The organism is Halomonas sp. I5-271120 (assembly GCF_030553075.1).
GTDB classification, from domain to species: domain Bacteria; phylum Pseudomonadota; class Gammaproteobacteria; order Pseudomonadales; family Halomonadaceae; genus Onishia; species Onishia taeanensis_A.
The window spans coordinates 57,672-173,014 of record NZ_CP130702.1; the positions used below are offsets into that span (position 1 = coordinate 57,672).

The following is a 115,343-nucleotide window of genomic DNA, read 5'->3' on the forward strand; positions in this document are numbered from 1 at the left end:
GGAAGCGCACAGGCGCAGAGCGGGGAGGGCAACGGTTCGCAGTCCGGCTTTGTGCTTGAAGGGAACAACGTCGCGAATGCTTTCCGGCATCAGGATCGCCAGCAGCCGACAAGCTCATGGGATGAGCAGCAGAATAGTATGAAGCAAGAAGGAGGCAGTGGCTGGGAGAGCAACCGTAAGGCGTTCGATGGCAAGTCGCAAAATGCAATGGAGACCCGCAAGAACGCCTTCGAAGATCGGGGGGGAAGTAGCTTTGATAACCCTAATAACTACTTCGATTAGATGCCATTTCGCCGGTATTTGGCTTTCGATTGCGGAACATAAGGTATGAGAATGATGCCAGCGTGACGGCTCCGATTGAGTAGATGGCGTACTCGTTCTCGATTCCTCCGACGTGAATGCACAGCCACAAGACGAAGGTGGTCGTCCAAAGCAGTAGTAAGAAGAGCACCATCTTCAAAAACCCATCCATATTAAGCCCCTTTCGGCGTGCAGGGGAATGCTTCCAAATGAACATGAACAGGCCGATACCGAACATCAAGCTGACGATGTGCGGCCCTGGTGTTTCCGCCTGGTACGCCATTTCCAATCCATACATGCCTACGGCAAAGACGACCCCGAGATTGAACAGCACGACGAACAGAATGACGACCCATCGAATGATGTTCTTCAAAAAGCGTAGGAGTGCATCCATTTGAAACCTCCTTGTTCTCTTCCGTTAGAGCCCGCCGTCTAGCTAAGCACAGGTTGCTCGAGGTATCGAGTGTCGCTGTTCGGCGGGCGTCCCTCTGCTTAGATTTGCTATGCCTGCGTCAGCTGGGGCCGCGGCTCATCGACATCAGCCGAGACGGTGAAGCCTGAGACGGCCTCGGTCAGTCGATCAGCCTGATCCTTCAGCTGTTCTGCGGCTGTCGTTGATTCCTCAACCAGTGCCGCATTCTGCTGGGTCATCTGATCCAGTTCTGATACCGCTATGTTCACTTGGCTGATGCCATCGCTCTGCTCTCCGGTGGCAGCGGTGATCTCACCTAGGACATCGGTGACTCGGGTCACACTCTCCACTATCTCGTTCATCGTTTCGCCTGCCGCGCGGACCTGCTCGGCGCCGTCCTCAGTGCGGCTGGTGGAGGTGTCGATCAGCCCCTTGATCTCCTTGGCCGCTTCCGAGCTACGGCTAGCCAGCTGGCGGACCTCATTGGCGACGACCGCAAAGCCGCGGCCTTGCTCGCCGGCACGCGCCGCTTCCACGGAGGCATTCAGCGCAAGCAGGTTGGTCTGGAAGGCGATGCTGTCCATCACGGTCACGATTTCACTGATCTGAGCGGAGGAGTCGCGGATACCCTGCATCGTGTCGACTACCTGACCAACTGCCTCGCCACCGCGACGGGCCACTTCCGAGGCGGACTTGGAGAGCCCATTCGCCTGGCGTGAAGACTCGGCCGTGTGCCCGACGGTGCTGGTGATTTGCTCCATCGAGGCTGAGGTTTCCTGGAGGCTGGAGGCGGCGTTTTCGGTGCGACGGGAAAGGTCCTGGCCACCGCTGGAGATCTCAGTTGCAGCCACACGAACTGACTCACTGCTCTGGCGGATCGTGATCATCACCGCTTCCATCTTGCCAACGAAGCGGTTGAAGGCAGCGCCAATCTGAGCCACCTCATCACGGCCTTCTTCAGGGAGTCGGCGCGTGAGGTCGCCTTCACCGGAAGCGATGTTCTCGAGGGCGTCACGGGCACGCTCGAGGCCGGCGAAAGAACGCTTCAACCACAGGCTCAGGAGCAGGGCAGTGACAGCGGCGATGATCAGGACAGTGATGGCGGTAGCGCTCAGGATGGCCTGGAGGCTCTCGGTGGCCTCGTCTTCATCGAGGGCAATACCTAGTTCCCAGTCGGCGCCGGGGATCTGAGTTACGGACAAACGCTTTTCGACGCCATCGACCGTGATGGACTCCCAGGAGTCATCGACGCTGGCCAGTCGGTCCATGACATCAGGCGTGATGGCTGAACTCAGGCGCTGGAGGGGTTCAAGCGTGAGGTCCGCATCCGGGTGGGCGATGACGGTCTCGCCACCTCGGCTCAGGAAGGCAAAGCTGGCGGGGGTGGGCCGGATATCATTGATGTGGTTCACCAGCTGGTCGATCTCGATGTCCCCGCCGACAACACCGATCATTTTTCCGCGACGCTCAACTGGCGTGGAGAAGGTCACCACCATGCCGCCCGTGTTGGCATCGACATAGGGCTTTGAGACAACGGTCCCGTTGGACTCGACGGCTTGCTTGTACCAGCCACGCTCACGCGGATCGTAATCGGACGGTGGCTGCCAGCTGTCGGAGAAGACCGTGCTACCGTCTGTTCTCCCCAGGTATGCTGCCAAGAACCCACCCGACTCGGCGAGTTGCACAAGCGATACCTTCATTTCCTCGCTTGCTGTTAGAGCTTGGGCAGTGGCTTCGAGCATGCTGGTGCGGGCACCAATCCACTCCTCGATCGCCAGGGCATTGCCATCCGCAACGGCATCGGCCTGGAGAGCGACTTGTGTTTCATTGTGAGGTTTGACGGTGAGGTAACTCACTGTCGCGTTTGTGAATAATGCTGTGACGATCACCGCGACTGTGGTGACCAATATGCGCATACGAAGAGAGGACAACATGGGAAATAATCTCTGCGGTTTGAGTGTGATATCGCTTGTGGGAAGCCATTGACATCATCGGCCGATCAGAGAAAAACTTGAAAGGAATTCGAAGTGATTTTGAAGAAGACTGGAGCCGTAAAAGGTCGGGACAATCAAGCCTAGTATCGGATCACACGCGACATGAGGCCTGCTTGCTCGGCGAGACGGATCATACCCTTAGTACCGCCAGAAACACCGTCCCAGAACGCGGTCAGGTGCGTGCCATACCACGCCATGAACTCATTGCGAATGGGGCCTGCAGGCCGCCCAAGTCCCGACCAATCGGCGGGCATGTAGCAGATATCGAGGTTGCGCTCGGATGCATAAGTTTCACCGAGTGCATCAGCCCCACGGCTGCGACCCGAGATGACTTCAATATGACTGTAACGCTGCAACAGGAAATCGAGCTTTTCCTGCATCAGGGCGTAGTCATCAAAATGCCGTGTGCCGGCCACGATAAGGCGCACGAGGTCGGGGTGTCGCATTGCCTCCCACACCCCGGGCAGCAGGCAGTTTGCCGGTGCATGCAGGAATGCATCACGAACCGCTCGTTCCAGGTGCTCCTGGCCTTCGCTTGAAGCCCCGATCCGGTTGATCAAGAAAAGCGTGGAAGAGTGCTCGCGGGCGTACTCTAGGAACCGGCCGATCTCGTGGAGGACGGCATCGAGTGGCATGTCCAGCGAGCTGGCGAAGCGTGTGGGGATCGCGTAGGCGTTGCCGGTTGGGCCGCGCCCTATACCGGCCTGAGCGCCGAAGTGGCGAGAAGCGTGGAGAGCCGTTCCGCTTGAGTGCTGGCCCCTGAGGTTCGAGCCGAAGGTGAAGATTACCTGCCGGCCATCGAAGTGTTGGCCATCGAATTCATGCGTCGTGCGGCTCGTCATAGCGCCTCAGATGCGTTTGTCCATAAACGCCGGGAGATCATCAAACCAGACCCGGCCACTATCGCCAATTGTTCCTACCAGCGGTATGCGTTTCATATCCTCGAGTGAGGTGGTGGAAGGCGTCACTGGAATGCAGTCGAGAGGCAAAGACAGTAGCTCAGATATTCGACAGGCAAGCCTTTCATCAATCGGATGTGTACCATGCATGATATTCAGAAAAGTGGCTTTGCTATGAACCCCTAGCTCAGAGGCAGCCTTCTCTACGCTAAGCCCCAATCTGAACCGTTCTTCTTCCCATGCCTCCCGCATAGTAGCTATGCTATCTTTTTCTAATAAGTGAATTTTTCTCTCCATAAACATCAGATAAACCCGGAAATATAGAATATCTATTATTATACGTGTGCAACGTAATTTTTCTACCCAGTTTGTGGAAACTCTGTCTAAGAAGAGACTTTTAAAGCTCGTTAACCTCTTCGGTATCCAAATTATTCGGGTTTTCGTCTAACACATCTTGCGAGTCCTGAATTTTCTACAGATTCTTCTCGAATGCGGGTCAAGAAGCGTGCATGTGGAAGGGGGAATAGGGGAGTGGGGCTGCTGCAAGGCGCTGCTCCTTGGCTTGGCGGCGTTTTCCGGCCTGGACTATGGGCAGTAGCAGGTCCAGAAACCTCAGTGCCTCCTCGGCGGCTGCATCATGCGGCATATCCGTTGCCGGGCAGCCACAGCGTCTCGGGGCATTCCCTTCGCTATATACCTTCCTGCCGATCTGGTCGTCATATACCACATCAGGTTCGTGTGCATACCACACAAAGCGTCGGTCACCACTTTCCGCGATCAGGACACCGCCATTGGCAAGCCGCTGAGTAATCACCACTTCCATTTTGACCCTACCTCACTGGGGTGTGCCGAGGTCCCGGAAGTCGTACGTCCAGGACCAGTGGCGCGGCAGACTAAAGCAAACAGACTTGAAGTAAAAGAGCCAAAACTTACCGAGTTTTGGCCTACTTACCGCCAGGTATCCCAGTAGTGTTGTCCGTAAGAGTTGAGTGATGGCGAGTGGTCGCCAGTAGGGTTCCCGACTTCCTGGCTCGGGTTAAGCTTTTCGGGAAACTCAGTTCCACTACAACACAACTCCGAGACATGACCTGGAGCGTGGGTATGCACGATCAACGCAAGGGAGGCCGGTGGGCTCGCCAGTCCGCCATCCTCTGTACCGACACCACCTTCCATCGTTACCTGGAAGCACGTTTGCGGTGGGAGAAGGGGCTTAGCCGGGATGAGCTACCTGAAGGGGTCTGCACGAAGCAAGATGCGGCTGACTTCATGCGCGAGCGCTGCGGCATCGCCAGTCGAGCTGATCTCGACCACAACCCCGAGGCGGTAGAGATCTTCATCAAGATTCGCAAGCACTGGCAGGCATGGATGGCAAAGCATGGTCTATCGCCTCAACAGGTGCCTTCCCGGCGCCGCTAACTGACAGCTTGAACAAGGGAGTATTGGGCATGACGCGAGCCGCATTCCGACTCTGTATCGCCTTGTTGGCGCTTGCACCGGGTGCCGGTGCCACGGCGGCTCAGGAAGGGTATGGGAAGCAGGCACTAGAAGCTTTCCAAGCCATCCAGCAGCGAGTCAGCGTGACCTGGAACATCCCAGCCGGTGTTCAACCGGCCGGGCCTGTGTCCCTGGAGATAGACCTTAAACCCAATGGCAGCTTTGACGCGGCCCTCATCGAACGCTCGAGCGGCGATCGTCGTTTCGATCGCTCTGCCATCAAAGCCGTCTCCCAGGCGTTGCCTCTGCCCGCCTGGCGTTCTCTCCATCGAGAAACAAGAGAGCGGCTTTCGAGCATCAACCTGAGGTTGGGGCCGGCGCCACAACCGGCTTTACATGGAGAACACCAATGACACGTTTATTGAAAACCCTAACCTTGATCGGGCTTTTAACAGGGACCGGCACGGTACAGGCAGACGACCATCTGCCGGACAAGGCGGTGATGTTCAAGACACCCAACTGTGGATGCTGCGCAGGACATGCTAAGCATCTGGAGGAGCAGGGCATCGATGTCAGAGTGATCCATGCCTCGCCCGCGCAAATGGCCAAGACCAAGGCCAAGGCCGGCGTGCCTCATGATGCTCGTTCCTGCCATACGATTGCCATGGGCGGCTATGCCATCGAGGGCCACGTCCCCACCCCCGCGATGAAGAAGCTCTTTAAGGAAAAGCCGGACATCGACGGGATTGCTCTCGCAGGCATGCCGACCGGGACGCCGGGTATGCCGGGACCCAAGGAGGGGCCGTTCAAGGTAAAGAGTTTTAACGGTGGTACATTAAGCGCATTCGGCGATTTCTAAAGCATCCTCGCCTCATGACGGCACTGCAGGAGCAACCTGTTGTGCCGTTGTGCCCCTCTCAGCCTTGGCAGGCATCCCTCTTCGCTCGTTGCAGTGCAACTGACTACTTCGCCCTAATCAGTCCCAGCATCTGGGGCAGACTTCCCGATCTTGCCTCTCCCGGTATCATTTACCTTGTGTGTACGAGAAGCCAAGAGACTTGGCATTTATCCTGCCATGGGAGAGCCCCTGCTTTCCCGAACCTCCAAAATCGGATTGAAGCATGAGTGATGAGAACCGCCGCAAGGCTCTGGATGCTGCACTTTCGCAGATCGATCGACAGTACGGAAAGGGAACAGTCATGCGGCTTGGGGACGCACCTCGCGTCGTAATGCCATCGGTTTCCACCGGCTCCATTAATATCGACGTGGCCCTTGGGATTGGCGGTCTGCCGTTGGGGCGTGTAGTGGAGATTTTCGGCCCAGAGTCGTCCGGCAAGACGACCCTGACCCTGTCCGTCATCGCTCAGGCGCAGCGTCAGGGCAAGACCTGTGCCTTTGTCGATGCCGAGCATGCGCTGGACCCCAGCTACGCCGAGAAACTCGGAGTCAACCTTGATGACCTGCTGGTCTCTCAGCCGGACAATGGCGAGCAGGCACTCGAGATTGCTGATTTGCTGGTGCGATCCGGCAGTGTCGATGTGATCGTGGTCGACTCCGTTGCGGCCCTGACGCCGCGAGCCGAGATCGAAGGCGAGATGGGGGATGCCCACGTAGGCCTTCAGGCGCGGCTGATGTCTCAGGCGCTTCGCAAGATTACCGGCAACATCAAGAATGCCGACTGCCTGGTGGTCTTCATTAACCAGATTCGTATGAAGATCGGCGTCATGTTCGGAAGCCCTGAAACCACCACTGGTGGTAATGCCCTGAAGTTCTATTCCAGCGTCCGACTCGACATTCGTCGCACGGGTGCCGTGAAGCAGGGTGAGGAAACCATTGGCAACGAGACTCGCGTCAAGGTGGTCAAGAATAAGGTCTCCCCCCCCTTCAAGCAGGCAGAGTTCCAGATCCTGTATGGCCAAGGCATCAACCGTCCAGGGGAGATTGTTGATCTTGGGGTGAAGTGCGGTCTGGTGGAGAAGGCTGGTGCTTGGTACAGCTACCAGGGCTCCAAGATCGGGCAGGGGAAGAACAACGCCTGCCAGTATCTTCTCGATAACCCTGACACCATGGCCGAGATCGAAGCAGGGATTCGGCACCAGCTCCTCGACCTTCCCAGCAAAGAAGGTGAGAGTGGCGCCACGGAGACGGCGGACACTGACCCTGTCGCGCAATCGGATCTTGTCGCAGAAATGGAATAACCCCTTCTCTGTTATTTCACAACCAAAAGCGTGATCAAAGAGCCGCCAGCTAGTGCCTGTAGTTTGGTGGCTTTTTTGGTTCTTATTTATCGATTTGCCAGCATTGGGAAAAAGTGTAGAGGGGATAATGTCTTATATCGCAAACCTAGAGCGGGGTGGGTAGTCCTCAAGGCGCTCGCTCACGAAGTAAGGCTAAATGTGTTGCTGCTTCTAAAAGAGCGTGGAGAAATGAAGGTGATGAATCTTAACAAGGAGATTCCCGAAATGAGTCAGTCCTCCTTGTCACAGCATCTAACACGGCTTCGTAGTAATTCTGGTTTGGTCACAATTCACAGAAGAAGTACCGAGATATTCTATAGCGCCATTTATTTTGATCTAAGAGGAATACTGGCGCAGATTCCTTACATTCGATAAGCCTTTCTCACGACTCTGTTATAGCAAAACGACAAGGCCCTGCCGGCTGCCCGGTAGGGCCTTTGTGCGTTGTGGGGAGGGGAGGCCACAAAGACGGTCATAAGAGGGCGGCCAGGGAGGGGGCTAAAGGCAGATTCCCGTCGTGGGCTCACGGACAATAGCGGTAGGAGCCCGTCTGCCACGGGGAAATTGCCAATCATGACCGGGAGTTCGTATGAGGAGCCGTGATGCACGACATCGATCTGGCCCAGCCTCTGGCCTGATAAAAGCAGTGGGGGGCCTGCTACTAGCGGTATCAGCAACTGCGGAAGCCGACCTGCTGCAATACAGCTACACGTCTCCGGATGGGGAACGAAAAGACGCGGAGCCCTCGACAGAGATCATCAATGCCCACGGCGAGATGGAGTTTCTCTTGAATGCTGGTGTGGACCGCCGGGTGGGCATCGAGATCGTGGATGGCCAGGACCAGGTCGTGACAGGGACCACCAGCAGCCTGATCGGCTCGGAAGACCGGGTCACGTTTGAGGATGGCACCTTCTACGCCAAGCGCTTGTACCTGACGGCCCCCAGGGATGGTGACTATCGCTTCCGCGCCAAGATCATCGCCTCGGATGACGAGGTGCTGAAGGAGGAGGACTACCCCTTTCGAGTTGATACCCAGGCCCCGAGTGTCGGTAGCATCAGCTATAACGAGGGCGGCTATGGCATGAGGCGTAGCGGCTCGGTGTGGAAACTTGGTCGTGGTGGGTCTTTCGATGGCGGCTTTGTCATCGATGGGATCGGCGACAACTCGGACATCGAGAAGGTCGAAGTCAAACTCTACCGGGAAGACGGCTCGCTACACCGTAGAGATGAAGTTGCCTATGACAAGCAGAATGGCGAGGCAACGCGCCGGGGCGATAACGGCTTCTTTCCGACCAGCAACCTCGATGAGAATTTCGGTGTTCAGTTTGTGGCCACTGATGTCGCGGGCAACTCAACGGCTTCAGCTATTCAGACCGTCAGGTTCGATAGTGAAGTAGGCACGCCCAGCGAGCCATATGCGGTCTACGATCCTAGCTATTCAGGGTCTGTGATTCCGGGCCATCGAGGCTATCGGGCCTATACGCCAGGGATGGACGTAAAGACCAACCCGGTGCGCTTGGTCTGGCAGGTCAAGAAGGAGCATTGGCATGAGTATCATGAAGGCGGTGTGACCATCGTCAACACGGTAGGCGATGAGAAGATCATCCATCGCGATGCCGATCACATCTACATGATGACCACCTCGCCCTATGGCTTCAGCAACAACAACTCGTTCCGTTGGTCGAACTTCGGCCAATGGGGCGGGGGTAGTTTTTCTTATGATCTGAACCTACACCCCTCAGCGCCCAAGACGCCTAAGCTCGTGGATGTCGAGTACAACTACAGCGATGTCGGTTGGAGCACCTTTGAGCCTTTCGAGATCGACAACAGTCGACTCCCGGTGACAATCCGCGGCATCCGCGTGATCCTCGAGCCCCGGTCATATACCCAGTACGCCACTCACCGTGGCAGCTGCACCGTGCCGGCCGGGCATACCACCTGCTACATCGGTGAGAACTACACCATGCGGCGCGGCACCCGGGGCTACATCCACAACATAGCCTATGCCTACAACTCGAATCGGACGCTTCGCGCTGACCAGAACTACGCCGAGGTGCACTGGAACGATGCCGAGTACCCGGACATTCGTAGCCACGAATTCAACGAGCAGACCGGCAAGCTGAAGGTCTTCATCTATCAGGGAGCGCGTGGCTCTTACTTCGATCGCCTGCGGCTGCGTGATGCCTGGCTGACCAACGCTGACGGCGAAGAGCTGCCGGTCAATGGCGGCAAGATCGAGGAGAACTACAACTACTACACCTATGAGTGGGACCTGAATTCCCTTCCTGAGGGCGAGCATGATCTCAAGGTGAAGGCCCAGGAGCGCCACGGCCCGCTCTCGACATATGATCTGTTCTCCTACTATGCCGACCACACCTCGCCTGACCTGGAGATCAAGATCGATGGCAATAGCGTCGAATCGCTAGACGACATCCTGATCACGGTTGGCGATTCTCATGACGAGACGCCCAAGATCGTGTCCTCCACGATCACGGAGGGGCCGGCAGACGAATCGATCAGCCTGGACACGCGGCCGATTGATGATGAGGGCAACTTCCTTCTCGAATACCCGATCATGTTCCCCTCGATGGAGGAGGGTGAGACCTACAAGTTGACGGTCGCAGCCGAGGATGATGTCGGTAACAGGACGACCAAGTCTGTGACCTTCCTCTACGAGCCGCCCCAGGTAGAGCTCTCTTACGGTGATGGCCACGATGCCTACCTACCGGCTATCTCCAAGCCATTTTACCGGCCCAACGGGAATCGCATCATCGAATCCAAGCAGCTTTCGCTTGGGGACGGTGCGAACGTCGTGGGCAGCTACGAGCTGATCGCCACCCTGCGCAGTGACGCCGAGGTGCCGCTGATCATCGACGGCAAGCGCCTCGAGCCAGGCCAGAGTATGGTGGTGAACCCCAGCTATGATTTCGCGGCCAATGACTCCCGGATTTCGGTGAACGCCTACCCCGCCGAGGATGATGTGCTGGGCAAGTCCTCCCTCTTGCTGTCCACTACCGCGCCGAATGCGCCGATGCTGCTGGCGAACATCATCACATGGACCCCGGATGTGTCGCTGACTACCGATAGCTGGAAGGTCAAGCAGCTGGTCGACGTGGTGGATATCAAAGCCACCCCGAATACCTCGACCACCTGTCGCGTCACGATGGAGGAGGAAGAAGCGCGGGTTGCCGACCCCATCGCCGATCCCGTGTGCTTGATGTCTTGGACGGAAACGCCGATCGAGACCGAAGTGGTCAGCTCGGGTGAGGGGGAGACCCACGTCAGCTCCCTTTACGGCCATGCCATCACCCTTGGCGAGCAGGAAATCGGCTATGAGCTCTACCTGTTCTCTGCCACTGGCGAGAAGATGCTGGTCGGGCAGGGTGCCCGCATTCTCGATGTCGTGGATGCCTCCGACAGCGTGCATGCCATGGTGGTCCCTGACATTCAGCAGACCTACCGCAAGATCCGGCCGGTGAATGGGGTGCTGCGCGACGACAGCGATAGCAACTGCACCTTCTTCACCCAGGAGGCGTCAGCCAAGGATTACGCGGAGAGCATCCCGTATGGGGAGCCCCACCTGGCATGCCTGCTGGAGATCACCGAGCTTCCTGAAGGCTTCGAGCCGCGTCCCGGGTCCCGGCCTGGCTTTGAAGGCGTGGCAACGGAGCTGGGCGAGCAAGCGATTGGGTGGGACATCACGGCTCTCTCCCGTACCGGTGTGCGAGTGCTGGTGGGACGCGATGTGCATACGTTCGATGTGCTGGAGCCACCCACTCCTGTGCTGGACTACCTGACCGCCAATTCCGAGCGTCGGGCCTTCGAGCTTGAAAGCGGGGAAGAGGGTATTCCGGAAGACCCGCTCTTCGAGATCCCCTACGGTCACTACTCACTTGGCAAGGCCTTCTTCTATGCCGGCCCCGGCGCCCTGTCCGTTACCGTGTCCACGGATGGTGAGACGTTGGTGGAAGATGGCTACGGCAGCCCGATGTCGAATCGCATGCAGATGCGGATGTCGCGCGTGCCGGCCGGCGATGAGGCCATTCCGCTGTGGTCCAAGCTGCAGCTGGATACCAGTGCGGCCTATACCGACTATCCGGCCGTCAGTGCCGAGCGATCATTCGATGCGCTCATTGTGCCGGGCGAGCATGTCCAGCCTTTCATCTTCGTGGAAGATGACGATCGCAAGGTCCTGAATACCGAGACCACCACCATTCGTGTCGAGATCGCTGACCCCCGTTTCGACGGTGGCTACAGCGCGGATCGCATGGGTAAATGGGAAGTGCGTATCGTCAACGAGATTGGCAGGGACGATTATGTGGCCCTCAGTGACTTCAAGAAGGCGGCTGACGGCTCGGCCGTGTTCGAGGTCAAGTTGGATCCTGAAGATCGGCGCAACATGCGTCTCGCGGCTGAGGCCCGGTTGCTGTCGCCCGTGGCAGAGTACCAGCGGACAGAGTTCACCTCATCGCCCCTCTACGTGACAGTGCTCGAGGGCAACCCCCTGGACGCGGAGATCGAGACGCGAACCTTGAGTGGCCCGGCGCCGTACCGAGGCATCTTTCAGATCGACTTCACCTCGAGTGATGATTTACGTGCGTCAGGCGATATCGAATGGCGTGTCCGTAAAGAAGGCGGGGAGTGGGAAGTGGATCTCCGTGATGTCGAAGCGCGGAAGCGGCTTCGCAAGGTCGTGCATTTTGAGAAGCCCGGCACCTACTACGTCGAGGCCCGTGTCACGAACCGCTACTCGGGAGCGAAATCTCTGACCCAGAAGGCCAAGGTGATCGTCTACGACGTGCCGAACCTGGACCTGGAAGGGCCGCGCACGGCTTTCATCGGCGATACGGCAAACTTCAGTGCGACCGTGACCAGCGATGAAGGTGATGTGATGGCTGCGGAAGACCTGACGGTTGAGTGGTCGACTGACCTGGGGCGGAGCTGGAGCCCGGGCCCGATGGACTATGAGCTGACGCGTAACGAGAAAGACGCCATCAACCTCTGGGTTCGCGTCAAGCCGGTCGATGCACCTGCCGGCGACCGGTATGCATGGGAGCAGGATAACGCGGGTGTTTCTTTCCGTGAGGTCAAGGAAGCCAGGGCTTATGTCCGTGGCCCACGTCAGGTTGAGGCCGGCAAGGAATATACCTTCTCAGTCGAAACCTTTGCGCCTTATATCGGGTTCAACCGCGACCTTGAAGGATATTTCACCTTGCCAGATGGCACGGAGATTTCAGATAAGGAGGAGTTCAACTACACGCCGACAGAGCGTGATCTCGAGAATGGACTGCTTTCCATAAGCTACACTGGATGGGTAGAGGGATACCGAGATAGCACGTCTTCTGTTGACGTTTTCGAGACAAGGGTCTGGGATTATATGTGGCCGGTTTGGGGTATGTACGTAAACGATAATGCGAACGTTGCCCCGGCAGAGGTGCTCCTTCGTATACGTAAAATAAGTAGCTCGAACCGACTTGAGGATTTGAAGTTTGATTGGGAGCTAGATCCGCAATTAAAAGTAGAATCTGCCTACTCTGACCTAATGCGTAAGGTCATTGTGGAAGAGCCGGGCACGTATAGTTACAAGGCCACGATCACGGATGGTCGAGGTCACAAGACTGTCCTTGAGGATAAGCTGACATACGGCGAACCCGAGCCCTTTACTATTGAACAGCGTCGGTACTTCTCCAATCGATATATGCGAAACCCGCTTGATGTGAGCGTGTCGCCTCGGGTAGAGGGCGGGCATCCGCGTGATTATGTCCGTCGCTTCGAGTTCGAGGTTGATGGAGAGCGGGTCGAAGATGCCTCACGTTACCTGCGGACGACCCTCGGTGAGGGGGAGCACGATATCCTGGTGCGCATGGTCTCCGATCATGGGAAGGTCGTGGAGAGCGTCGAGTCCGTCACCGTGGTTGAGAACCAGCCGCCCACCTGTGATCTCCGCTACAGCGAAAGCTCCACAAGCTGGCGCTATCGTGCCAACTGCCGAGACGAAGACGGGCGTGTCCATGACTATGAGTGGTCGATCAATGGCAAGGTCAGCAAACTGACAAGCTATGGGCTGTCCATCTCGAAAGGACAGTTCGATTCCAAACCGCATGTGGTGCTAAGGGGGCTCGATGATTCAGGTGACTACTCGGCCCCAGTGACTAAATAATCCTTCTGAAGAGAGCGAGAGCCCCGCCAGGATGAACCTGGCGGGGTTTTTTCGTTTTACCTGCTTTGATCTAAGAGACTTCTGGACTGAATGGAATAGGGCAGAATGGTGTGTGTAGAAATGGCACTACAGAGATACTGTGATCAGTTACAGGAAAGGAGCTTTTGATGAAAAGGAAGATGAGTCATGCTGCCATTGCTACGGCGATGGTGCTGTCCAGCCAGTCTGCGTTCGCGTTCATAGCTGGTTCGTGGAACGTCAAGCAACTTGGCTGGGGGGATCACAAGGAGTACGAGCAGGTGGCGCACATCGCCCAGAGCATGGACCTGATCGCCTTGCAGGAAGTCATGAGCCCCGAAGCCTTGGAAACGCTGGTTGAGGTCATGGAACAGTCCAGCGGCGAAGAATGGGGGGTGATGGCAAGTCGGGCGATCGGCCGGGGCAGCTACGAAGAGCACTACGCCTACGTCTGGCGTGAGAGCGCCGTCGACTATTCAGGGCAGGCGGTGATCTTTCTCGACAGCCGTGACATCTTCTCTCGGGAGCCCTTCCTGGCGAAGTTTCGTTCCGAGAAGACCGGCCAGGAGGTGGCCTTCGCGAACATCCACGTCCTCTACGGCGACTCGGTGGGTGATCGGCTGCCCGAGATTCAGGCACTGGATGACATCTGGGACTTCATGTCGGAAACCTACCCGGGTATCCCGCGGGTGATCGCCGGGGACTTCAACCTCGATCCGGGTCACCCTGGTTGGTCCGAGCTGACAGAACAGGGCGTTCGTCCGATGTTCCGTGAGGGTGCCACCACCCTCAGTTCCCATGATGGGCGGTATGCCAACCTCTACGACAATCTTTGGCTCAAACCGGGAGAGCTGGATATCACGGATGCGGGGATGATCCGATTCCCGGAGGTGCTGGGCATCAGTCACGAAGTGGCGAGGAAAAAGGTGTCAGACCATGCACCGATCTATATGGCGCTGGAAGGGGCGGAGCTTCAACTTCAAGCCTACGATGCTGGCGCTGGCGTTACCCTCTCAGACAGCGCCTACGGCGCTCCTGAGTGCATCAACCTCAATACGGCGAGCCAGGCCGAGCTGGAAGAGCTGCCGCACATTGGCCCGAGCCGTGCAGAGTTGATCCTTCAGGACGGGCCCTGGAGCGGTGCGAAGTCACTGCAGCGCATCAGGGGGCTTGGTGATTCTCGCACTCAGGACATAGAAGACAGCGGCATGCTGTGTGCGGGATAGTGTAACAACTTGATCCATGCCACGACCTCCTCCTGATGGAGGTCGTGGCCTTTTGCCATTTACCAGGAGGGACTGCTGAACATGGATAGGGCCCTTACAAGCAGCTGTTGAAGCAATCAGAACAGACTAGCGGTTTCACCCTCCAGCACATCGCCCCATTCAGGGGTCGAGGTGGGCTCAGACTCTGGCGCCAAGCTCTTTACCCGCTGGTCAGCACGCTCCTCAGTGAGCGATTGAAACTCTCGTCGTGCTGCAACACCCGTTGCGACCAGATCGCCTCGCATCGTCAGTCGTTCACCGCCTACGCGGCCACAACGGCTGCAGGAGATGAACGAAAGAGTGGCGCCAAGGGAGGCATTCTTTGCGCTTCCTGGTGAATTCTCACCACTTCCACACTTACAATCCACAGTATCGCGCCTTGTTAGTCGTCATTGGCAGTAGGCCGGCTCGTGTCAAGTCCGGCACTATATTTTTCGACTATATCTCTATCTGGTGTCGTGTCGGAATTCACTTTCACATAATCATCCAAAGGGTAAGTAGTAGTGCAAACAAAGCGCCGCTAATTACCGGGTTAAGCTCAACTGTTAACAGAGCCCAAAGTAGCCCAAAGAAAATGCAGCTGATGATTATGCTCAATACCGTCATGATGTGGGACTCAGGTTGTGTGTATAACGACGGGGTGGAATTGCAACATAGATCGTTGTGCTTTGTTGGTTGTAGGACAGCCAAAAATGACCGTTTTAGCTAACGCTCAATTCCGTAGCTACACAGCCCGACACATTCAGGGACGAGAACGGCAAGTCATCGGTATCAACCCGTAGCGAAGCCTCAAAGGGCCGGTGAATCAGGCGATCTAGGCAGAGGTATACCGGCGTACCGTCCGCGTCACGTTTAATGTCCAGTGCTTGGGCAATCACGAGCTGGCTGGCGCCCTTGAAGCGCATCGTAATGGTCCCGTCGTCCCCGATCAGGAGTTTCTTGATGGTCCTGCTGGGCGGTTGGTTCGTCATGGCAATGTCCTCGCGCGGTCTCCAGACGGGAGGCCGTGGCGCTGGATGGGTTAGAGTGCGTAATGCGTGATGTAGTCCTGCAGGCTCGCACCAAGCGGTTCGGTGCAGCCCCGCATGTCGGCACATACCAAGCCTTCAGCCTCATCGTGGAAGACCTCAAAGGTTGAGCCCTCTATTTCGTCCATGTCCAACAAGTGTTCCCGAGCCACCGTCTCAAGCATCGTCTTTTCGTCATCGAAGTGACGGCATTCAGGGAAGGGGGCGTTCTCCATCGTGACTGCATCAGCAACATGGAAGTAGTGGCCATGGGGGTTGATGATGTAGCGCATGGGTGTGTGCTCCTGAGTGAGGAAATGTAGCTCTAACATAGCAATAGCGGCATGATCGGGAAGGCACGCCGACCCACGCCGGCTATGCCATGGATTTTCTCGGTTGCAGCACCACTGAAGATACCGATCAGTCCCGCTGGCTCGGAATCAGGCCACTTGCTGCCCCCGCATGGCTTCAATCTGCGCTTTCAAGTCTGGCAGCGTTTCAATGAAGCCACGGAAGAATGCATCGAAATGCACGAACTCACTTTCGTCGCTGATGGCTTCCCCATAATCAAGACCTGCCTCGCTGGCCAGCATTTTCCACTCGATCAACTGGCCTTGGTACTCATCGATCGACCCGGCCATGTGGAGAAAGTAGCCATACACGTCCTTATCCTGCGTTGGTCGGATAAGCCTATAGATGGCCTGAAATTCTTGTCGTGATTTGAAAGAGCGGTTGTAGAAAATGAAGGTGTTCAGTTGCGGGAGATTGAGGCCGTCCTGGGTGACACCAAGGCTCGCCAGCATGACTTGGGCGTCGCCCTCGCGGATATTGGCGTTGAGCTTGGCCATGCGTCTCTTGATGGTCTCCTTCCCAGTGAACACCAGATTGGATACCCCGCGCTTGCCCAGCTCCTTGCTCAGTCGAGACAGCACAGATGGACTGCGTGCAAACACGATCGGGCGCCGGCCTTTTGCCACCTCCTTTTCGACCATTTCGATACAAGCACGCTGCTTGCTGGTCAGCGGGTGGTAAGGGCGAGAGAAGCCTGAGACGGTATGAGGCGCGTTTGCGGCTTTGAAACAGGCCTCAAGCCGGGCCAGTATCACGGTCAGGTTGAGGGCTTTGCCATTCTCGTCTTGCTCGCGGGCATACTCGCGGTACCAGTTCGCGAAGTCTTCTACGGCTTCGACATACAGCATCAAGTGATCGAGATCCCAATCAATGGAGATCGGCTCGTGTAGCGTTGGCACCGGAAAAGCAACATGCTTTGCGACCGCGGGCTCTTGCTGAACACGACGTTTGATCTGCGGCCCGATCCACTGACGAAAACGAGGTACGTTGCCGCTGCGAATCTTCGGGATCTCGCGCTTCGCTCCTACGCCCGAGTCCAGGAACTCGTTTGTAGCCCATTCGAACGTAACGAAATGGTCGAGGAATGCCTGGCGGCCGGTCTGCTGGAACTCGGCGCTGCGGAAGTGCGCGGCATCCAGATGCCCCCCTGAAACAGAGTAGGGCTGGTAGCTGCGCTCTTCGCCCACTGCCCACGACGCCAGCGGCAACATCTCGCGTGGATAATTGGCCATAGGCGTGCCATCGAAGGCATAGCGGCGCCGTCCGCCCAGCTGCCAGAGTGCCCGGGTCTGCTGCGAATGAAGATTCGAGAGTACACCGCCCTCGTCGCAAATGACGTTAGAGATCCGCCCCTTGAGCCGCTTTGCCAGTGTAAGCTTGGGCAACCGGGGATCGAGCGGGCGTTTGAGCCGGTCGTAGGAGATGATGTTTACCTTGCGCAACTCGTGCGTGTCTCCCGCCCCCTCGATAGCTTGATAGCTCGACTCGGGCACGCCGAGGGTTTCCAGCTCGCGGTAGAGCTCATCCACCAAGCGCGACTTGACCACGATCAGGGACGGTCCCTCGAGCAGGATGGCCAGCGCCAGCGCAAGCCTTGTCTTCCCTAGCGCCATTTGCCAACCACAGATGCCACCGCGAGGCCGGAAGGCAAGTTCGCACAAGTCCTCAAGCTGGAAATCCCAAGTCAGCCACTGATCCAGGCCGCGGGCCTTGGCGCGACGCTCGAGCTGGGCGATCTGCTGAGGGAATCGAGCCTTGATGGGTGGGTGAACCTCCTCCCAATAGTCCGCCCCGGCCGCATCCTCTTCGATCTCGAACAGCGCGAGAAATGCGTCATGCTCGCACTGGAAAACTCCTCGAGGTGTAGTGACATTGAAGCCCTGCTCTGTTCGCTGGGCCTGTACCTCCTCCCCGGGGGCAACCGCTGCACCGCGCTGCTGGCGATTGATCATGCCCATCTTCCGAGCCGTGGCGCGGAAGTCTGGGGCGCCCTTGCGATAGACGACGCGGCCGTAGGGAACGGACATCTTGCGGTGTTCGTGGACCACTGAGGCCAGTCCATTGCGCAGCTGCGCCGTAACTTCCGGTTGACCACCGGCACTCTCGATCATATCAGCCAGCTCATCCAGAGCAGCGCCCGGATCCTCTTGCATGGCGATGACATCGAGGCTCAGACGCAGTTGGCCGGCATAGTGGGTCTTGGCCGGGTAGCGGTGATGATGAGTGGAGATAAGCTGTTTCATCATCAGGGCGTTCAGCACCCGGGCTTCGGTTGCGCCATCACGAAAAACCAGCTTCACCGCACGACCGGCCCGGGTCATGGTCACGCGTGGATCGCCGGTCACCGGGGTGGTGATCGCCGGGCCAGTATCATCGATGTCGACAAGACGGATGCGAGCCGCACCAAGTTGCGCTTCGGTTCGGCAGCTCAGGCCGCCAAGTCCTGCGGGCTGGCTGTCCTGGTCGATACGCTCGCGAACGATGGCTTGGCTGGCGCTCCTCCGGTGACTGCCGAAAACGAGCAGATCGGTGGTGACCGCCTCCACCTGCTCGGCCGAGAAGGTGTCGCTCGGCAGGGAGTACACCGCGCGGAGTCGGCCATAGGCTTTCTCGCCGAATTCCCCGGACAGGAGACGGTTGGTCGTGGTGCGGGGTAGGAGGGCACCGACGATGTCGGCATGCGCCAGGGCTTGTGCCAGCGCGTACTCATGAGACAGGGCCGAGGTGTTAGGCCCGTGGCGCCCGTAGTGCGTCACCCCCTCGTATGGCGTCAGGTTCGGACTGGCCAGCGGGATCGAGAACGGCGGATTGATCAGTGCCGCGCTGTAGCGTCCCAAGACCACGTCCTGCATGCCGGCATGCTGGATGTCGATGCGATAGCCGGCGTCGTCCAAGGTGCCGGCGACCTGGGTGACCAGCTCGGCGTCGATATCGATGCCGTGCAGAGTGTGTTGCTCGGGGTCGGCATAGCGGAACATGCTGGCTGCCCCGATGCTGTTGTCCAGTAGGCGATAGCACGAGGCCTCCTGAAACGCTCCAGTGATGGTGTCCCAGAGATACCGAACGGCCCATGCCGGGGTGAAGAATTGGCTCAGGGTTTCGCCACGCTTGGCGTGGAGCTCGCCAAGGCTTGTCGCCTTGGCGGCCTTGCTACCTCGAGAACTCAGCGCGTCCAGATCCAGCCAGCTCGTCATGATGTCCCCCTTACGCCGCCTTGGGCTGGCTAAGTTCGGCAGTCGCCATGACGGCATCGATCGCCTGGTCATCGCCGTACATGTTCACGAAGGCTTGAATGGCTTCAAATGCTGCGTCGTTAAACTGAAACTCATACTTGTTCTTAAAGCAGACAATTCCGAAGCATTTCCCCTTGTTGAATGACGTGCGAGAAGGGATAAATTCATTGTTTGGTGTCAGCTCATGAATCGCATGCCACAAGGCGTTAATGGCATCCCCGAAGTTAAAGCCAGATTTCTCCGTCACGATGTCCAATGCATTGTTAATTTTCATCAAGTTATCTTGAAAGCGATAACCTTCTGACCAGTTGACGCTGCAGGTGGTGAAAATAAAGCGTCCGCTTTTGTGCTTGGGGGCATACCACCTGCTGTTCATGTTCAGGTGTCGCACCAGATCACTCGCCACCTGGCGATACCCCTCTGTCGCCAAGCTGGCCACCTGAGATTTCAGGTCGTCCTCGATCCCATCCCAGTTAAGGTACTCCAGCGCGTCGCACAGCACCGAGACTTGCCGTGAGGCATCACCTGAATCCTCGGCTTCCTTGATGTGTTGCCGTACCTTCTGGCTCAGCCCTTCGGTATCTTCCTCGTCAACGACGTAATCGCGATACAGGAAGGTAGGGCGTGAAGCGAAGGTGTAGTAGTCGTCGCTCAGCTCAACGCTCGCGGGGGTGCCGTCGGCATGCTCTCCGGTGAGGTCTCGGCATTTGCCATCGAAGAAGGAGCGGAGTAACTTTTCAAAGTGGGTATCAAGACCCGACATGTAAGTAGAGCCTTCTTTTATGCCATTTCGTTCAAATGAAGATACGGCGTCTTTGAACTGGTGGCGTGCCTCTACGACATCGCGAATAGCAATGAATAGCTCGCACTTCATTTCAAAGGAATCAATATTGCTCATCTCTTATCTCCGCCATGTGTTCGATGGGGATAAGCGTAAAGGAGATGAGTTTTTCGGGAAGGTTAATTCTATTATCAAACTGAGTGTTAGTGAAACAACAGCCCATAGGCGTGACGCTGGCGCGAGATGCCAGCACAACATGCTATGGGCTGTCCCGAGAGAGAAGGTGCAACCGTACTAGGCAGCCGAGACATCCTCGAGGCCGGCAGTCGCCACCCCGAGTTTGGCCATGACGCGCTCCCGGGGGATGGAATACCCCTGGCTGGTGCGATGAGTCATCACGTCGAGGAAGAGGCCGCGATGCGGTGCTCGTGACAGGGCGGTACCAATCTCGTCCTTGTCGAGGCCTCGGATCTTGGCGTAGTGGGCGATCGCCTTGGCATAGGCGAGGCCAAGCGGCTGCTGTTGGTTGATGCGAAACTGGCGGTGCGAGCCGCCCAGTACCCGGTCGACAAAGAGAACCGGGTAACAGTAGGTCTTGAGCTGGCCTGACCGGTGCTTCCGCTCGAATAGGAGATCCGCTCGCAGTCCATCGAGGATGTGGCCGACGCAGCCTCGCCGGCCTTGTCGAGCCTCCCCGGGGACCAGGCGGTGGGGTGACTCCAGCGAGGCGGTCAGTGGGGACGACCATGCAGCCGCGACCTGAAGGGCAAGTGTCTCCACGTCGAGCCCCGGCCAATCTCTGTATCGAAGGTCGAGTTCTCGGCCCCGTGCCGGCTGTATCGCATGCTGCTGGATCCTGACTCCCTCGGGGGAGTGCTGCAGCACCGGCGCTGGGGTCATGTTGTCGGCTTCAGTCAGTTGGATCATGCAGCCCCCACCTTCTCGGCTACCTGAGAGACCGAATGATTAGCTCGGACGATGGCAGCCATTGGCAGTGGGGACACGCTGTTGCCCACCATTCGTGTCTGCGCTGTTTTCGTCAGCTTCCGGCCGTCGTGCCCGCGGTCGATGACGTAGCTGTCAGGGAAGCCCTGGGCGCGATACAGCTCTCGCGGTTCCAGCATGCGCAGACCGATATCAACGAGCAGGAAGGTGTCTTCCTGGTGATAGATGGTGACCAGCTTCAGCTTGTCCTCGATCGAGGCACAGGGACTGGCGTCGGCCCCGCCGTTGCGGATCAGGAAGTCGGCAGTCTGCAGGGCCATGGCCTGGATGGTTGGCTGCAGGGGGCCGTCAATGCGCTGCCGGTGCGCCGGCTGCCCCGAGGTGTGTGGCAGGGCAGAGCAGGGTGCCACGCGAGCCATTTGGGCAGTGACCAACTGCTGCTGGGTGCCCCGTCCACAAATCGTGCTCATTGGTTTCTTAAGGTGGTGGCCCGGTGTTTCGTTGTACCCGCCGTTCATCTGCGCCATGAAGCCCATGCACAGCGCATGCTTCACCCCACCAGCTACTACAGTCCCGAGGGGCTTGTGCAGATCCAGGCAGCGCGGAGACTGGCCTTTGCGCTCGCCATAGCCCACCTGGATCATCGTCGGCGCGACCACCGAGAAACTACCCCCTCGAGGCCATGCCGTGATGGTCCTGAGTGGTTCTTGGATGGAGTGAACGACCTCTCCGGCACTCCAGTTGGCGATCGGCAGGATGAAGGGCTCACCACAGTTCAAGACAAACCGGGACAATCCTCGCGCGATCCGGCGCTGAGTCGCTGCCGCCAGCGGGCGCTTTCGAGTAAACACGCTTCGGACGGGGATCGACCAGTCCATACAGTCCGCCGCAGAGCGGTGATGGAGCAGCTGCTGGCCCTTGGCAGGAAGCTTCCGTCCATGACGGGCCTCTGGCAGTGCGTGCGTCGGCTCAGGCCAGGTGATCGGCTGACCATCGCAGCGGGCAATCAGGAACAGGCGCTCGCGGCGGGTAGGGGCACCGTAGTCCTTTGCTCGCAGCGTCCGCCATTGCACCTCGTAGCCCATATCTCGCAGGCCCTGCACGAAGTGCTGCCAGTTGTGTCCCTTACGGCGCTTGTCCGGTACCAGAAACTGCTCCTGCAGCGGCACACGTTCCCCGGGGCGGGCGACCATGCCGTCCACCTTCACCACGCGCCCGGAGGTCTTGCAGCGTTTAGCCTGGAGAGGGGACCAGTCCAGCATCGCTTCGACGTTTTCCAGTGTGATTACGCGAGGGCGTACCTTGCCCGCCCACTTATGCACGACCCAGCTGAGCGACCGGATGGCCTTCTTCCGGGGCTGCCCACCCCGAGCCTGAGAATGGTGGGTACAGTCGGGCGAGGCATGAAAGTGGCCGACCGGCTGCCCCTTGGTGGCCAATAGGGGATCGACCTCGAAAACATCCGATTGGTAATGGGTCGCACCGGGGTGGTTGATCTCATGCATGCTGATGGCGTCGGGGTCATGGTTGATAGCGATGTCGACTGGCCGATTCAGGCCCATTTCCAATCCAGTCGAAGCGCCACCGCCACCGGCAAATAGATCGACAACCAGCTCGCCGGCGAAGTCGAGAGAAAACTGGGTCTTCCATGCCCGTGAGGCCTGCAGGGATGCTGTCTTGGCGTTCATGTTGTGACCGTTCATGTTTGAAGTGAAGATGCCAAGGCATAGCCCCCAATGGGACAAGACGATGTCGCGAGAGGCGTGGATTGCCTATTGGGATGCCTGCTGGCGATGCATCAGCCGAAGAGGGCCAGCTGACTTTCGTCATTGGCCGCGGGCGGGTGTGGCTTGCTTGAGGCCTCGCGGATGTCGGCCAGCGGCTCGAGCGGGAAGCTGCTGGCAAGGTGCATGTCGTGCATTGCATTGCCATCGGGCGACCAGATCAAGCACTGGTGCGGGGCGATGTCCGGTCCCTCGTATCGCACGACCGGGTGCCCGGCCAGGGAATGCCACGTCACAACACCCCCGGCGTGCCGGGCACGCCAGCCAGTCCCACGGCGCTGCTTTTCCGAGACCTTCGCCAGGCTGATATCCACGACAGGCGTGCCGGGCAGCCCCTGAAGGATGTTGACTGGCGTCGCACAGACCATCGTGGTGCCAGCTGCCTTCACCAGGAGGCCGGTGTGGTCGCCTCGCGCTCGACGGCCATCGACAATGGCTTGCTCGTCGTGATACTCCCGTCTCATCTCCCCATCGAACTGAGAAGGCAATGCCAGGCGGTACGCATTGATCACGGGGTTGGTTCTTCCGCCATAGGGGCCGTACATGATTCCGATCGCGGTATAGCGATGGCCACGGAACACCTGAGACTTGACGCTGGCAGGGCCTTTCTCGGGCTTGCTCCCCACTAGCTGCGGCGCGGAGTACATTTCCGTCAATTCTGCCCACTGCTCCATGGGGGCCGTCACATCAATCATGGTTTGCTCCTGCGGTGAGGTTGGTCGCCACGTCTCCATAGGCCTCTTCTGAGAGGAGAGGAGAAAGATCTCGAGCGCACTGGTCGAGCGGATGGATCAAGTACAAGCCACTGCTGATGAATGGCAGGAACAGGTCCAGAATCTTCCCGCTATCAGGGCTAATCGAAGCTGCGATCACAGGATCAACAAGCCCTTCATGCTCCATGCGCTTGAGCAGGTATCGAAACGATGAGATCAACCGATGCTTGGATCCGCGGACTCCAATGCCGAGGATGAGGTCTTCATCGCCTCGGCCATGATTCTGTGCGTGTACAGCCGGTTCGTTCTCGTAGGCGAGCGTCAGTTGATATGCAGTAGTCTCGTGAGAATCTTCAGGAAAATGCGCGCGTCGCATGACATGCCAACCTCCAAGTTCCACCGGAAAGCCGAGAGGAACGGCATGGATAGCCTGGAACCTCTGAAGTAGAGAATGGGCATCACAGGCGTATCGGGAAATCGCACCATTGCAGATATAGGCAAGCCGCAAGCGCGGTGACGTTTTTTCGACCAGTATTCGCTGAGAGCGGCCAATAATGTCGCCTGAAGGCAGCTTTGCTGGGCCGTCATGTGCAACGGTGATGACATCTAACGGATGTAGCTTCATGGGTGATACCCCTCGACAAGTGATGCCAATACGTTAGCAAGGGGAATCCGATCGGGAAGGTAACTTCGCGAGGTGAGTGGAGAGGTATTTCCGTTTTATTGGAACACAAAAGGCACCATATTGGTGCCTGAAGGAAATCAATGAAGTTGTAAATCTTGATGCTAACGAGTTACTTCTCCCACTCAATGTGAGCACTTATTCCTTCCGTGGCTTCATACTCCTGTTTGCTCAAGGCGAGCGTGACGGCATGTTCAGGTTCTCTATTCTCTGAGAAGGCAAGATACTCGTTGTGCAACATGCATAGTCTTCTCGCTTCATCCACATTGCCCACGACTTCTGTATCTGGCTTTACTTCACACTGATCATATTTCGTCGCGAACCAGAATGGCGCGCGGTACACCTCGCTTTCATCACCGGAGCTGTTGTTGATGGTTACCACAAGGTAACCGCTCCACTCTGCTAGCGTGTTCGCATAAAAGGCGCTGTCGGGGGATTTTGCATTATTGGATCGAGCCCGCTCGAGGTTGACCACGTATCCTGTAGAATTCTTGATCCGGAACTCATTTTTTTCGAGTCGGAGGTGATCAGTCACCCAGTCCCGTAAGGTGTCCAGAGGCAGTTCCCAGTCCAAGTAGAAGGAAAGGGCTACTTGTTCGCCCTCTTTACGCACCGATGAGGGCGTGATGGACACACCTTTCTCCGTCACGCGGGGAATGAGCTGCTTTTCCAGAAAATACTGAAACTCTGAATCGGATACTGATGTGGTAAAGGATTCGAGTGAAATTGATTCCTTGCCAACTTCGTTGTTTTCGAATTGCTCATCGCTGTATGAACTCAACTCGTCATACACGGTCACAGGGTCACCGGTAGACGATTGGGTGGGTGGCGAATACGAAGGCATAAGAGGACTGCCACTACTCTGCCGAGCTGATGTTTCTACCTGGGACTCTCGCTCAATGAGAGCATCAATTCGCCGATCAAGCAGGCGATCATCCAGGGTGGCATCGGCACTGAGTTTGAGTACCTGTTGGCCAGAGGAAGTGAGACCGAAAGTCTCCTCGATGTTATCCAGAAGGACCATCGTCGCCGAGACGATCTGCTCTCTCTCCTTGAGTTCTCCAGACTCATAGGTCAGCGTTGAGTGTACATAGGACTCTGACTCAGCCGCAGCTTGAAGCTTGATGTCTTCAATGGCGGCATGTCGTGCATCGAGTCTGCTATCAGAATCACCGAGTCGAAAATCGACCGTATAGCGCTTTGTCCAGGATGGAGAGGCGCTCGCAATAACTGGGAACAACATGAACAGAGCCACGAAGAGGCGAAACATGACGTACTCCAATGTGTGTGAGGTAAGAAATGATCCGAGCAATCACCATGGGCCTGACTGCGTCAGCGGCCCTGATCCTGGGAGGCCAGGCACTGGCTGACTCCTCCGCAGCTGATTTCAACAACGGTGCCTGGCACGGCACTGCGTGCGTGGCATCTAGCGCTGAACGCGCAGACCGCATTGCGGTGATCAAGGCCCGCGCGGCGATCGTTCGCGAGCGCGAGGCAGATCGTATCTATGGCCATGAGAGGCTCGATAACGAAGGAAATCGCCATTCCCTTCGTGTCAGTTCCTACAGTGGCGGGAAGATGCGCCCCGTTCGCGTGGCTGAGACCTGGGTAGAACATGAAGCGGAGGCGGGTCATGAGACCACCTGTGTCCGCGTCACAGAACAGCCGTCATACGGGTGAGTCAGGCTCAGAGGGACTGAGCATCGCTGGTAGTGGCCGCGGCACTGACTTGAGCGCCACTTGCTTGCTCTTCCTCGAGGCGCTGGGCACGGCGGTGCTCCAGGCGCTTCTGCAGTTCGTCATAGGCCGCTTGAGCAGAGTCCTGCACTTGCTGGCCCTCAGCCTCGGCCGCCGCTGCGATCAGGGCGTCCATCGGCATCCGGACCAGGGTGAAGGCGTGGAAGCGCCCATCGATCGGCACCACTTCCTGGTGCACGACTTCTTGGCCTTGCAGGTTCACGCGTTCAACGAACCGGTCGATCACCAGGGTGTACTGTGACTGCGCGGTACCCGTATTGGTCTCGCTGGCATACTGCTTCTCCATGCCGGACAGTTCCTGCTTAATCTCCTGGGCGAGGTTGAAGTCGCCAACCAGCTTCGCCTGACGAAGCGCCAGCGCCATCTTGCCGGAGTCAGCCATGCCCACGGCATAGATGAAGTTCGGATCCTGCGTCGGGGGCTCGAGTGCCCAGTTGGGCACGGCGCCGAGATACTCCTCATTGACTTCTTGCTGGCGATCACGACGTTCTTCGGCTGCATCTGCCGCTACGGCATCGGCTTCGGCGCGGTCTTCAGCGAGGTCTTTCATGGAGGGGCCGGCGCAGCCGGACAGGATCAGAGCGACAGCGCCGGCAGTGATCGGCAAGGCGAGCTTATGGTTAAGCATTAGAGTGTCCTTACATGGGGGATTTCAGGGGCACCCTATCTCATCTCGAAGAATCGAGAACCCTGTTTACAGGCTAAAAAAGGCGGTTTTATTGCAACACAGAATGCAACGGCGAGTATCAGTTGAACAAAGCCAACTGGACTTCCGCAGTACCAATGCGGGGAGGCAGGCTAACGGGAGGCCGTGGATCCGCCACGTCCCCATAGTCCCCAGAGGCATCATCCATGCCCCGTAGCCATTCGATGTCGTCTGGGCTCCAGGCAGGGAAGGGTGAGACCTGGAAGCGCCCGATTTCTTTGCGTAGCTCGAAGGCCGTCAGGTAGACCGTCGATGTACTGTCTTGCTGATTCCTATCGTTCATGATGCACCTGACGGGAGGCAATTTGATGGGCGGGCCTCCTTGGCAGGGAGGACTGGGCCCGGTTAGCGGGCAGCGAGCTCCCTGAGCCGTTCTTTCGAGACGGATGCGACACGAGCCACTTCGTTCCAATGCTTCGGCTCGACGTTGAAGGTCACCACTTCATGGGTCGTGATGTTGTTGGCATTGTTATAGGCCTGTAGCGCCTCTGCCGCCATGCGTTCAATGTTGCGAGAGCCTACACCAACCAGGCCAATAGCGTCACCGGACTTCCAGAGGATCCCGTTCGGCATCAGCATGCCGACCAACAATGAAGCGACCATGACGACGGCCACCAACCCCAGAACCACTGCTGCAAGGGACATGGCAGGACTGGTGGCATAAAGGCTCTGTGCAACATGGAGAAAGGGGAGCATCCCCAGCGCATGGATGGCTGATTTGGCCATTTTGTGCCGGGAGTCCATTTTGCGCAGAGTCGTAACGCGCTCACCATTCGTGGGATCTTCCAGCACTTTGAAACGTTCGATGCGCATGATTGCTTGCGTTCTCCTCGGTCAGCGCCCTGATAGTAATGTGATAACATCCTGTAAAAGTAACAGGCACACTCTGCGATTACATGACTGTATGTTAAGTTCCGAAAGGAACGAGAAAATTCCAGTTAAACTGGTACTTTTGATCTCCATGGGGGAGAATGATGATTCAGGCAGATCGTGGTGACAAGGGGCTGCAGAAAGAACGAAGAAAGCTCCATGACTTCAATGCACTCGAGCGCCAGCTTGCTGAAGAGCTACGCAAGCTTGATAAGGGGCAAAGCGAATCAGCGGGGGTCAAAACGGCTCTCGTAGAGTCTGAACGACGTGATAACCAGTTTCATGAACAGCTCACCCAGTTGATGGGCGAGTTCAATATTGATGATCAGTTATTGAGAGAGATCATTCGTGTCCTACAACAATCGGATTTCTCGGTTAATGCGAAAGAACACTAAAGCCTTACTGTCGGCCGTACTGACAGCGGGGTTGATCTCGGTAGGAAGCGTGCAAGCCAGCCAGGCGCCCACCTTGGATCTCACCAGCGCTTCGGCATTCCAGGAGTCCATTGAGGACATGAAGTCGTCTGTGCCGGCAGGCACACTCGAAGAAGAGGCTTTCCAACAGGCTCTGGTCTTCGCAATCTATGACTACAAGCTCGCCGACGCTGGCAAGGCCCTGCAGAACGGGCGGCGCCTGAAGGCCATCAGCCGCGAGGCTCACGGAATGAGCGTCAAGGATCTGTATGCCAATGCGGCCCATTACTGGCAGCAAGAGCTCGATGTGCTTCAGCAGGCCGTCATGATGGGTGAGCTGAAGCAGGGCGTCACGGTGGCAGAAGCCCAAGCCTACATCGCAAAGCTTCAGGCCATGATGTCGCTGGGCCGCCGATCCCGCTAAGTATCAGCTCGCCTGCCACCAAACGGATACCGCGCCAGCCCCAGAGCACAGGCTGACAGCAGCGGTGTGGCAAGCGCCCCCAGCATGAACAGGCTCACTCCTTGAAAGCTCATCAGGTCGGCGAGAGACGCGAACCGGCCTGGCAATTTGCTGGCCAGCCAGTCAGCCACAAACCCTGCGTAGAGGGTGCCGGACATAATCCAGCTGCCAGCGCGGGAGAAATCGTACAGGCGTGTTTGTAGCGGGGACATCTGTCTCCGATGGTAGTGGATCGCTATCAGCTGCAACGGCGCCATCAGCCCGCACGTTACCCATAGAACAACGATGAAGGTTCCTGCCATGGTCGCTCTCCTTGCGATTATGCTCTCTTGCGCCTTGGGCGCCTGCCCAGCGCCGCTCTCAGGGCATCGGGGCCTGAGGGCTTGGCTTCTGACTGCCGCGCCAGCTCTTCTTCAAAAGCACGAAGCGAGGCTCCAGCCGGGTCGCCACGAAACGTCGGCGTAAAGGACTCTTGCTGCGCACTCATCCTCCTCAGCCGGTTATCCGGCACCATCTCCAGCATGATCTGAGGGGAGGGGCCGAATTGGGGATGCCATAGCGGCGTCTCGACGGTTTCGTTGGATGCGACCTGATTGCTGGCCAACGCCGGCCGTTTTTTCCCGAAGCCCATTTCATTGAGCCAGTCGACCAGCCCTTGTGGAATCACCACCTCGTAGGTCGCCCGAGAGATGGCGGTATAGAGGTGATTCAGGCCCGCTTGTCGCTGGAGGTTCATTTTTCCCGGCGCCAGCAGGCGTGGCGGTACAAGATCGCCACTGAGCACGACACGGTCGAATTCTGAGCCCTTGGCGCGAGTTGTGGTTGTCACGGTGACATGCCGGGCTGGCGGGTTCCGCCAGTCTCGGATCAGTGCGTCCTGCCGCTGGGCGTCCTTGAGGATCAGCCGGTCCGCGACGCGCAGGTAGTCCACCTGATGGGCTTGCAGCTCTATGCAGAGGTCGATCAGGCCGACAGTGTGCATGTCCTTCTGTGCCGAGAAACGGTGATGAGCTTCCGCCAGGGTATTCAGCCCTTTCAGGTCACGGCGATACGAGAGCTCTGCCTCTGGGACGATGCCAGTTTCACGCATGCCGATGGCCATGAGGTCACGGAAGGTCTCGATGCTGTAGTTGCGAATGCCATCGACCCAGGCAATCTCGGCCCCACGGGACGCCATCATTACTGCTTCGCCCAGGAGGGGCTTCACCGATCGGGCGATGAGGGTGTAGTGGAGCCCATGCTGCTCCAGATACTCGCGCCGATTGGGAGTGAACACGGAGGAGCGGCCAAGCCCAGTGACCCTGCTGGGATCGGTATCTCCGGCCACATGATGGGTCAGTGCATTGAGCAGCTCCGCAACCGGAGCGCCGAAGCGGTAGGACTCGGACAAGGCCATGTCGGTCGGCGCCTCAGGTTCGCCCAGCAGCGGAGAAAGGACACCACCGGACGATCCCAGCGAAGGCTGCAAGGATTGATACGGGTCGCCGAGCATCACCAGATCGATGCGCTGGCGCCTCAGGAACGAGAACACGACCGGGGGGCAATCCTGAGCTTCCTCGACCACCACGATGTCGTTGCCGGACAGCGGCGACACCTCCTGGTATTCACCACTCCCGCCCTTGGTGTCGGGAACGCGGATCGTGCCCCGGGAGAGCGCCCACTCGCGAATGATGAAGTCGTAGGTCAGGGGGATGATGTCGGTATCAGGATTGCCCTGGCTGGTGGCCACGGCACGGGCGCCTGTCACGGCCCGCTTCAGGCCATCCTTGCCTAGCTCCTGATGCAGTTCTTGCGGGATGTCACCCTCATCCGGCACGGCGCGAGTGGTGAAGATCCAGCCTTCGACGGCCGCACGAGCCCCATGGGCCTCCCGGGAAGTATGGACATACCCGCTTTCCGTGATGGCGCGAAGGGGGATGCGGCTGAACATGCGATTGCCCTGGCGCCGGATCTTGTCCTGAAACCGGTGATGAACGAACGACAGTGCTTGGCCGTACAGCGTCGTGACGCGGACGCTCTCCGGCAGCGACAGTCTGGCCCGGTCTGCGATGTTGCGGCTCTTCGAGAGGAAGAGGATTCTCCGATCGGAGGCCAGCCGCGCCAGCTCAGTGATCAGGACGGATTTTCCCGTCCCCGGGCCAGCGGTGATCGGGAAGAACCGGGAGGCGCCATGGTCAGGCCGTGCCGGCGCCATGATCTGGGCAATGATTTCGCGCTTCTCAGGGGCTAGTGTCACGTTACTCATCCTCGATGGAAGCTGCACACTTGGCGCGTCAGCGCTTCAGCCTGCGCCGGCAAGAAACACATTGGCTATTCTTTTCGTCTGGGCTGCTGGGGCTCTTGTGAAACTCATGCAATGGGAGAGCCTTTCGGCAGTTGCTGCATCGCTTGATGTCATGCGTTGGCAGAGGTATGCCCAGTTCTTCGGCCAATTTCTCCGATCGATCTCGGCGATAGCGGGCCACCTCACGAGGATCTCTGGCCGTCGAATTTCTCTTTTTTTGGCATGCAATGCAATGACTCGCATGACCATCCGGGCTTGATCGAGATTTATAGAAATCTTCGAGTATTTTCGGCTCTTTGCATGAGCTACATGTCTTGATGTTGTTATCAGGAACATCGATGCCATGGTGAAAGGCGGTGCGGATAGTCTGTTTCCGGCGATAAGCAGCAATCCTCTCGGGGTCGTTCAGAAGTTTTTTGCGATACTCACGAGTCCGGTGGAGGTGACAGCTTCGGCATGACGCCATCCTGCCGTCGGGGGTATTGATGTCTTTTTGGAATTCTCTCGTCGGTTTTATCTGCTCACAGGTGACGCATTCCTTACTCGCCTCTTTCGTCTCTTTTTTGTGCTCTCTGAGACGGTTCGATCGACAGCCCTGGCATGTCTCTTGGATTCCAAAAAAGGTCTTCTTCTGTCGTGGAAACCTGTAAACGGGCAGCACTTCTTGACATTCTCTGCACCGAAAAAACAAGGCATCCGGCAGGGCGGTAGCTTTCATGCTCTGTGGGATGACAAGACTAGGCTGGTAAACGCGCAGCCGGTGGCGCTGTAGGTCGGTAACTTCAGAGGCGTTGTGCGAGATCATATCTAAAGCCTAGCAATCCTATGATGGACGCGAAATAAGTTATCATGAGCGCAGGGGATTGTACGGTTATGCCCTCAATTTTCATCCCACGGTATAACACCCAAGCCATCAATGCAGAACAGAGTGGTTATTTCCTTCCTCACTTCACCGCAGCAATGGAGAGGCGATAAGATACCTCTATCTCCAATACTCAACATGATGGAGCAGTGACCTAAGCCAGTGATATGGTCATTTCAAATTGACCCTCGTTGCTCGATTGCAAGTCTTGCAGCAATGACTTGTTCTCCATTCACTGTCAAAAGAAAACGGGAGCGCTGGATGCTTGGGAAAGTAATGGCCGCAGTAGGAATCGGCAACACAAAGGTTGATGCCGTGCTGGAGAGCGATACTGTGCGTGCCGGTGAAACATTGATTGGCAAGATTCACCTTCAAGGCGGGAACGTGAGCCAGGATTTGTCCGCTTTGCACCTCGACCTGGTGAGCTATGTCGAGAAAGAGGTCGATGACGAGACAGTGAAGGTGCCGCATACGTGGGCGACCCTGCCGATCTCCGAGCCGATGACCGTCGAGCCCGGCGACACCCTATCCATAGACTTTGAAATCCCCATGCCCTTGCTGGCGCCGCTGCCCATTGGTCGCCAGCAGCCCAAGACATGGCTGGCAACCCGGGCCGATGTGGCGATGGCCATCGACCCGCGTGACCGAGATGCACTCAGCATCCAGCCCGGAGACATCCATCAGGCGGTCCTCGGTGCCATGGAGCGGCTCGGGTTCACGCTGACTGAGGCACCCCTGAAAGCGTGGAAGATGAACGCACTGACTGGCTGCGTCCAAGAGTTCGAGTTCAAGCCGCGCCGCGGCGCCGGGTTCGATCACCTGGATGAGGTCGAGGTGGCCTTCTTGCCCTCAGCAGGCGGAGTGCTGGACATCTTGGTGAAGCGAGACACGAAGGCCCGGGGGCTGGGATCGATGTTCGCCGAGATGACCGGGATGGACGAAATCTTCTCGCGACTGACCTTGCGGGAGGGGATGACGACCAGCGACGTTCAGGAAAGCCTGCAACAGGTTCTCCGCTGACGGGGCTGCCGGGCGTGACTCGATTTCCGCCCGGCGTCCTCGCTTCAGCATACCTTCAAAGCCCTGGCATCGACTCAGGGCTTTTTCCGTTCTGCGCTTGCCTCACACTGGCTTCCAAAAGGGCGCCAGAGGGCGTGTCACGATGGGGGCTATAAAAGCGTGTGAAGTTGCACTCATACCGGCACTGCATCTGTTGTAGTACGACCCTATTAGAGCGAATTATGGAACATCAATCCCCGGATTTGGGTTCCGAAATCCGCGTCACTTGTCATTCTGTTCGGGCAGGCAACAGCCATAACACCCATCAAAACGAGACAGTATCCATGACAGCCATCGCCCACACAGAAGCACTCTCTACTCACCCCATTTCCCTGCCGAATCGGCATCTCATCGAGGGCAACCTTGCCGTCGAGGCACTGCTGGAATCAGCCGGGTCCCTTGCTGAGGTATGCCAGGCCCTGAACGTCGCCTATCGTCGCGGCGAGCCCATGGTCAGCGATGAGGTCTATGATCAGGTCTTCATCAAAGCGCTGGCGCAGCAGGAACCCGAGCATCCGTTTCTAACCGCTGTCGAGCCGGAAGCCCTGCCGCTCAACCTGCCCACGGTGAAACATGAGAGGCCGCTTCTCTCGACCGCCAAGGCCTACGATCAACAAGCCGTAGACCGCTACCTTCAGCAGGTGGCCCGTGCTGCCGGCGAGCAAGGGATCGCGCCAGAGAGCCTGACATTCCGTCTGACGGCAAAGCTGGACGGGATTGCCGGGCACGACAGCGGCAAGCGCCTCGTCACCCGTGGCGATGGCCTGCAGGGGCAGGACATCACGCGGATCATCGACCTTGGCGTGGTCATGCAGGGTGGGCGCGGCTTGGGGCGCGGCGAGATCGTCTGCGAGGCCGACTTCTTCCACCAGTACCTGGGCAAGGGCACCGAGCATGATCAAGAGCATGCCCGCAACATGGTGGCAGGCTTTGTCAGTGCCGATAGCGTCAAGCCGCATCATCAGCTGGCGCTGAAGGCCGGTGCCGTGCGGTTCGTGCCCTTTGCAGACCTGCCGGAGACCATGGTCACGGCAGATCAACTCAGCAACGACTGGGAAAGCCTCTACGATCGCGTGATTGAAGGCATTCCCTACGAAACTGACGGCGTCGTGGTCGAGGTTGCCCACGAGGAGCTGCGCCAGGCCATGGGAGCGACGAGCCACCATGAGCGCGGCGTGCTGGCCATCAAAAGGCAGGGGGAAACCGCAGTCTCGACGGTCGAGGATATCCGGCTGACGACCGGCAGGACGGGCCGCATCATCCCCACACTCCTGATCAGCCCGGTCGTGCTGTCCGGGGCCACCGTCTCCAAGGCCACCGCGCACACGGCCAAAAACCTGCTGGCGCTGGGTTTGGGCAAGGGCGCGAAGGCACGCTTCGTGAGAAGTGGTGAAGTGATTCCCAAGATCGTGGAGGTTGTTGAAGCGGCCGACGAACCGCTGGAAGTCACTCATTGCCCGTCATGTGGCACCGAAGCGGTGGCAGAGGGCGAACACATGGCGTGCCCGAACACGGCGACCTGTGTGGCCCAGGCAGAGTCTCGCCTGCGTCACTGGTTCGACATTCTCGGCAACGTGGACCTGTTTGGTCGCGAGACGATCGCCAAGCTGGTCGATGCGGGAATTACCGAGCTGCCGGAGATCTATGCGATGGGCGAGGAGGACTTCGCTCAACTGGGCTTTGGCCCGGGTCAGTCAGCGAACCTTGTCCAGCAGCTGGAGCGCAGCCGCACCGAGCCGGTGATGGAGTGGCGTTGGCTTGCTGCCTTCGGTATCCGCCATCTGGGCCGCGGTGATTCTCGCAAGCTGCTGCGGGAAGTGCCGATCGAGGCCCTGCACTGCGTCACGGCGGAGCAGGTTGCCGCCATCGACGGATTCGGTCCCAAGACTTCTCCCGCCATCGCCTCGTCGCTGCGTGATATGTGGCCGCTCATCAGCCACATGCTCGATCTGGGCTTCACCCTGGAGTCAGACGCAGCCCCCTCTTCCGAGGGCGGTGGGAGCGCACTATTGGCCGGTCAGAACATTGTCTTCACCGGCACCATGTTGGGGGCGAAGCGCAAGGACATGGAAGCTCAGGCTCAGGCTATGGGGGCTCAGGTACAGAGCGCCGTGAATGGCAAGACCACTATCCTCGTCGCTGGTGAGAAGGCTGGCAGCAAGCTGAGGAAGGCTGAGCAGATCAATGAGAAGGGAGGCAGCGTCCGGGTGCTGGATGAGGCCGGATACAACGTATGGCTTGAGAAGGGCGCACCTACCTCATAAGGGTCGCGATCACGGCTGCGCTTCAAGATAAAGGGGCGCGGCTTCCACTCCCCATGGCGGGATCCATCCTGGAAAAACGAACGGAGAGGTGCGATATGACGATGACGACAGTCGACTTCGACAAGGCAAATAGCCACGAGACAAGAGCTCATACACCATCCAACGTGGCGCCGGCACAAGATCCCGAGTTCGAATACGTGGAAGGGGGGGAAGATCAGGGGTTGCCGACGTGCCCCCGTTGTCTGGTTCGGGATACCAGCGATAGGGGAGAGGTGGAGGACGGACAAATGATTCATCTGCGGTGTAGCAACTGCGACGTTTCCTTTGCAGTCATTGCAGAACATCAGATCACCTACTCTACGCTTCGGTTCCTGGACTAACCCTTGAGCCAATTTTGAGCGAGGCTAGGCGCCAGCCTCGTTCCGCTCCCATGCCTTTCCCTGATTTTCTTCCTCCGCAGCCTTCCCGATCGAAAGCGACTTGCTAAGTTGGTGCCGTCAACAGGAAGGAGAAAAGCAATGCCCGAGTTTTTCCGAACCATGTTAGGTCGTCGCCACTACGAAGTTACGATGCCAAAAATTGCTCAAGAGCTTGGTAGGCTGGCCGATGCACTGGAAGAATCGAATGCCATCGAACGTGAGAAGATGGCCGTCATGACACAAGGAGGAGGACTGAATGCGAACAGAGAGGAAGAGTGATCTAGGCGCCGATATCACTACGATCGCGCCGTGTGCCGGAGCGCTGGTGCAGCACGGGCAGGTCGAGGAACAGCTCTACAGAGTGGCAGCCTACATGAAGATGCTGACCGAGACCGAGATGGCCACGGATACTGGGCTGGAGGAGATCTTCGGCGCAGGCTACGAATCGTCGATGGCGTTCTGTCCGCGCAATGAAGCGACACACCTGGCGCTGAGTGGACCGCAGGCCCTGATTGTCGGGGTCGGGCAGTGTCGAGTCGTGGGGCGAGCGCCCTGGACATGCGAGCAACTGCGAGCGGCACATGCGAAGGCCGAGAGCCTGGGGCAGAGTCGGAAGGTCGTCTGACAAAGCCAGCAAACCACCCCAAAAGCCATTATTAGACAAGGATGCGATGTGTCATACCTCGAATACTTCAAGGAGGCTCAAGAGCGCACGCTGCGACTGGGGTTGAAGCTTCCAGCTTTCGCGCCAAACAATCCCTCTGGCCCGCTGCTGACTAATGAAGCCATGCATAGCTTTATTGCAGATTTGCAGCCGCTTTCCAGTAAGTGGACCTCGCAGGATTTGGTTAATCAATGCCTGCCTGTGCATCAGATTGTGGCGCCAGTTTTGCGCGGGATCATTGGTGTAGAGCCGGTGGTGACGATCGGCCATGTCCGCGATCTGAGAAATAATGACACCTACTTTTTCCGTGAGGAGGAAGACTTTCGAGCACATCTCGAAGAGGGGTGCCAGGAAAATATCCGCCAGTTTCATGTGTGGCTCACACTTCCCAGTATGGAAATCCTGGATATAACTCTGCCAGCGTCCTATGCAGAGCAGGTTGGAAAAAGACCTGATGGCAGCCTCATATTTGGACACGCAGGTGATCTAGGGAACGGCTTGGAGTATGTGCCGATGATGATCGGTACGGACTACTTCACTCAATGCAATGAGCGCCACGGTCTCTACAACGACAATCGTTGATGCTGCCCCATGCCGGCGAATGTCGATGCGGACTATATGCCGCGCCGTTCTCGGCGGGGATACGCTATCCTTCAGCAATTCACGCCAAAAGGACGCAGTGATGCGCATAGGGATCTGGCAGCACCCGAGAAATACCCGTGTCAGGCGGGCATATTTCAATGACCTGCCGTTCCTCTCCAAGGGTGAGAAAGCCTACGTGCAGCCCAATGGTGATGGTGTCCAGCTAAGCGTGGCCACGGCATACCGCGCCGATCTTGAAGGCACTCTATTGGACGTGGGGCTTCTAGCCGACGGCGACAATATCGAGGACGTGCCATTCGCCGTGTTCGAGCAGTACGCAGCCGCGCAGCCGGCAGCCCAGGGCAGGGGGGCCGCAAAGAAGCCTGGCTCGTCTCCCAGCAACCGATCCCCTGCACGCTCTCGCCCGAGCACCCGGCTGTCAGCGAGTGGAGCTGGCGCTCGGGGATATCGAGATCTAGGGGCAGAGCACTCAATACGTCATCGAGCGGAAGTGCTGCAACGACACTGGAGCGAGGACGGATTTCGAGGCCTCGGTGGTTGATGATGATCACCGCCTATTTTTCCAGAGTGAGAAGATGCGGCTCGCGGAGGATATTGTCCCCATCGTGTTGCTCGAAGGCTGCGCCCATGAGCACTCTCGGGGCATGCTCGACCAGGCGGTCGATGGCATGTTGTCCTATCTGATCACCCTGCAGAAAATGAACGTCCTGACCACCTACTCGCTCACGCATACTGCTTATATGGTCCTCAAGCTAGCGACTCACGATCGCTCTGGGTTGGGATACGAGCCGCCCTTGCGAGGCAAGAAACCTCGGCAGCAGCGTGACCAGCTCTCCTTCGTACTCGAGGGAAAAGTAAATGGCGCAGAGAGACGTTGCCGGGTGTGAGTGCCAATCTGGCCCGGCGCTTATCGGATTACTTTGGCTCTTTGGCGACCATAGTCGCGGCCTCTGACGCTGAGCTACGCAAGGTCCAGGGGATGGGGCCAAAGCGCATCGAGATGATCCGCGAAGTGCTTCATGGCGCTGCAGGAGACTGAACGAGGCTGATGACTCGATGCCGCGGAGGAGGGGCTAAGCCCCTCCGTTACCCGCGGATCACCACCGTCGAGCCAATATCCAGCCAGCGCTCAATGAGATCGATCTCGTTATTGGTCACGGCGATACACCCCTCCGTCCAGTCCCGGCGCTTGTGTATCCACTCGGGTGAGCTTCCGAGGCCGTGGATCCCGATATGACCACCGAGCCGGGTATCGGGAGGTGAGGCATCGTGCTTTTCGCGGTATGCCTGAAAGCCACGGTAGGTCCGATCGCTCAGCAGCCCCATGGCATTCGCAGCCCACGCCGCGTTTGGCGTCGGGTAGTCAAATTCCAGGAACGTCCGAAACTTGCTCTGGTGGTTGACCCTCTGGATGCGGAATCGGCCAACAGGGGTTTGCTGACTGCCTCGCATCCTCAGTCGCCGATAGCCTCCCTTGCCATAGGCGATGTAGGGGATCGCCTCAACTCGGCGCTGGCCTCGCAGCAGCACCAGATTCCGGCTTACCAGATCGATGTGCATCCAGGGATCGTTGGCTTGCACCTGTTCGGGTATGACGAAGCCTTCTACCGCATCCATGAAGGTTGCCGGGGCAGTGTTGCTGGCGCCAGTAGCCACCTGCGGCACCACCGCGATCGCTGACGCCACGACGGGCACCCTGATCAGGTCGGCAGACGCCTTGGCGACACGCCTCCATGTCACTCGTCGTTTTCTTGCTACAGGCCTCACCTGCCACCTTCCTTATGATGCTGCCGGAGAGCCCGAGATTCGGTCTCATCCAGATAGGCACGCAGTCGATTCGCCTTGATCACCAAATGCTCCAGTCGTCGATAGTGATGTTCCAAGGCCAGCGAGTAGGCCCTCAGAGGTCCTGCAGCCGTCTTGAAAAGGTCGTCTCTGCGCATCGCCCAGGGCCCTTGTTCGTGCAGGCGAGCATACGAGGACTTCATCGTGACAAGCTGGCGGCGGGTCTGTTCGAGCAAGGTGCCCAGTTTAGCCGCACGCTCCCGGGGAGAAGCAGGCAGAGACATGAAGTCCATATCGCCTGGCTGCATGAGCCCGAAAACATCCGCAAAGGCTTGCTTGGCATGACCGGCACGAGAAGAAAAGTCACGCGGGTGTTGGCTGGCTACTCGGCGCCACGTCTCACGGCTCGGCATCGAGACCAACTCCTGTGGCAGGAGTTCATTTTCCCTCGGCATAAGCCCCACCACTCCCTTGGAGATCATTCGCCAGATGCTTGATGTGTTCGATAATGGTTTCCAGCGGCGGTGGGTTGTGTGGATCCATCGCTGGCGAAGCCTCTACTACATCGCCCAACAACCCCTGCGATACCCGCTGCATGCGGTTATACGACAGCACCAGCTCCATCGCGGCGCGCTTTCTTTGAGTCAACATAACTTCTTCTTTGCCCATTATCTGTCGTTCCATTTCTAGGGGTAATCTTGTTATCGACATCCTACACTGCAGCTTGAGATCCAGAACCCAACTCAAAGCTCTCTAATTTATCGCTTAAAGAGGGCGCGACCATGATTTCTGTATTTATGCAACTGAAGTGCGCCGAGCGGTAGTCTCTGAGGAAGGGTTCCGGATTCTCCGACCGTTGCTATTTTCCTTGCATCACTAACGGGGTTGTGAAGTTTGCTCCACAAGACAATGGAAGGATAGCAAAATGGCAATTCGTAAGAACGGTGTCTATAAATCAGTGAGTAATTTCGAGATTGCAGAAGGGGAAGTGGTAGAGAAAGGAACAGTGCTATTTTGCATTAAGGGAGGGAAGCGCCCCACCATGGCGTTCTTCTCATTGAAAGATGGCAAGGTCTCGGGGTTTGATGGGTCCGCAGAGTACATTTCTTCCCTTGTGAAAGAGGCAGATAAAAAAGAAGTGCCAAAGAAACTTGCAGAGGCGGTTGGGCTAGACGCAGAAGATGCGCCAGCGATCAAAAAGGGCGCGTTCTACAAGCTCAAAGAAGATGTAACACTCGATGACGGCCATACCTTCAAGCAAGGAGCGGTCCTCCTCTGCGAGAAAGGCGGCAAGAGTCCATGGTTCCTTACCAAGGAAGCTTCTGGAGAACATGTCAAAGTCTCGTTGTTTCCTCGGGATGTGGAGCCGTCTACGCCGATCAAGGAAGTGGAGGCGCTTGCCGATCTGAAGGCCAACATCAAGACCTACCCGGCGATGTCTGAAGAAACAACCGCCTTGTCAGGCGTCCTCCGCATTGGGGCGATGCAGGTCATAGTGAAGAACTCAGGGACGGGCGGTAGCACGATCTGCCAAGGGAGCGACGAGGCCTGCCAGACGGTTGAGCGCCTGCTGGAGAAGGCTCTCAGGGATGCCGGACTCGAAATTCGCCCCGGTGAGGATCTGACAGAAAGGTATGTCGATTACTATATCTATGCCCGAGGGATCGACACCTTCCCGGGCTACGTCTCAACCTTTCGGGCAATCATGGATAGGCTCATGTCGTAATCTTTGATTTATACGGCCAAGTAGAGTCGCCGCTTTGTCAACTTGGCAAGGCGGCGTTTTTATTTGTGTGACCAAGTGTGAGATGCCACTTCCAAGAAACACTGAAACAGAGATCCGTCACTGCTTGAAAGTTTTAACATAACTGTTTTTAAGTATCTGGCGCCCCGGTAAGTAGACTTCCCGATTTAAAGATTGGCGATAAAGTGGAGTCAGTAAACATTCAGGGGGCGTTATGAGTCTAATCGATCTGCGTGAAGCGGGCTTCGTTGATACTGCTGAATCCCATGAGAGTAGCATTCCGCGTGTCAAAGAGTTTGAGCTAAAGTGGTCAGCCACCGTTAAGGCAGATAGTGCGAAGAATGCGGTTCGTCGCCTTTGGGCATCGCACTTCCATGTTAGTGACCACGATGATTTTTCAGTCTATTGCGGCCAGACCAAGAAGAAGTATCGCTATCGTGCCAACTGCCTGGCACCAGAGCTTAACAAGTCTCTCCCAGGCGGCCATGTGTATCGGGTCCACTGGAAGGCCACCGTTTTCGCCGCTAATGAAGCCGAGGCGCTCAAGGCCGCTAAGAGCCAGTTGATTAAGCACCGGCCGGATGTCTCTCCTCGGGTCAATCTTGGTGTTCATGATCCTCGTGGGAATCGACTGAAGACAGAGAAAGTTGGCATTCACGACATTCTGCAATTGGTTAGCTGAAGATAACGAGAGTTACAGGAGTAAAATGCAAGATTTCATTCCCGGCATGGTCAATCAAGATTTTCCTCAATGCCCTCACTGTGGCTGCGAGTTTCATAAAGTGGAGGAGTCGATGGTAACGGATGACACCAAGGAGTCTATGGAGTGTCGAGAATGTAACAAGACCTTTTCCTTCACGACGCACGTAACCGTTCGCTATAGCACTCATGTTGTTGAGGAGTAAGGATAGCTCTCCTTATTTCTTAGAGCGGCTGTGCAAGATCTTCTATAACATACTTTCCAGCGATTAGGATATTGATATGTCTCACTCAGTTTTAAGCGATGCGACAAAGCTCGGCTGGCGTTCTGCCCCCGGTGTGGAAATCCATGAGCTTATTGATGGAGGATGCTGGGCTGTAAGCCAAACGGGACTTTTCACTCCAATCTACCTTGGTAATGTACATGACGTTCCGGAACTTGTGCTATGCCCTCCTATGGTAGCCGTGAAGGCCGTACGCCGGGTTTGCAATATTTCCCCAGTGATAACGGAGGCGCTGGCTGATCTCGATCCCCACGATACGCAAGGGTTCACTCCTGCCCCGGGCTACTCCGTGGTGCCGGCTCCCCGTAAAGACGGGGTGCTCAGCAGAGAGTGGTTTGTTGAAGATACCCACGGGACCTATATCGCAAGTGTCAATTTCGCCAGCGCGTGGGAAGCCTGTGTCGCAGCAGTAGCGCACCATGAGGCGTCCACTCCGGAGCCACGGCGCATGATCGAGGTGGCGCAAGAGCTGATTGAGGACGTTGATTATGTCGAGCTTGCTGACTCCCCCATCGTAAACCGGGATTCAGCCAACGCCGGGCGTGAAGCGTATGTGCAGGCCTGGGTCAGGGTGTCTGATGACTTCACCATTCGATCCCGCGACCTGAAGGCCATCTGTGACTGATTGCAAGAGTGCCAAAAAACGGCGTCCTTCGAGCCATCCCGTGCGGGAGAGGTCAATTAACCTAGGGGCTCAATATCGTGCGGCGAAAAATAAGCCGCTCAGGGAGGCGAATAAGTTATGGGACTACTTGGCTAATATGGTGGCTATTACTGGTTTTTACTTTGTAGGCATTTATCAAGCGCCAGAAGCGACCAATATCGTAATCGAACTAGCAGTCTGTGCCGGAGTGTTTTTCTTCCTGCAAGCTTCAGCGTGGGTCGCTGTGAAATTACGCAAAAGGGTCCTTCCCATTCAGTCGGAAGGTCCGGGGCCGGCCTGGTAACGTGAATAGGATTTGTATATGAACGCTAAACGCTACTTTTATCTCATCGCAGCCACCCTAGGCATCCTGTTGCTGGCTTTCGCCTATCAGGGCGTGGTCCGAGCCTTCAAGGCAGCGATCGTGATTGGTGCCCTCTACCTGGTGTATCGAGCATACCGGGGTTTCGCCGGCTGGAGGCGGGAGCGGCGCGAGAAGGTGGAAAGGATCGCTAATCGATAACGAGGGCTCTCAGTGAAAACCATTCCCGCTCTCGTGCGGCTAGTCGGGGCCTCGATAGGTATTGGCATCTGCATCGCTACCGTCGTTTCGGCCCCCCTGGCACTATGGCTGATCGGCTGGAAGGTCGTGTACCAGTGGTTCGACGGGATGTTCCCGGTCATCCCCAACGTGCACATCTTCGGGACCTTTGCAGGATATCCGCCTCTCAGTTGGTCTGGGGAGCGGATACCGTCCTACCCTGGTCCGATCTGGATCGTCCGAATGACGGGGCTGGCCATGATGCTCAGCATCGCGGGGTTAGCCTTGGTTCATCTCGCCGTGCCCGTCCGTGCCAAGGTGCATTCCGTATGTCGGGTGATCCCGCGAAAGGTGCCTCATGATGCGCCGCTGCAAAGCTATATCAACGGGATCGGACGCAAGAGCGGGGTAGGGCGCCGCATCCAGCTCTGGACGCTACCGGTGCCGGGCGTGGCCGCCTTCGCGTTGTCCTCTCCGCTTCGAGGCCATCATTTGGTGATCAGTGAGGGCATCCTGAAGCAGACCCCCGATGATGTGGTCCGCTGGATATTGGCGCATGAGGTGGGCCACATCGCCCATGGAGATACGGTGTCGGGCACTGCCTGGATGCTGACCATGCGGAGCATCTATCTGGTCGAGCGAGTGAAGCGTTTTGCGATTGTGGCCATGGTACACACGATCGCCACGTTGCCCGTCCTCCGCTATCTGTTCATGCCGATCTTCTGGCTGCTGTCCTGCCTGATGTTCGTGGGTCGGATCGGAGGCAAGATTGGCACCAGCGTCTTCCTTCTGTTCGATCGCTGGGCCAGCCGGGACATGGAGTACCGCGCTGACCAGTTTGCCGCGAAAGTGGCCGGAGCCGACCCCGGGGTGCGCCTGTTCACTGCCCTGAAAGTCGCCTTCGAGCCGAGCTTCAACCTCTTTGCGACACATCCTACGCCAGCGGATCGTGTGAAGGCCCTGCAGGCGGGCAGCCAGCCGTCTTCGCATAAGCCGGAAAATCGACCGTCAGAGGCCTCAAGGCAGCGTGAGATATGAACTCAGCAGCAGCACGAGTGAGCCGATCTCGTCTGTGGCCACGCCTCCTGAAAGGAGGTCGGCAACAGGAATAATCGGTTAGCCAGGTCTGATGAGCCTACATGACCGGCCCCCGCTCCGGTGGCGACAACGCGGGTGGATAGCGCGTGGGCACCTATTCGTGCCCACGCCGTCTCCAACCCCTCCCGCATAGGCCCCGTATTTGAGTCTTACTGACACCAGCCCTTGTCCAGGGGAGTCCTGCCAACTGCTGTCGTGGTATAACCGGGACACTGTTTTCCCGGCCATGAGGCATCCATGTCCAAATCCCCGGCTCCCCTTTGGGTACTCCTCGGAGCGTTGGTAGGCATCATCGCTCTGACCGTCCAGACTATCGCCTCCTACCTGCTGATTCCTCTCGGGTTCGTCCTGGCCAAGGAACTGTGCCACCGCAGCAGGCGCCTTCCCGCCTTTTCCGTCACGTCCGCGGTTTCGTACATCGCAGGTGTGTTCGCGCCTTCAGCGGTGGCTACGCTCAAGCTCCTGACATGAAAAAACCGGCCGCAAGGGCCGGTTCTGGGAGCTGATGACGACGGGAGGGGGCTCCCCATGCTCGCGCGCTTAGTCGAAGGGGCTTGAACCGTCGTTGCCATGGCTCGAGTGATGGATGTTGTCCGCGCGGAAGCTGTAGGCGGGGTTGGTCCGCCGATTAACGTCATGCTCCCAAAGGCGATCCGGGTGAAGCGGATCCCAGTCGTCATCGGATATACCTCGAGCGACAGCAGCACCGTGAGGCTTGGAGCTTCCCCACAGCTCAGTCGGTTGGTTCTCGCCCTTGGTCACATGAATGAACTGCTGAAACAGCACTGCCACCATAATGCCCACGCCAAGAGCGGTGGTTTGGTTGTACTCGAGTGAGTCCAGGAAGTGAGATGCGGGTGTAACCGCGATATAGCCGGCCAGGCCAAATACGTATGAAGCCAGGTTAAACATCGGGATCCCTCCATGGGTCAATTCGTCATGCCTTCATTATACAAGGACGATGTTTATCCAGAACCCTAATAGGGATCCTGTCGCCATGCCAGGTTCGACACGCTCCGAGAAAGTGCGTGGCGTGGGAGGGAAGTGGGGAGGAGGGGCAGCAGCCCATAAGCCGAGCTGCTGCGGGGTGGCGATTACAGGTACTGCTCAGCGAAGGCGGAGAGGGTGGCATTCAGATCGCGTGCTCCGATGGCCTCGCCAATAGAGCGGAACTTCCAAGAGCCGTTGTGACGGTACACATCCCCGAGGATCATGCTGACCTTGCCCGAGAAACTGGCATCGTTGGATACGTCGAACTGAGCGAAGACCGAGGCGTTGCCAGTGGCCTTGCCATCATGGATACGCACGCTGGCATGAGGAATCTTCTCGAAGTCGATATGGTTGAACGAATTCAGCACCAGGGCCATGTGATGGACGTTGTCGGGAACCTGCCCCAGCTCGACGGTGATGACCTCGTTGTCTTCGCCGTCGTCGCCCCCGGTGTCACCCACGCGGTCGTCGCCAGAGTGCAGGATGGACCGGCATTTCGATTTCTGCTTGCCGAAGTACACCTTGTCGAGCAGCTTACCCGCCTCATCGAAGAGCCCTACGGAGGCATCCAGGTCCACCGCCTGAGTGCGGCTGCCAAACAACCCCTTCTTGGTGATGGCGCCCCAGTTGGCGCCGAGTTCGATACGGGTGAGGGGGCTGTCTTCTTTTTCCAGAGAGAGGCGCTGGCCTTTGGAGAGATTGATCGCCATCTTGAAGCTCCTATTGCTTGCAGTGAGTCGTGGCCACTTGGCCACGACGGGTTATCCAAGTGGGCCGTTCAGCCCAGCAGGTTGTTGAAAAAGCCTTTTTGCGGGGTCGCCTGGGGCACATTCTCGTATTGGTGAGAGATGCGGTGGCTCTTGTTATACCGAGCGGCCTTGGAAGCCTGGGCGCCCTTGAACACAGCGGGACCGGTGATATCGACCTCGAGGGAGTCGCCCTGCCATGACAGCCACGGCGTTTCTTCCTGTCCGGGTTTGGCGGTCTTACCCGACGGAGCGAGGATCACTTCTTCCTCAGTGACGATCGCGTAGCCGATGACGTAGGTGTAGATATCCGAACGCTTGGATTGCGCGTCGCGGTTGAAGTCGTACTGGCACACGACTTCCTGGCTGCCATAGCTCATCTTCATCTTGGGTTGCAGCTCGGCCACGCTGACGTTGCCATTGGCCAGGGCCGAGTAGACGCTGAAGCACAGCGCGACCGGCCCGCCTGCCTGTTTGGCGATGTTGCGGGCCACGGTGATGACCTCTTCCCCTGGCGCATCGATGCTGGCGCTTTGCACGTCACCGTGATGGACCGTGAAGGGCATGGCCTGAAGACTGCCGCGGTACTCGCCATCCACCAGATAGGCCTTCTGATCGGGCATCAGGATGGTGCAGCGAAGATCCAGGTCGTCGTTGTCCTTGCCGTCGTCGTTATCGACCCATTGGGCTTTGACGACGAGATCCTCGTTGCCCTTGGAAAGGTCGATGGAAGCCGTCTCATCCGGCTTGGTCAGATTGATCATGGTGGGGCCTTTTCTATTGAGCGATTGCGGCATGGAGGGCAAAAACGCGCTTCGCCCAGTGTTGGTGGCAGGTTTGCTCGAGCATTTGGCCATTGGCCTGGAACACGGCTTCACTACGCTCCTTCAGGGCGCTGGCTTGTGGGTGCTGCTCCCGGAGCGACTTGGAGAGGAGGGTCTCCACGATTTCGATCTGTTGCGGGTGGATGCAGGTCTTGGCCCACAGGCCCCAGGCTATGTCTTGAGCCACCTCGCGAGAGAGTGTTTCGGGCTCACCGAACAGGTCGCAGACCGGTGCTGAGATCTCGAAGCCGGCCGGCCGGGCAAGAGTGATCAGGCGCTCCATGACGCCCCGCAACGGGGTGTCGTAAATGGTCTGGCCGGGCTGGCGCTTGAGACCGATAGTGCCGAGCAGGTCATTGGCACCGATCCGCAGGCACGGGACAGGGTTCTGCAGCTGCTGAATAGCGCCCAGCGTGCTGAGCGTGCCGGCCTCAGTAAAAATGTCCGCGGTCTCGATCGTCGGCATCACGGGCAACGCAGGGTTGTGCTGCTCGAGGACCTTCTGCCAGTCGCCGGCCGATGTGGCGTCGAACTTCGGAATCACGATGCCGTCGATGGCATCGATGACTCCCGGCGCACTGAGCAACTGATTCAGAACAAAGGGATTACGAGGTCTCACGAACCGCAAGAAGTGTTCCGGAGCAGGGGAGTCCCGCAGAGCCTTGGCCAGCCGGCTGACTGCCCACGTCACTGTCTCAGGTGAAACCGCATCCTCAGTGCAGAAAATCAGTGAGCGGGCATTGTCGCGGCCATGCGCCAGAATCCCGGCCAGGTCCTTGTGGGTCGCCGGCACATACAGCGATGCGCCGAGATGTTCGTACCGAACGTCGCGCATCACACGACCTCCTGTTGAGCCATGACCTTGATCAGGGAACAGGCGTGGAAGGGCATGCGGGAGTCTTCCACCACCGGCACCGACTTCTCCTCGGCGAGCCGCAACAGGTGAGCCACGTCGGCATGGTTGGCATCGCACACGATCAGCAGGGCCGGCACTCGGCGAAGCATGACCCTGGTGGCCTCTGCCACCCCTGGCTTCACATGGTTGATGTCCTCGATCGCATAGTCCTGCTGGATCTGAGTCAGCATCTCTTTCATCAGCGCTTGCTGACGGTGGCGAGAGCTTTCCTGGAGGCCCGGAAGTGCATCGAGATCAACGGCCGGGAACTGGGCCGCTATCCGCTCGATGAAAGCCTGGCTGTGGTCCTGCTCCGCGAGCTCGTCGTAGACGACGCAGCCATGGAAGGCCCCTTCGGGGATTTGCTCATTGAGCACCGAGCGAGAGACCAGCCCCGACACGGTGGCGTTAAGCACGCCGCTGGGGATGGCATAGTCTTCACAGGTCGCTGCGTAGTCTGCCGTTCCACCGATATCCGAGATCACGGCAAGGCGGGTTGCGATGAGGCTTTTGCCTTTGGCCTTGCGGGCAGTGTTGTATCGCGCCATGTCATGACGCAGCTCGCGGGTGATGACACCCTTGGCTGTCCAGGCATCGACAAAGATGAGGCGCTGCGGATCCACGCCTGCCGTGTCCAGCAAGTAATCCAGAGCCGCGGCATCGATGCCGCGATCACGGATGATCGAGATGCTGTAGTGATGGCAAGGCTGGCCCTCGTATTCGGTGATCGCGCGGCGCAGCAGCGCTCCGGCAGGTGTGCCGGCGCGGACCAGACTCACCAGGGTGAGAGGACGCTCCGACGGGCCATACTCCGCTACCAGCTCCCGCGCCAGCAGGCGTACCTCGCCTGCCATACGATGGGCATAGCGCTCGCAAAGGGTCTCGAACATATCGAGATAGGTGTCGCTTGGCGCCGGCTCGCGGTGAATCATCTCGCTGTAGTGCGCGGTCCCGGTTTGAATGCGACGCTCTTTCTCCTCGATGGAGAGAAATTCGGTCTCGATTGGCGTCAGCAGAAACTGGCAGTCGTCGGGAGAATACGAGCCGTAGATCGGTTTCAGGTCGAGCATGGCAGTCACTGGGCAAGCTCCTTCATCGAGTTCCAGATTTGGCTTTGGGTCGGGGCCATGGCGACATCACCGGCGCCCATGAACGGTAGGTCGGAGAGGCTATCCCCGAAGGTCATAACGGTGTCCTCTGGCTGGCGCTCGAGGATCGTGTCCAGAACGAACGCACAAGCCGCCGACTTCCGCGTGTAGGGCGGACGCAGAGCAGCGTTCCGCTCGTTGATGTGCAGTGACAGGCCATTGAGTTCGGCAACGTTGTGCAGCAGATCCCAAGTCACCTGATTGAAGGCTTCATACCTGTTGTTCTTGACCGTCAGATAAACCGGAACACCGTGGTCCTCGAGCACCTGGGCACGAAGGTCCTGGTGGCTCCCGCTGGATAGCGCCAGCATCAGGTCCGAATGGGCATGTTTCAGTCGCTTGTGGGCTTCCTCGATCTCCTCGTCCAGGCGCTCTGCCCATACGGCATTGATGACGCCGTGCTGCAGTACAAGGGCCCCATGACTGACGATGGAGATCTCCGGCGAAGTGAAAAGCCCGACGCGCTCAAGGGCTTGAGAATTGCGCCCGGTCACCGGGACCACTACGTCGGCCATTGCTGACAGCCCGGACCAGAGACGTTGCTGCCGCGGGCATTGGTAGGATCGAGGCTGACCCTGGCGATCGACAGCTGCCGCCACACTCTCTCCGGCATCGCGCAGGTTACGCTCACTGGTGAAAAGGGTGTCATCCAGGTCCGTAAGCAGAATCATCCTGGAGGTCATACGACCTCCATCATGGGGCTATGAGGTAAAGTTTTGCTGGTGAGATCGTGATGGGCGTTGTAGCTCGCCTGGAGGTCATTCGCAGTCGTCATCCAACCAAGACCGTCCTTAGCCATTGGAAACCTGCCCGGTGCCGGGTTGTAGAGGAAGTGGCGCTTATCGGGAGCCCCGGGGGCCGGATGCTCGATCTTCGTGTTGATACAGTCTCCGAGGGCGATGGGTGAACGGGTTGAGCTCTGGAAGACCACATCACCACCGCTGCTTTCCATCGCCAGTGCCAATCGGAATGGCGAGTCTAGGAATTCCCCCATCCCCATTACCGTGGTGGGAAGATGGAGCAGCTCCTTGGCGATAGATGGCAGCTCCGGGCCACCATTGGTGATGTGTAAGCCATGCAGACCTTCGCGCTCGATAGGAAGCTTTCGCTGGCCCGTGATCTGATCCATCAGTGCTGAGCAGAAGTCGGTATCAACATTACTGGGGAGCACTGCCTGATACGCGGGATAGGGCGTAAAGGTGAAACGTCCGGCCATCAACTGTACGAAGCGAACATCTTTGATTGATGGAGGAAGCTTGGTCATTAACTGCGCCCGATCCTCCTCACTCAGCCAGCTGACCAGAGAAACAATATGCAGGCGCTTGACCTGACCAAGTTCAGGTTGAGCGAGGAGGGCTTCTGCCAACTGCGCCAGGGTCCGGCCGGTGGAGACTTCATCATCGACCAGCACTATGTCCTGGCTGGTGGCAATGGCCTGTCGCGGGGTCTCATCCAGCGTGGCGAGGTGCATGGTGTCAGCATGGGAGTGGGCTTCGCGAATCCGCACCCAAGGGGAGGGGACCAGAAAGCGTGTCGTATGATGGAAGACGCCATCATGGGACTTGTTGGTCAGGTGCCGTGCGACTCCTGCGCCCAGCCCGACAGCGGTTTCTGCCATGCCGACGACATAGGGGGTATTCCCCAGCAGCTGGATACGATCGGCAAGCTCTGCATGGATGGCGTTCATGGTCGAAGGCCTGACGGGCAAATGCTTGCCTAGAACGCGGGAAACAAAGAGGTAGCCACGCTTAGGGTTCAGGCGGGAGGCGAACGTCACCAGCTCTTCAAGGCGGTGGCCATCCTGATGAATTTCAATGTCCAGTGACCCTGCCTGTATCTGGTGGGACATGGTTCGGTTCATGCTGACGTTTCCTGTGCGGACTGAGGGAAGCACTCTCGCCTTGAAAGCGCTTGCCTCAGCCAAGTGGTATTTGGGTATATCAGGGCCGTGCTTCGGCCCTGATATTGCGAACAATAGGCATGGTGCGAGTCATGCGCCGCGCTCGCTTTTACCCCAGCTGGAGGCCATAGTTGTTGACCAGACCCTGCAGCCCATTGCTGAAGCCCTGGCCAACCGCGCGGAACTTCCACTCACCGTTGTGGCGATAGAGCTCGGCGAAGATCATGGCGTCTTCGGTCGAGTAGTCCTCGGTCAGGTCGTACCGAACGACTTCGTTGCTGGTGTCATCGTTGATGATGCGGGCAAAGGCATTCGCGACTTGGCCGAAGTTCTGGCCGCGGTCACGCGCTTGGTGAATCGTGACCGTGATGGCAACCTTGGCGATGTCGGAAGAAAGGGTCTCGAGGTCCACGCCGATGACTTCATCATCGCCTTCGCCTTCGCCTGTACGGTTGTCGCCATGGTGAACGACCGCGCCGTCAGCGGACTTCATGTTGTTGTAGAAGATGAAGCCGCCCTCGCCATGGCATTTGCCTTCGGCATCGAGGAGAAAGGCGCTGGCATCCAGGTCGAAATCGGTGCCGGTTGTGACACGCGGATCCCAGCCAAGGCCCACGCGAATCTTCTTGATGCCAGGATCTTCTTTGCTCAGCGAGATGTTGCCGCCTTTAGAGAGAGAAATGCCCATTTTTATGGCTCCTTTCTTTTGAATATTTCTAGGTTTAGTCGTGGTTTTGCTGCCTTATTGCAGCCTTATGATTACTCGAGGCCGTAGCGCTTCAGTACATCAGCCAGGCTGCCGGCGAACCCATCACCCTTGGCAGCGAAGCGCCATTCGCCTTCTTTCTTGTAGAGCTCACCGAAAATCAGGGCCGTTTCGGTGGAGTAGTCTTCGGTGAGGTCGTAGCGGGCCACTGGTTCTTGATTGTCGTCTTGCAGGATGCGGACGTAGGCGTTGTCGACCATGCCGAAGTTCTGACTGCGGTTCTCGGCGTCGTAGATGGTGACCACCAGAACGACCTTCTGGACATCATCGGAGATGGACTTCAGATCAACCGTGATGGACTCGTCATCACCGTCGCCTTCGCCGGTACGGTTGTCCTCAGAGCAAGCAACGCCACCACAGGGCGAGACCTTCTCCCCATAGAACACCAGGGATTTAGGGCCACCTACGGGGACGCCCTCGGCGTCGAGCAGGATGGCAGAGGCGTCCAGATCGAAATCCGCACCGTCTGTCACGCGGGTATCCCAGCCCATGCCCAGGACAAACTTGCCGGCTTCCGGCGCTTCCTTCGACAGGTTGATGCGACTTCCCTTGGAAAGGTTGATCATGTCTTTCTCCATCATGTGTTGAGTAAGTTAGTGCCTTTCAAGAGGCACTCAGAAACACCGGAAAGATGCTTTTGAGTGCCCCCTTCACGGGGGCTAGGGCGCTATTGGTTAGTCAGGTTCGTATGCTTCTCTCGGTTTATTACCCGGAAAGAGCAGGCTGGCGGCAACACCGCTGGCAATGAGGCCAAGGACAACGACAAGGCTCACTCGATGGTCGATGTGAAACAGACCGAGAGCATTACCGGCCAGCTTCACGGCGATGAAGAGCAAGACGACAGCAACTGCTTTCTCTAGGTGAACCAGGTACTGGGCGGCTGCAGCCAGCATGAAATAGAGGTTTCTCAGGCCTAGGATGGCGAAAATGACAGCCGAGTAGACCAGGAATGGCTCCTTCGTTACTGCGATGATTGCCGGCACACTGTCAAAGCTAAAGATGATGTCTGAGACTTCCACGCACAGCAGGCAAAGCAGCATGGGAGTGGCGTAAATCGATGCGTTACGTCGAGTGAGTTCGATCCCTTCTTTGTCAGCAATGGATCGTGCCTCATCGCCTTTCACGATAAATCGCTTGCCTACGATTCTTGGAATGACTGGCATAAGCTTGCGCATGAATTTGACGGACCAGTGATCCGAATAATCTTCATCCACTTCACCATCGTCATTTCCCTTGAGCATCTTTACGCCTGTCCAGAGAACGATCGCAGCAAAGATAAGCTCTACCCATACAGAAAGACCGAAGACAGACGTGCCAAGAGCCACAAAAATAGCTCGGAAAATCAGTGCGCCAGCGATGCCGTAATAGAGAATTCGGTGCTGAGCGATTCCCTTGATACCGAAGCTCGAAAAGATCGCGACGAACACCATCATGTTGTCGATAGAGAGCGCTTTCTCCAGCACATATCCCGAGAGGAAAAGGCTGGCTGCCTCTGGGCTGAAGCGTTGGTGCAGGTAGGCAAAGAACGCCATTGCCAGGACGATCCAGAAAACTGACCAGCCTGCCGCGTTGCGGAAGGTCACCTCTGAATCGTTGCGGTGAGCGAACAGGTCCAGCCAGACCGACACGATCACCGCAACGACGAGGACCACGACCGCTTCCATGGGGAAGCCAAAGTCCATGTTCCCGCTCCTCAGGTCAGTTCGAACTCGGCAGGATCGAGGCCCAGCTCGCGAGCGATCTTGAGCGCCATGGCCTTCTCCTTCTCATCGAACTCACCATCTGCACCGCCAATCGCGATCGCCAGACGAAGAACCATGCGGGCTTGATCGTCCTTCTTCTTGACCTTGCCGATCGTGCTGAACGCGGAGATCTCGGCGAGATCGGTGTCTGTATCCGGGTTGTCCGGATCCAGATTGTTCAGGTGATCACGGAATTTCCGGATGACTTCTGCGCTATCGAAGATGGAAAGAGCATCGTGGTTCTGGACGAAGACAATCGTCTTCTTTTTTTCCTCTGCATCGATGCTGCCATCAGCGACGGTAATGAGGGCACTCGCAGCCAAGGCTGCATCGAGGAAGTCAGCGTTGCGATACTTCTGTGCGTTGGTCTTCAGGTCGGATACGGTTTCTTTGGCACGACTGACCACGTTGCTAAGCATGGGTATTTCTCCGGTTGATTAGTGTCTCGCTAGGGACGAGAGAAACGTTACCGGAGGTGAAGGGATCGGGAAGTCTACTTTGGCGCCGTTTTTTGGCCGACTTTCAAAGGGGGGCGGGAAGCGCTTTTCATGTACTGTTGCAACAGAGGCGCCATGGAGAGGGATTTTCGGTGTTCTGTTAAAACTGCGTTGATGAAAAATCAGGGGACAGCGTAGGAAATCGCTTACAGCGCGAATAGTAAAATAATGTATAATTTGCTTACGTTTTTAGGGTATACAGCTCTAAGTGCATCACTTAAGTGGTGATGTCAACCGTGCCTGGTGTTTGCTATAAGTTTTATAACCATAATCTAAAAACATAAAAAAGCCACTGAGGAGCGCCTCAGATTGCTCCCAGAGTGGCCATGCGCAACGGAAGGCCTGGGAGGTCGCACGCCGCGTAAAAGTTGGGTTCCGGATTTCAGTTCGTCTGAGACACTGATTCTCGAGCCCGGGGCGCTGCGCTCTGGCCGTTATGAACTACGTAGGGAAAAAGTGACGTGACGAAGACTGCATGCGCTCTGCTAGAGCATACGACTCCGGCACATTATGCTGCCGTCTCTGGGTGGCAAGGATGCGTGAATGCTCGAGCTAATCCGTCTGAAGCGGAGGAGAAGGCCATCCTCGATGAACTGGCTAAATCCTGCGCCGCTGACGGTATCGACCTGGACGATTTCGCCCCCCTTCTAATGTCGTTATCAAAATGATCCTCTGCTCAGCCCACTACCCATGGCAGCTAAGCGGTATCGCTGGTTGCCATGGGTAACCAGGGAGAGCGCTTTCAGGTCCCTCCTTGGGACTTCTCCTCGCCAACTGGCAACGTCGATTTGCAATCCGGCCACCCCGAGCAGCCCCAGAACTGACTGGAGCCCCCCTTGCGTGCCTTGGTGCTGTTCTTCATGAACATCGCCTTGCCACACTTCGGACAGTCTGGCCCCTGCTGTTTCGGTGGGGCACTTCGCTTCTCCCCGGGCTTGCCATCAGCGTCAGGCCGAGTGGTCCCGCAATCCCGATTTTCGCACCCCCAGAAGTGCCCAGCCTTTCGTGCGGGTCGATCGGCTGTCGCCTTCCTGGCTTTCGAGCGCAGGCGGTACATGTTGCTGCCACACTCGGGGCAGGGGTAAGTGGTTTCCTCCAGGCTCTCCAGGTATGGCTTGGCACGAGCAATGATGTTGGAGGTGTCCGACTTCACCCCTGTGACGATCTCGGCCGTCCATTCGCTGATGTACTGCACGAAGGGCCCCATCTGCTCCTTGCCGGTGGCAATAGCCTCGAGCTTTTGCTCCCACCCCGCGGTCATCGCAGGAGAGGCGACGGTGTCAGGCACCAGCGCCAGCAAGGCTGTGGCCTTGTCGGTACTGACTATGGTGCCCTTGGTGTGCTTCAGATACCCCTTCTGGACGCAGCCATCGATGATGTCGGCACGCGTCGCTTCGGTCCCCAGGCCGGCAGTGGAGCGAAGGATCTTCTTGAAGGCGTCGTCGGACACGAACCGTGCGATGTTCTTCATCGCCCCGATCAAGGTGGCGTCGGTGAAGTGGGGCGGTGGCCGCGTCATCTTCGAGTCGATGTCGGCTTCACGACACTGCCCGGGCTCACCCTGACGCACCTTAGGAAGCGAATGCTGCTGGTCATCCTCCTTCTCAGCGGCATCCTCCTCGCCCCGATCATCGTCGTCGTTGCTGAACAACACCTTCCAGCCGGCCTTCAGTGGTACGCGGCCCTTGGCGGTGAAGGGCTGGTTGGCACACCGGAGTTCGATTTCGGTCTGCTCGAATTCATGCTGAGAGTAGAACTGGGCGATGTAGTGGCGACGTATCTCCCCATACACCTTCCGCTCATCCTCGCTCATGGCGGATACATCGACCTCGGCAGCGGTAGGGATGATGCCGTGGTGCGCCGAGACCTTCTTGTCATTGAAGGCTCGGGAGCGAATCGTGATATCAGCTCCACTGACCAGGCCTTCGCAGCTCGGATCGGATAGCGCCAAAGCGCGAAGCACGTCCGACGCTTCGGCATGTTGGGAAGTCGGCAGGTAGCCACAGTCCGTACGCGGGTAACTCGTCGCCTTGCGCGTCTCGTACAGAGACTGGGCGATGGTGAGTACCTGTTTGGCGGACATGCTGAACTTGCGTGAACAGTGCTGCTGGAGCTTCGAGAGACTGAAGGGCAGGGGAGGCGACTCCTTCCCTTTCTTCACCTCGGCTTTGACCACCTCCGCCTTCTTTCCTGGCAGGGCGTCGGCGAACTGCTCGCCAATGACCTTGTTGATGCAGCGGCCGTGTTCATCGGATACCTGCTCCGGAGGCTGCCATGTCGCCTGCAGCTTGCCGTTCTGCACCTCGAAGGTCGCCTTCAGGATGTAGTAGGGCGAGGGCGTGAAATTGCCGATCGCCTTGTCCCGATCAATCACCAGCTTCACGGTAGGTGTCTGCACGCGCCCGACGGAGAATACGCCTTTGATTTTCGCCTGGCGCCCAAGAAGCGAGTAGGCCCGGGTCAAGTTCATGCCAATCAACCAGTCGGCGCGAGAGCGAGCCTTGGAGGCGTAATAGAGCGAGATGGTCTCCTCGCCGGGACAGATCTCCTGAAGGGCCTTACGGATGCTCTTCTCATCCAGGGCTCTGAGTTTGAGACGCTTGACCGCTCCCTTGAAACTGACGCGCTCGATGATGCTGCGGGCAATGGCTTCACCTTCACGGTCAAAGTCAGTCGAGATGACACAGGTGTCGGCCTTGCTCAGGAGGTCTTTGACGACCTTGAATTGCTTCGCGCCCCGCTGTGACACCTTCTTCTTCCACTTGTCGGGGACGATCGGTAGCGTTTCGAGCTTCCAGGCCTTCAGATCCTTGTCGTAATCCTCCGGGGATGCTTCCTCCAGGAGGTGGCCGAAGGCCCAAGTGATCTGCGTGCCGCGCCCATCGTGAAGGTAGCCTTCACCGGACTTTGTGGCCCCAAGTACACGCGCCAGGTCTCGCCCTTGGCTGGGTTTCTCGCACAAGTACAGATTCATATATCCCTCACTCATCCTGTCCTGCGGCCTAGCGCGTGGACCTCAGTACCAAGGTTATCGTCACTTGGCCAGACACTGCTCAAGCATGTCAGTCTCGGGGTTGTAGAACTGGGACTCGATCCCGCGCATCGCGAACAATTCGCTGTAGAAGATCCGCTTGGCGCTGAAGTTGCCGGAGCTTGGGCATAGCTCATTGGTCAGGTCTTCGATCATGGGCTCAGTCGGGAACAGGCCGGGGCAGTTGTTCGGGGTGGCGTCATCCGGGAGGGCTTCCGGCCCGCCAGCCTGCATCAGCATGGCGTAGTCGCCTTCGTCCAGCAGGTCGTCATAGCCTGCGCATGCCATGCGCCATCGATCGTGCATCAGAAGCTCAGATATAGAGCCATGTTCTCGCAGCATGTCCTCTTCTGACTGACCGAAATGCTCAATCACGATCTTGTCTGACTCGTCTAGGGCCTCCTCTACGGCTGCCCGAACCTTGCTTCCGTTCTGTTCGCCAAGCCTGGCGATGACCTCGGCAGCTGGCTGTTGGGTGGCGTACACGCTGGGCTCCAAACCCACTACGCCTTCATCCACTTTCAGTTGCCCCATCATCTCTTTGACAGCCTCGGCCTCGAGCTGGCTACGGATCCTGCGGGCCTCCTCCATCTCTGCCTGGAGACCTGCCATCTTGGCCTGACGGCGGTACATGTCTTCGCGAAGCTCCACCGCCCGCGGATAGGTCACGTCATGTGCCCCCTGCGGATCGTCTTCGCCCAGAAGCACATGCACATAAGCCGGCTGGAGCATGGCAGCGCCACCTCGCCCCCAGTTCCCCCAACGCACTGCGACAGGCCGCTGAACCTGGTGCTCTAGGTGGAGCTCTTTGCCCTGCATCGCCATGGATTGCTCTTGGGCGGTCGGCGTATCGGCAGGCTCATGTTGCTCAGCCGTGAGGGAGGCGCAGCCCTGCACCCCGGAAACGGACGCGAGCGCAATAACAAGTGCAAGTCTCTTCACAATCTCTTCCTCGGCAGAATCATCTCGAGCCGAGGGTAGCGATTCTGAAAAGCGGGCCATGTCGAATTCAGGGTAAAAAAGGCTGTTTTTGCGTGGTCGGTAGCGTCGGGTAACCGACAACCAAGTAGGCCATGCAGAAAACTGCCAAAAAAAGGCGCCGAATCGTCAGCGGGAGCCAAGGCGCGATAGGCAAACTGAGAGAAAGACTCCAGTTCTACTCAGACACAGGATGCCTAGCGTTGTGCTGAACCGGTTACAGGCCCTAGTTAAAAAAGCGCGGAGAAAGCCCAATGCCAGCGCCCCCGATGCTGAATCCAAGCAGGGGGCAGGGCAGGTTCTCGATGACTATGATGACGGCCCAGTGCCGTCATATCCTCCCTTCCAGCACGGCATTCCTGCTGCGTCGGTTAGGCAGGTGATGGAGACCCAGTCGGACCTGATTTCACAAATCAGAGAGCAGTTGGGACTGCCGATTAAAGAGTGGGAGGGCGTCGTTTACCCGATGCTCGAGCGCTATGCCGAGATCGTGCACCTCTTGCCGGCATCAGAAGCGCATCACCACCGCGGCGCCGGGGGGCTGTTTCGCCATGGCCTGGAAGCGGGGTTCTGGGCCTGTCGAAGTGCCGAGAACAAGATCTTCACCAAGGCGAAGACCCCTCAAGAGCGCCGGGGCGAAGGTAAGCGCTGGGAAGTCGCTGCCCTGACGGGCGGGCTGGCGCACGACGTTGGCAAGACCATATCCGATGTAGCCGTGACGGATCGCGAAGGTGTGCTGGAGTGGAACCCCCACCAGCCGCTGGCGCAGTGGATCTTGACCAACCGCGTGAAACGCTACTTCCTGCACTGGAATGCCAATCGCGAACACAAGCGCCACGAGAGTTTCTCCGTCCTGTTCATGGCGCACATCATCCAGGGCACGACCAAGGCCTATCTGCTCAGTCACCCGGAAGTGATGGACCAGCTACTGAAGGTGGTGTCCGGCCAAGGCGAGGAAACCGAGTTCGGTAAGGTGATCCTATGGGCCGATCGCCAATCGGTGAGTCGCGACCTGAAGCATCAGCGGATCAGCCCGGATGAGTTCGCCTACGGAGTGCCGGTCGAAAAGTATGTTCTGGACGCACTGCGAACCCTGATCGGCACCAAGGAACATCAGCCGAACAAGGCCCCGTTCAACATCTGCGTCACCAAGGCCGGTGTCTACCTGAAATGGGGTGCGATGGTGAAGGCCATCTTGGGCCTGTTGAGAAAGGACGATATCCGCGGCGTACCCTCCAATCCCGATACCTTGGCACGGCTGCTGATCGAGCGAGGCCTCGCCAGTGGGCGGCCCGCTCCTACCAGGGACGTGCCCGACGCCTACTATCTGTACCACGTCATCCTGCCAAAGCCGAAAGGCTTGTCGGCGTTGAGCAAGCACGGTTCGGATAAGTATCTCCTGATCCATGACATCGACATGGTATTCCCGTCCACGGCTCTGCCGCAGACGATGGAAGTGGTGGCGGTCAACGATGATGACGAAGACCCGTCCGATGCCAAGCCTGAGGGCGATGGCCAGGACAGCGAGCAGGAAACGGACGAGGCCGAACAGTCATTGGCATCGTTGGAAGGCGCCGGATCTGAGCGGGTGGAGCCGGATGGCTCGACCGACGCGGGCGGTGTGCCAAGCGAAGAAGCCGAGGACTCTGCGGCTGCGCAAGCCGTTGCAGGTTTAGCAGCAGCGAAGACGGCAAGCGCCAGCGCCCAGGACGACAGCCCCATCAGCATCGATGATCTGATGTCGGGAGCCATGGAGCCTGAGGCTCAGCCAGCGGTCGGCGCTTTTGCTGAGGGTGCCTCGTCTGATGAAGCCGTCCCGGTCTCCGAGTACGAGGCACAAGAAGAGGGTGACGAGGCTAGCGCTGATGTCACTGCCGAGCCAAGCAGTGATGGCGCAGACGGGGACGATTTCAACCTGGAAACCCTGCTTGCAGCTCATGGCCATAAAAGCACGTGGGCAGCGGCACGGCAGCAACAGGAAAGCGTCCCCGAGACAGAGATCCCAGCGTATCTGCTGCAAGGTATGCAGGATGATGAACAAGCGGAGGCCCCTTCCGAGGAAGATGACGGTGTTGAGTACGAGACGGTCGCAGAAGAACCCAAGGTCACTGGGGATGAGGTGGCCGTAAAGGTAGAAGAAGCTGTGCCAGCTCTACAGCCGGAAGAGCCTGCGTTCTGCAAGCAAGAGGGCCCCTCAGTAGCGTCTGCCGTGGCGCAAGCGACATCTCAGCTTGCCGATGAGCCTGCCCCCGAGCAGCAGACACCAGAATCTCCTGATACAGCAGCTGAGCCCAATGCTGCAGACCCAGCACCCAAGCCAAGCGCCATTGATCGCAATCAGGTAGGCAGCAATGCCGGCGATGAAGTCGTGTTTACTCGCATCACGTCGCTTCTTGCCTCCACGGAGACCAAGCCAAAGGACTTGCTGGCCGAAGCTGATGCCAAAGAGGTCAGGAGGCGTGAGCAGAACGAGAAGTTCGAGAAGCGCCGCAACAAGCGCATGGAGAAGGCTGCTCGAAGCCCGACTGACCAGTTTGATATCGATGCGACCCTCGAGGCCCGCCAGCGGGGCAGGGAGCTGTCGCGCGACGATGTTCGCGCGAGAAACAGTGACAAGTCGAAGCTTCGCCAAGAGGTAGAAAAGCTCGATCTGTATGTGCCGGAGGTCGATCCGGATAAAGACAAAGCGATCACAGAGGCTGCCACCAAGCAGGAAAAGGTAGACCTGGACTCGGTGCCGATTCCTGACATGCCGAAGACTCGCGGTAGGGTCGATATCGATGCACTACTCAATGGCGCTTCCACTCAAGGCGAGTCAGCAACCCTAGAGTCTCGCAAGGCACCGACTGATGGATCAGCTGACGGAGATGCCAAGGGACAAGCCGATCAGCCCGGCCAGTCGTCGTCAGGGGCCAAGAAAAAGCCGAGCCGGAATAAGCGTAAGGGGAAGCAGGGAAATGCGGCAGCGACTGCACCAGCCCCGCAGCAGTCCCAGGCATCCGATGTCCGAAATCCCGAGGAAAGGCCCGAGCCGTCCGAGGCTTCTCAAGTCACTGGCTCGGTGGCTGCTTCCCTAGCCTCATCGCCAGTACCGGCCCAGCCGCCCGGGGACAGTGATGGTGGCCAGGCATCCCCTGCCATGTTGCTGGACTCCTATCAGAAGCTGCAGGACGACCTTCTGAAGAAGGCCGGGGCGAACCTTCCTGACATCGATGTTGCTCTGATCGCCGACAACATCATCAATGCCGTTCTGACCGGGGGTGAGCCCTTGGGGCGCAGCGCCTATTTCAACGCCGACAGGCGCCTGCTGGTTCACTACCCCGAAGGGATCGAAAGGCATTTGCCGGCGCGGCCGAAAACACGGGATACCGGGCGAATCGCTCGTGAAATGCATCAAGCGTCGATCGTGAGTCATCTGAGGGGCGGAAGGCCACAGGATGGCCCCGTACAGCGCGACCCAGAGACTGGCGGTGTGGTACTGGCGTTCACCATCGCGATCAACAAGCTGGTCAATAGACTCTTCCAGCAGGCGGAGTCTTGCTTGTCGAAAGAGCAGGATATGCCGGTGCTCGCGCCTCTGACGCACCGGAGTCATGTCAACTACGAGAAGGCAAGAAAGGAAATTCAGTCTTCTATTGATCGGCACCACGCTGATGCACAGTCACACGAACCTCTTCCTGAAAAAGATGAGCCGACAGAGCAGGAGGTTGGCAAAGCATCAAGCATTGCTCAAAGGGTGTCAGAGTCCATCCAGGATAACTGGAGCCAAAACAAGAAACGAACAGAAGCGATAGAAGCTGTCTTGCAGATAATCTCCGATCAGGTCGCGCGTGGTAAAGGCTCGTTAATTGAAGATGTCCCGATCTATGACCAAGACAGAGTGCCCTCAGTACAGGAAAGCATTGTGACGCGCGCATCTAAGTCGGCAAACAACAAGTTGGTTAATCCGATAGGTCTCAGGAACCAGGTTAAGCGCAATACGACAATCACTGCCAAGAGGCTCCGGATTGCGGGTGGCCGGGTATATGTGAAGAGCGAACAGGATGAATAAGTATGCGGTATGATCCCCACGGTTATGAAATGCCATTTCGGCCAAACTATGAAATGCGAAGTATGCTTGGTTGGTTGGGCGGCTCGGCGGCAGACCTGGCTATCATGGCGGGTTCTAGTCTACCGGTAGGGCCCTTTGCAGTTGTAACAGGCATTAGCTTTTCGATGGCGATGGCCCGTCTTCCCAAGGCGCTACGGATTAGACAACAGCACAAGCTTCTCTATGGCACGCCGCTTGAGTTTATGAAGCTTAGCGAAGTCGTGAAGCTATTGGAGAAACACCAGGACGACATCTGGCTGGGTAGCGGATATACCTGGGAGAACCGTCATATACAGCGGTGTTACGAGCTTATCAAGCGCGACCTGGAGCGGGATCTAGGCAAGAAGTACAAGGATCGCCGCAAGGAGTTGGCAGGTGAGCCATGGATTCACGGCCTTGAGTCTAAGACGATGACTGAATTTGTCCCGGTTAAGCACTTCGAAGGCCATGCTCTGCTTGTCGGCACGACCGGCAGTGGCAAGACACGCTTTTACGACATGCTGATAACCCAGGATATCATTCGGCGGAAAAAGATAGCTGACAAAAAGCTGGCTAAGGTTATCGCTAACAAGCGCGGTACTGTGGTGATTATTGATCCCAAAGGGGACCATGAGCTCAAAGAAAATGCTCGGCGGGCGTGCGAGTTCATGGGCGAGCCCGACCGCTTTCTGGAGTTTCATCCGGCCTTCCCCGAATCTTCATGCCGCATTAACCCGCTCCATAACTTCACTCGTGCGACAGAGCTGGCGTCACGGGTTGCGGCACTATTACCGAGTGAGGATGTCTTCTCCGACTTCGCATGGAACGCGATCAACAATATCGTCCAAGGCCTTGTCGCGGCTAACGATCAGCCGTCCTTGAGGAAAATCCGCCACTATATCGAGGGTGGCACCGAGCGCCTTGTCACCACGGTGGTCGAGCGATACATCGAGGAGCATGCCGATCCTAAGGATGCAAAAGAATGGTTCGAGCTGTATATGCCGGACTATGAGAAGCGGACGCCGGCACAGATTGCCAAGTTCCGGATAAGGCTATACCGAGACAAGGTGAATTATGGTGAGATAAAGCCCAATAGTGATATCGAAGGCCTCTTCACGATGTTTGAGCATGACAAGGCTCACTTCTCAAAGATGATCGCTTCATTGCTCCCTCTGCTGAACATGCTTACTTCCGGGGAAGTGGGGGAGATGTTGTCGCCGGATTCAGAAAACCTCGATGACAGTCGCACGATCACCAATACAAGAAAGATTGTTGAGCAGGGGAAAGTCCTCTATGTCGGTTTGGATTCTCTAACCGACACCAAAGTAGCTTCCGCAATAGGGTCAATGTTGCTGTCGGATCTGACTGCTGTAGCCGGTGATCGTTATAACTTTGACGACCTCGAAAATTGTGAGTTCGTGTCCGTCTATGTCGATGAGGCTGCGGAATGTCTTAACTCGCAATTGCTAATGCTCCTCAATAAGGGGCGTGGTGCAAAGTTCCGTTTGATGCTCGCCACACAGACTGTTCCTGATTTCATCGCCAGGCTAGGCTCTGAAGAGATGGCTATGCAGTTCTTGGGGAACATGAACAACACCATCGCTTTGCGTGTTATTGACTCCAAGACGCAGGAGTATGTGACGGAGAACATGCTTCCAACCAAAATCAAGACCGTAATGCGAACCCAGGGAAATTCTTCTGATAGCAATGAACCTTCCATGCATGGAGGCAATACGGGCGAGCGCCTAATTGAAGAGGAAGTGGCGCCAATACCACAACAGTTGCTTGGATCGCTTCCAAACTTGGAGTTTATTGCCAAGGTGTCTGGCGGGCGCATTTACAAAGGAAAAATACCCATCTTGGTGGGCGAAGGATAACAACTTGAACAGAGGAGTCTAGTGTGGGGGATGTAGTTAAGCTGCGACGTACACCTGTCTTAGCAGAAACGCTAAATCTCAACGAGGAAGAGCATCGGCTCTTGCATCATGCCATGTTCTTTCCTGGGCGAAAGGATAGCAGGCCAGCATTAGTTGCGGCTGCGCGTTCGGATATCCCGATCCTGCCGGATTTGATTGCGAAATGCATAAAGGAAGCGGGAAGGCTTGAACAATCCAGCAACGAGGAATTGTTGGGAGTCATTGAATCTATCGTTCTCGCGGGCCTGAAGAATTACGAAGAGGTTGTGTTTCCCTCCGACAGACTAAAGCACAAAAATTTGGTCAGAGGGGCTGCTTTGATTTCTGGGGTGATAAGCGAGTTCTGCGCCCACCTTAGTTATCGGGAGGTAGATCGTCTACGGCTAACATCAAGATCCGAAGAGAGTGCCAGGAAATGGGCTTATGACCTCCTGGTGGGAGATAGGCAAAAAGTAACCTTGGACAAAGCGGGGAGGGGATATGCAGAAGCCATTATTTCTGATTCTGATTTTACTTGTTTTTGAGATTTTTATGATCATCTTGGTGGTTCCTACCGATTGGATGGAAGATGTGATCAGGAAAGAGCAGATGATGGGTCGAGCGTTCTTGGGAGAGTCAACCCAGCTTGCCCTCACGTCTGACGCCGAGCGCATGTTCAACAGCCTCATGATGGACACAGGCGTGTATCAGGCCGTGCACCAGTTCTTCATCCCGACAGAAGAGGAACGGCTGGCATCCGGTGCGATGAAGGATCTGGGGAGGAGTGAGGTGTTTCCATATGCCGAGTCCCGCGTCCAGGCCTTAGCGATGATCGTCTTCCAGGTGATGATCCGAATTTCCGAGATCATGCTCTGGATGCCGTACCTCCTCGTCCTCGCCGTCCCGGCCATTTACGACGGCTACTGCCAATGGCACATCAACAGGAGCAGCTACCAGTACAGCTCTCCATTGATGCATCGCTACGGGATGAGGGGCATGGGGTTAGTGCTGCTCGCTTCTCTGATGATCAGCATCGTGCCCTTGCCAATCCCTCCGGTGGTCGTGCCTGTGGCGGGTTTCTGCATGATTGCCTTCCTCGGGATCACGATCAAGAACATCCAGAAGAGAATTTGACCTTGATTGAAAGACGGTCAAAAAAGGGCGCGGAACGCCCCTAGCCGAAGTGAAATGCTGGGTATCGTTGAAGCCATCTAACGATGGAGGCGCTCATGGAGCCAGTAACGATACCCCGCAGGATCGATGATCCCCCCCACCTGTTGCTGTGGTCTGTAGATGAAATGGCCCCGATGATCGTCGGGCTGATGCTCGGCATGATCATCGAGGAGGCTTTCTGGTGCACGACCGCAGGCTTTCTGATGACCCATGCCTACAAGCGATTTCGAGATAACAGACCCGATGGCTACATGATGCATTGGCTCTATTGGCATGGCCTTTCCTTCAAGATGGAAAGTAAAACCAGGAAGCGTCTGCGCTATTTCATCAGCCCGTTCCAGAAAACACTCCTTCCCTGAGGACAAAGATGAAAGTCAACCAGTTCAAGAAGTCATTGACCCAAACCAACGGCGAGAGAAAGTTTCTTGGCGGTGTGGTGGGGATTCTGGCAGTCGCAGTCCTCATTCTGGCTTACCTGCTGACCGCCGATGACAGCAAAGTCATTATCCAGCCCTATACCCTTAGTGAAGAGGCATGGATCACCCAGGAAAAGGCCTCCGTCGAGTATCAGGAATCCATGGCGCTGTTCTTCTCAGAGCTTCTGGGGAATGTCACTCCCGCCACGGTCGGCTTCATCAAGGAGCGCATCGATCCGCTGCTAGGCGCAAATATCCGTCAGAAAGTGGTCAACACGCTCGCGGACCAAGCCGAGACCATCAAGACAGAGCAGGTGGTGATCACCTTCAATCCTCGCAGCATCATCTACGAAAAGCCGACTGGAAAGGTCTTCGTGACAGGTCGTTCGAAAACCGAAGGCCCATCTGGCGCAGTGCGTGAAGAGCAGCGCACCTTCGAGTTCGAGTTCCAGATTGCCAATTACCTTCCCCGCTTGACCGCTCTCGACAATTACGAAGGCAAGGCGATCACTCAAGAGCTCATTGAGCAGCGTGCCAAGCTCCAGAAGGCGAGCGAGGAGCGGGAGCAGTCATGAATCGTCCAGAAATGAAGCCTAAATCAATGTTCAGATTGAATCGTAATCGCCTGGTTCTGTGCGTCGGCCTCTCTGCCGCGGCCCTCTGCAGCAATGCAAATGCCGATGGCGGCCCCGTTCCTGACCTGCCGATCGTGCCGGCCTCGACCGTGACTCAGGATGTCCCGCCTCCGAAGCAGCCGACACCTCGAGCGGAAGGGGCGCAGCGCACAGCTACTGCCTCTCGGGCCTCTGCAAATAATGCCCTCGCTGGCCTCAACGTATCCAGCGACTCTGCGATCATGGTGGAGCCCGGTGTCACTCAGATTGCCGCGATCTCCCGAGGCCACCTGAATCGCCTGGTCACCCCGTTCCCCACCCCCGAGGTCATGACCAGCAGCCTCTCCACAGGCTCCGGCGATGCCTGCGGCGAGATCTGCATCAAGGACAATGTCGTCTACGTGACGACTGACTCCAAAAAGCCGGTGACCCTCTCCCTGAACGAAGCAGGGCGCCAGGATGCGGCGATCATGATGACCTTGGTGCCGAAGGACGTGCCGCCCCGTGAGCTCCAGCTCGAGCTGAAAAACGGTTCAATGGGTGGGCTGCAGTTTGGCAGCAAGAAGGCTGAGTCGTGGGAAGAGTCACAGCCGTATGTCGACACACTCACCCATCTGTTCCGTCAGATCGCGCTGAACGAGGTGCCGCAAGGCTACACGCTTCACCAGGCGGAAAGCGGCGTTCTTCCGGTTTGCCGCCAGCCAGGACTAACCTTCGATTTTCGTCATGGCCAACGGATGCTTGGGCACCATTTCGATGTGGCCATTGGCGTTGCCAAAAACACCTCGAATGGTCCGGTCGAAGTCCGCGAAACCGCGTGTGGCTCCCAGCAGGTGGCAGCGGTGGCGTCCTGGCCGAAGAACGTCCTGCATCCCGGGGACAAGACCGAAGTCTACGTTGCCGTATCGCGCTCCATGGGTGGCGGTAAGCCGACAACCCAGCGTCCGTCTCTGGTGAGGTGATCAAATGAACTTGAAGTCTAAATGGCAAGACCTGCCAGGGCGCAAGAAACATCTGACAATCATCGTCGGTGTCGTGTCACTGGTCATTGTAGGCGCACTCGTCTTTGGTGATAACGAGGCTGAAAACCCGCTACGCACCACTGCCTCCGAAGACAAGAATGTCAACGTCTTCAACACAGGCAACGCGCGTGACACGGGTATCGACGGCTTGGCGAGCCAGGTCCGTCAGATGCAAAAGTCCAATGAGGTGCTGCTCAAAGAGCTGGACCGGCTTCGCGAAGAGAATGAGGGCCTATCGGAGGCCGTCAAGAAGACGACCGAAGCAGAGGCCCTCAGCAAGGCGCTGACCGACATCCGAGCTGAGATCGGTGCGATCAAGAAGGAGAACGAGAATCTCGAGACGATCGTTGACGAATATCGTTCCCAGAGACCGGTTGCTCCGTCATCGAACGGCGGGACTAACCAGCACGGGGGTGACGATTTCGGGGTATGGGAGCCTGAAGGTGAGGAGGAGACAACCCAGGACGACTATACGGTGTCTGCGAACCCGATGAAGGACTTTGCCGATTCAGAGCCGCAGTCTGTCGCCGGGGTGGTGGAAGGCTCCAGTGAGAGTGATGGGGCCGAGTCTGCGCCGGCGCCACGTATGATCACCAGCGTGGTAGAAGCCTCTCCGGAAAAGGAAGAGGACGCTAGCAAGTCAGAAGATGATGAGGGCGCCTTCCTCCCGGCAGGCTCAATCATAAGTGGTGTTCTCTTGACCGGCATGGATGCCCCAACGGGATCTGGCGCACGCCAAGATCCGTTCCCCGCAACTATTCGCATCAACAAGGAAGCGATTTTGCCTAACCGGTTCCGTGCCGATGTTCGGGAATGCTTCATGCTTGTCAGTGGCCACGGCGATCTCTCCTCGGAGCGTGCCTACCTCCGCTCCGAAACTATCAGCTGTGTACGGCAAGACGGCGGTGTGATCGAGACAGGTCTCAGAGGCTATGCCTCAGGGGAAGATGGTAAGGCGGGAATTCGCGGTCGATTGGTCAGCAAGCAGGGCAGCATCATTGCCAAGTCGCTTATGGCTGGTTTCATGAGCGGAGCAGCGGAAGCCTTTGATGTTGACTCCGTGCCCGTGATCAACACGGAGAGTGTCGGGGATAGCACGCAATATCAGTCGAACTACGATCCGAAAATGATCCAGGGCGCCGCTTCGTCGGGCGCATCGAGTGCACTCGAACGCATCGCGCAGTTTTATATCGACATGGCTGAAGGCATGTATCCGGTCATCGAAATCGATGCAGGTCGCCAGATTGATGTCATTGTCACCAGCGGCTCGCAGCTGAAACTCCAGGGGTAAGAAATGGGACATAACGTGACACGCTATTCAAAGTTCGTTTCCGCAGGAGCGTTGCTGGCACTTCTGGCGGGCTGCTCGAGCATGAACGTCGGTGAATCAGAATTTTCCTGTTCCGGAATGCCTGGTGACTGGAATGGCAAAAGTCCGGCCTGTGCGTCTGCCACCGAAGTCTACGAAATGACGAACAACGGTGAAGTGCCCAACCCAGTTACCCCTGTCGACCGGATGAAGGAAGAGCAGCAGGCTCGTCTGAATGGAGGCTCCGTTGAGCAGGAAGTCGCTGGCCAGCCGGCTGGCGTCGACCCGGTCACTAATGACTACGTCACCCCTGCATTGCCGAATCGCCCAGTGCCGATCCGCACGCCGGCAAAAGTGATGCGGATTTGGGTTGCGCCTTGGGAAGACACGTCCGGCAATCTAAATGTGCCAGGGTACGTTTATACCGAGATTGAACCGCGCCGCTGGACGGTGGGGGAGCAGGTGCCCACCTCGAACCCGACGCTTCGCCCGCTCCAGGTGAGCGAGCCGGCTTCACAGCAAGCGAAGCAGCAGTCCCGCCAAGGCTCCCCAGGTCAGAAAAGCTCGCTGTCTCAGGACCAGCGACCTTGGCTGCAGTAAAACGCCAACCCCTCCCCGTCGACCGCCCTAAGTTGCTTAGGGCGGTTTTTTTGTCGTGTTCATGGCGGTAGGGGTACGAACGATGAGAGCTGATGCCAGGATGAAAGGGCAGAAGAAAACTTTTCATCGTTGCGAAAATCGTAGTGCGCTAAGCAGGTGTTTCATTGCTCTAATCTTTCCATAAAAGAGGACCATTTTAGGGCGGACAGGAGTGTGAAAGGGGTTGATAAGATTGCTCGAATCACAGCTAGAGAGATAATTATATGAGATTCTTTTTCTCGGCTATTTTAGGGCAGATAGGCGAGGGCTATTAATTCCTTTGGAGGCCAGATAGTTGGATGATTCGTCCTGCAGGCCCTGAGAACAAGGCGCCGCATTGGCTAGAAGCATCCGTCTCTGATTCGTAACTCCAAAGGACTATCGCATGACCTTCCTCAAGTCTCTGAACCCCGTCAGCGCCATCAAGCAGAACCGTTCTCGTGCTACTCTCATGATGTTCGTCGCGGCACTGGCAGCTGTCGCTGCTGGCGAAGCTCTGGCCGGTACTGGTACCGGTACTTTCGACCAGGTTTGGCAGACCGTGACTGACTGGACCCAGGGTACTCTGGGCCGCATCATCACCCTCGCGATGATCGTCGTCGGTGTGGTTGCTGGTATCGGCCGTCAGAGCCTGCTGGCCTTCGCCACCGGCCTGGGTGCTGGTGTCGGCATGTACAACGCCCCGGACATCGTGGAAGCGATCCTGCAGGCCACCCTTCCGGCCGCTGAAAAGGCCACTCCGGTCATCATGCAGCTGAGCAACGGCTTGTAAGTCGAATGCTCTGAAGGTAGTAACAAGATGGCGTAGGCATCTCCATGGCCTACGCCATTTATTGCATGGCTCATTACTCAAAGGACGCAGGGCACTGCCCGCACAGGCTTCTGAGGTGCTTCTCAGGCCTTCCCCCGGCCCCTACTCCGGGGGTTTTTTGTATCTGCAGATTCCTTCCATTTTCAGGCGGTTCCAAGACGGCTCGAGATGTCTTCTGGTTTCCTTGTTGGGCAACATTGGCTCGCATTCCCTTTATGCCAACAAGAGTTCTCCCATGCACAAGATAAAAACGCTCGCATTGAGCGTAATAACCTGTGGTGTGGCCTTGTCATCCCCACCTTTATTGGCAGACCTGCTGCAATACCGGTTCACGGGAACGGACGGTGATACGAAGCAACTGACGTCCTCTGAACGCTACGCCAGTCCGAACGGTTCTATGAGCTTCTCGCTCGCCGGAGGCCTTGAAAGGCGTCTCAAGCTGAAGCTTGTCGCTCCATCGGGAGAGATCTTCTTCGAGGAGCTGACCGGCGTCATCGGCTCATCCAACCGCATTTCAGTCGATGGTCGTTCCTATTACGGTTACGAGCTCGATGTACCTAGACCTCAGGACGAAGGGATGTACACCATCCAAGCGGCCCTAACGGATAAGTCGGGGGCTGCGCTGAGCAGTAAGCAGTATCAGGTATATTTCGATACGGACGCTCCCTATGAGGTACTAAAACCAGCGGATGAGGAGTGGTCAAATCCTGATCCATGGCCACTTTCCTATGACGGGACCGTCAGAGTGAATGGCGGTGATGAGAACCCAATATCCTACTCACCGACCCGCTTCACCCCAGAGAAATATGACTATGGCAACGCCTCGGCGGAGGGCTTACTTCAGCTAGAAGAGCAGTCATGGATAAAACTGTCCGTTCAAAACGGTGAGCTTTTTTACATTAATGTTCACGATATCCAGAACGACCGTACAGGGGGGCGATATAACGCCAGATTCACCAACCTTCCCGACGGCACCAGCGTTGTGGTGGCGGACGATGGGGGAGAACTAAGGCTAAACCGTAGCACTCAAGGTCAATGGGCTTGGGCAGACTGCTGTACCGATGGTGGAGTCTTGAGCCTCCCCTTCGATGTCGATGGGGGACTGGAGTTCGGTGTCCAATATTCCGCCGCCAGAAGCATCGACAGCCTGGTGTTGTTCAACAATGACGGCAACCCGATCACCATGAACAACCCCAACTCGAAGCTGGACTTCAAGTTCGGGGGCGACATCGACAAGCTGCAGCTGGAGGCCTGGCAGTTCTATCAGACCGGGGAGGAGCGACCCCGCTATGAGGCTCAGGTACGAGGCCTCAACATCGATGAGCCCAACAGCTGGCAGATGGAAACCGCCGAGCTGGTTATGACTTCCACGGAGGATGGTGAAACGACCAGCATTCCTACCAGCAGCCTCTCCAAGTCGGGCTACCAGTTTGACATGACCTTTGAGCCGACCTTGCATGTGCCGGTGTCTGGTACATACGAGATAGAGCTTCATGTGGTTGACTCGCTGGGCAATGACCATACCTTCCCACTCGAGACCCGCTTGATCGATGCAGATGCTCCGCAGATCACCTTGCAGCGTGACGGGCAGCCATTCGATAGCGGGGTCATCGAGTCGCTGGATCAGCTGACCTTTACCCTGGCGGATTCAACCGATCCGAATCCCGAGCCCGTCACCATTCGCTTTACCGGTGGTCCCGCCGATGAAGATGTCTACTTGACCGCTTCGATGCAGGACGATGCCTACCGGCTGCAGTATCCGTTGATGTTCCCGTCGCTCTCCAGCGATGAGACGTACACCTGGGAAGTGGTCGCCAAGGACGCGCAAGGCAACACCTCTAAAGAAAGCGCCTCTTTCTCGTACGAGCCTCCGATGGTTGAACTGGCCTATGGCGACGGCCGTGATGCTTTCCTGCCTGCTATTTCGAAGCCCTTTTACCGACCTGGTGGGCGCCGAATCATCGAGTCCAAGACGGTGAAACTACGCGACGGTTCACCAGTGGTGGGAGAGTACGACTTGGTGGCCTCGCTGCGTGCCGATGCGGAGGTGCCCCTGATCATCAATGGCGAGCGCCTTGAGCCGGGTGACACGGTCACGCTGAGCTCTCAGTACGACTTTGCTGCGAATAACAGCACCATCTCGGTCAACGCCTATCCTGCCGAAGACGATGTGATCGGTGACTCGACACTTCTGCTGACTTCTACGGCGCCCAATGCCCCGATCCTCGTCGCCAACATCCGCACCTGGGTGCCGGATATTGGCCTGAGTGCGGACAGCTGGGAAGTCAAGCAACTGGTGGATCTGGTAGACGTTCGCGCCAAGCCGAATATCGGCAATACCTGTCGAGTCACGATGGACGCAGCTGAAGCCAAGCAGGCGGACCCGATCGCCGACCCTATCTGCTTGTTGCAATGGACGCAGATGCCGATCGAAACGGAAGTGGTGACCGGAGGGAGCGGCGATGACCATATCAGCAAGCTGTTCGGCAATGCGATCACCTTGGGCGAACAGGACATCGCCTATGAGTTGTTCCTGTACTCCGCCACTGGCGAAAAAATGCTGGTCGGGGAGGGCCGTCGAACGCTGACGGTGGAGGATGCCTCAGACAGCGTGGTGGCTTCTATCGTCCCTGAGCTGGTATCGACCTACCAACACATCCGTCCTGTGAATGGTGTCCTGCGTGACATCAGCGATAGCCGTTGCACGTTCTTCTCGGAGCGAAGTGCAGCTCGTCGCTATGCAGAGAGCATCTCTTACGAGAGCCCTCAGCTGTCCTGTTACCTAGGAATTACGGAGCTTCCCTCGGGCTTCGACAAGCGGCCAGGCACCCGACCGTCTTTCAGTGGTGTCGCAACGAAGCTTGGCGAAAACGAGATCAGCTGGGAGATTGTCGCCTACTCGCGGACGGGGCTGGAAGTAGCCGTCGGTGGTGATACGCACTCCTTCCTGGTGCAAGAGCCGGAAATGCCGAGTATCGACTTCATCACCGATAACTCCAACCGTCGAGCCTTCGAGACGGAGGACCGTGAGCCGCACATCCCCGAGGATGAGCTGATCACAGTGCCTTACGCCAACAAAACCCTGGGCAAGGCCTTCTACCGTTCCGGTCCGGGTGGACTGAGCGTGTCAGTCGCCTCTGAGGACGAACAGCTCGTTGAGGACGCGTTCGGGGTCCCGATGTCCGAGCGCGAGCGGCTGGTCATGTCCCGAGTGCCGCCTGAGGCGACCTATCCGCTTTTCAGCGAGGTGCCGCTGACCATCCAGGCCGGCTACACCGAGATACCCGGCATCACGGCTAATCATCAGGTGAAGGCGCTGGTGGTGCCGGGGGAGAAAGTCCAGCCCTACCTCTATATCGCGGATGAAGATCGGAAGGTGCTCAACACGGATACCACCTCTGTCCGTGTGGAGATCGGTGACCCTCGCTTTGATGGCGCTTACAGCGCCGAACGGATGGGCGAGTGGGAAGTGCGTATCGTGAACGAGGTAAGCCGTGATGACTTCAAGCAGCTGACTGAGTTCAAGGACGCCGAGGACGGCAGCGCCACCTTCGATGTCACCCTGGACCCTGAGGACCAGAACAATGTCAGGCTGGTGGCCGAGGCTCGCCTGAAGTCACCTGTCGAGGAGTACCAGCGAACTGTCTATTCCAGCTCACCGGTCTATGTGACCGTGCTGGAGGGCAACCCTCTCGATGCTGCCATCGAGACCCGCACCTTGAGCGGGCCGGCACCCTACCGCGGTATCTTTCAGATCGATTTCTCAACCACCGATCAGCTGCGAGCATCTGGTTCGATCGAGTGGCGCGTCCGCGAGAAGGGCGGAGAGTGGGACGTTGATCAGCGCGGTATGAACGACCGCCAGCGATTGAGAAAGGTGGCTTATTTCGAAGAGCCGGGTATCTACGAGGTAGAGGCTCGGGTGACGAACCAATACTCCGGGGCAACATCGCTCACCGACAAGGCACGAATCATTGTCTACGACGTGCCCACCCTTTCTCTGGAAGGGCCTAGGTCAGCGTTCATCGGCGATGATGTGACGTTCAACGCGGTTGTCCAGGATGAAGATGGTGTCGAGGTGCCGCTCGAAGACCTGACAGTGGAGTGGTCAACCGATCTTGGTCGCACCTGGGCCGAAGGCAACACTGAATTCCATCTGCAGCGAGATGAGAAGGATGCAGTGAACGTGTGGGTTCGCGTCAAGCCTGCGCTGGCGCCGTCAGACGATCGCTACGCTTGGGAACAGGACAATGCCGGTGTGTCCTTCCGCGAAGAGAAGGACCCGAAGATCTACGTCCGTGGGCCTCGTCAGGTGGAGGCCGGCAAGGAGTACGAGTTCTCCGTGACACGTATGGAGCCCTATATCGGCTTCAACCGTCAGATCGAGGGGTACTTCACACTCCCAGACGGCCGGCAGATAGCGGACAAGACGGCCTTCAACTACACGCCGACGGCGGCCGACCTGGAAGATGGCATTCTGCCGATTCGTTACACCGGCTGGGTCGAGGGATACCGCAACCAGACCACGACTGAGGACACCCTGGAGTCGAGAGTATGGGAGTACATGTGGCCTGAGTGGGCGATGTATCAAAATACCAACGCGAACGTGGCCCCGGCCGAGGTCCTGCTGAGGATTCGCCAGCTCACCCGTTCAAACCGGCTTGAGGGGCTGCAATACGAGTGGGAGCTTGATCCGCGCCTCGAGGTCGAGTCGGCCTACTCGGATGTCATGCGCAAGATCGTCGTGCCTGAACCCGGGACGTACTACTACAAAGCGAGGATTACTGACTCGCGCGGGCACGAAACGGTGCTCGAGGATGACTTGGTATTTGGGGCGCCTGAGCCTTATACGATCGAACAACGACGGTACTTCTCAAACCGATACATGAGGAGCCCGCTCGAGGTGAGCGTCTCGCCACGCGTGGATGGTGGCCATCCAAGGGATTACGTTCGGAGCTTTGAATTCGAAGTGGATGGCCAGTTGGTCGAGGGCGCCACGCGCTATCTTCGTACCAGCCTCGATGAGGGAGAGCACGAGATCCTGGTGCGGATGGTGTCCGACCACGGCAAAACTGTAGAGGCAACCGAGTCCGTGACGGTGATCGCCAACAAGCCCCCGAAGTGTGATCTCCGCCTCAGCGAGAGCAGCACTAGCTGGCGCTACCGTGCTGACTGCCGCGACGAAGACGGCCGGGTCTATGACTACCAATGGCGGATCAATGGCCAGGTGAGCAGCCTGACAGGGTATGGACTCTCGGTCTCGAAAGGGCAGTACGCAACCAAGCCGGAAGTCATTTTGCGTGGCCTGGACGATTCAGGCGACTACTCAGACCCAGTGTCAAAATGACAGAAAGCCTGGCTTGCCGTCAGGCAAGTCAGGTTCTGGATTTATCACGCCACCATAGAATGAGCTGATCAAAAGAACTCAAGGAGATAGCAAGTGGCAAATTCAATCATCATGGGACTCATCATCTCGCTTGCCAGGGTTTCTGTGGGCGGACTCGCCTTGGGAGGGGCGGTAACGATGGCCTGCATGCACCTCTGGCCTGACGTGATGGCCGAACCGTATGCCTGGGTAGGTGAAGGCCTCAAGATGGCAGGGGTCCTCTAACACTTCAGTCAACCTCAATTCCACCTCGGTACGAAGACGGTCAAAAAACGGCGCCGTTCGCGCCGAGGTGGTGTCGCTCCAATCGATAGCATGGTGGCAATCATCATGCTTGGAGCGACACATGACCCGCCCCCACATCCCTCTAGCCCTCACTGCTATCGCGCTCGCGACACTGGCTTCCACTACCCATGCCGAGGTGCCGGAAGGCCTCTTTGGGCCTTCGCAAGCTCATAAGGCCCCGTCTGGTGCTGGCGCTAATGGCAAAGGCACTCCGTCGATGGAGGAGCTTCAGAACGCACTCCGGGAGGACGGAGTGGCTACGGAAGGCATGGCTAGCAAAATGCTCGAGGACTATGAGATCGCCGACATGGAGCCTATGCCTACGCCGCGGTTCGTCGCCGTTGAGGATGCAAGGACCGGGAAGATGGGATTCATGTCGGCAAATGGTAGGTACTACATCGAAGGAACGCTGGTAGATCTTTGGGACAGCAAACATCTGAAGACTGTTCAGGATGTACGGAACAGTCGGCAAGTCATTGACGCAGATAACCTCGATTTTCCTAATAAGGCAACATTCCAGTTCGGTGAAGGTGAGCAGGATGTCGTTATATTCACCGACCCCAACTGCGAGATTTGCCAAGGGGTGATGGGGCAAGCAAAGGACATCGCAGAGGCTAACGACCAATATAAATTTAGCGTGGTGCAGTTGCCAGCTCTTGGCGAATCATCAATGCCTGATGTTCAAAGGATGTGGTGCGGTGATGCGCCAGAGTCAGAACTCCTCGTTTCCTCAATAACAGGTGAAGTTTCAAATATCGATAGATCTCCCTCCTGCGATACCGGTCGTATGGCACAGGCTTTTGTCGGCGCCGATATGATTGGAATAGATGTAGTTCCGATGATTATTGCCCCCGATGGGCATTTGGCAAGAGGCCTAAATACCTCGTTTTCCACTTTTCTGGAAGAACATAGCGGAGAAGATCAATGAGCCTTGTGAAAATGCGTCGTGAGGCAGGTAATGGGAAACTGATCGACGAAAGCATCCGGGCAGCAAACCTTTTCCCTCCGCAGGCTTACGACGAGGAGCGTGAGCTCTTCATCATGGACGACAATACAATTGGTTTCGTGATCCAGTGTGAGCCGATCTCTTCCATGGATCAGAACACACAAAAGTCAGTGGAATCATTCTTCCAGAACACGCCGTTCCCCGAGGGGAGCTTTGTTCAAATTAACCTATATCGTTCTCCGGATATCAAGTCACAACTGGCTGATATCTATGCGTTGAGGCAGGGGAATAATAACAAGCTTTTCAAGAAGCTCATTAACGAGCGTATCAAGTTCTTTGATGACCATACGGTTTCACGCCTGCGTCGTAACTTCAAAGAAAAGAGACATGACCAGGGTGTCGTCTTTGATTTGAAGTTGATGCTCTCCGTGAAGATGGAAATCTCCGGGGCCTACCCCTCAGATGATGAGATGCGAAAGGCAGAGAACTTGCGCATCGAAACCATGGCATCACTGGGCACGATCGGCCTGCAGCCACGGTCGCTTGATGCCAAGGGCTATATCCGAATTCTACAAACCATGCTCAATTGGGGGGCAGAAGCAAGTTGGCGGCATGGTCATGCCGAATACGATGAGACCCAGTCGATCGCTGAGCAGCTGCTGGACTATGACAATCCGATTGAATACCACAAGCATGGCTTGAAGATCGGCGACTACCATGTTCGAACGCTCTCCGCGAAGCGTGCACCGCGTAAAGCCTATTTTGGCATCGCATCTGATTACTGTGGTGATCTCTTTCATGGTATCTCGGCTGTAAAAGAGCACTACATGGTAGTGCTGAGCATTTACTTTCCTAAGCACCATAAGAAGAAAAGCGACTTTGACAGGAACAGGACCTTCGTGATCAACCAATCACAAGGCCCTATTGTCAACTACGTTCCAGTTTTGGCGGAAAAGAAGGCTGACTTCGATGCGCTGCATAACGATGTGACTGATGAAGGTTACAAGTTCTGCATGATGCATCTGAATGTAGTGGTCTTCTGTCCGAATGAAAAACGTGCAGCAGAGGCGGTATCTGACTTTCGAAGCTACTGGCGTAAAAACCAGTTCGAGGTGATGCCAAATACACTGACGCATCATGTGAACTTCTTCAATTCACTCCCACTGTTCACAGATCCAACTGCGATGCAGGAGATGCAGCGTTTCAAGACTGGAACCCCAAAGCAGGCTGCTGTGCTAGCGCCAATATTTGGCGAGTGGAAGGGGACTGGCACGCCATATATCAACCTCCTTTCGCGCAATGGACAGATCATGTCCTTGTCGAAATACGACTCCTTGGATAACTACAACTCCCTGACGTGTGCTGCCTCGGGTTCGGGTAAGTCATTCCTGACGAATAATGAAATTGACTCCTATATGTCAGAAGGCGCCCGAGTATGGGTTATCGACGTGGGGCGTTCATACGAGAAGCTAGCATCCACGCTGGGTGGTGACTTCATCGAGTTTAGTGATGCTTCCAATGTATGTATCAATCCTTTCCCCTTGGTAAAAGATTACAAGGAGGAAGAGGATGCGCTCGTAAGCATTATCCGCCTGATGATCTCATACGAACACGATATCGATGGGGTACAAGTAGCTGAGCTCAAGCGTGAACTACAAGAAGCGTATAAACAATTTGGTGGAAAACTGACGATCGATATCCTGGCAGATCGTCTTCTCGCTAACAGAGATAACCGTGTCAAGGACATGGGTACCCAGCTATTCCCGTTCACCTCGAACGGTTCATATGGCCGTTTCTTTAACGGCGAGAATACAGTTTCTTTCACAAACCAGTTCACGGTCCTCGAACTGGAGGAATTGAAAGGCCGACCGCACCTGCAACAGGTAGTCCTGGCCCAGATGCTGTATCAGATCCAGCAGGCGATTTACCTCGACATCGAAAACAGGGATACAAAGAAGCTGCTGTTTATCGATGAAGCATGGTCGATGCTGACCAACGAGGGGATCGCCGAAGCGATTGAGACGGCCTACCGGCGTTTCCGTAAGTACGGGGGCAGTATATCTCTGATTACTCAGTCACTGCTTGACTTTGATGGTACATCCCTGGGCGAGACGATCATCGCAAACGCTAACTCGATCCAGCTTCTGGGGCAGAAGGCAGAGAACCTGACGCGCTCTATCGAAAAAGGGTATCTGCAGTTGCCTGATGGGTACGAGCGTATGCTAAGTACCGTCAAAACGATCCCAGGCATCTATTCCGAGGTGTTCATCAAAGGCTCATACGGCATGGGGATTGGCCGTCTGTTCGTTTCGGAGTACCAGATCCTTATGTACTCCACCCATCCTGATGATGTGGCAGCTATCGAGCGTTACCGCAAGAAGGGTAAGGATGTTGGCGAAGCGATCGAGCTTGTTATCCGCGACCGCAAGGAACAGTACGGATCAGCAGGGGATGAAAAATGACTGAACGGAAAGACGCTCAAGTGAGCACAGGGTCGCTGATTACTACGTCCTTCTCAACACTAGGTGCTCTGGCACTGCTGTGGATGGTTGCAATCAAGGTCGCTCCGGGGGTTGCCCCGGAGCTGATACCAGCGTCCCCATCCAAGGGTGTGCTCGTAATGGACAGCGCAAGATACTTGACCTCGAAAAGCGATCCTTCTGAAGAACAGATGCAAGGCTTGGTGACAGGGGCGCGTCAGCTGGCGGGTTATCTCGCTAGCGAAGGGTATACCGTGGTTCGTGCAGCTAATGTCATCCAGGCTCCCGCTGATGCACTGGTCCCGCAAACGCTGCTCGATGATTGGGCTGAGAAAGCTTTAACCGAACGTGGCCTGACGATGCCGGATGATCGCGCTGAAGGGGATAATTGATGGTTCTGATAAAAAAGAAAGAGTCCTGGAAGAGGTTCAGCATCAAGGCTTCCCTAATGTTGTGCGTGATGGCTGCGGGATTGATTTATTTCAATGCCAGATTTCAGATCGGCTTCGATTTTCAGGAAATATCGTCAATTCCGGGGCAACGCCTGTACGTCATTGATAAGTGGGACCAAGAGTTGATCAAGGGCAAACGCTATGCGTATTGGTCAAAAGGACTGGAGCCGATTTTCGATGATGGCTCGATCATGGTGAAGATCCTTGTTGCCGAGCCAGGGGATAAGGTCGAGGTCGATGATAACTACCAAGTGCTTATTGATGACAAGCCGACACGCTATTACGGGCTTGCCCAAGCAGAACGAGTCGGATACGAACCAGAGGAATTTGTTGGCTCAGCCTCTTTGGCAGAGGATGAATTCTGGTTCATGGGGACTCACGAGCTGTCGTTTGACTCTCGCTATTACGGCGCCATTTCATCTACTCAAGTCATCGGCCGTGCATACCCGATTCTGTAAGGGACTCGTCATGAAGAAATTAACTTTTCTGATCGCAGCTATCGCGATCAGTTCCACGGCACTAGGTGTACATGCTCAAGATAGTACGATGCATGACGATCTTAGAGCTTTGAAAGATCTGAATACTGATAGAGTTGATGATACTGGTACGGACCTGATCAGTGGGATTTCTGGCGAGGATATTCATCAGCGAGCCCTGGGTTATAAAGAGGAAGTAAGCCGTGCCATGGAATCTGTCAGGGCACGAAATAAAATGGGCCAAAACGAGGCTCTTGAAAAGTATGAATCAGTAGGGACAATCTATTTTGTCTCGCTCTCTATGGGCGAAGAATCAATTAAGGAAGTCTTTCGTGATGCTGCGACTGATAAGGAAAAAAGGCTTGTCGTAATACGTGGTATCCCAGAAGGAGAGAAAATTCCTGATGGGCTTCAGCCATACTTCCAAATGGTCAATGAGGTTCAGCCGTCCCCTCAGTTTGTACTGGACCCGTCCCTGTTTAAGAAGTTCAGCATTAGAAAGGTGCCTGCGATTGTAAAACTACGCAAGGACAAGGATATTCTTTCACAAAATGGACTTGCTAGAGTTTATGGTTTGCATTCATCCAACTATTTGAATGAGCAGATTGAAAAAGGCGAGACCGGCAATATAGGAACTCGTGGCAATGTCGTAGATATTCTGGAACCTAATCTCATTGAGGTGATGAAACAGAAACTGGCCAACGTCGATTGGGAGCAGAAAAAGAGACAAGCGGCGAGTGGCTATTGGAAAAAACAGGAATTTCATTCGCTAGAAGCCGCAACTGAAGATCGTACCAGGTGGATAGATCCCAGCATTACAGTTACGGCTGACCTGAAGAGTGGTGATGGTGAAGTGGTAGTTCCACAAGGGACAACGATCAACCCACTAGAGAAGTATCCCTTCAACAGGACGATGTTTGTCTTTAATCCTCTTCGTAAAGCGGAAGTGGACTTCGTGAAGAGACAGCTAGAGGGAATGACTGTTAGTGATGGGATACCAGTATTGATGGCCTCTGAGTTCAACAGGGAAGCCGGCTGGGATGGCTATAAATCTCTTACTGACGATCTTAATACGCATGTCTACAAGCTCGTCCCTGATGTTAAAAGCCGCTGGCACATTGAAAAGACGCCGACCGTGATCACCGCGGAGGGAAATTACTTCAAGGTGGTAGAGCATCGTGTCATGGAGGAAGCGAGATGAAAAAGGTTATTATCGCTGTAGGTATTGCACTTTCCACTGGGGTGTTTTCTTTATCTGCATCGGCTGCCGCGACCTGTGAAGGAAATGGCATTATCAGCGGCAAATTGGTCACCGAAGTCTGCTGGACTTGCGTTTTCCCCGTTTATATTGGCGGTGTTCCTGCTGGTGATGAACGATTTGTTCCCGATGAAGCGGTGCGCGAACCTATATGCTCTTGCCAAGACAATAATGGTGTCCTTACACCCGGGATTCCCACGTCAATGTGGGAGCCAGCACGGTTGATCGAGTTTACAACTTCGCCCGGTTGCATTCACAGCCTTGGTGGCATAGAAATGCCATTCGATAAGGCCAGTCGAGGAAATATCGGTTATGACACAGGGGATGGTGGTGCTGACAACTTCCAGTATTACCACTACATGTCATTTCCACTCCTGACCGTCATGGACATGTTTTCTGGAGGCCGTTGCAATGCTGGTGGCTATGCAGACTTCGATTTGATGTACATGTCTGAAATCGATCCGACATGGAATGACTCCACGATCGCGTTTTATACAAATCCGGAATCCGCTGCCGTAGCAAATCCCGCTGCATTATCCGCATGTGCTGCCGATGCCGTGTCCTCGACAGCAGGCGAGCCCATCGACTCCATGTTCTGGTGCGCAGGATCGTGGGGTGCTCAATATCCTCTCTCTGGTTGGGCCGACCGGGGTACTGGAATTGTTCGTGGTTCCAGTAAGCGTACCGCCCAGACACTGAATGCCCTGCATCGCCGTGGTCTGGCTTGGAAAACGATGGGCGAGGATTCCATGTGCAAGGGAAACATTGCGCCCATGATGCCTAAATCACAATATAAGTTCACGATGATGCACCCTCGCGCAGAGACGGATAAAGCCCATGTTATGGGCCAGTCTACTCTGACCTGGGGCGCTGGTCGGTGGTTTCCCATCAAAGGCGAAGAGCCAGTTTATTTGATCTGGCGCTGGAACGATTGCTGCAATTCTATGTGATTTAGGTGGTTTGATTACCATGAAAAAATTTCTGACTTATATTCTTGTTGTGGCAATGACGTACTCACCACTTCATGGCTATATAACACCTGTTTATGCTAAAGAAAATGCGTACTCAGCAGAGACTAAGCAATGGACGGAAAGTTTCGCTAGTGACCTGTGGGATAACTCCTCTACCGATTCCAAATCAAGTGTATCGATCGGAAAGGGGGATACAAGGATTGAGGGTGAGCTCACCGAGATATTCCCTGGGCTAAAAGACGACGATAACGCTGCGCCGAGCGATAGCCCTAGCACGGCTACACTCGGTGCAGCTTCGCAGGACGAAGATCTGGCTAAATCGCTAGGGTCGAACGCTAAGTCTGGACTTTTTGACGACGCTACTAAGGATGACGATATCAAGGGTGATCCAGGTGAGCTCAATCACCCAAGTGATAAGCCATGGTCAGATACAAACGTTGCTCAAGCCGAATCAACAAAATATGGTGTGGCCTATGATATTATTCGCGAAGATTCACAGCGCCAATATGTTGACTTGACCAATGACCCCATAGTTGGAAATTACAGAGATACCATTGAAGATTCTTCAATATTTGAGGAGAATTTCTTTTCATGTTCTGAGAGTGAGGTTTTGAATGATAATAGCAGGAATGTGCATATTCCTGACTATAAGTTTTGCAACCGGATTAAGACCAGCGATGAATCATGTGATATTACGCATGATTATACAGCAGCAGTAGTTACACACCATGCAGGACCGTTTAACTTGAGGTCGTGCTCAAGTGGTAACTGTCAAAATCTATGGATCGGAAAGGTGGGTGACAACTATTTTTCTGGTAATTGTGCGATATATGAGCAGCGAACTCAAGTTAAGGTCCAGAATCCTGATGCCATTAAGAAAGCTACGTTAACCTACACAAAGTGGGATGACTACATGCAGGTTTACGTGGGCCCCCCTGGACAAGAGAAACTTGTCTGGAGAGGCCCAAACGGAAACTTTCCTCCTGAAACAGGCGGTAAGTGCGAACTAAGCACATCATGGTCGAAACACCCAAATACAGATCTAACCTCTTACTTTGCTAATGCAGAAGAGGGCGAAGTAATCTCATTTAAAATTAGAGTTTCTGTAACAGGAGAGGGTGAAGCTTATAGTAGAATTAGAATAGATTACGATCCGGATAAAGTAGTAACCAAAGATACTTGGTCTCCTGAATCTTGCTTTGAGAGTGCTCAGGCTCTTGATGACAACTTTGCATCTGGATCTTATAGATGTGTAGATGACCCCGGAGCATCCCGTTCTGATGGTTGTGCAAAAATAGATGGGATACTAGTTTGTCCAGATTTGCTGAAAGAGCCACCTATCGATAATGTCTCTAAGACTTGTCGACGTGTAGAAGTCGAAGCTGATTTTGACTTCTATCAAGGTCAAATGGATTGCTGGACTGATCCCCAGGGAGAGAAGCACTGCCCGGAAGTTAAGAACGAGTTTGAGTCGCAATGTGGCGAACTAGAAGCACAGGGTTGTGGCTTTATCTCACAGGATTGCGTTGGTAACGGCGCCGGAAAATCCGGTACATGCTATGTGACTGAAGAAAAATGGGATTGTGGTGATTCAGTTAAGATAGATAGCTCTAGTGTTAGTACAGAGTATCAATGTGACGGTGACTTCCAGTGTATTGGTGCTGATTGCTTTGACACATCTGTTGAAGATAATACAGATTTTGCCAAGGTCTCAGCTATACTTAATGCTGCCCAAACCGCTCAACAAGATATGGAATGTGTTGGAACTGATGAAATGAACCAAAATGTCACCTGTGAAATATTTGGTGGCGATGATATGGAATGTAAGACTGCATTGGGTGGTGCTCAAGACTGTTGTGATCAGCCTGTTAGTGTAAATCGAGCAGATTATCTGAAGATGATCATGGCTGTTCCTAAAATAGACGCAGCTATCCTTTCTGCCGATCTTACCCAGGGCAGCATGTTCAAGACTGCTCAAAGTGGCTATGCCTCTTTGAGTAATGGCCTGAAAAGCTCCGTGAGTGAGGTCACTCAGCCTTTCACCAGTTATGTTGATACTGCGACTGCTGAGATAAAAAATACCATGACCGAAGCAATGGATCAGGTTGTCGGCAAGCTAAAACAGAAAGCCGCCGAAATAACTGAAAAGGTTATTGGTGCAGTTACAGGTGATCCTCAGCTAGCTGCTCAAGCTGGCCAATCTATGGCGGCTGAAACCGGAAAGCAAAGTGCAACTGAAACTGCTGCTGGAAAAATGATGAGCTTCGGTTCGACAATATTTGCCATATATGGTTATTATCAGCTTGCCATGCTTGCCATTCAAATGATTTGGAAGTGCGAGCAAGAAGAATTCATGCTTGCGTCTCAGAGGGAGCTAGGTAACTGCCACCACGTGGGATCCTATTGCAAATCTGAGGTCTTGGGCGTTTGTGTGGAGAAGCGTCGATCATATTGCTGTTTTAAGAGCCCTCTTGCCAGAATTATGAATGAGCAAATTCGCAAGAATACAGGCCTGGATTGGGGCGATGCCGAATCTCCGTCATGTGGTGGAATTCCACTTAAGAAGCTGGAAACAATTGATTGGGATACTGTAAACCTTGATGAGTGGACCGCTATTTTGCAACAAGAAGGTCTCTACCAAGGCGATGCTGCCAATGTCAATATGGAAGCACTCACCGGGGCTGGTAGCGATCTTTCCGGGCCAGTAGGTGGTGGAGCAAGGAAGAATGTTGTGGATAGGACTGAGCTACGGGCGAAAGGTTTGGATCTGGAGGCTCAAAAGAAGTCTGCCACAGAGTCCTTTAATGCGAATGTAGAATAAAGGTATATTAACGGGGGGGGGCATTTACCCCTCCCCACTTATACTTACTTTAAGGTCTTTTAAAAAGAAACTCCTTGCCCTCACTAAGCATGTACGGATAATCTTTCCCAATACCATATCTTTTCTCTGGCGGAATATATAGGAACACTCCGTCGGGGAGTTCTTCACTCAACTTGGAATAGAGATTTTGCAAGTCATCTCTATTTTCTATGTCCTCTTGAAGAAACATTACATTTGAACGGTTCTCACCGCCATTATTTACTGTATACCAAGACGCAGCATATTCGGCACCTTCAATCTTCACAGGATCATCAACTTCTCGCACCAGTTTTTCGTAGTCTACCTGATCAATGTACCATTCAGCTGGTTGAACCCATGGTGCTGTATTTATAGTGAGGTTGGCGCGAAGAACACAAGGATTCGTATCTGGGCAGCCCATTTTTTCTGACGTATATATCCAGGCATTAACTTTGCGATCGCCCATTGCATCGTCAGTGACCATCCTCGCCGTACCATCAGTTTTGTTTGCAACGGCTTTGATGGCTTTATCCAGCCGCTGTATGAACCAAGCGCTTCCCTGGATATCATCATCACCTTCATTGTATGGCCAATATGTAAATACAAGCGGCTGTCTATGCACTGGAGTGTCATTGTCGAGCCGGAAGCTGTAGTGTGCTAATGCACTTGCTCCTGGGGTCAGTCCAGGCAAGGGTTTAGCGGCTCCATACGCAACAAGGCCGATATTGAAGAGTGTTTCTAGTGATGACCCTCTATCGTACCCCGCATCATAGCCAGTTTCTCCATCTTGGATGTTTGTGGTAAAGCCATTTGAGAGGTTATGGGCAACATTTGCGGCCACCGACAGCTCAGGATCACTATGATGTTGGTACGGGCCATAGGCGCATCCTTGGATGCTCATAAGGCATACGGCTGATGCGAGGATTTTTTTACTCATTACATATCTCCTATTGCTCATATGTTAATTCTACTAAAAAGATTCGTATCGAGAAGTCAAAAAAAGGCCTCCCTTTTACGGGAGGCCTTTCCTCTTAATCTCGATGGTGTCGTCATGCGCCAGCAGGATCTGGAGCTGGAGAGGGGGAAGATTCGGCCTTTGCCCCTTGCTGGCGTGTAGCCTTATTGGCCTGTTGCCCCTTCAGTTCCTCGGCCTCGCTCTTGCAAGCCTGTTCCGGCTCGAGCTTCTCGCTGAGGATTTGTGCGTCTTGCTCCTTGCGCTTCGCAGAGGCTTTCTGCTTGCCATTGGCCCGGCCTGACTCGCGGTCATCTTTCGCCTTGGACTTTGCCGATTCGACGGACTCCTGGTCGAACCCCATCTCGCTGGCAACAACGTCCATCTCTTTTTCGCGCTTGATGTACTGCGCTCGCATTACGTTTCTCTCGAGATTTGTCAGCGTCCGCATGCAGCCGATCATGCGTGCTTTCCACTTGCGGGTTGCTCTTTTGGTTGATGTCGCATCGGTGACGCCAAACATGTCCAGGATATTGCTCTTCACCAGGATACGATCGAGCTTTACCAGCTGTGACAGTAGACGACGGCTCTGTTGGCAGGTGATGGTGAAGTTGATGCTGATCGGGTTTGTGTATTTCACCGGGTTCTGTTTGAGCGCGCCCGGTGTGACATGCTCACGGATCAACGTATCCAGTCGAAGCTCGCCTTCACGGAGCTGGGCATCCATTTGGTCCAGCGCACTCTCTACTGCTTGCCAGGTCAGCTCGGCATCCTTTTCGGAGGCAATCGCCTCGAGAATGACTTCGATCCGAAAGAGCGCCAGCATGGTGGTCTGCATGTGCTTCGTCAGGATTTTCTGAACACTGAGGTGATGGAACTTCTCGGGAACAGTCATTTCCGCGCGCGAGCGCAAGCCCTCGATGCTTTCCATCAGCTTGCTCTGGCGCTTGACCGCTCCGTTCTGTGAGTCAGAGATGGTGAGGGAGGTCCCCTCATTAGACGACGTGCTCTCGCTAAGCAGGTCGTCCAGCGACATCGTCTCGGTTGCTCCCTGATCCCAGATCGGTTCGATTGCCTGATGGCTGGCCATGGTCTTTCTCCTTGAATGAACGGATTTCCGACAGTGCACGTCTAGGCTACCGACATCGGGCAGAGCACATAGGTACGTTCCGGGCCAAAAAAGGGCGGAAAGCCAGTAGTGTGTAGGCTTAGGGGCCTTGCAAGGCAGGTAGCCCCACGCTAGAGTATGAGCATCTTCTTGCGTAGCAAGAGATACCGGATGCCAGCCGGTTTATCAATTTGGACCTTACCGTTTGACTGCTTTTCAGCAGATAATTGTCGTCACCTTCGTGCCGACCAATCGCTGCCCTTACGGGAGATACTCTCCCGCTAGGGATAGATGTCTCCAATTTGGGCCATTACCAAAAGGAGACATTTTATGCTCTATTCCCCGGAAACTATTGAGACTGCACAGGCAATCCAAAACCTAAACACAAGCTTTGCTCTGCTTGGTTTGGTGTTGATCTTTGGTCTTGTCGTCTATAGCAAGGTGCGCACCGGCAAGTCGTCCTCCGGCTCCGGTGGTGGTGGCATGAAGCTACTGTTCGCGCGTTTCTTTGCTTTCTGCTATGCCGTCCTGCGCAGCCTAAGTGGCATGCTGCGTGAGGTTATCGGCCAGCAGCATCAACTAATCGTTGCGCGTCTCGAAGCACGTAATGAGCTTCGTCGTGCCAACGAGTCTGAGTCTCAGTCCAATAGCGACATCCTCCCGGCATACGCCGGTAACTACACTCCCATTTCTGTCTTTGGCAAACCGTGGGAGCACTATGAAGAACCTGCTTTCACCCGCAAAGGTGTGCAGCTTCGGTTCTAATCGATGGGGTCCTCGTGACCCCATCCCCCGTATCCCTGAGAACGTATCCGTTCACTGCTCACCTAGGCCGTGAAGCGCATATGTTTTCGCCTCTTTGAGGTGATTTGCGGTCGTGGCCGCAGTAAATACCCACGCTATTCCACTTCCGTTTCGACGGTAATTCGTAACCCAGCGGGGTGTACCATCTCCCGCTGGGGGATGGTGCGCCCTCTCTATAGAGGAACACCATCATGACTAGCAAGCTACAAACCACTCAGTATGTCATTGCCGACGCCTTCAACCTTCCCGATGCGAATCGGGCTTCGGTGATAGTGGGCTATGAAAGCTCGAGTAATCCGCTCATTCCATCAATGGACCAGCATCATCACTTTGATCGTGATGTGCTGCGCCGCGTGCTGAACTTCCTGAACCATCCGGACGGTGACGCTCTGTACCTAACAGGGCCGACCGGATCCGGGAAGACCTCTGGCATTGCGCAGATCCTGGCGCGGCTCTATTGGCCGATGCAGTCCATCACGGCTCATGGCCGTATGGAGTTCCAGGAGCTGGTGGGGCATCACACGCTGGTTTCCCTGCTACCAGGGGAAGAGCCGACGATGACCTTCGTGGATGGTCCGCTGACCAAGGCGATGAAGGAGGGCCACGTCCTCTTGATCAACGAAGTCGACCTGATGGATCCGTCAGAGCTCTCAGGGCTCAATGACGTGCTCGAAGGTCGGCCGCTCGTTATCGCCGAAAACGGCGGGGAAGTGGTTCGTCCTCACCCGATGTTCCGTGTCGCTGTCACTGGCAACTCTGCTGGTGGTGGCGATGAGACCGGGGCATACCTGGGTGTGAGGCAGCAGAACATCGCTGCGATGGACCGCTACCGCGTGGTGCGAGTCGACTATCTGCCGCCTGCAGTGGAGGAACCTCTGCTGAAGGCCAAGGTGCCGGAGCTGAATGACGTTCTGGTGCCGAAGATGGTCGAGATGGCGAACACCCTTCGTACCCTGTTCACAGGGGATGAAGAAACGGGTGCAGGAGGCGAACTTAGCTTCCCGATGTCCACTCGTGTGCTGATTCGCTGGGCTCGCCAGACGCTGGCCTATGAGTCCTGCTCCAACCGGCTGCAGTATGCCCTTGAGGAATCCCTCATGGCGCGTGCCGCACCGGAAGAGCGCATCGCGATCGAGCGTGTTGCCACCAACATCTTCGGCAAAGAAGCCTGGAACGGGGGTGCAGCATGAGTGATCGCAAGATGAAGGCTGATTTTCGCACCTCTGATGTATCCAGGGTGATTGAGGCTGAGCGGCTACGTCCGTTCGAATCAACCGACGAGCGCCGCAAGGTGCTCGCCTGGGTCGAGTTGCGTGATCAGCCGGGCTTACCGGAGCTCTACTTGTTCGAGGAAGATGGCAATAGCCAATTCAGGTTGGTGTCGGATGCCCAGCGTCGCTGTGGCACTCACATCTCCCTGTCTACCCTGTGTGAGCCAGCTTTCCTGCTCGAGATCGATCCACGCTTGAAGGGCTATGTGCCTGATGCTCTGCCCGAGAATTTGGAGCTTGTCTTCCTTGAGGACAGCGATGAACCAATCCTCGCGCTAGATGTTGTCAGTCCGACCCCGAGGTTTGCCTTCCAAGCCACCCTAGGTGACATGGAGTGCGCGGACCTCGTGAAGCGCCTGGAGGCTGCTTGGTCGTCCCCATCCGTCACGACATCGGCAATGAACGATGTCTTGTCCGGAAACCATAGGGAAGCCAAGTTGGTGACTGGGCCGTTCAAGTACGGATCCATCAGATCGAGTGGCTCCCTCTCAGGGGCAGTCACGATCGAAGCAATGCTCGGTATTCCGGAAGACGCCTTCCCAACCTTGCTGTTGGCGGCGCTCTCGGTTTGCTATCCAAGCGCATTGCAGATCGAGTCCTGCCTACTCGAGCAGCCAGCAAGCACGCGGTCTGATGATCTCTGCCAGTATTTCGAAGTCCATGCGTCTCGACTTTTCGAGGAGCGTGAATTGGCAGAGACATTCGACTCGTATGTCCGTGAGCTGGGTGGCAACACCTCGTTGCTATCCATAGTAAAAACCATGCCATCCGCCACCGGCGTATCGGCTTACTTTTGACCCTGCGAGGGCCGTTCCCTCGCGGGCGGCTCTCTATCCCACTGTTGGAGACAGAGCCATGTCAATGTTCCATGAAGCCAAGACCATCCTCGTCGGCAACACCTCTGGTGCGGCCGAAGTCCGTTGGACCAAGGGGCAAGAGCCCAAGAAGGTCGCGAAGCTGCGCGTCGTCACCGAATACGGTGGTGGCCAGAATCGCGAACCGCACAAGGAATGGCACACCGTCATCTTGTGGGGCCACCTGGCGGATATGGCGGAGAAATTCGTCACCCGCTCCATGCAGGTCTATGTCGAGGGCAGGCCTCAGACTCGTCGCTGGATAAACAGCGAGAATCAGGAGGTCTCCATGCTTGAGGTGATCGCGAATACCTTCAAGCCGCTCGGCTATCGGAAAGGGGATGCTAATCAGGCAGCCCAGCCCCAATCGGGGCAGGGTACAGCGCAACAAGGATATGGACCTGGGCAGGGAGCTAACGCTCCGCAACAGCCTCAGGGACAGCCTCAAGCGCCTGGCCATCAAGGTCAGCATGCCCAACCCGGGAATGCCCCGCAGCCGAACCAGGGACAACCTGCGCCGGCCGCTCAAGGGCGTCCCCATCAACCCGCACCCGGCAATGCGCCTGCCCCCGGAAACTTCGGTGGTGGCGCTCCACAGTCCGCTGGTGCACCTGGTAACTTCGATGACTGGGACGAAGAAATTCCGTTCTGAGCTGTCGTAAGTCTCTGTTTTAATTGAAGTATTTTACAAAGAAGGCCATCCCGTCGGGGTGGCTTTCTTCTTATCGATAAGGAGTATGAAAATGACCAAGCAGTTTGCATCCCTCGCGCAGGAAAAAATCGTCATCGATCTGGCTGAGCAGTTTCAGATCTCCGCAGAGCATTTCCTGACCGTCGTGACCAAAGGCCTGTCTTCTCGGCTAAGCCGGGAGATGACAGAGCTCGAGGTGCTATCGGTCTGTACGCTTATCAAGCGGTATCGCCTAGATCCCATTGCCGGCCACCTGTACCTACAGGAGACCGGTCATGGGCCGATCAGCAAGATCCGTCCAGTCCTCACCATCGATGGCTGGCTGGCGCTTCTGAACGGCCAGGAGGAATTTGATGGCATCGAGTTCAGTTACTCAGATTCGATGATCTCAAACCCCCTGGAGGCGTATGGCGCGGATGGCGAGCCGGCTCCCAACGCTCGTCAGGTGCCGGAATGGATGGAAGCAGCGATCTTCCGCAAGGATCGCACGCGCCCGACAGTGGTTCGTGAATACTTCCTTGAGGTCTTCCAGGGCAATGAAGCCTGGAGGTCCATGGGAGCTCGCCAGCTTCGCCATAAAACCATCATCCAGTCCGCTCGTGTGGCCTTTGGCCTAGGTGGGTTGTTCGATGAGGACGACGTGCAACGCATGAAGGCCTCGGCAGGTAGTAGCTCAGACAGCGGAACGACAGTGCAGTCCTCTCCTGAACCTGAGCAACGTCCTGCCACCGAACGTCCCTCCAACACGAAGTTCGTTCCGGAGGATCCGGCGCCCGAGCAGAACGACGGTGCTGCCGGTGGCGAAGATGATGAGCTGCTCGATGCAGCCTTCCAGGGTGTCGATGCTTCATCGTCTGATGACGGTGAGGCCGGCACGCCCCAGGAGGCTGATCAGCCCGAGTCGTCCACCCCTGAAGCTCAGGAAGGTGGTGACAAGGGAGAGCAGAGTGCGGCTTCAGCTGCACAGGACACGCGTTCCGAGGAAACGGACGCGGATGTTGGTGACCAGCAAGCGGCTGCTGCACCCGCTACCGAGGAATCGAAGCGCGATGCTGAAGGTGACCAAGGTCAGGCGGAGACTTCTGAAACCGAGGAGCCGTCAGCCGAGGCACCTGACGCAGCTGCAGCTGATTCGGAGGACGAAGCAAGCTCTAGTCAGGAAGACGCGCAGGCGTCTATCCCGACGCTTGAAGAGCTAGCGGAGACTCTGGATGCGACTGCATTGGCTGCGGCCGAAAAGACCCTGAAGGTGTGCTTGGAGCGGATTCGTAAGTGTCCGACTGATGAGGCGCGCAAGGCCGGTGTTGAAAAGACACTGACCTGGCTCTCTCGCATCACTTTCGAGGGAACCTCTCAAGAGGCTCCGAGGGGCATGCTGGGTAGCGACATCGCCCAGTATGTGACCACGGGGATCTGTGAAGAGTACCCGAGTCTGGTATCTCAGGCCGCCTGATATACCGTAACGCAACCCTCGTGGGGGCAAGACAGCCCCCGCGGGGGTTGTCTTGTCTCTGCTCTACGTGGAGGCAAGATAATGCGCTATGAAATCGTTCATTTAGAACAAGGCAGTAGTAAGTGGCATGCCTGGCGGAAAGAAGGTATTACCGCGACAGATGCGGTGGTGCTGGCCGGCGTGTCACCCTACAAGTCCGAGTGGCGGCTATGGGGTGAAAAGCGCGGCATCGTTGCAGAGCCGGACCTTGGGGGCAACCCTTACGTCAGGCGAGGCAACGAGCTTGAGCCGGAAGCCCGGGATCACATGGCCGACTTCCTGTTGGAGATTGACCCCACGCCGGAGGCATACGCCGCGGCGAGGAGTCACTTCAAGGAAGCCCTCACGCCGTACTGCATCCAGATGGTGAAGTATCCCATGCTTCGTGCCAGCCTGGATGGTCTTCGCGATAACGGAGAACCGACCGAGCTGAAAGTGCCTTCATCCCGAACCTTCGAGGATGTGGTGAAGCGCGGCCGGCAGTCGAAGGCGTATCGCTTGTACTACCCTCAGGTCCAGCATCAGATCATGGTGACTGGTGCCGCGAGGGGGTGGCTACTGTTCTACCAGCCTGACCAAGACAGTGAGCCTGTGTGCTTTGAGATCCGTCGTGATGATGATTTCCTCAAAGCCCACATGCATCGCTGTGGGAGGTTCTACAAGAAGCTCCAAGAAGGCGATCCGCCCGTAAAGGATCACCAGAAGGACGTGTATTACCCGACCGATGCTGATGAGGCTGAGGCCTGGTATCTACATGCTCCGGCGGCTTATCGACTGGAGAAGCAACGCCAGGCGCTGAAGCGTCAGGTCGAATCCATTGAAGAGGCCTTGAGTCACCATAAGGAGGCATTGGCCATCTGCATGGGCGACTTCAAGACTGGTGAGTTCGGAGGCGTTCGCCTGAACCGTTCCCAGAAGAAGGGATCGGTTCAGTGGGAGCAGCTCATCGAGCAGGAGTTTGGAGAGTCTGTGACTGAGGAGATGAGAGATCGACACCGCAAGGCAACACAAGGTGGCGAAACTCGTCGTCTCACCGTGACAGAAAAGGGGATGCCGCGTGAGATCCTCGATCCAGACGCTCGCCAATGGCTTGAAGGGTGTGTCGACGAAGAAGGTTTCGTTGATTATCCTCAGCCATCCTTGAGTGGGTATTTCTGACGATGACATCTCGACCGGCCCTCAATGAGGGTCGGTTTTTTTTTGCCCAATCGGAGGGGCGCCTTCATGGCAGTTCACATCGAGGCAATGGATATCTTGGCTTGGTATCTCGGTGCCAGCCTGGTTGGCTTTCTGGCTTATGCCTGGGACAAGCGGGCAGCGGTACGCGGGCATTGGCGTATCGCCGAGGCGAAGCTGCATCTGTTCGATTTGGCTGGCGCTTGGCCGGGGAGCCTGCTGGCGCGGAAGTGGCTGCGACACAAGACGCGCAAGCAACCGTTCATTGCGGTCTTCTGGGTAATGGCGATCGCCAACCTTGGTCTGCTGGTGTGGCTTTTCCGGGCAGTAGCGTGACAAGCGAGAGGGTGGAAAACACCTTCCATCATCGCTATCCTGTGATCATTCGGCCTTTGGCTGATTAGTGGTCTGGGCTACTGAAAACAACCCAGCTATACCTATCTCGCGTCATCTCATGACGCATAACCCTGCGGGGGCATACTAGCCCCTTCGGGGTCGTGTATGCCCCCGTTTTTTTGGAGGCATACATGACTGCAACCGTTCTGGATCAGATGGCCATCGTCCACGTCGATTTCGACATCTGGACTGGTAAGGCCCGTCTAACCGCAAAGGACCTTCGGCTAGGTGACGATGGTGAAATTCCGCCGTCTTCTCTGGCTACCCTGGGATCAAAGAATGTCTGCGATCCCAAGCTTCTGAGATCGTTTGCTGCCATCAAGCAGCGTATGGCTCGCTACATGGAGGGCGTTGGTATGCGCTTCATGAGTGGCTATGCTCTGCCGATCAAGCGTCTCGATGAAGTTAACAAAGAGCTCAACCTGCTTCAGGGCGAGTTCTACCAAGCCCGCGATGCGTTTCTGCAATCGTATGACAACGCCGTGCAAGACTGGTGTGACGCTAACCCTGAATGGGCCGACATCATTCGTGATGGGGTCCTATCCCGTGACCGTGTCGCTGACCGGCTAGGGATGAGCTGGGAAGCATTCCAGATCACCAATGGTGACGTTCAAGCGAGCGGAACCCACGGTGTTGAGAACAAGGCTCGTGCTCTGGGTGGCGATCTCCTCCAGGAGGTCATCGACACCGCTGCTGAGACCTACTCGACTCATCTGTCCAAGCCTCACTTTCATGTCAGCTTCCGCGTGCGCAAGCCGCTGAAGACGATGAGGGATAAGGTGGATGGTCTGTCGTTCCTCGATAGCCGCTTCAAACGTCTCGTTCAGCTGATGGATGAGGCGCTGCATTTCCTCCCCGAGGATAGCAAGGAGCCGGTGCATGGAGAGGGCTACTTCCGCATCAGTGCGGTAGTGCAGATCCTGGCGGATGAAGGGAAGGTTGAAGACTTCGTGAAGGGTTCCACCTCGGTGGACGATGTCGCGAAGCAGCTCGAGAGCAAGGCCCCGGCCGATGCGTCGAAAGCCAAGTCCAAGAAACAGGGCAAGGCCAAGCCGCAGGAGCAGGCGCCTGATCTACTCGAAGAGCCCTCCGACGCTGAAATGCCCGACCTGGATGAGCTCCTGGCCGGCCTCGATGAGGTGCTCGACCACGACTCCGATGAGTCTCCGAGCGTATTTCAGGCTGAAGAGTCGGCTGCAGCGCCTTCAAGGGGCAGCAGCTACTTCTGACGCATTTCCTACCCACCCTCAAGGGACACCGACTCCCTTGATGGGGCTGGTGTCCCTCCATTTGGAGATACACCATGAAAAAACAGCGTAAAGCCGACGTATTCAAGGCACTACCCATTGTTGCCGCCTCTATGGGGCGCAAGTTCGGGGTGAGGGTCTTGTTTCAAGGCTCAACGGCTATGACGGATGGCAATGTCATCTACCTGCCGACCATGACGGAAGCATCGGAACACATCGATGCGCTATGGGGTTATCTGGCTCACGAGTCTGCCCATGTGCGTTTCACGAATTTCGATGCCCTGAGGGAGCAGGGGAAGCGGAGCCCAATCGAGAAGAACATTCACAACATCCTCGAGGATGGTGTGATCGAGCGGGAAATCATGCGTGTTTTCCCGGGGACCGTTTCTAGCCTACGCGATACCTGCCAGCACCTGATCGACCACGAGCTATGGATGGACGCTGATGACTTCGACAAGAAGGGCATGGCGACCCCACCAGAGCACACGCTGACGGGCTATATCCTGTTTCGCATTCGCTGCGACGCAGGCCTAAGCGACCAGGCCGATCTGCTGCAGGGCTACCTGGACCGGTTTGAAAGCCGTTTCCGGAATACCTTCAGTCAGGCCGTGCAATCTGGATTAGACGATATCCTCGATCGTGCGCATCTCAATGCTGACACAGCGGACACGCTGGCGATGACTGCTGAAATCATGGATTTCCTGCAGCTCTCGTCGGAAGACCAGGGTGACAGTGACGATACAGATGGTTCATCTAGTCAGGGTGGTGACTCTCAAGACGACGATGAATCAGATGATCAAGGAGGCGGCGATAGCCAGGACTCATCTGACCAGAGTGAAAGCGACGATGACGCCGATGGCGACGACTCATCCGACCAGAGCGGAAGCGATGGTGACGATGACGCCGATGGCGATGACTCATCCGACCAGAGCGGAAGCGATGGTGACGATGACGCCGATGGCGATGACTCATCCGACCAGAGCGGAAGCGATGGTGACGATGACGCCGATGGCGATGACTCATCCAGCCAGAGCGGAAGCGATGGTGACGATGACGCCGATGGCGATGACTCATCCAGCCAGAGCGGAAGCGATGGTGACGATGACGACTCGGCAGGCAGCTCAGGCGAAGAGGGGGATGATGCGGACTCAGATACCTCAGGCAGCTCCTCCAATGGAGATGCCAAGGGTGGCGATGATGCATCGACCAGTCCGGATCAGCGCAAGTCACTTCAGGATGCCCTGGCATCGGAAGACGACGATGCGATGGCCGGCGATGTACTGAAACCCCTCAGCGAGGCCATGGAGGAGGAAGCCAAGAAGACGGCCTCCACGTCCATGGGTAGTTCGGCTCAAACGACTCAGGTGGCAGCGTCCTATGGCGTGAATCCTGATGAGGCAGCCGACTTCGTTGCAGCCGGTGCTGACCTGGACCTCGAGGCGCGACGGGTAACGCGTAAGCTGCGCCAGCAGCTGACCGGGCTTGTCCAAGCAAGTCGCTCCTCTCGGCCTTATGCCACTCGCCGTGGTCGCAAGATGAGCACGGGACGGCTAACTCGACTCAAGACGGGCGATACTCGCGTGTTTAATCGTGAGGATCACCAGACTGAGCCCGATACGGCAATTCACCTCCTGGTGGACCGTTCAGGGTCAATGTCGGGTGCTAAGGCTGAAATGGCAGGTCAGGCTACCTACGCGCTTGCGATTGCCCTGGAAAGCATCGAAGGCGTGAAGGTGTCTGCGAGTTCATTTGGTGGCCAACCGATCCAGAACCTACACCAGCGAGTAGATGAGAACCCGGTGAAGACCATTCTCACCGCTTCGCAGACTGCCCGTCGGGCTCCCGGACGCTTTGTGGTCCGCCCCGAAGGCTTGACGCCGCTGGCGCCAGGTATCTGGAGTGCCATCTCAGCATTTCGTGAGGCAACGGCAGAGCGCCAAGTGCTGATCGTGCTGACTGATGGAGGCGCCTCTGACTATGAGCCTGCGTCCGAAGTCATGAACCAAGCTCGCCGACAAGGCGTCGAGGTCTATGGCATCGGCATTGAGGTTCTGGCCAACCCTGAGCTATTCGATGATTCGGCATTGATCACCGAGCTCTCCAGGTTGGGGCCGGAGCTTTTCCAGCTAGCCAGGAAGCGCATCTTCGCAGCCTGATACTTCATAACTCACCCACGCGGGGCTCTTATTCCCGCCTGGGGGATATGCAGCCCCATCACTACGGAGCTGCATATGTTTTCTACTTCGATCGTCTCTTATCCGGATCGTGGCCGTTACGGCAAGTCCTCCTACCGGGGGAACTGCTCCGGCCATATCGTTCGGGATTTCGTTGAGACCTACATGCCGAATGGCGAGGGCCTATTCGTTGACCCTTCCGAGGGTGGCGGTACGTCCCGCGACGTGGCGAGAGATCTTGGGGTCCGGTATTTCGGTACCGACCTGTCCCAAGGGTTCAACCTGCTCACTGATGACCTCGCAGAGGCCGCTGGTGAACAGGCTGCTGCCGCGTGGTGGCATCCCCCTTACTGGGACATGATCGCCTACTCAGGCAAGCAATGGGGCGGTGAAGCCCATCCGCACGATCTGAGCCGGCTACCCCTGCCAGAGTTTGTCGAGGCCCTCGAGCTGGCCATCATGAATCTTCATGATGCGACCCGCCCGGGTGGCACCTACGGCATCCTGATGGGGAATCTTCGACGGCAAGGCCGGTACTACAACCTGTCCTCCCTAGTGGAGCGGGTGGCGCCGGGCATGCTGGTCGATGAGATCATCAAGGTCCAACACAACTGCATGTCAGACACGCGGCAGTATTCATCACGGCTAGTGCGTATCGCGCACGAAAAGCTACTGGTGTTTCGCCGTGACCAGAGCACGTCGCTCATGTTTCTCGAAACCGCCACCGTGCGGGCGAATAACATGATGACGACGACCTGGCGCTGTGTCGTACGTCGGGTGCTGCAGTGTGGCACCACATTCGATCTGCAGGCGATCTACGCGCGCGTCGAGCCCTATGCTCAACAGCGTTCTAACAGGAACTGGAAGGCCAAGGTCCGACAGGTTCTGCAGAACCCTGAGCATTTCGATCGCGTGACCAAAGGCGTCTATCGCCTAGCAAGCTAATTCCACCCCCAGAGGGGACGATCCGTCCCCTCTGGGGCGGTAGTCCCCTCATTTTTAGTCTGAGGAGACTGCCATGATTAACCGCATCATTAACGCGATTCGCACATCTCGTGACGCCCGTCGGGTTCGTCGGCTGCGCAGGCTAATGGGGCTCTCTGAGTCCTGTTCGTTTGCAACGCCGGCCGAACCCACCCCTCAACCGATTGAAGGATTTTTGGAGATCGGAAAGGGGATGGAGGTGAGAACCGTCGATGTAGATCCCGCCGAATTTGGCCTCTCGGCCAAAGGAGAACGGGAAGTTCATCTCGGTGACCGCGATGAGATCAGCATGACCGATCTCGAGCGGGCTCTAAGCCAAGTCGGCTAAGAGCACACTTCCACAAAGGCCTCTGGCCTGGTGGGAGAGCCCCTCATAGGGGCTCTCTCATGAGGGGCAATAGCCCATTCACCACCCTGACGGGGGTACGCGAATACCCCCTCGGGGGTGCTCCGTGCCCGTCGTCTTGACGGAGTCACATGATGCTAGCGAATCGCGCAAACCAGCTATCCCTGGACTTGGATGCACTGCTCTCTGAGGAACCTGGGCCTGACAAGGCACCGGCGGAGGAAGAGATCTCGATCGATTGGGCCCTGGAGGAAATCCGGAAGCTCTTCGAACCCGAGGTGTCGCCCCTGGCAGTGCCGGACGGGTTGTCGAAAGGTAAGGGCAGCAAGACGGACATGCCCCGGCCTCGATACCTGGTCAGGAACCAGACGCCCATTACGAGCCTTTCCGACGTGGAGTGGCTCGAGCAATTGGGTGCAGAGTTGCTGCAACAAGTCCTCTACGGCTACGAGCTTCACCTGCTGGTCGCTCCCTGCAAGATTCGGCTGTCGACGCCTTCCACTGATCCTGATATTCAGGCGGTGTGGGCAGAGATGGCTGAGCTGCTGGAGTGGTCAGATCAGGGGATCGAACAGCTCTGTTACTCATTGGTTGATTACCAGCTCGACATGCTCGAAAAGGCCCAAAACGTCCATTACGGGCGCGATGGCAACCTTGGCGAGGAGGTTCGGGACATCTGGAACTGGATCAATGAAACCGGGCCGTATGCCGGCAAGCACAGCCTACCGTTTAGCGAACTGGCGAAGCTTTCCGGTTGCGATGGCGATGAACTGGCGAAAGGGTTGTGGGCACGCCTCCCAGCCTTTGTCGAACAGGAGCTCCAGCAGGAGCAGAAACGCGTCGCCTAAGCGAGGATAGCCACGGGAAGCCCTCCACCGACAAGTCGGTGGAGGGCCGCTCCCTAGCCCTCATCGAATTGCTGGCGCTGTCAGCAACTCCATGACGGTTGTGCTCTCTTGAGAGCTCAAAGCGGTCTGGGCCGCTCGAAATACCCCAGCCTTACCAACTTCGTCGCACTGCGACATACACCACCCATCGGGGACTCATCCCGATGGGATGGAAGTCCCTGGCAACTCACGAGGGACGACCATGACAAACCTACGCTACAACCGTGTCACTGCCAGCATCGACACACTACAGCGGATCGAAGCAACCGCGGTGCCCATGATGATGGTATGGCCCCACGAGGCTGGTACTGCAGCGGACCCGACCCTGGTCGATCATCCGACTGCGGCCAAGCTGTGTGAGGCTTACCGCCAGCAGGGGCCTGACGTGCAGGCGAAAATGGAACACATGATCGCTTCACGTCGCGCCACCTTCGAGTCGCTGTACCGGCAGTTGTTCGGTGCTGTGAATCATGCACCCGAGAGCGACATCGGTGACCACCTCTCAACGGATGTGACGCTGATCGATGCTCTTGTGGCGTATCGGGCGAAGCCGATTCCCGTCGAGGAAGAGGTTTCATCCAGTGACCAGCCTGGCCGGCTATCTCGCCTTGCGAGTGCTCTGGGCCAGACTTTGAGGCAGACCACCGCGCGTATCGGTGCGATGTCCTGGTAATCCACCGCCGTAAATAACCCACCCTCTGGGGGCTCACCACGCCCCTTGGGGCAGGGAGTCCCCTTCAATCTCGATGGAGACTTCCATGCTTAACCTGATCTTCGAAGCTGATATTGATGTGCTGTCCTCACTGTCCGGCACCACCGCGCACCTACCTGTGACGTACTGGGCAGGGGAGGTGACTGCTGAACATCAAGTGCTGGAGCGGTTCCACAGCACATGCCTACCTGACGACGCCTGGGCCAGTCTCAAGCTTCCGTCCGGTGGCAGTCTGCTGGGGCTCAACCTGACCGGTGCCCGGCTCTATAACCGGGAAGGACGCTTCGTTCTTGGGGGCTACTTCGATCAAGTCGCCGGCACCATCCGCTGGGTGACGCCGGTCATCGATCAAGTCAGTCGAGCCGGTATCGAGCAGCTCGCCGGCCAGCTTCGCCAGGAGGCGGATCGAGCCAGCTATTGCGGCCATCTCGTGCGGCAGACAGCCCAGATGCTTGAGCTAAGTCTCGTGGATGAGACGGATGCCATGACGTTGGGCTTTCCGACCACCGGTACCGCAACCGCTCGTATTGCCATGAACCACGGCATCACGCTGCAGACAGCAGCCTGATGCCATAACCCCCACAGGGGCACTTCGCCCCAGTGGGGCGGAGTGTCTCTTGTCTACAGGAGATACCCATGAACGTGTTTGATCGCTACCTAACCTGGCTTTTCGAGGCGAATGGCTTCCGTGACGCTGATGTCGCTTACAACATCGGTTTCTGCCAGGGAGATCATTGCACGCTTAAACGTGCCAATGTCTCGCTGTCGGATCCGAAAATACTGGAAGCACTTTGGCCGGTAGAAACGGCATCCAGGATTCACACCTCTGCTGATATCGTCAAATGCCGGCGCATGCATGAAGTCATACGTGCGCTGGAAGTCGAGTTTGAAGCTGAGGTAAGCCTGAGCCCCTTCGAGCGATATAGCCTATCCATTACCACTGATATCCCCGATATCGTCAATCGTGTAATACACGATGAGGATGAAGCCGAGATAGCAAGGATTGCTCAGCTCTCACAACTGTCTTCTGAGGAAGAATGGCAGAACTGGGCAGAAGATCTCGAGCGTCATGTTGTCGATGAGCTAAATGAGTTCGCAAAGTCATTAGGAAGTCGTGCCTATAGCACCCTATCCGATGCGATTCTCAGCTCACCTTTTCAAGAGAAGCCGATACAGGATCGTACGATTGGTGATTATTCCGTAAAGATCGAGGCATTTTCGAATGATAATGACTTCGAATTTGCGTTCGATATGCTCGAGGATGATGATCATTTTCTCAGTATTCTTTTGGATCTATCCAAGAGAAAGCTGACATGCGCATCAATCCGTTGTGTGATCGAGCACCTTCCTTCAGGGGAAGAGGCGAGTCACGAATACAACGGAATTATTTGCAGAAGCGATGACCCTCGGTACGAAGGTCTGTACTGGGATGTTTTCGCCGAAGCAAAAGCCATGATGCGCGAGATCGTCGGCCCTCATGATAGCAGCATGACGAATCAAGCAGCCTAACGGCATAACTAACCAGAGGTTCCACGCCCCTTAGGGGGCGGGTTCCTCTACAACGGAGGTATCAATGGACGTTTTTAACGATGGCCTAAAATTGGATGTGTGCAACCGCCATGTGGATATGATGCTGAGTAATGCAGGCTACTCGCTTTCCGTGGTAGAGCTGGAATTCTCGGAAGATGAGGATGAGGCAAGCCCTACTATAGGCCAACCACATGTCCTTTCCACTATCTATATCGAGGACATAGAGGTGAGTTTTCAAACCACCACCTTCCGCGAGCGTTTGTTGCGAGACAACAATGACTCGATGCTGGATAGGGTTTACAATAAACGCTTGTTTTATGCGCTGAATAATTACGAAAGAACCCTTGGTAGTCCAGTTTTTGTGATGGACCCGAAATCAAGGAGTAATATCAGACAGAATCAGCAAGCGATTCACCTGATGTGGCAAGACCCTTGTCAGGATGTTATCGACGCATTCCCTAGCAACAGAGAAGCGGTATCGGGTTTCGATGCTGCTCGCCCCTTTGTACAGGCGATGTGCTCGTTGCCTAGTGCGCCGAAGAAGGTAGACCCTGACAACCTGAAGGTGGCAATAAAGAACTTCCGAAACATGATATATGATCTGTGTGTCGCTCAGGTGAGGAAAGATCTAACGTTGATCTGGAACAGCACCCTTGAGTTGTCACGTAACTTCCTTCCATACGAAAAGGAATGGCCTGAACTAACCTGCGAGGGCCGCTTCAAGGTCAGGACGTATTCTGTCCTAAAGGCGCCAAGCTTCGAAGAAGTGCCAGACGTGCCAACGGAGTTGCGTCTTCGTCTCGCCAGGGGAGAAGGGGAATTCCATCGTTTGGAGTCCCATGTCGTGGATACTGTCACCGGAAAAGAAACTAGCTTTCGTCATGGTTTTCATGAAATACCGAAAGAATTCGGTGGTGGTGCCAAGGTGATTCGTCAGCTTACCATCGATGCTGTGAAGCATTTGAAGGAAGAGGCAATCGCCGCATGATCAAGGGAGTCACTGTATCCCGTTGGGATGCGGTGACTCCCTTGTTTTCGATTTTCCCCTTGGGTATGATCGAAAACAGGTGGTCCGAGCCACCTTCATAAGCATCTCGGCCTTACCTACCTTCGGTCTTCATCGACCCTTATCTCGCAAGACTGCATGGCAGTGTTCTCCCTAGGAGCATAGTGTCATGCGGTTTCGGTCCCTTTGGGACTGAATGATGGCACGGGCCATCCAAAACACCCCGTCTATCCGACCTCGGATGCACTCGCATCCATCAACCCCCCAGGGGACGTATCTGTCCCTTTGGGGCAGGTGTGTCTCCTGTTCTATGGAGATGTACCTATGACTAAGCAAATCGCAGTGATCTTCCTGATCGTTGGCACCGCCCTTGTGTCCGCAGCCTTGCCGTATGCGGTCTCGGACCTCCGTGGCCTAATGCCTGAAGCCATCTTTGGGCCGTCACTCTGGTGGAACGATCTGGTGGTAATCGGCACTTGCATTACAAGTGTGCCGGTTTACTGGTACCGCAAGTGGATCGCCTTGCCCTTCGCTCTGTTCGGTGTGGCATGTGTGGTTGGTGCTCTCATTGCCGTTCCCTTCGTGGGGATGGCGGCCATTACGGAGCTGATGCTGCCTTATGGCGGTATGTGCTTCGCCGTGGCAGGTGGGATGCAGTGGTACGTCACCTACGCCGACCCGATCGATCAGATGGATACCAACCCCGTTCTCTACACCGCTGATGAGCGTTATCGCTCGAAGCAGGTGGATTGAGACCTCGACAGCAGTAACAAAACTCACCCCCACACGGGCCAAGCCCGTGTGGGCCGGTCCTGCAATTGGAGAAACACAATGCCTTACTTCAAGACCGATGAGGTGAAGTCTGCTGTCCAGGGACGGTGGATGGAAATCCTCGACATCGTGGCCCCCGAGCTACAAGAAGCGATCGACAAGGCTCCCCGCCTGGTGACCTGTCCTGTTCATGGAGGCAAGAAAGACTTTCGCCTCTTCAAGGATGTGGCAGAAACAGGCGGTGGCCTATGCAACAGCCCGGCGTGCCTGGGCGTACATCGTGATGGCTTTGCACTTCTCATGGCGATCACCGGTAAGTCTTTCACGGAAGTGAGAGATGAGATCGGTGAGCTTCTGGACCTGAAGTCTTACCCGACCCGGGAAGAACGTCAGCAAGCCCAGAAGGATCGTCAGTCACAGCAGGCAAAGAGGGCTCAAGCCCCGGCACCGGTCTCTGCATCGGCGCCGGCTCCCTCACCGGCTCAGGGGACTGCTCCTGCGCCGGGGCCTCAGCCGACAGCGTCTGATTCCAACCTGTCTCCGACCAACCGTGTTGGTCAGGAGCCGTCGTGGAAGCAGGACATGCCGAGCTTTGGGGCACCGCCCGCAAGCCAGGCTGCCCCGGCACAAGCCATGGCAGCTCCGGTAAGTGAAGAAGTGCCAGCCAGTGCTGCGGTAGTGCCAGGTGTTGAGGAGGTGGAAGCCTCTGAGCCTGCGCATGACGTTCACGACGCGCAAGAGAGCAATGTCGTGCCCATCCGCCAGGATGAGCCGGTCAGTGCCCTTGAGCAGATGCGTGAGCGTAATCCGGAGCGTTATCAAGCAATCCAGGAGCGCAAGGAGAAGCTGGAGCGCCAGCGCAAGCGTGAAGCCGAACGGGCTGATGGCAAGATCGAAGAGGTCTGGGCTGGAACGGTGCCGCTGTTGTCAGCAGGTACGGAACCGGCAAAGGCGTACTTCAAGTCCCGTGGCATCACGGTTCGCTGGCATGACTTGCTGGCCCAGGACTGCATCCGTTTTCACCCCAAGCTCGAATACTGGGGCGAGGACGCGGATGAAAATCCTGAGCTAAAAGGCAAGTTTCCAGCGATCGTCTGCGCGATCCGTGACCTGAAGGGCAACATTCGTACGCTCCATCGGACGTACCTCACCAAAACCGGCAAGAAGCTAACCCGGTTTGGCGATGCACGAAAGATGATGTCTGTTGCTCATGAGACCAGGGGAGAGGTCACTGGTGCGTCCATTCAACTGGGCGAGCCTGTCGACGGTGTCCTCGGCGTTGCCGAAGGCCTGGAGACAGCCCTCTCTGCATACCGGGGCACCGGTATCCCTTGCTGGTCCGCGGTCAACGCGACCTTGCTGGAGAAAATCGAGATCCCCGAAGGTGTTCATACCGTGATCATCTGGGCGGATCGAGATAAGTCCCTGACTGGCCAGAAAGTAGCCGAGTCGCTTGCGACCAAGCTCAAGGCAGCAGGACTGAAGGTGATCACCATGATTCCAGAGATGCCGGTCCCGACGCGGGCCAAGGGTATCGATTGGAATGATGTGCTCATCAAGCAAGGCATGCTCGGGTTCCCGAGGCGTGTTGCCTGACCAGGAGGTTCCTGGCTAATCCACGGCCCTTCGGGGCCTTTCCCAAGGGGGAGTCCATCCCCCTTGGGGCACTGGGCTTCCTCGTTACTGAAGGAGGTAGACCCTATGCAACATGGCAGCCTAACGAGCCGCAATACCACTCGTAGTGGGTATTTTGAGGCATATCTCGAAAAGGATGAGCTCGGCCTCGATGAGTCGAAGCTCGTCTTCGCCGAGAAATGCCCTGGCTGCGGCCAATATGCAGTCGCCAAGCAGTGGGATCAGCCAATCCCGGGATGTTCCGACGAATTCACTGTTCGGGCCATGGACTGCGAGCACTGTGGTTATAGCCATTCCAACCAGTTCGATTATGACCCCAGCTAGGGCGTGATCTGGCTATAAGCGTCTCACCCGGGCATCCGGTTGGGACGTTCTCTTCAACCCGCGTGGGGCATTGCTCCCCGTGTGGGGAGAGGTGCCCCATCAGAACATCCGTAAGGAGGTCTTATGGGGGTAGCTGCAAGCACTGATGTGATGGAAGGTCGTCAGTATCGAGACTTTCCCGATCACGCCTGGCTACAGGCAGAGCTGGAGCATGGTGATGAGATTGATCAGCTAATGCTTGAGGAGGCGGCAAAGCTGGCATGTGAGCGCAACGACGCTTGGCATGCCATCTTGCAGGCCTGCGACGGCGACCTGATCGGTGTTGAGCTGCAACAGAAGCGACTGGCGCAATATGCGCTGATTCTTCCTGATGCCAGCGAGCCCGGCAGGTATCGAGCACAGCTCTTTGACGCCAAGGGGTTCTTCGGGCACTTCACCCGAGACGAGCCCATGGAAGTGCTCGAGGCTCTGGTCGGCGAAGGCTATGTCTCCCTGGCGACAGGGCGGCTATCTGAGCTGAGCCAAACATCCGAGTGGATGCGAGGCACCAGGATCACCAATCTCATCGCTGAGCTTAACCAGGGGCGAATTACGCATTCCGAGCTGTTGGCATCCATGGCAGCCGCGGGCGCGTAACGATCCTCAAGGAGGCAATGCCTCCGCATGACGGGCGAATGCCCATTCCCTACGGGTGAGTCTTCCCGTCAGGGGAGGCTCTTCCCTCAATCTAAGGAGAGCATCATGTTCGATTTCATCGTGTTGTACTGGTCCCAGGCAAGCCGCCCGACAGATCCCCCCGAGGGTTATCAATGTCGAGCGCCTCATGCTGGCGCGGCAATGCGGCTAACACGGCTATATAGCCCAGGCTGCAGCATCGCGTCCGTTGCCAAGACCAATGAATGGGAAGTCGCCTACAGCGACTTCTGGGGTGATAGCAGCATCGCTGCCTGATCATCCGTAACACTTAACCCATCTGGGGCCACATCCGCCCCAGTGGGGGGAGGGTGTGGCCTTTTCTATAGCAAGGAGAAGGTCTATGAGCACCCTCATCAATACCCGTCTGGGAGAGCATCGCGGTAATCGTCGTATCTATCTGGAAGGCGGCAAGCTGTCGCGTGAAGGATATGAGCCGGGCAACAGGTATGACCTGTCGATGGAAGACGCCAAGCTCGTGCTGACCCCCAATGACGAGGGTAAATACACGATCAGCAGTAAGAAGCGAAACGGGCGACTAAGGCCCATCATCGATATCTCGCGCAAGGAATTGGCTGAGCTATTTGATGGTGTCGAAACCCTGCGTGTGATGGTCACCAGGGGCAAGATTGTCGTAACGGCTCACCACCAGCAGAAGAAAGTGAATGAGCGTGTCGATCGGCTATTGTCTCGTGTGAAGGATGGTGAACCGCTGCGCGTCTGTTCGTTATTCCATGGTTCGGGGGTTCTGGATAAAGCCCTCCATGAAGGACTGGAAGCAGGAGGGATCGCTTCTAAGATTGGCGTCGCTGTTGAGATAGACAGTGAATATCTTGATTGCTCAAGGCAAAACAATCCTGAGCTATGGGATGAAAAGTCGATTGCAATCGAGTCGCCAATCGAGAAAGTTGATCTATCAAAAGCACCGCCTCAGCAGGATATTGTTGTCGCGGGAATTCCTTGCACAGGAGCATCTCTCGCAGGGCGTTCGCGAAATAAGCTAAAACATGCTGAAGAGCATGATGCGGCCGGCGCAATGTTCTTTTCGTTCTTGGAGTTTGTGAAGACGCTCAACCCTTCGATCGTAATAGGGGAGAACGTCCCACAGTATTCCAACACCGCTAGCATGGCCGTTATTCGGTCTGTGCTGTCGACGTTGGGCTACGAATTGCAAGAACGTGTGCTGAATGGCAATGAGTTCGGGGCTCTCGAGAATCGGGATCGGCTATGCTTCGTTGCGGTATCAAAGGGGCTTGAAGGCTGCTTCGATATTGATGACGTGGTTCCTCGGCGCTTCAAGGAGGCAAATATCAATTGCATCCTGGAGCCTGAAGAAAATATTGCCGAAAAGCGCTGGAAGTCATTCTCCTATCTCGAAGATAAAGCTGCGCGAGATAAGGCGGATGGTAAAGGCTTCAAGCGTCAGATGCTTGATGGTAGCGAAAGTAAATGTGGCACGATCGGCAGGGGCTATATGAAGGCCCGTTCGACTGAACCTTTTTTGGTTCATAAGGAAGATAATTCCTTGTCACGTCTCTTCACTCCCAAAGAGCATGCCCGAGTCAAAGCCATACCAGAGGAAGTCGTTGATGGACTCAGTGACACCACTGCCCATGAGGTGCTTGGGCAGTCGGTTGTTTACCCTTGCTTCTCAGCATTGGGTGTAGTCCTGTCACGGTCCATCCTGATGTCCTTGGAGGCTGCGAATGATCATGATCGCTCTGTGGCTATCGAAGTTGAGGGGATGAATCCCGATAGCGGTGGCACGCTAGGTGGCGAAGACTTTGACTTCTCCCCCGGCAAGATCGACATGGATTCTGGCCGTGTTCGACTCGTCGGAAAAGGGTGGAGCAAAGGATGGCCCATTGCCATCGGTCCGGGGAGGATGATTCGCCTCAAAGCAAATGGCGCAGAGGTTTCAGCCACGGTAGTCGGACCAGGCCCAGAGCCGAAAGACCCACTGGAGGAAATCGGTGAAAATGATCAGGAGCACGTTCGAAAGTATGGCGACTCTGTCTACGTCGAGATGACGCCAGAGTTGTTTCAGGCGATCGAAGGGAAAGGTGATACCAACGCTGTGGTCGCGCCTTCAGTCACTGAACCCGATGCGCAAGCACCGGATGAGGTGATCGAGGCAAGCTGCGGTACCGAGGAAGAGCAACCTGATCTTTTCTCGGATGTCGCCTGACTTGGCCCTGCCAAGGCATTAACGATGCCTCCCCACCAGCCAGTGGGGAGGCTCTCTCAATGGAGATTCCTGCTATGTCATTTATCTACTTTATTACTGACCAGCGCCCCGGTGAGAAAGATGTCCTCGCGGGAAATGAAAGACACCCGCTGGTGATTCGCTCCTGTTCCGACAGGCGTGAGCTAATCCGAGTGCTACCTACGTCCCCCTGGACGCATGAACAACTCGACACGACGGGTACGCAGCTGCGTGCACTGCTCGAGGCCGAGTTTACTCATGAGGGGGCTGACGCTTTTCTGGGTCAGCAGTGGGTCGGCAGTACCGAGTGTTGAACGCGATGCGCTGGGGGTTCTCCCCAGTGCCTCGTCAACACCCCGCTCAGGCACTTTGAGATGCGATCCCTATGTTCCGCTCATGCGACTGCATATTGGCAGCAGTGTGCAGCCGCATGAGGTTTCGGTCCCATTGGGACTGAAAATGGTACGGGCCATTCAAAACAACCCGTCTATACGACCGATCGGCCACACCTACCTTGGTAAGGCCATAACTCTGCCCAGCGGGCGCTATCCCGCTGGGGTGGCGTACGTCCGGGCTACTTCCCGAAGGAGCAAGGCGTATGACCACGAATGCTGATCCTCAAAACAACCGCCTCATCACCTCACAGCATCCGGCTGTGCTAGGCGAGAAGGTTGCGTTCGATGACCCGGACGACGCGGTATCGACAGGCCTCTATGAGGTAGTCGGTGTACCTGCGCTAGATCCGAACGAGTTGGAGGCGCTGGGTAATGCCGGCTATTCCGATCTGGTTCTCGATCTCAGCAACGGATCGAGCTTTGTCGAGGCTTACCCGGGTGATCTACGTCGGGTGGCTTGATTCAGACGTAATCCATAAACCGGGTACGAAGCAGTACCCATAAACCTGTCCAGCGGGCCCTATCCCGCTGGGGGATGGTGCCTGTTGGTTATTTGACCTGGAGGTCACCATGAATAATGCCATCAATGCCATTCCGTCAGTCGAGATCGCACAAGGCCCACAGCATGAGTATGCCGGGCACTTCGCTGGTCTAGTTGAGAAGGCCGAACCCGCCATTCACAGGATCGGTGAGCTAATCGATGAGGGCTACACCCTCAGCTGTGCGTGCAGCTTCGGCAAGGACAGCAGCGTTGTGCTGGTGCTCATGCTCGAGGCGATCCGTCGCCGGGTAGAGGCGGGGCTATATGTCCCTACCTGCTACGTCTCGCACAGCAACACCGAGGTGGAAAACCCTGCCATGGATGTCTACACGAATGCGCAGATCGTAGATCTTCAGGCGTACTGTGAACGTCACCACCTGCCGGTGGAGGTCGTCTATGTCACGCCGTCGCTATCGTCGTCATTCACCTATGCGACCATAGGTCGGGGGAAGCTACCGATCTTCGCTGGTGCCTCTCGTGCGTGCTCGATCGACTGGAAGCTGCGCCCGCAGCAGAAAGCGCTCAAGCACATTCTCTCGACCCTGCAGAACCCGGGTGACCTTGTCACGCTACTTGGTACTCGCTTCTCGGAGTCGACCGTTCGCGGTGGGAATATGCGTGGTCGCGGTGATGGTGGCATGGCGCTTGTACCGACAGACTCGGGCGGCTACACCTGCGCGGTCATCGCCGACTGGGAGCTAACCGATGTCTGGGAGATGCTCGTTGCCTGTGATGAGAAACGACAGGGCCCCTACCGGACCTATGTCAGTGATTTCTCATGGTGTCTTGAGCTATACAAAGATGCCAATGAGGGAATGTGCTCCATCATTACCGGAGATGGCGGCAATCGTGCGGCTTGCGGGTCTCGCCACGGCTGCATGACCTGTTGTGCTACTGGCGATCGCGACAAGAGCATGGAGTCGATGATCGCCTCCGGGCCTAGCAAGCATGGCCACCTGGAAGGCATCAATCAGTTCCGCAACTTCCTTATCCAGACACGCTGGGACATGTCTCGGCGTGAGATCCTGGGGCGGAAGGTGTCCAAGGCCGGCTATTTTGGCGTGGCACCGACCAACTACTCGGCAGAGATGCGTCGCGACATGCTGCGCTACCTGCTGACCCTGGATGTTCTGGAAGAGGAGAGGGCGGAAGAGCATGATGCTGCCATGTTCCGCGGCGACGTTAGTGATGAGGGCCTTGAGATGATACAGAGCCTGCGAGGGCCGACGTATCAGGTCATCACACCCAAGAAGCTGCTTGCCATAGAGTTCGCCTGGTCGCTCAGCCATGGCTTCGATCACGCCTTCCCGGCGCTGTCGATATGGTATGAGATCCGTGTCTTGGGCGAACGCTACCCGATTCCGCCCATGGACACGGTACAGAAGGCGGGGGTGCCCAGCATGTGCTGGTTCAAGATCCCCGAGGGTGAAGGTCCGGCTCACGAAGCTGGCCTGCAGGATGCCCTCATCGCCAAGTCAAACCTGTCGCAGTATCCCGAGCGTCCGCCGATGCGGACCGTGCGGGATCGCTACGAAGGCAAGCCGAGGCAGATCGTCTACTACGAGGAAGCTGATGAGATGGAGGTCGATGCGGCCGAGGCCACGCTGTTTGTCGAAGCTTTCGATGAAGAGCGCTACCTTGCGTCCAAGTCGTTTCGCTCCTGGGAGAGTGCCAAAATCTTGCTGAATCATGGCCTGGTGACACTGGGTCGTGGCAAGGCGAGTGATTACGATGAGCTGGCGCGTCGTGCCCAGTATTGGGACCGGCTCCAGCAACGTCTGGGCACTCAGGGCCTCGAGGAGTACCTGCAGGAGCAGTCGATCAGCGATGCTGATCACAACCGGCTTCTGGAGGAGCTCGAGCAGCAGCAGGAGGAATCCGAGCCCCAAGCCGGCCAGGTTATTGACCTGTTCGGCTAAGCTTGGGATCTCTGACCCGACAGGGCCACCACTGCAACACGGTGGCCTTCGTTACGTCTGGCTCACGTCGTCCCTATGGGGCGGCGTGATGCCAGGCATCTTAGATTTACTTGCAGGCGCGTTGCGCGGCGCCGGCTGGTTGATGTAGCAAAGGGAAATCAGTATTCTGAAATAAGGTGGTCCGGGCCACCAGATAAGCATCCCGGCCATACTCCCTTCGATATCCCGATCAGCTTGAGTGCATGTGTCTGGGCGCTCCCCCCGAGCGGCTATAGGCATGCATTTTCGGTCCTTCTTGGACTGAATGTTGGTACGGGCCATCTGAAACATCCCGTCTATACCTTTCCGGCTGCGTCTTTGATGACAACGCCATAATCTGCCCAGCGGGCGTTATCCCCGCTGGGGACGACGTGCGCCTGGGTTCCGACCTATGGAGCATGACTATGACTACTATCGCCGCAATCCTTCCGCGCCCGATGGCGAAGATCGGCAACCGCGCTGTAATGCTGTCTCCGTTGGCCCTTGCCAGCGTGAATCAGCTTTCAGTGCTTACCCAGCACTCCCTGATCACGAAGCTACTCACCATTGAGGCTCCTGAACCTTGCGCAGAGTCGCAGGCCTTCACGGGACTGATATTGGTGACGCTTCGTACGCGCTTTCATAACCAAGTGAGCCGTGACGCCCAGCAGCAAGCCTTCAGTGATGTCTCTGAAGCGCTGGACTTCACGAGACACTGGGCCATAGAGCGTCTGTGCGAATACTTCGCCGGCCTTTGTGGGTCCGATCTGACAGCTGGATCCGAAGACATGGATGACCTGGTCGAGATCCTGGGCCATGCCCGGGAGGTCTCCGGGGAATTCATCGAGGAGCGGCTGGTCGAGATTGGCCATTCCTCCGATGCGGGTCAGATCGATCCCATCATGGAATTCCTGCTGAGCTGGACAGCCTCTCTCGATGCTATCGATACGATCGATTTCATCGCGTCGGTGTTCTCCTATCTTGAGTCCAATGCCGTCGTAGAGAGCAGTGCTGTCATTTCGCCTGTCATGGTGGATGCGAAGCATGCGCCAAGCTACACGACACGTTCGCCCTCTCGTGAGACCGCACAACGGGCGGTGGAAGTGCTGAGCAACTATCAAGCAGAAGTCTCCGATGATAACCCGGAGCTCGCTGCTGAGATCGATCGGCTGTGTGGTGAGCTGAACGCGTCGTCTGACGGTTCCGAATCCCGATCCGAGGCCGACAAGGCGCTGGACAGGATGCAGGAGCTGTTAGATGGCAAGGAATGGGAGCCTGAGCACCTGGCCATGATTGCGGACATGATTCGCTTTACTGGCCGGGAAGTGCGTGACATCGACTGAGCTCGATCGGCGTATTCTTGCCTGACAGGTAGGAAATGCTGACTCTTACCAACGCGCCTCTAACGGGCGCACAACCCCACGGGGCGCACTGATGCCCTATGGGTGTCGTGCGTCCCGATACCTAGAGGTACGCAACATGAGCAAGAACCATAACTGCCTAGAAGGCATCGCCTGCCCGAAGTGCAAGCAAGAGGATGTGTTCTCCATCGTCACTACGTGCAAAGCACTAGTCCATGATGATGGCATCGAGGGAACCAATAGGCACGAATGGAATAGCAATGCTTCGATCACCTGCCGAGAGTGCATGTACTCGGGCACGGTCGCGGAGTTCAGCGGGGTTCCCGCTGCGCCGGTCATTCCGGAAGAGCGCATGGGAGTGCTAAGCACCGCCCACGTCAGCTATGAGGAGTCACTGTTGATCCCGGTGCTGCTTGCCAGCGGTGCGCTGATTGGCATGGAGCGTGAAGAGGGATGGCTGGTCCACACCTCGAAACCCCATGACGATGCACCTAACCTGGCCTACATCCAGGGTTACATGCAGAGCAAAGGGTTTCAGTGGATCCTCTTCGACAGAGACGCTTCTGGAGTTGAGGTTTTTTCCACCTTTGACTGGTAACGACTAGACCCATCAAACCCTAACAGGGCCATACCGCCCTGTGGGGGGGGATGGCCCGTCAACTGAAGGAGCCATACCGATGATGGAAGATAAGATGTTACAAGCCATGCAGGCCATGCGTTCACAGGGATATGCCGTCGCTCTTTGGTCCCCCGAAGAGATCGCGGATTCCTGCCTGGATCGGCGTGAATTTGAAGAGCAGGTTCACATCGAGGGCAATCGTCTCCTATGGGATAACCCGGCTGACGAAGACGATAGCGACTGACTTACCTCGCCGCTGCTGGCGCTAAATACTACCCCCTGGGGCACTCCACCCCTAGGGGGATGGTTGTGCCCCGTAAACAGAAAGGACACGACCATGAGCAACGATACACTGAACGCTACCCCGACCCTGGATCAGCAGAATTCGTCACAGCCGACACGCAAAGTCGACTTCACTCTACGGGCGCTCACTGCAGTAGAGATGACGGTGACAGCGGATGTGCCGCTGGATGCCGACGATGAGCAGCTGTTCAAGATCGCCTCGCAGCTGTACAGCAATTGCGATGGCTCAGAGTTCGTAGATGATGGTGTCACCTTCGATGAGGGTACTCACGACTGGAGTGAAAACGAGGGCGCTCAGTCGAGCATCCTGGAATTCACCTTCAAGCTGGACCCCATGGGATGTGCTGCGCACGGCTGCTTCTTCGAGCTGGTCGCTGACATGAGCTATTTTCTTCACCACCGCCTCATCGAAAGGACTGAAGTGCGATCAACGCATGCGGACAAGCGCCAAATCTGCGTCGTTGCCTTCTTGCATCACTCCGTCACGGAGACCGAGGCTCAAGAGATCTCCTCTTCTTTGGCCTTCGAGTTCCTCGAAGTGGGGAACGATGAGGAGTTGGCCGCGGAGTTGTTGGATGTGAGCTTCCCAAGCTGGTGCTAAGAGGCTCGCTGATGCTGGATAAATGATTGAAGGATGAAGCTATGGCGCTTTACAGCGTCGAATAGCCGGCATAAGGTCAAGAGGAGTCCCGTGGTAAGGGATCTCCTCTTGATTGCTGTTTTCCTCCCAGGAGGTGACATATGCAGCCTGAAATTGCTCTGCCGTTGGCCATTCTCGGTGTGACGCTGACCTTCTTTGCGGGGGCCTATGTCTGGGCTCGTCACAAGGACCGCAACCACCATAGCGGGAAGTAGCTTTTTGCTGCAGGATATTGATTTGCTTGGGGTTGACCGGTCTCGCGTTGCCCGGTATCGTTAAGACAGCGGTGGTCCGAGCCACCCGAAAAGCAACTCGGCCATACCGTTTGACCCTACTAAGAGACTCTAATGTCATACGCACCCCAGAAGTGCGTGTATGACTTTATAGTTTCTGCTCCTTGTGAGCTGAATAGTGGCTCGGGCCACTCAAAATATCCCGCTTTTGCACTCTTCCTTTGCTCTTCTGTCTTGCGCAGATGCTTGGATACCACCCCTCAGGGCTATACCGCCTTGAGCGGTGCCCTTGTAAGGAGCAAGTAATGAAACTTGGAACCATTTCCCGTTTAACATATCGTGCCGGCCTCGTTGAGCCAGGCACTTATGAAATTGTGAAGTTCCTTGATGATAACGGTAACGTTGTCGTGAAAAATGTGATGACTGGCGTTAATTCTGTGATTAACACATCTCATCTCAAAACTGATCGGTAAGAGGACTTTCCGATGAGCTTTAACCCTGCGGGGGCAATCTAGCCCCTTAGGGGATAGTTGCCTCCGAATTTTAACTATCTATGGAGGCAATTATGAAAAAAGCTATACTAATGAAAGTCGGTGGACTAGGCAGATCCCTTTTCGCTTTAGGTATCATCTGCTCAGTCTATTACGAAATTGATGTGCTCCTCATTATCACTATCTTTGCTGGTCTGGCTCTTATGGGCTTCGGCTTCTGCATTAGCGTCAAGGACAAGCTAAGAGATTTCAGTGATGACGAGACTGATCGATATACAAAAGCCGTGCTGTATGCGGTTTCGGATACTTCTTTTGACCTGTTGGTCACGACCTCAACGTCTGGCCTTACATTGCTCATGAAGTGGTATCTTGGTAAGCCGATCACCCTTGCAGGTATCAAGCTGGTGTCTTGCATGATGCCGGTTGCCATCGTGTTCGGTTTGATCTCGTTGTTCACCTATGCTACTTATAAAGCATACGAATCTAAAGATTCTGATAACTGAGGATTTGGCTCATGTCTGCTGAAACTGTAATTCCGCTTGGGATTCTAGCAGTATCACTTGTGTTCTTCGGTGGCTCGATCGTCTGGGCCAAGAATATGGACCAGAAGATGAAGCATCGAAAGCAGCAAGAAGCATGACCAGTAAGGAAACGAAGAAACCCCCTCGCCTTTGGCCAGGGGGTTTTTTTGTGCCTGTGGAACAGGAATCCGGCTGACGATATACCTGGGTTCTCGTTTACAGGCGGTGCTGCTATGTTGACACGAAAACCATACGGAGATGGCCAGTGGGAGCGAAAACATATAAGTGCAACCGGCCTGAAGATGCAGAACCTAGCGGTGAGGGTGGTCAATACCATTGTCCGATACTCACCCTGACAATCTGTGTCTGTCTCTCAATGTTCTTCTTGAGAATACGTTTAGCTTCCCGAATCACGCGATAGAGATAAGCTGTTCGCCATAACCCAAAGCCAATCTAAGGGAGCGACCATCAAATGAATTCGCTTAGCACCATGCCTGATAAAATTGCCCTCGATCATGTACGCACGATGGTAGTCGAGCACTATATAAATAATGAAGATGATCCCCGGCATTCGACATGTGAAGACATGATCGCGGAACTCTCCGCGGCGCTGCACTTCGATGCCCTGGATGACGGCATCGATATTGATGCAGAGCTCGGCAGTGCCTTTCATCTCTTGCAGCAAACCCATTCCGAATACTGCCAGGTGAAAGCAGCGCTGGAGGGAAAAGGGGAGAATGACACAACTTTGCTCAAGCTCTACTCAGAGATTGAAGCCCGAGTCTATCGTGACCTCACTTCACCCAGCTTCGTTGCCCATTGAATGCCGAGGCGTCGGAAATCTTGGCCGACGCCTCCTTGTGAAAACCCAAACCATTCCCTAGGAGCGGTCCATGTATCCAGCTGAGTATCGAAAGATAGCCCAGCAGCGCGAGGCAGAGCGCCGCTTGAGCGAGCAAGAATCCCTAGCCCCGGTTCACTTGATGGCCCTGGCACAGAAGCTTGCACACCAGTTCTATGCCCTAGCAGGGTATGAGGCGAATCGAGAGCACGACTTTCGTGACGCATCTCATCCACACGAGCAGATGGTCTGGCACCAAGGCTGCCTGGC

General features: G+C 56.3%; 112 protein-coding genes (1 of these 112 only partly in view). 75 read left to right on the top strand and 37 right to left on the bottom strand.

The window, feature by feature from the left end:
* A protein-coding gene (locus Q2K57_RS17465; protein ID WP_304526892.1) for a hypothetical protein crosses the window boundary here: on the top strand, positions 1-282 show its 3' portion. It extends 54 nt beyond the left edge of the window; the window shows 282 of its 336 coding nt (coding positions 55-336); its start codon lies beyond the left edge, outside the window; it ends in the stop codon at positions 280-282.
* Here Q2K57_RS17465 and Q2K57_RS17470 read toward each other — a convergent pair.
* The 5 genes from Q2K57_RS17470 to Q2K57_RS17490 form a co-directional block, all read right to left on the bottom strand.
* Positions 263-694 (bottom strand): hypothetical protein, encoded by a 432-nt coding sequence (locus Q2K57_RS17470; RefSeq protein WP_304526893.1) that lies wholly within the window; start codon positions 692-694, stop codon positions 263-265. The two genes, Q2K57_RS17465 and Q2K57_RS17470, sit on opposite strands and share 20 nt — an antisense overlap.
* 107 nt (positions 695-801) lie before the next feature.
* A complete protein-coding gene (locus Q2K57_RS17475; RefSeq protein WP_369700320.1) occupies positions 802-2,568 on the bottom strand; it encodes a methyl-accepting chemotaxis protein in 1,767 nt (588 codons plus the stop codon).
* Positions 2,569-2,786: 218 nt separating this feature from the next.
* Positions 2,787-3,548 (bottom strand): SLOG family protein, encoded by a 762-nt coding sequence (locus Q2K57_RS17480; RefSeq protein ID WP_304526895.1) that lies wholly within the window; start codon positions 3,546-3,548, stop codon positions 2,787-2,789.
* Between the two features lie 6 nt (positions 3,549-3,554).
* On the bottom strand, positions 3,555-3,908 hold the full coding sequence (locus tag Q2K57_RS17485; protein WP_304526896.1) for a hypothetical protein: 354 nt from the start codon (positions 3,906-3,908) through the stop codon (positions 3,555-3,557).
* A 193-nt stretch (positions 3,909-4,101) separates the two neighbouring features.
* Entirely contained in the window at positions 4,102-4,428 is a 327-nt protein-coding gene (locus Q2K57_RS17490) for a hypothetical protein (protein ID WP_304526897.1), read from the bottom strand.
* 278 nt (positions 4,429-4,706) lie between these two features.
* Between Q2K57_RS17490 and Q2K57_RS17495 the strand changes: the two genes are divergently transcribed.
* From Q2K57_RS17495 to Q2K57_RS17520, 7 genes are all read left to right on the top strand, one after another.
* Positions 4,707-5,021: a hypothetical protein gene (locus tag Q2K57_RS17495; RefSeq protein ID WP_304526898.1), complete on the top strand. Its 315-nt coding sequence runs from the start codon at positions 4,707-4,709 to the stop codon at positions 5,019-5,021.
* Positions 5,022-5,050: 29 nt separating this feature from the next.
* Complete coding sequence (locus Q2K57_RS17500) at positions 5,051-5,452, top strand: TonB family protein (RefSeq protein WP_304526899.1); 402 nt, start codon at positions 5,051-5,053, stop codon at positions 5,450-5,452.
* Positions 5,449-5,898, top strand: coding sequence for a DUF411 domain-containing protein (locus Q2K57_RS17505; RefSeq protein WP_304526900.1), 450 nt, complete (start codon positions 5,449-5,451; stop codon positions 5,896-5,898). The genes Q2K57_RS17500 and Q2K57_RS17505 overlap by 4 nt, the downstream gene beginning before the upstream one ends.
* Positions 5,899-6,160: 262 nt before the next feature.
* Positions 6,161-7,237, top strand: coding sequence for a recombinase RecA (recA, locus tag Q2K57_RS17510; protein WP_304526901.1), 1,077 nt, complete (start codon positions 6,161-6,163; stop codon positions 7,235-7,237).
* A gap of 66 nt (positions 7,238-7,303) precedes the next feature.
* The gene (locus tag Q2K57_RS18420) at positions 7,304-7,651 is read left to right on the top strand and encodes an ArsR/SmtB family transcription factor (protein WP_369700322.1); all 348 of its coding nucleotides are present in this window, start codon (positions 7,304-7,306) and stop codon (positions 7,649-7,651) included.
* Between the two features lie 214 nt (positions 7,652-7,865).
* Positions 7,866-13,436: an Ig-like domain-containing protein gene (locus tag Q2K57_RS17515; protein ID WP_304526902.1), complete on the top strand. Its 5,571-nt coding sequence runs from the start codon at positions 7,866-7,868 to the stop codon at positions 13,434-13,436.
* A 167-nt stretch (positions 13,437-13,603) separates the two neighbouring features.
* The gene (locus Q2K57_RS17520; RefSeq protein WP_304526903.1) at positions 13,604-14,680 is read left to right on the top strand and encodes an endonuclease; all 1,077 of its coding nucleotides are present in this window, start codon (positions 13,604-13,606) and stop codon (positions 14,678-14,680) included.
* A 740-nt stretch (positions 14,681-15,420) separates the two neighbouring features.
* Here the strand turns inward: Q2K57_RS17520 and Q2K57_RS17525 are convergent.
* The 9 genes from Q2K57_RS17525 to Q2K57_RS17565 form a co-directional block, all read right to left on the bottom strand.
* A complete protein-coding gene (locus Q2K57_RS17525; RefSeq protein ID WP_304526904.1) occupies positions 15,421-15,690 on the bottom strand; it encodes a hypothetical protein in 270 nt (89 codons plus the stop codon).
* Positions 15,691-15,740: 50 nt separating this feature from the next.
* Positions 15,741-16,019, bottom strand: a complete 279-nt coding sequence (locus Q2K57_RS17530; RefSeq protein WP_304526905.1) for a hypothetical protein — start codon at positions 16,017-16,019, stop codon at positions 15,741-15,743.
* A gap of 147 nt (positions 16,020-16,166) precedes the next feature.
* Positions 16,167-18,971, bottom strand: coding sequence for an SNF2-related protein (locus Q2K57_RS17535; RefSeq protein ID WP_304526906.1), 2,805 nt, complete (start codon positions 18,969-18,971; stop codon positions 16,167-16,169).
* A 310-nt stretch (positions 18,972-19,281) separates the two neighbouring features.
* Positions 19,282-20,208 carry a hypothetical protein gene (locus tag Q2K57_RS17540; RefSeq protein WP_304526907.1) on the bottom strand — a complete coding sequence of 309 codons (927 nt, stop codon included), beginning with the start codon at positions 20,206-20,208 and terminating at the stop codon, positions 19,282-19,284.
* Positions 20,209-20,385: 177 nt separating this feature from the next.
* On the bottom strand, positions 20,386-21,018 hold the full coding sequence (locus Q2K57_RS17545; protein ID WP_304526908.1) for a hypothetical protein: 633 nt from the start codon (positions 21,016-21,018) through the stop codon (positions 20,386-20,388).
* On the bottom strand, positions 21,015-22,724 hold the full coding sequence (locus Q2K57_RS17550) for a DNA cytosine methyltransferase (protein WP_304526909.1): 1,710 nt from the start codon (positions 22,722-22,724) through the stop codon (positions 21,015-21,017). Before Q2K57_RS17550 ends, Q2K57_RS17545 begins: the two co-directional genes overlap by 4 nt.
* A 110-nt stretch (positions 22,725-22,834) precedes the next feature.
* Entirely contained in the window at positions 22,835-23,515 is a 681-nt protein-coding gene (locus Q2K57_RS17555) for a hypothetical protein (protein ID WP_304526910.1), read from the bottom strand.
* Complete coding sequence (locus Q2K57_RS17560; RefSeq protein WP_304526911.1) at positions 23,508-24,158, bottom strand: hypothetical protein; 651 nt, start codon at positions 24,156-24,158, stop codon at positions 23,508-23,510. Before Q2K57_RS17560 ends, Q2K57_RS17555 begins: the two co-directional genes overlap by 8 nt.
* Positions 24,159-24,327: 169 nt before the next feature.
* On the bottom strand, positions 24,328-25,485 hold the full coding sequence (locus Q2K57_RS17565) for a hypothetical protein (protein WP_304526912.1): 1,158 nt from the start codon (positions 25,483-25,485) through the stop codon (positions 24,328-24,330).
* A 29-nt stretch (positions 25,486-25,514) separates the two neighbouring features.
* On the opposite strand from Q2K57_RS17565, the gene Q2K57_RS17570 reads away from it, so the two are divergent.
* On the top strand, positions 25,515-25,895 hold the full coding sequence (locus Q2K57_RS17570; RefSeq protein ID WP_304526913.1) for a hypothetical protein: 381 nt from the start codon (positions 25,515-25,517) through the stop codon (positions 25,893-25,895).
* A gap of 7 nt (positions 25,896-25,902) precedes the next feature.
* Here Q2K57_RS17570 and Q2K57_RS17575 read toward each other — a convergent pair whose 3' ends face one another.
* From Q2K57_RS17575 to Q2K57_RS17585, 3 genes are all read right to left on the bottom strand, one after another.
* Entirely contained in the window at positions 25,903-26,601 is a 699-nt protein-coding gene (locus tag Q2K57_RS17575; RefSeq protein WP_304526914.1) for a hypothetical protein, read from the bottom strand.
* A gap of 118 nt (positions 26,602-26,719) precedes the next feature.
* Positions 26,720-26,962, bottom strand: coding sequence for a hypothetical protein (locus tag Q2K57_RS17580; RefSeq protein ID WP_304526915.1), 243 nt, complete (start codon positions 26,960-26,962; stop codon positions 26,720-26,722).
* Between the two features lie 62 nt (positions 26,963-27,024).
* Positions 27,025-27,492: a hypothetical protein gene (locus Q2K57_RS17585; RefSeq protein ID WP_304526916.1), complete on the bottom strand. Its 468-nt coding sequence runs from the start codon at positions 27,490-27,492 to the stop codon at positions 27,025-27,027.
* Positions 27,493-27,650: 158 nt separating this feature from the next.
* Here Q2K57_RS17585 and Q2K57_RS17590 point away from each other — a divergent pair, with 158 nt between their 5' ends.
* Positions 27,651-27,944 (top strand): hypothetical protein, encoded by a 294-nt coding sequence (locus Q2K57_RS17590; RefSeq protein ID WP_304526917.1) that lies wholly within the window; start codon positions 27,651-27,653, stop codon positions 27,942-27,944.
* Between the two features lie 118 nt (positions 27,945-28,062).
* Positions 28,063-28,386 carry a hypothetical protein gene (locus tag Q2K57_RS17595; RefSeq protein ID WP_304526918.1) on the top strand — a complete coding sequence of 108 codons (324 nt, stop codon included), beginning with the start codon at positions 28,063-28,065 and terminating at the stop codon, positions 28,384-28,386.
* On the opposite strand, the gene Q2K57_RS17600 is transcribed toward Q2K57_RS17595, so the two are convergent.
* Together Q2K57_RS17600 and Q2K57_RS17605 are read right to left on the bottom strand one after the other, a co-directional pair.
* The gene (locus Q2K57_RS17600; protein ID WP_304526919.1) at positions 28,383-28,727 is read right to left on the bottom strand and encodes a hypothetical protein; all 345 of its coding nucleotides are present in this window, start codon (positions 28,725-28,727) and stop codon (positions 28,383-28,385) included. The genes Q2K57_RS17595 and Q2K57_RS17600 overlap by 4 nt on opposite strands.
* 17 nt (positions 28,728-28,744) lie before the next feature.
* The gene (locus Q2K57_RS17605) at positions 28,745-30,661 is read right to left on the bottom strand and encodes a hypothetical protein (protein ID WP_304526920.1); all 1,917 of its coding nucleotides are present in this window, start codon (positions 30,659-30,661) and stop codon (positions 28,745-28,747) included.
* A gap of 1,186 nt (positions 30,662-31,847) precedes the next feature.
* Here Q2K57_RS17605 and Q2K57_RS17610 point away from each other — a divergent pair.
* The 7 genes from Q2K57_RS17610 to Q2K57_RS18425 all read left to right on the top strand — a co-directional run bounded on the left by Q2K57_RS17610 (position 31,848) and on the right by Q2K57_RS18425 (position 37,619).
* Positions 31,848-32,591 (top strand): sporulation protein, encoded by a 744-nt coding sequence (locus tag Q2K57_RS17610; RefSeq protein WP_304526921.1) that lies wholly within the window; start codon positions 31,848-31,850, stop codon positions 32,589-32,591.
* Positions 32,592-32,812: 221 nt separating this feature from the next.
* Positions 32,813-34,894: a BRCT domain-containing protein gene (locus Q2K57_RS17615; protein WP_304526922.1), complete on the top strand. Its 2,082-nt coding sequence runs from the start codon at positions 32,813-32,815 to the stop codon at positions 34,892-34,894.
* Positions 34,895-35,412: 518 nt separating this feature from the next.
* Entirely contained in the window at positions 35,413-35,592 is a 180-nt protein-coding gene (locus Q2K57_RS17620; protein WP_304526923.1) for a hypothetical protein, read from the top strand.
* The gene (locus tag Q2K57_RS17625) at positions 35,570-35,938 is read left to right on the top strand and encodes a hypothetical protein (RefSeq protein WP_304526924.1); all 369 of its coding nucleotides are present in this window, start codon (positions 35,570-35,572) and stop codon (positions 35,936-35,938) included. The genes Q2K57_RS17620 and Q2K57_RS17625 overlap by 23 nt, the downstream gene beginning before the upstream one ends.
* A 48-nt stretch (positions 35,939-35,986) precedes the next feature.
* Positions 35,987-36,559 (top strand): hypothetical protein, encoded by a 573-nt coding sequence (locus Q2K57_RS17630; RefSeq protein ID WP_304526925.1) that lies wholly within the window; start codon positions 35,987-35,989, stop codon positions 36,557-36,559.
* Between the two features lie 554 nt (positions 36,560-37,113).
* Positions 37,114-37,467 carry a hypothetical protein gene (locus Q2K57_RS17635; RefSeq protein ID WP_304526926.1) on the top strand — a complete coding sequence of 118 codons (354 nt, stop codon included), beginning with the start codon at positions 37,114-37,116 and terminating at the stop codon, positions 37,465-37,467.
* On the top strand, positions 37,464-37,619 hold the full coding sequence (locus Q2K57_RS18425; RefSeq protein WP_369700321.1) for a helix-hairpin-helix domain-containing protein: 156 nt from the start codon (positions 37,464-37,466) through the stop codon (positions 37,617-37,619). The genes Q2K57_RS17635 and Q2K57_RS18425 overlap by 4 nt, the downstream gene beginning before the upstream one ends.
* Positions 37,620-37,666: 47 nt before the next feature.
* Here Q2K57_RS18425 and Q2K57_RS17640 read toward each other — a convergent pair whose 3' ends face one another.
* The 3 genes from Q2K57_RS17640 to Q2K57_RS17650 form a co-directional block, all read right to left on the bottom strand.
* On the bottom strand, positions 37,667-38,266 hold the full coding sequence (locus Q2K57_RS17640) for a L,D-transpeptidase (RefSeq protein WP_304526927.1): 600 nt from the start codon (positions 38,264-38,266) through the stop codon (positions 37,667-37,669).
* A gap of 77 nt (positions 38,267-38,343) precedes the next feature.
* Positions 38,344-38,778, bottom strand: a complete 435-nt coding sequence (locus tag Q2K57_RS17645) for a hypothetical protein (RefSeq protein WP_304526928.1) — start codon at positions 38,776-38,778, stop codon at positions 38,344-38,346.
* Between the two features lie 25 nt (positions 38,779-38,803).
* A complete protein-coding gene (locus Q2K57_RS17650) occupies positions 38,804-39,034 on the bottom strand; it encodes a hypothetical protein (RefSeq protein ID WP_304526929.1) in 231 nt (76 codons plus the stop codon).
* Between the two features lie 256 nt (positions 39,035-39,290).
* On the opposite strand from Q2K57_RS17650, the gene Q2K57_RS17655 reads away from it, so the two are divergent.
* From Q2K57_RS17655 to Q2K57_RS17680, 6 genes are all read left to right on the top strand, one after another.
* Positions 39,291-40,091 (top strand): hypothetical protein, encoded by an 801-nt coding sequence (locus Q2K57_RS17655; protein WP_304526930.1) that lies wholly within the window; start codon positions 39,291-39,293, stop codon positions 40,089-40,091.
* Between the two features lie 232 nt (positions 40,092-40,323).
* Entirely contained in the window at positions 40,324-40,791 is a 468-nt protein-coding gene (locus tag Q2K57_RS17660; protein ID WP_304526931.1) for a hypothetical protein, read from the top strand.
* Positions 40,792-41,090: 299 nt separating this feature from the next.
* The gene (locus tag Q2K57_RS17665; protein WP_304526932.1) at positions 41,091-41,717 is read left to right on the top strand and encodes a hypothetical protein; all 627 of its coding nucleotides are present in this window, start codon (positions 41,091-41,093) and stop codon (positions 41,715-41,717) included.
* Positions 41,718-42,057: 340 nt separating this feature from the next.
* The gene (locus tag Q2K57_RS17670) at positions 42,058-42,258 is read left to right on the top strand and encodes a hypothetical protein (RefSeq protein WP_304526933.1); all 201 of its coding nucleotides are present in this window, start codon (positions 42,058-42,060) and stop codon (positions 42,256-42,258) included.
* A 12-nt stretch (positions 42,259-42,270) separates the two neighbouring features.
* Complete coding sequence (locus Q2K57_RS17675) at positions 42,271-43,314, top strand: M48 family metallopeptidase (protein WP_304526934.1); 1,044 nt, start codon at positions 42,271-42,273, stop codon at positions 43,312-43,314.
* Between the two features lie 297 nt (positions 43,315-43,611).
* The gene (locus Q2K57_RS17680) at positions 43,612-43,845 is read left to right on the top strand and encodes a hypothetical protein (protein WP_304526935.1); all 234 of its coding nucleotides are present in this window, start codon (positions 43,612-43,614) and stop codon (positions 43,843-43,845) included.
* 69 nt (positions 43,846-43,914) lie between these two features.
* Here the strand turns inward: Q2K57_RS17680 and Q2K57_RS17685 are convergent, their stop codons facing one another.
* From Q2K57_RS17685 to Q2K57_RS17745, 13 genes are all read right to left on the bottom strand, one after another.
* Positions 43,915-44,286: a hypothetical protein gene (locus tag Q2K57_RS17685; RefSeq protein ID WP_304526936.1), complete on the bottom strand. Its 372-nt coding sequence runs from the start codon at positions 44,284-44,286 to the stop codon at positions 43,915-43,917.
* A 182-nt stretch (positions 44,287-44,468) separates the two neighbouring features.
* Positions 44,469-45,074, bottom strand: a complete 606-nt coding sequence (locus tag Q2K57_RS17690) for a TerD family protein (protein WP_304526937.1) — start codon at positions 45,072-45,074, stop codon at positions 44,469-44,471.
* 68 nt (positions 45,075-45,142) lie between these two features.
* Positions 45,143-45,874 carry a hypothetical protein gene (locus Q2K57_RS17695; protein ID WP_304526938.1) on the bottom strand — a complete coding sequence of 244 codons (732 nt, stop codon included), beginning with the start codon at positions 45,872-45,874 and terminating at the stop codon, positions 45,143-45,145.
* 13 nt (positions 45,875-45,887) lie between these two features.
* A complete protein-coding gene (locus Q2K57_RS17700) occupies positions 45,888-46,769 on the bottom strand; it encodes an aldolase/citrate lyase family protein (protein ID WP_304526939.1) in 882 nt (293 codons plus the stop codon).
* Entirely contained in the window at positions 46,769-47,899 is a 1,131-nt protein-coding gene (locus Q2K57_RS17705) for a cysteine protease StiP family protein (protein ID WP_304526948.1), read from the bottom strand. Before Q2K57_RS17705 ends, Q2K57_RS17700 begins: the two co-directional genes overlap by 1 nt.
* Positions 47,900-47,904: 5 nt before the next feature.
* Positions 47,905-48,660: a hypothetical protein gene (locus Q2K57_RS17710; RefSeq protein ID WP_304526940.1), complete on the bottom strand. Its 756-nt coding sequence runs from the start codon at positions 48,658-48,660 to the stop codon at positions 47,905-47,907.
* A complete protein-coding gene (locus Q2K57_RS17715; protein ID WP_304526941.1) occupies positions 48,657-49,838 on the bottom strand; it encodes a phosphoribosyltransferase domain-containing protein in 1,182 nt (393 codons plus the stop codon). Before Q2K57_RS17715 ends, Q2K57_RS17710 begins: the two co-directional genes overlap by 4 nt.
* Before the next feature lie 148 nt (positions 49,839-49,986).
* On the bottom strand, positions 49,987-50,565 hold the full coding sequence (locus Q2K57_RS17720) for a TerD family protein (protein ID WP_304526942.1): 579 nt from the start codon (positions 50,563-50,565) through the stop codon (positions 49,987-49,989).
* Between the two features lie 71 nt (positions 50,566-50,636).
* Entirely contained in the window at positions 50,637-51,209 is a 573-nt protein-coding gene (locus tag Q2K57_RS17725; protein ID WP_304526943.1) for a TerD family protein, read from the bottom strand.
* A 108-nt stretch (positions 51,210-51,317) separates the two neighbouring features.
* Complete coding sequence (locus Q2K57_RS17730; protein WP_304526944.1) at positions 51,318-52,325, bottom strand: TerC/Alx family metal homeostasis membrane protein; 1,008 nt, start codon at positions 52,323-52,325, stop codon at positions 51,318-51,320.
* Between the two features lie 11 nt (positions 52,326-52,336).
* Positions 52,337-52,804 (bottom strand): tellurite resistance TerB family protein, encoded by a 468-nt coding sequence (locus Q2K57_RS17735; protein ID WP_304526945.1) that lies wholly within the window; start codon positions 52,802-52,804, stop codon positions 52,337-52,339.
* Positions 52,805-53,624: 820 nt separating this feature from the next.
* Entirely contained in the window at positions 53,625-55,856 is a 2,232-nt protein-coding gene (locus Q2K57_RS17740; RefSeq protein WP_304526946.1) for a DNA topoisomerase 3, read from the bottom strand.
* A 60-nt stretch (positions 55,857-55,916) separates the two neighbouring features.
* The gene (locus Q2K57_RS17745; RefSeq protein WP_304526947.1) at positions 55,917-56,915 is read right to left on the bottom strand and encodes a hypothetical protein; all 999 of its coding nucleotides are present in this window, start codon (positions 56,913-56,915) and stop codon (positions 55,917-55,919) included.
* A gap of 181 nt (positions 56,916-57,096) precedes the next feature.
* On the opposite strand from Q2K57_RS17745, the gene mobH reads away from it, so the two are divergent.
* The 19 genes from mobH to traN all read left to right on the top strand — a co-directional run bounded on the left by mobH (position 57,097) and on the right by traN (position 83,914).
* Positions 57,097-60,942, top strand: coding sequence for a MobH family relaxase (gene mobH, locus Q2K57_RS17750; RefSeq protein ID WP_304526727.1), 3,846 nt, complete (start codon positions 57,097-57,099; stop codon positions 60,940-60,942).
* A 2-nt stretch (positions 60,943-60,944) separates the two neighbouring features.
* A complete protein-coding gene (gene traD, locus Q2K57_RS17755; RefSeq protein ID WP_304526728.1) occupies positions 60,945-62,837 on the top strand; it encodes a conjugative transfer system coupling protein TraD in 1,893 nt (630 codons plus the stop codon).
* Positions 62,838-62,860: 23 nt separating this feature from the next.
* Positions 62,861-63,400 carry a hypothetical protein gene (locus Q2K57_RS17760; RefSeq protein ID WP_304526729.1) on the top strand — a complete coding sequence of 180 codons (540 nt, stop codon included), beginning with the start codon at positions 62,861-62,863 and terminating at the stop codon, positions 63,398-63,400.
* Complete coding sequence (locus tag Q2K57_RS17765; RefSeq protein WP_304526730.1) at positions 63,357-63,989, top strand: DUF4400 domain-containing protein; 633 nt, start codon at positions 63,357-63,359, stop codon at positions 63,987-63,989. The genes Q2K57_RS17760 and Q2K57_RS17765 overlap by 44 nt, the downstream gene beginning before the upstream one ends.
* 95 nt (positions 63,990-64,084) lie before the next feature.
* Complete coding sequence (gene traL, locus Q2K57_RS17770; RefSeq protein WP_304526731.1) at positions 64,085-64,387, top strand: type IV conjugative transfer system protein TraL; 303 nt, start codon at positions 64,085-64,087, stop codon at positions 64,385-64,387.
* 8 nt (positions 64,388-64,395) lie between these two features.
* Positions 64,396-65,019, top strand: coding sequence for a TraE/TraK family type IV conjugative transfer system protein (locus tag Q2K57_RS17775; RefSeq protein WP_304526732.1), 624 nt, complete (start codon positions 64,396-64,398; stop codon positions 65,017-65,019).
* Positions 65,016-66,020 (top strand): type-F conjugative transfer system secretin TraK, encoded by a 1,005-nt coding sequence (locus tag Q2K57_RS17780; protein ID WP_304526733.1) that lies wholly within the window; start codon positions 65,016-65,018, stop codon positions 66,018-66,020. The genes Q2K57_RS17775 and Q2K57_RS17780 overlap by 4 nt, the downstream gene beginning before the upstream one ends.
* A gap of 4 nt (positions 66,021-66,024) precedes the next feature.
* A complete protein-coding gene (locus Q2K57_RS17785; protein ID WP_304526734.1) occupies positions 66,025-67,371 on the top strand; it encodes a TrbI/VirB10 family protein in 1,347 nt (448 codons plus the stop codon).
* Positions 67,372-67,386: 15 nt separating this feature from the next.
* Entirely contained in the window at positions 67,387-67,989 is a 603-nt protein-coding gene (gene traV / locus Q2K57_RS17790; RefSeq protein ID WP_304526735.1) for a type IV conjugative transfer system lipoprotein TraV, read from the top strand.
* Between the two features lie 424 nt (positions 67,990-68,413).
* Positions 68,414-68,800 carry a TraA family conjugative transfer protein gene (gene traA / locus Q2K57_RS17795; RefSeq protein ID WP_304526736.1) on the top strand — a complete coding sequence of 129 codons (387 nt, stop codon included), beginning with the start codon at positions 68,414-68,416 and terminating at the stop codon, positions 68,798-68,800.
* 274 nt (positions 68,801-69,074) lie between these two features.
* Positions 69,075-74,186 (top strand): Ig-like domain-containing protein, encoded by a 5,112-nt coding sequence (locus Q2K57_RS17800; protein WP_304526737.1) that lies wholly within the window; start codon positions 69,075-69,077, stop codon positions 74,184-74,186.
* 93 nt (positions 74,187-74,279) lie between these two features.
* Positions 74,280-74,450, top strand: coding sequence for a hypothetical protein (locus tag Q2K57_RS17805; protein WP_304526738.1), 171 nt, complete (start codon positions 74,280-74,282; stop codon positions 74,448-74,450).
* Between the two features lie 121 nt (positions 74,451-74,571).
* On the top strand, positions 74,572-75,438 hold the full coding sequence (locus tag Q2K57_RS17810; protein ID WP_304526739.1) for a thioredoxin fold domain-containing protein: 867 nt from the start codon (positions 74,572-74,574) through the stop codon (positions 75,436-75,438).
* Entirely contained in the window at positions 75,435-77,918 is a 2,484-nt protein-coding gene (gene traC, locus Q2K57_RS17815; protein WP_304526740.1) for a type IV secretion system protein TraC, read from the top strand. Before Q2K57_RS17810 ends, traC begins: the two co-directional genes overlap by 4 nt.
* Positions 77,915-78,328, top strand: a complete 414-nt coding sequence (locus Q2K57_RS17820) for a hypothetical protein (RefSeq protein ID WP_304526741.1) — start codon at positions 77,915-77,917, stop codon at positions 78,326-78,328. The genes traC and Q2K57_RS17820 overlap by 4 nt, the downstream gene beginning before the upstream one ends.
* Complete coding sequence (locus tag Q2K57_RS17825) at positions 78,328-78,846, top strand: S26 family signal peptidase (protein WP_304526742.1); 519 nt, start codon at positions 78,328-78,330, stop codon at positions 78,844-78,846. Before Q2K57_RS17820 ends, Q2K57_RS17825 begins: the two co-directional genes overlap by 1 nt.
* A gap of 10 nt (positions 78,847-78,856) precedes the next feature.
* Positions 78,857-80,065: a TrbC family F-type conjugative pilus assembly protein gene (locus Q2K57_RS17830; protein ID WP_304526743.1), complete on the top strand. Its 1,209-nt coding sequence runs from the start codon at positions 78,857-78,859 to the stop codon at positions 80,063-80,065.
* Positions 80,062-81,072 carry a TraU family protein gene (locus Q2K57_RS17835; protein ID WP_304526744.1) on the top strand — a complete coding sequence of 337 codons (1,011 nt, stop codon included), beginning with the start codon at positions 80,062-80,064 and terminating at the stop codon, positions 81,070-81,072. Before Q2K57_RS17830 ends, Q2K57_RS17835 begins: the two co-directional genes overlap by 4 nt.
* A 19-nt stretch (positions 81,073-81,091) precedes the next feature.
* On the top strand, positions 81,092-83,914 hold the full coding sequence (gene traN / locus Q2K57_RS17840) for a conjugal transfer mating pair stabilization protein TraN (protein ID WP_304526745.1): 2,823 nt from the start codon (positions 81,092-81,094) through the stop codon (positions 83,912-83,914).
* 49 nt (positions 83,915-83,963) lie between these two features.
* Here traN and Q2K57_RS17845 read toward each other — a convergent pair whose 3' ends face one another.
* On the bottom strand, positions 83,964-84,869 hold the full coding sequence (locus Q2K57_RS17845; RefSeq protein WP_304526746.1) for a hypothetical protein: 906 nt from the start codon (positions 84,867-84,869) through the stop codon (positions 83,964-83,966).
* A 112-nt stretch (positions 84,870-84,981) separates the two neighbouring features.
* The gene (locus Q2K57_RS17850) at positions 84,982-85,974 is read right to left on the bottom strand and encodes a hypothetical protein (protein WP_304526747.1); all 993 of its coding nucleotides are present in this window, start codon (positions 85,972-85,974) and stop codon (positions 84,982-84,984) included.
* Between the two features lie 348 nt (positions 85,975-86,322).
* Here Q2K57_RS17850 and Q2K57_RS17855 point away from each other — a divergent pair, with 348 nt between their 5' ends.
* The 32 genes from Q2K57_RS17855 to Q2K57_RS18010 all read left to right on the top strand — a co-directional run bounded on the left by Q2K57_RS17855 (position 86,323) and on the right by Q2K57_RS18010 (position 115,055).
* The gene (locus tag Q2K57_RS17855) at positions 86,323-86,757 is read left to right on the top strand and encodes a hypothetical protein (RefSeq protein ID WP_304526748.1); all 435 of its coding nucleotides are present in this window, start codon (positions 86,323-86,325) and stop codon (positions 86,755-86,757) included.
* Between the two features lie 230 nt (positions 86,758-86,987).
* The gene (locus Q2K57_RS17860) at positions 86,988-87,986 is read left to right on the top strand and encodes an AAA family ATPase (RefSeq protein WP_304526749.1); all 999 of its coding nucleotides are present in this window, start codon (positions 86,988-86,990) and stop codon (positions 87,984-87,986) included.
* On the top strand, positions 87,983-88,864 hold the full coding sequence (locus tag Q2K57_RS17865) for a hypothetical protein (RefSeq protein ID WP_304526750.1): 882 nt from the start codon (positions 87,983-87,985) through the stop codon (positions 88,862-88,864). Before Q2K57_RS17860 ends, Q2K57_RS17865 begins: the two co-directional genes overlap by 4 nt.
* A 64-nt stretch (positions 88,865-88,928) precedes the next feature.
* The gene (gene ssb / locus Q2K57_RS17870) at positions 88,929-89,573 is read left to right on the top strand and encodes a single-stranded DNA-binding protein (protein WP_304526751.1); all 645 of its coding nucleotides are present in this window, start codon (positions 88,929-88,931) and stop codon (positions 89,571-89,573) included.
* Positions 89,574-89,664: 91 nt separating this feature from the next.
* The gene (locus Q2K57_RS17875) at positions 89,665-91,065 is read left to right on the top strand and encodes a recombinase RecT (RefSeq protein WP_304526752.1); all 1,401 of its coding nucleotides are present in this window, start codon (positions 89,665-89,667) and stop codon (positions 91,063-91,065) included.
* Positions 91,066-91,146: 81 nt separating this feature from the next.
* On the top strand, positions 91,147-92,262 hold the full coding sequence (locus Q2K57_RS17880) for a YqaJ viral recombinase family protein (RefSeq protein WP_304526753.1): 1,116 nt from the start codon (positions 91,147-91,149) through the stop codon (positions 92,260-92,262).
* A 66-nt stretch (positions 92,263-92,328) separates the two neighbouring features.
* Entirely contained in the window at positions 92,329-92,616 is a 288-nt protein-coding gene (locus Q2K57_RS17885) for a DUF1294 domain-containing protein (RefSeq protein ID WP_304526754.1), read from the top strand.
* 191 nt (positions 92,617-92,807) lie between these two features.
* Positions 92,808-93,905, top strand: coding sequence for a DUF3150 domain-containing protein (locus Q2K57_RS17890; RefSeq protein WP_304526755.1), 1,098 nt, complete (start codon positions 92,808-92,810; stop codon positions 93,903-93,905).
* A gap of 74 nt (positions 93,906-93,979) precedes the next feature.
* The gene (locus Q2K57_RS17895; RefSeq protein ID WP_304526756.1) at positions 93,980-96,079 is read left to right on the top strand and encodes a VWA domain-containing protein; all 2,100 of its coding nucleotides are present in this window, start codon (positions 93,980-93,982) and stop codon (positions 96,077-96,079) included.
* Positions 96,080-96,154: 75 nt separating this feature from the next.
* On the top strand, positions 96,155-97,042 hold the full coding sequence (locus Q2K57_RS17900) for a DNA adenine modification methylase (protein WP_304526757.1): 888 nt from the start codon (positions 96,155-96,157) through the stop codon (positions 97,040-97,042).
* 73 nt (positions 97,043-97,115) lie between these two features.
* Positions 97,116-97,409, top strand: a complete 294-nt coding sequence (locus Q2K57_RS17905) for a hypothetical protein (protein ID WP_304526758.1) — start codon at positions 97,116-97,118, stop codon at positions 97,407-97,409.
* Between the two features lie 149 nt (positions 97,410-97,558).
* The gene (locus Q2K57_RS17910) at positions 97,559-98,275 is read left to right on the top strand and encodes a hypothetical protein (RefSeq protein ID WP_304526759.1); all 717 of its coding nucleotides are present in this window, start codon (positions 97,559-97,561) and stop codon (positions 98,273-98,275) included.
* Positions 98,276-98,516: 241 nt separating this feature from the next.
* A complete protein-coding gene (locus Q2K57_RS17915) occupies positions 98,517-98,987 on the top strand; it encodes a hypothetical protein (RefSeq protein ID WP_304526760.1) in 471 nt (156 codons plus the stop codon).
* An 85-nt stretch (positions 98,988-99,072) separates the two neighbouring features.
* Positions 99,073-99,594: a hypothetical protein gene (locus tag Q2K57_RS17920; protein WP_304526761.1), complete on the top strand. Its 522-nt coding sequence runs from the start codon at positions 99,073-99,075 to the stop codon at positions 99,592-99,594.
* A gap of 68 nt (positions 99,595-99,662) precedes the next feature.
* A complete protein-coding gene (locus tag Q2K57_RS17925; RefSeq protein WP_304526762.1) occupies positions 99,663-100,535 on the top strand; it encodes a hypothetical protein in 873 nt (290 codons plus the stop codon).
* Between the two features lie 64 nt (positions 100,536-100,599).
* Positions 100,600-101,544 (top strand): hypothetical protein, encoded by a 945-nt coding sequence (locus Q2K57_RS17930; RefSeq protein ID WP_304526763.1) that lies wholly within the window; start codon positions 100,600-100,602, stop codon positions 101,542-101,544.
* 342 nt (positions 101,545-101,886) lie between these two features.
* On the top strand, positions 101,887-102,315 hold the full coding sequence (locus Q2K57_RS17935) for a hypothetical protein (RefSeq protein ID WP_304526764.1): 429 nt from the start codon (positions 101,887-101,889) through the stop codon (positions 102,313-102,315).
* Between the two features lie 78 nt (positions 102,316-102,393).
* Positions 102,394-103,929: a toprim domain-containing protein gene (locus tag Q2K57_RS17940; protein WP_304526765.1), complete on the top strand. Its 1,536-nt coding sequence runs from the start codon at positions 102,394-102,396 to the stop codon at positions 103,927-103,929.
* Positions 103,930-104,034: 105 nt separating this feature from the next.
* Positions 104,035-104,292, top strand: coding sequence for a hypothetical protein (locus Q2K57_RS17945; protein WP_304526766.1), 258 nt, complete (start codon positions 104,035-104,037; stop codon positions 104,290-104,292).
* Between the two features lie 123 nt (positions 104,293-104,415).
* On the top strand, positions 104,416-104,928 hold the full coding sequence (locus Q2K57_RS17950; RefSeq protein ID WP_304526767.1) for a hypothetical protein: 513 nt from the start codon (positions 104,416-104,418) through the stop codon (positions 104,926-104,928).
* Positions 104,929-105,033: 105 nt separating this feature from the next.
* Positions 105,034-105,243, top strand: a complete 210-nt coding sequence (locus tag Q2K57_RS17955; protein ID WP_304526768.1) for a hypothetical protein — start codon at positions 105,034-105,036, stop codon at positions 105,241-105,243.
* A gap of 85 nt (positions 105,244-105,328) precedes the next feature.
* The gene (locus Q2K57_RS17960; protein WP_304526769.1) at positions 105,329-107,173 is read left to right on the top strand and encodes a DNA cytosine methyltransferase; all 1,845 of its coding nucleotides are present in this window, start codon (positions 105,329-105,331) and stop codon (positions 107,171-107,173) included.
* A gap of 616 nt (positions 107,174-107,789) precedes the next feature.
* Complete coding sequence (locus tag Q2K57_RS17965) at positions 107,790-108,047, top strand: hypothetical protein (RefSeq protein ID WP_304526770.1); 258 nt, start codon at positions 107,790-107,792, stop codon at positions 108,045-108,047.
* A gap of 109 nt (positions 108,048-108,156) precedes the next feature.
* Positions 108,157-110,046 carry a hypothetical protein gene (locus Q2K57_RS17970; protein ID WP_304526771.1) on the top strand — a complete coding sequence of 630 codons (1,890 nt, stop codon included), beginning with the start codon at positions 108,157-108,159 and terminating at the stop codon, positions 110,044-110,046.
* A gap of 443 nt (positions 110,047-110,489) precedes the next feature.
* Positions 110,490-111,407: a hypothetical protein gene (locus tag Q2K57_RS17975; protein ID WP_304526772.1), complete on the top strand. Its 918-nt coding sequence runs from the start codon at positions 110,490-110,492 to the stop codon at positions 111,405-111,407.
* 136 nt (positions 111,408-111,543) lie between these two features.
* Positions 111,544-112,023: a hypothetical protein gene (locus Q2K57_RS17980; RefSeq protein WP_304526773.1), complete on the top strand. Its 480-nt coding sequence runs from the start codon at positions 111,544-111,546 to the stop codon at positions 112,021-112,023.
* A 79-nt stretch (positions 112,024-112,102) separates the two neighbouring features.
* A complete protein-coding gene (locus tag Q2K57_RS17985; protein WP_304526774.1) occupies positions 112,103-112,288 on the top strand; it encodes a hypothetical protein in 186 nt (61 codons plus the stop codon).
* A gap of 93 nt (positions 112,289-112,381) precedes the next feature.
* Positions 112,382-112,948, top strand: a complete 567-nt coding sequence (locus tag Q2K57_RS17990) for a hypothetical protein (RefSeq protein WP_304526775.1) — start codon at positions 112,382-112,384, stop codon at positions 112,946-112,948.
* Positions 112,949-113,525: 577 nt separating this feature from the next.
* Entirely contained in the window at positions 113,526-113,693 is a 168-nt protein-coding gene (locus Q2K57_RS17995) for a hypothetical protein (protein WP_304526776.1), read from the top strand.
* A 92-nt stretch (positions 113,694-113,785) separates the two neighbouring features.
* Positions 113,786-114,214, top strand: coding sequence for a hypothetical protein (locus tag Q2K57_RS18000; protein ID WP_304526777.1), 429 nt, complete (start codon positions 113,786-113,788; stop codon positions 114,212-114,214).
* A gap of 11 nt (positions 114,215-114,225) precedes the next feature.
* A complete protein-coding gene (locus Q2K57_RS18005) occupies positions 114,226-114,351 on the top strand; it encodes a hypothetical protein (protein WP_304526778.1) in 126 nt (41 codons plus the stop codon).
* 353 nt (positions 114,352-114,704) lie between these two features.
* Positions 114,705-115,055 carry a hypothetical protein gene (locus Q2K57_RS18010; protein WP_304526779.1) on the top strand — a complete coding sequence of 117 codons (351 nt, stop codon included), beginning with the start codon at positions 114,705-114,707 and terminating at the stop codon, positions 115,053-115,055.
* Positions 115,056-115,343 lie beyond the last annotated feature (288 nt).

What these genes read in the sequence shown, in the direction of transcription:
- Q2K57_RS17470 (WP_304526893.1), bottom strand. Translation starts at nt 694, where the DNA reads ATGGATGCACTCCTACGCTTTTTGAAGAACATCATTCGATGGGTCGTC.
- Q2K57_RS17480 (WP_304526895.1), bottom strand. Translation starts at nt 3,548, where the DNA reads ATGACGAGCCGCACGACGCATGAATTCGATGGCCAACACTTCGATGGC.
- Q2K57_RS17485 (WP_304526896.1), bottom strand. Translation starts at nt 3,908, where the DNA reads ATGTTTATGGAGAGAAAAATTCACTTATTAGAAAAAGATAGCATAGCT.
- Q2K57_RS17490 (WP_304526897.1), bottom strand. Translation starts at nt 4,428, where the DNA reads ATGGAAGTGGTGATTACTCAGCGGCTTGCCAATGGCGGTGTCCTGATC.
- Q2K57_RS17495 (WP_304526898.1), top strand. Translation starts at nt 4,707, where the DNA reads ATGCACGATCAACGCAAGGGAGGCCGGTGGGCTCGCCAGTCCGCCATC.
- Q2K57_RS17500 (WP_304526899.1), top strand. Translation starts at nt 5,051, where the DNA reads ATGACGCGAGCCGCATTCCGACTCTGTATCGCCTTGTTGGCGCTTGCA.
- Q2K57_RS17505 (WP_304526900.1), top strand. Translation starts at nt 5,449, where the DNA reads ATGACACGTTTATTGAAAACCCTAACCTTGATCGGGCTTTTAACAGGG.
- recA (WP_304526901.1), top strand. Translation starts at nt 6,161, where the DNA reads ATGAGTGATGAGAACCGCCGCAAGGCTCTGGATGCTGCACTTTCGCAG.
- Q2K57_RS17515 (WP_304526902.1), top strand. Translation starts at nt 7,866, where the DNA reads ATGAGGAGCCGTGATGCACGACATCGATCTGGCCCAGCCTCTGGCCTG.
- Q2K57_RS17520 (WP_304526903.1), top strand. Translation starts at nt 13,604, where the DNA reads ATGAAAAGGAAGATGAGTCATGCTGCCATTGCTACGGCGATGGTGCTG.
- Q2K57_RS17525 (WP_304526904.1), bottom strand. Translation starts at nt 15,690, where the DNA reads ATGACGAACCAACCGCCCAGCAGGACCATCAAGAAACTCCTGATCGGG.
- Q2K57_RS17530 (WP_304526905.1), bottom strand. Translation starts at nt 16,019, where the DNA reads ATGCGCTACATCATCAACCCCCATGGCCACTACTTCCATGTTGCTGAT.
- Q2K57_RS17540 (WP_304526907.1), bottom strand. Translation starts at nt 20,208, where the DNA reads ATGAGCAATATTGATTCCTTTGAAATGAAGTGCGAGCTATTCATTGCT.
- Q2K57_RS17545 (WP_304526908.1), bottom strand. Translation starts at nt 21,018, where the DNA reads ATGATCCAACTGACTGAAGCCGACAACATGACCCCAGCGCCGGTGCTG.
- Q2K57_RS17550 (WP_304526909.1), bottom strand. Translation starts at nt 22,724, where the DNA reads ATGAACGCCAAGACAGCATCCCTGCAGGCCTCACGGGCATGGAAGACC.
- Q2K57_RS17555 (WP_304526910.1), bottom strand. Translation starts at nt 23,515, where the DNA reads ATGATTGATGTGACGGCCCCCATGGAGCAGTGGGCAGAATTGACGGAA.
- Q2K57_RS17560 (WP_304526911.1), bottom strand. Translation starts at nt 24,158, where the DNA reads ATGAAGCTACATCCGTTAGATGTCATCACCGTTGCACATGACGGCCCA.
- Q2K57_RS17565 (WP_304526912.1), bottom strand. Translation starts at nt 25,485, where the DNA reads ATGTTTCGCCTCTTCGTGGCTCTGTTCATGTTGTTCCCAGTTATTGCG.
- Q2K57_RS17570 (WP_304526913.1), top strand. Translation starts at nt 25,515, where the DNA reads ATGATCCGAGCAATCACCATGGGCCTGACTGCGTCAGCGGCCCTGATC.
- Q2K57_RS17575 (WP_304526914.1), bottom strand. Translation starts at nt 26,601, where the DNA reads ATGCTTAACCATAAGCTCGCCTTGCCGATCACTGCCGGCGCTGTCGCT.
- Q2K57_RS17580 (WP_304526915.1), bottom strand. Translation starts at nt 26,962, where the DNA reads ATGAACGATAGGAATCAGCAAGACAGTACATCGACGGTCTACCTGACG.
- Q2K57_RS17585 (WP_304526916.1), bottom strand. Translation starts at nt 27,492, where the DNA reads ATGCGCATCGAACGTTTCAAAGTGCTGGAAGATCCCACGAATGGTGAG.
- Q2K57_RS17590 (WP_304526917.1), top strand. Translation starts at nt 27,651, where the DNA reads ATGATGATTCAGGCAGATCGTGGTGACAAGGGGCTGCAGAAAGAACGA.
- Q2K57_RS17595 (WP_304526918.1), top strand. Translation starts at nt 28,063, where the DNA reads ATGAAGTCGTCTGTGCCGGCAGGCACACTCGAAGAAGAGGCTTTCCAA.
- Q2K57_RS17600 (WP_304526919.1), bottom strand. Translation starts at nt 28,727, where the DNA reads ATGGCAGGAACCTTCATCGTTGTTCTATGGGTAACGTGCGGGCTGATG.
- Q2K57_RS17610 (WP_304526921.1), top strand. Translation starts at nt 31,848, where the DNA reads ATGGCCGCAGTAGGAATCGGCAACACAAAGGTTGATGCCGTGCTGGAG.
- Q2K57_RS17615 (WP_304526922.1), top strand. Translation starts at nt 32,813, where the DNA reads ATGGAACATCAATCCCCGGATTTGGGTTCCGAAATCCGCGTCACTTGT.
- Q2K57_RS17620 (WP_304526923.1), top strand. Translation starts at nt 35,413, where the DNA reads ATGCCCGAGTTTTTCCGAACCATGTTAGGTCGTCGCCACTACGAAGTT.
- Q2K57_RS17625 (WP_304526924.1), top strand. Translation starts at nt 35,570, where the DNA reads ATGCGAACAGAGAGGAAGAGTGATCTAGGCGCCGATATCACTACGATC.
- Q2K57_RS17645 (WP_304526928.1), bottom strand. Translation starts at nt 38,778, where the DNA reads ATGCCGAGCCGTGAGACGTGGCGCCGAGTAGCCAGCCAACACCCGCGT.
- Q2K57_RS17650 (WP_304526929.1), bottom strand. Translation starts at nt 39,034, where the DNA reads ATGGGCAAAGAAGAAGTTATGTTGACTCAAAGAAAGCGCGCCGCGATG.
- Q2K57_RS17655 (WP_304526930.1), top strand. Translation starts at nt 39,291, where the DNA reads ATGGCAATTCGTAAGAACGGTGTCTATAAATCAGTGAGTAATTTCGAG.
- Q2K57_RS17660 (WP_304526931.1), top strand. Translation starts at nt 40,324, where the DNA reads ATGAGTCTAATCGATCTGCGTGAAGCGGGCTTCGTTGATACTGCTGAA.
- Q2K57_RS17665 (WP_304526932.1), top strand. Translation starts at nt 41,091, where the DNA reads ATGTCTCACTCAGTTTTAAGCGATGCGACAAAGCTCGGCTGGCGTTCT.
- Q2K57_RS17670 (WP_304526933.1), top strand. Translation starts at nt 42,058, where the DNA reads ATGAACGCTAAACGCTACTTTTATCTCATCGCAGCCACCCTAGGCATC.
- Q2K57_RS17680 (WP_304526935.1), top strand. Translation starts at nt 43,612, where the DNA reads ATGTCCAAATCCCCGGCTCCCCTTTGGGTACTCCTCGGAGCGTTGGTA.
- Q2K57_RS17685 (WP_304526936.1), bottom strand. Translation starts at nt 44,286, where the DNA reads ATGTTTAACCTGGCTTCATACGTATTTGGCCTGGCCGGCTATATCGCG.
- Q2K57_RS17690 (WP_304526937.1), bottom strand. Translation starts at nt 45,074, where the DNA reads ATGGCGATCAATCTCTCCAAAGGCCAGCGCCTCTCTCTGGAAAAAGAA.
- Q2K57_RS17695 (WP_304526938.1), bottom strand. Translation starts at nt 45,874, where the DNA reads ATGATCAATCTGACCAAGCCGGATGAGACGGCTTCCATCGACCTTTCC.
- Q2K57_RS17700 (WP_304526939.1), bottom strand. Translation starts at nt 46,769, where the DNA reads ATGCGCGACGTTCGGTACGAACATCTCGGCGCATCGCTGTATGTGCCG.
- Q2K57_RS17705 (WP_304526948.1), bottom strand. Translation starts at nt 47,899, where the DNA reads ATGCTCGACCTGAAACCGATCTACGGCTCGTATTCTCCCGACGACTGC.
- Q2K57_RS17710 (WP_304526940.1), bottom strand. Translation starts at nt 48,660, where the DNA reads ATGACCTCCAGGATGATTCTGCTTACGGACCTGGATGACACCCTTTTC.
- Q2K57_RS17715 (WP_304526941.1), bottom strand. Translation starts at nt 49,838, where the DNA reads ATGAACCGAACCATGTCCCACCAGATACAGGCAGGGTCACTGGACATT.
- Q2K57_RS17720 (WP_304526942.1), bottom strand. Translation starts at nt 50,565, where the DNA reads ATGGGCATTTCTCTCTCTAAAGGCGGCAACATCTCGCTGAGCAAAGAA.
- Q2K57_RS17725 (WP_304526943.1), bottom strand. Translation starts at nt 51,209, where the DNA reads ATGATCAACCTTTCCAAGGGAAGTCGCATCAACCTGTCGAAGGAAGCG.
- Q2K57_RS17730 (WP_304526944.1), bottom strand. Translation starts at nt 52,325, where the DNA reads ATGGACTTTGGCTTCCCCATGGAAGCGGTCGTGGTCCTCGTCGTTGCG.
- Q2K57_RS17735 (WP_304526945.1), bottom strand. Translation starts at nt 52,804, where the DNA reads ATGCTTAGCAACGTGGTCAGTCGTGCCAAAGAAACCGTATCCGACCTG.
- Q2K57_RS17740 (WP_304526946.1), bottom strand. Translation starts at nt 55,856, where the DNA reads ATGAATCTGTACTTGTGCGAGAAACCCAGCCAAGGGCGAGACCTGGCG.
- Q2K57_RS17745 (WP_304526947.1), bottom strand. Translation starts at nt 56,915, where the DNA reads ATGGCCCGCTTTTCAGAATCGCTACCCTCGGCTCGAGATGATTCTGCC.
- traD (WP_304526728.1), top strand. Translation starts at nt 60,945, where the DNA reads ATGCGGTATGATCCCCACGGTTATGAAATGCCATTTCGGCCAAACTAT.
- Q2K57_RS17765 (WP_304526730.1), top strand. Translation starts at nt 63,357, where the DNA reads ATGCAGAAGCCATTATTTCTGATTCTGATTTTACTTGTTTTTGAGATT.
- traL (WP_304526731.1), top strand. Translation starts at nt 64,085, where the DNA reads ATGGAGCCAGTAACGATACCCCGCAGGATCGATGATCCCCCCCACCTG.
- Q2K57_RS17775 (WP_304526732.1), top strand. Translation starts at nt 64,396, where the DNA reads ATGAAAGTCAACCAGTTCAAGAAGTCATTGACCCAAACCAACGGCGAG.
- Q2K57_RS17780 (WP_304526733.1), top strand. Translation starts at nt 65,016, where the DNA reads ATGAATCGTCCAGAAATGAAGCCTAAATCAATGTTCAGATTGAATCGT.
- Q2K57_RS17785 (WP_304526734.1), top strand. Translation starts at nt 66,025, where the DNA reads ATGAACTTGAAGTCTAAATGGCAAGACCTGCCAGGGCGCAAGAAACAT.
- traA (WP_304526736.1), top strand. Translation starts at nt 68,414, where the DNA reads ATGACCTTCCTCAAGTCTCTGAACCCCGTCAGCGCCATCAAGCAGAAC.
- Q2K57_RS17800 (WP_304526737.1), top strand. Translation starts at nt 69,075, where the DNA reads ATGCACAAGATAAAAACGCTCGCATTGAGCGTAATAACCTGTGGTGTG.
- Q2K57_RS17810 (WP_304526739.1), top strand. Translation starts at nt 74,572, where the DNA reads ATGACCCGCCCCCACATCCCTCTAGCCCTCACTGCTATCGCGCTCGCG.
- traC (WP_304526740.1), top strand. Translation starts at nt 75,435, where the DNA reads ATGAGCCTTGTGAAAATGCGTCGTGAGGCAGGTAATGGGAAACTGATC.
- Q2K57_RS17820 (WP_304526741.1), top strand. Translation starts at nt 77,915, where the DNA reads ATGACTGAACGGAAAGACGCTCAAGTGAGCACAGGGTCGCTGATTACT.
- Q2K57_RS17825 (WP_304526742.1), top strand. Translation starts at nt 78,328, where the DNA reads ATGGTTCTGATAAAAAAGAAAGAGTCCTGGAAGAGGTTCAGCATCAAG.
- Q2K57_RS17830 (WP_304526743.1), top strand. Translation starts at nt 78,857, where the DNA reads ATGAAGAAATTAACTTTTCTGATCGCAGCTATCGCGATCAGTTCCACG.
- Q2K57_RS17835 (WP_304526744.1), top strand. Translation starts at nt 80,062, where the DNA reads ATGAAAAAGGTTATTATCGCTGTAGGTATTGCACTTTCCACTGGGGTG.
- traN (WP_304526745.1), top strand. Translation starts at nt 81,092, where the DNA reads ATGAAAAAATTTCTGACTTATATTCTTGTTGTGGCAATGACGTACTCA.
- Q2K57_RS17845 (WP_304526746.1), bottom strand. Translation starts at nt 84,869, where the DNA reads ATGAGTAAAAAAATCCTCGCATCAGCCGTATGCCTTATGAGCATCCAA.
- Q2K57_RS17850 (WP_304526747.1), bottom strand. Translation starts at nt 85,974, where the DNA reads ATGGCCAGCCATCAGGCAATCGAACCGATCTGGGATCAGGGAGCAACC.
- Q2K57_RS17855 (WP_304526748.1), top strand. Translation starts at nt 86,323, where the DNA reads ATGCTCTATTCCCCGGAAACTATTGAGACTGCACAGGCAATCCAAAAC.
- Q2K57_RS17860 (WP_304526749.1), top strand. Translation starts at nt 86,988, where the DNA reads ATGACTAGCAAGCTACAAACCACTCAGTATGTCATTGCCGACGCCTTC.
- Q2K57_RS17865 (WP_304526750.1), top strand. Translation starts at nt 87,983, where the DNA reads ATGAGTGATCGCAAGATGAAGGCTGATTTTCGCACCTCTGATGTATCC.
- ssb (WP_304526751.1), top strand. Translation starts at nt 88,929, where the DNA reads ATGTTCCATGAAGCCAAGACCATCCTCGTCGGCAACACCTCTGGTGCG.
- Q2K57_RS17875 (WP_304526752.1), top strand. Translation starts at nt 89,665, where the DNA reads ATGACCAAGCAGTTTGCATCCCTCGCGCAGGAAAAAATCGTCATCGAT.
- Q2K57_RS17880 (WP_304526753.1), top strand. Translation starts at nt 91,147, where the DNA reads ATGCGCTATGAAATCGTTCATTTAGAACAAGGCAGTAGTAAGTGGCAT.
- Q2K57_RS17885 (WP_304526754.1), top strand. Translation starts at nt 92,329, where the DNA reads ATGGCAGTTCACATCGAGGCAATGGATATCTTGGCTTGGTATCTCGGT.
- Q2K57_RS17890 (WP_304526755.1), top strand. Translation starts at nt 92,808, where the DNA reads ATGACTGCAACCGTTCTGGATCAGATGGCCATCGTCCACGTCGATTTC.
- Q2K57_RS17895 (WP_304526756.1), top strand. Translation starts at nt 93,980, where the DNA reads ATGAAAAAACAGCGTAAAGCCGACGTATTCAAGGCACTACCCATTGTT.
- Q2K57_RS17900 (WP_304526757.1), top strand. Translation starts at nt 96,155, where the DNA reads ATGTTTTCTACTTCGATCGTCTCTTATCCGGATCGTGGCCGTTACGGC.
- Q2K57_RS17905 (WP_304526758.1), top strand. Translation starts at nt 97,116, where the DNA reads ATGATTAACCGCATCATTAACGCGATTCGCACATCTCGTGACGCCCGT.
- Q2K57_RS17910 (WP_304526759.1), top strand. Translation starts at nt 97,559, where the DNA reads ATGATGCTAGCGAATCGCGCAAACCAGCTATCCCTGGACTTGGATGCA.
- Q2K57_RS17915 (WP_304526760.1), top strand. Translation starts at nt 98,517, where the DNA reads ATGACAAACCTACGCTACAACCGTGTCACTGCCAGCATCGACACACTA.
- Q2K57_RS17920 (WP_304526761.1), top strand. Translation starts at nt 99,073, where the DNA reads ATGCTTAACCTGATCTTCGAAGCTGATATTGATGTGCTGTCCTCACTG.
- Q2K57_RS17925 (WP_304526762.1), top strand. Translation starts at nt 99,663, where the DNA reads ATGAACGTGTTTGATCGCTACCTAACCTGGCTTTTCGAGGCGAATGGC.
- Q2K57_RS17930 (WP_304526763.1), top strand. Translation starts at nt 100,600, where the DNA reads ATGGACGTTTTTAACGATGGCCTAAAATTGGATGTGTGCAACCGCCAT.
- Q2K57_RS17935 (WP_304526764.1), top strand. Translation starts at nt 101,887, where the DNA reads ATGACTAAGCAAATCGCAGTGATCTTCCTGATCGTTGGCACCGCCCTT.
- Q2K57_RS17940 (WP_304526765.1), top strand. Translation starts at nt 102,394, where the DNA reads ATGCCTTACTTCAAGACCGATGAGGTGAAGTCTGCTGTCCAGGGACGG.
- Q2K57_RS17945 (WP_304526766.1), top strand. Translation starts at nt 104,035, where the DNA reads ATGCAACATGGCAGCCTAACGAGCCGCAATACCACTCGTAGTGGGTAT.
- Q2K57_RS17950 (WP_304526767.1), top strand. Translation starts at nt 104,416, where the DNA reads ATGGGGGTAGCTGCAAGCACTGATGTGATGGAAGGTCGTCAGTATCGA.
- Q2K57_RS17955 (WP_304526768.1), top strand. Translation starts at nt 105,034, where the DNA reads ATGTTCGATTTCATCGTGTTGTACTGGTCCCAGGCAAGCCGCCCGACA.
- Q2K57_RS17960 (WP_304526769.1), top strand. Translation starts at nt 105,329, where the DNA reads ATGAGCACCCTCATCAATACCCGTCTGGGAGAGCATCGCGGTAATCGT.
- Q2K57_RS17965 (WP_304526770.1), top strand. Translation starts at nt 107,790, where the DNA reads ATGACCACGAATGCTGATCCTCAAAACAACCGCCTCATCACCTCACAG.
- Q2K57_RS17970 (WP_304526771.1), top strand. Translation starts at nt 108,157, where the DNA reads ATGAATAATGCCATCAATGCCATTCCGTCAGTCGAGATCGCACAAGGC.
- Q2K57_RS17975 (WP_304526772.1), top strand. Translation starts at nt 110,490, where the DNA reads ATGACTACTATCGCCGCAATCCTTCCGCGCCCGATGGCGAAGATCGGC.
- Q2K57_RS17980 (WP_304526773.1), top strand. Translation starts at nt 111,544, where the DNA reads ATGAGCAAGAACCATAACTGCCTAGAAGGCATCGCCTGCCCGAAGTGC.
- Q2K57_RS17985 (WP_304526774.1), top strand. Translation starts at nt 112,103, where the DNA reads ATGATGGAAGATAAGATGTTACAAGCCATGCAGGCCATGCGTTCACAG.
- Q2K57_RS17990 (WP_304526775.1), top strand. Translation starts at nt 112,382, where the DNA reads ATGAGCAACGATACACTGAACGCTACCCCGACCCTGGATCAGCAGAAT.
- Q2K57_RS17995 (WP_304526776.1), top strand. Translation starts at nt 113,526, where the DNA reads ATGAAACTTGGAACCATTTCCCGTTTAACATATCGTGCCGGCCTCGTT.
- Q2K57_RS18000 (WP_304526777.1), top strand. Translation starts at nt 113,786, where the DNA reads ATGAAAAAAGCTATACTAATGAAAGTCGGTGGACTAGGCAGATCCCTT.
- Q2K57_RS18005 (WP_304526778.1), top strand. Translation starts at nt 114,226, where the DNA reads ATGTCTGCTGAAACTGTAATTCCGCTTGGGATTCTAGCAGTATCACTT.
- Q2K57_RS18010 (WP_304526779.1), top strand. Translation starts at nt 114,705, where the DNA reads ATGAATTCGCTTAGCACCATGCCTGATAAAATTGCCCTCGATCATGTA.